The organism is Leuconostoc sp. JNUCC 76 (genome assembly GCF_053667755.1).
In genome coordinates, this window is sequence record NZ_CM132206.1 from 1,974,592 (window position 1) to 2,089,934 (window position 115,343).

Consider the following 115,343-nt stretch of genomic DNA (forward strand, 5'->3'; position numbering starts at 1 on the left):
AACCACTTTTGTGGCATTTTGACGTGTTTCTGCCAATTCTGCTTGACGCTGTGACGCCAATTTCTCTGCCTCTTGACGGGCTACTTCAGCACCGTCAATATCAGAAGAAATTTTATCAGCACGTTCATCAAGAACTTTTGTCAATGGTCCGTAGGCCACCTTCTTCAAAATGAGCATCAACAAGAGGAAGGCAATGATAATAAACAGCATATTTCCAAGTGGAAGTGCTGCTAATGTTGTTGTTCCCAACATAATTTTCCTCCGCTACTATTGTGTGATTACTTGCCCATCAACATGAAGGCGAAGACAATTGACAAAATTGGCATAACTTCGACCAACGCAACACCCAAAAACATACGTGACAACAAACGGCCTTCAAGTTCTGGTTGACGGCTCATACCTGCCAAGAACTGTGAAATCAAAACACCGTTACCAATACCACCACCAACGGCGGCTCCAGCAGCTGCAAGACCTGCTGCGATTACACCAAGATTGTGCAAATCCATTAGATTTCTCCTTATTCGTAGCGCACACACAAGAACTATTTCAAGCGTGCGCATTTATACTATTTTAGATGATACGCTCCCGCGTTTTGTGAGCAAACCAACTCGTGTTATAGAATCATCATTTACACAGTGCTTCTGTAACACAAATCTCATTTGCGAGAACACTCTTACTCGTTACCAGACAATTGTGAGATGAATACACCTGTCAAAATGACAAACACATATGCCTGAATACCACCGATGAAGAGTGAAAAGCCTTGCCAGACCATTTCAATCGGCAATGCTAGCACTGACCAGAGCCCATTAAAGTGCCCAGGCCAGGCCAAACTGTTAGCCACGAGCGTTAGTAACATTTCACCAGCGAAGATGTTACCAAACAAACGCAGTGACAACGTCAAGAAATTGGCTAATTGTTCAATAATATTCAACGGAAGCATCCATGAATATGGGGTGAAGAACATATTTTTAATATAACCTTTAAAACCAAGTTCTTGCACACCCATACCATGAGCAACCATTAACGACATAATTGCAAGCGTCATTGTTACAATTGGATCGGCAGTTGGTGACTTAATATAAGTCACACCATCGCCAAGCTTAAATTGTATTAGCAAGCCCATTTCATTTGAAACAATCACAAAGAAAAACAATGTAAATGCAAACAAACCAAACTGGCGCGCTTGCTTCTTTGTTAGTTGTCCATTCACGATACCGTTGGTGAAATCTAACAAATATTCGATTGCATTTTGCCGTTTGTTAGGATTTACACTAAGTTTGCGAGTCAATACAATTGAAACAATGACAACAATTGCCATAGCCAGCAACGTTGAAATAATCGTTGTCCAATCAAAAGTTAGACCAAGAAACTTAAACGTTGCCGTTGGGTCATCCATGCGCCTTCTCCTTTCTCATATAATTTGGCGAAATGGTCGAAATCGGCTATTCGTCATAACATAAAATATATGATACGCCTTTCAATTTGAAATTCAACCATTTACCGCGATGTTTTTCACAAACTTTTTATTTTCTTTAAGAGAAACGTTGTTAGTTAAGTTATTACGACCCAAATATAAGAATAATAACGTTTATCAGTATTTTCACATAGTTTTAAATGTATACGTTTACAATGTCTATTCGTATCACAAAATTTAAAATCTTTACAAAACAGTAAAATTCAGACCAATTCTTATTGAATGTCTAATCATTAATAAAAAGAGCGGAATTTTTAACAAATTCCGCTCTCTATGATTTACTTTTCACTTGCAGCCACTTTTGGCAAAACTAAATTCAATACAATGCCCAAAATAGTAGCTATGGCAACACCAGAAAAATCAACTTGTGTGCTTAATTGTAAATGAAAGTTTCCAATACCGACAACCATAATAGGTGCTGCAATCATTAAATTACGTTTCTTACTATAATCAACCTTATTGTCAACGATAACTTGCAACCCTGCAGCCGCAATGACACCGTACAACATAAAGCCAACACCACCCGTAACAGCGCCAGGAATCGTTGAAATCAAAGCCGATAACTTGCCAATAAAACTAAAGATGACCGCGAAAAAGGCTGCTCCTCCAATGACCCAAACTGAATAAACACGGCTTAATTGCATGACACCGATGTTTTCACCGTAAGATGTTACCGCTGGTCCGCCAATCAGTCCAGCCACAACAGAAGCCGTACCATCCCCCGTTAAGGTACGTTTCAAACCTGGATTTTCAAAAAAATCAGTCCCAGTAATTTTTGACAAAACCATCAAATGTCCTAGATGTTCAGACAGTGTAACTAAAGCTAATGGTGCCATGCTTAATACAGCAGCTGGATAAAAGACGAAACCATCTTTACCAATGAACGTCTCAAAATTAGGTAATTGGAACCAATGGGCGGAAACAACGGGGCTTAAATCTACTAGACCCGTGATTAAGGCCACAATATAACCAAAGATAATTCCAAGTAGCACTGGCAATAGTCCTAAAAATCCTCTTAAGAACATATTAAAAGCAATCGTTGCCAGCAACGTAACCAATGCGACCGTAAACACACGAATATCATAATGCCCATTCATGGTAGTTGCTGAGGAAGCAGCTGAACCAGCTAGACTCAATCCTATCACCATGATGATAGGCCCCACGACCTCGGCTGGGAAAATATACTCAATCCAAGCAGTGCCAGTAAAAGTGACAATGAAAGCGACAACTAAATATACTAGCCCAACAGAGATAATTCCTTGCGCTACGGCTGGATAACCAACTGTCTTCAGCAACGACGTCATAGGAATAATGAAGGCAAAACTCGATCCCATATAAGCTGGTACCTTACCATGTGTAATCAGTAAATGAAGCAGTGTACCAACTCCTGATGTAAACAAGGCTACTCCAGGATTAAGTCCAACAAGTAATGGCACTAAAACAGTAGCGCCGAACATAGAAAACAGATGTTGCAATGATAAACCTAACCATGTAAAAAAGGGTGGCTTATCATGTAAATCATAAATCGCATTATTTTGATTTTTTGACATAAGGGGGTCTCTCCTGCAGAATATACTCATTCTATTATAAACAAAATTCCAAAATAATGTCGAAAGATTGCAGAAAAAAAGACACACTACTCAATCTATGAAACAGCATATCTTTTATGAATTAAATTACTTAGTTAATGTCTTCTTTGACACAACTGACAAGTCATCAGCCAAATCATATACCAATGGTTGTCCATTAGCGATTTCAACATTCAAAATATCATCATCAGAAATGTTTTCCAAGTGCTTAACCAATGCACGCAATGAGTTACCGTGGGCAGCAATAACCACGTTTTTACCAGCTTTCAAATCTTTTGAAATGTCTGATTCCCAGAAAGGCAATACACGTTCTAATGTGATCTTCAAGTTTTCACCCAATGGCAATTCACCCTCAGGTACATCAGCGTAACGACGATCAAACGCTGGGTAAGTATTACCTTGTACTGTCATTGTTTTATCATATGAGTCCAACAATGGTGGCAAAACATCGTATGAACGACGCCAGATGTGAACTTGCTCGTCACCCCACTTTTCAGCAGCTTCGGCTTTGTTTTGACCTTGCAATGCGCCATAATGACGTTCATTCAAACGCCATGACTTTGCTTCTGGAATAAACAATTGTCCTGCTTCTTCTAAAGCCAAATGCAATGTTTGGATTGCACGCGTCAAAACTGACGTATATGCTTGGTCAAATTGAATACCTTCAGCAGCCAAAAGATCACCAGCTTCTTTAGCTTGGGCAATACCCTTTTCAGACAACTTTGTGTCAATCCAACCATTAAACAAGTTCAATGCATTCCATTCACTTTGACCGTGACGGATTAATACTAACTTAGCCATGTGTGCTAAACTCCTTAGTTTGTGTTTAATTTAACGACTATATTATACCACGTTTTGGTGACACAAAAAAACACACAACTTATATAAGCTGTGTGTTCCAAAAGAAATTAACCCTTTGTGATGTTTGTTGCTTGCAAACCGCGGTCTGAAGTTTCAACGTCAAATGTAACTGCTTGACCTTCGTCAAGAGTCTTGAAGCCGTCGCCTTGGATTGCTGAGAAATGTGCAAATACATCTTCGCCGCTTTCGCGTGTGATGAATCCGTAACCCTTTTCTCCGTTAAACCACTTTACTGTGCCTTTTTCCATGATATGTTTCTCCTTTGGTGTGCTCACCAAGTTTTATTGTTCGTAATTTAAATAATTGGTACTGAGCGCCTTCCGAGAAAAACAAATCAAAATCAAAAACTTTTATTACTCTTACAGTTTAACACATCTACAAAAATTAGCAAGCAATTTGAATATTAATAAAATCAAACAGTAAATTTACTTAATGTTTAATGCTGTCTTAACAGCTTTAACTTGCATTTGTGCTGCCTTATCAGGATCAGTTTGCGCAAGTGCTGCCAACTGTTTTTGTTGTTCAGCAGCAGCTACTTTCTCCGCATCCGTCTTGGGTGTCATTTTAGCAGACAATGATTTTGCTTGTACTGTAGTTAATGAAACCCATGTACTTGGTACTTGATAGGTAGTGTTTCGATGTTTTAAAGTTTTGTTATTGTCAGCAATACCAAACAATAATTTATAGGTATCGTTTTTATAAACCCAACGTGTTGTTTTGGTAATTTTATACGCTTTGTTACCAGATATACTTTGCTGATTAGATGTTGTCTTTAAATCTGGCTTTGCCACATGTGTTTTCTTGGCATCAGAACTAGTCTTATAAATGTAAACATTTTCTTTTCCATTAGTACCAACAGCTTGATGTAATAACATACCAAAACCTTGACTAGAACTACCGGCTGTGTAAATTTGTTCCTTATCAGTCGTAGTGACTTGCTTCATTCCATAGTGATCATGCATATTTAGGACAATCGCAACCACTGAAATAATCAAACCGATAAACATAATAGATGTACTTACTAAGCGAATACTACGGTTCTCTAACATCATATTAGCTAAGAAAGCTAGGATAGCAAATATAGCCATAATTAAAATAATCATTTTGAAGCCTCCATCTTTGATGGTGTGTTCACTTTGCCACTATGCAAAGTGAATGCAATAAGCACACCTACAATTGCAAAACACGAAGCCAAGAGGAATGAGGCATGGAAACCATTTAATGTTGCATCAATTGTTTTTTGAGCCCATGCTAATGGATCTTGACCTTTTAATGCTGAAGATGGTTTGTTGCTATCTGTAACAGATTGCATCACTGATGCTAAGATTGCTGTTCCTAATGATGAAGCAATCTGACGCATTGTATTGTTAGCGGCCGTTCCTTGTGCTGCAGTATCAGGAGACAAAGCCCCCATGGCTGATGCTGTTAAAGGCATCATAGTCATTGCGATACCAAACATACGCAGTGTATACAATCCTGTAATGTACATCGAAGGTGTGTCAGCCGTCATATAGAACAATGGCAAAGTACCAATAATTAAAATTGCAAAACCGGTAATCGCTAGACGCTTGGCTCCATGTCGATCATAAAATGCTCCAGCTACTGGCGAAATCAGTCCCATCATCAATGCACCAGGTAACAGAGTTAACCCAGAATGTAATGGTGTCATTCCACGAATATTTTGTAGGAAAATTGGCAAAATCATCTCAACACCAATCATTGACATCATAACCAAAGAAACCAAAATAGTAGTAATAGTGAATTGCTTGTTCTTAAATACAGACATATCTAAGAAAGGTTTTTCCATTCTTGATTGATGCCACATAAACTCGACGATAATTACCAGCCCTGCAATTAATGGCGCAATAACCCATCCAAAGTCTCCCCAACCATGTGTTGATACCATTGCAAAGCCAAATAAAATTAATCCAAAGCCAAATGTTGATTCAATTAATGAACGCACATTCAGAGAAATATTTCTTGTTGGCAACACATCATGAAAGACGAAGAATGATGCAATAATAACAATGATTACTACAGGTAGGTCAATAAGGAAAATTGAACGCCATGAGTTTTGCAAGGTAAAACCTAGAAAAGTATGGTCTTTTTCCAAAATCCAACCCGACAAAGTAGGCCCAATAGCAGGTGCCATACCTACCACTAAACCACCTAAGCCCATAGCTTTTCCACGAGACTCTGCATCAAACAACGTTAATGAAACAACCTGCATTAATGGCATCAAAACACCAACGGCCATCGCTTGTAATACGCGAGCAACCATCAGCAACCAAAAAGCACTTGTTGGCGTCATAAAGGCCAAAAATGTCCCAGCAGTAAATAAAATTAATGCTGATAAATAAAGCGTTTTTGTTGGAATTCTTGTGGTCAAGAAGGCCGAAACAGGGACCATAATACCATTAGCCATCAAGAATATCGTTGTAAGCCATTGTACAGTGGAAGCATTAACATCGAATGCCTTCATTAGTGCTGGCTGTGCAGTCCCTAGTGATGTTTGCATTAACATCACAGAGAACACACCAATCAATAAGACAAGCATCATGGCTAAACGATTGACGCTTTTACCATGTGTATCTGTAATTGTATCTGACATGTGTAAATCCTTTCATTCGTTTCCCGCTTTTTACAGAAAACACTTTGTTACTATTTAACTTCAAGTGATTATTTTACGCTTTAAAAAAAAATTGTCAACATAGTTGACAATAAATATTATTTTATGTCGATATTGCCAATATTATGCTCTTTATCGACATAAACAATCACATCAGCAAGTTCTTTTGTAGGTAAAATATATTCATCAAGATTTTTTTGATTTGTCGTCTGCCAGACCTGCATCACTAATTTTGAAAGTTCATCCAAAGGCATCTTAGCATAACTGTATCGCCAACTTGAAGGGTCGTCTTTTGCTAAGGCCGTTACCTCTAGTGTACGTGTTAAGTACCAATCTTTGATATCTGCCAGATTAGCGTCTATATATATTTTTAAATCCAGCCGTTTTGCCGACAACTGTAAAGCAGTTACACCTTCAACAATAAGAATATTTGGTAGTTCAACGGTTTGTGTTTCATTTGGATGGATGTCAGCGATTTCCTGTGTATAAACGGGAATATTTATCGACTTTTCCCCAGATTGAAATCCTTTGACTACTTGTTCTAGCTGATCAAGATGATAGGTTTGTGGAAAACCTTTTTGTTCAAATAAATCTCGCTCCCGAAGTTCTTGATTAGACAACAAAAAATCATCGGTACTAATAACCGTTGACTTCAAGCCACGTTGGTTGAGACGCTCAGCTAAATTACAAGCGAACGTACTTTTACCAACAGCCACAGAACCAGTTATGCCGATTACCATAAATCGCCCAACATATCTGCCTTCAATAAAACTAACCAAATCAATCATTAACGAACCTCGTAAAGATCTTTCGCTACATTATTCAATAATGGTGTCACATTTTTTTCTGAAAGTATCGTCAATCGATGCATTGCACGAGAAGCAACCGTATACAGCAAACGACGTTCACTATTATCGTTGTATCTAGTCTCATCCGCATGCCATATGATAACTGCATCAAACTCTAGGCCTTTAGCAAGATAAGAAGGCACAATGATAGCTCCAGGAGCCAACCGTTGATTCTCTGATTGAATCAATGTAACATTTTTATCATTTAAAGTTCGTGACAAAGCTTTTGCATCAGCTAACGTTTTAGTAATAATTGCAGTAGATTCTTGCTCTTTAACATTATCTTGCAACTGTACTCTTAATAACTGAAGTAATTCACTTTCATTTTGTCCAATATGAACAACCGGCTTTTCGCCACTTCGGTTAAAAGCATCAATATTTTGACCATCAATTAGAATTTCTTTTGTGAAGTCTGTTATTTGTTGTGTTGAACGATAAGTTTGCGTTAATTGAATATTTTCTACACGTTCTGGTGCAAATAGTGTTGCAAAATCTTCTTTTAGATGAGTGGCATTGTCTTTTGTGAAAATGGCTTGATTCAAATCACCCAACACAGTGAATTTGGCCAATGGAAAACTAAATTTCAAAAATGCTAATTGGAATGGTGTGTAATCTTGAATTTCATCAATAAACAAGAAACGAATATCGCGCTCACCATGTTTGCCAGTAATTAAATCATAGAGATAGAGATAAATTGTTGTGTCAGCAAGTGATAATTGATGACTTTTTAAATTATTAATCACTTGTTCAACATGTAACTGCCACTCTTCATCTGAAACACCATAAGCAGATAAATCAACGTACTTGTGAGCTTCACGCATAAAGTCTACAAATTGTGCGTTAATATTTAGAAAACGCCCTCGCCGAATTTGTTGAGCTAACGGTTTCAAAGCGCGTGTTACAATTTGTTTTGCCAAAAACTTTCGTTCAGCTTTTTCACTAGTGAACTCACGTTCTTGCTCACCTTGACCAAGTTGCGTACGACGTGTAACAGCTGCGGCATCCGCCTCTTCATTATCGCCCATTCTGACACGACCTGCACCAACTAATTCATCATATTCTTGCTTAGATAAATTTTCAATCTCAAGATCAACCCAATCTTTGCGCATTTCTGTTCCTAAACGACTACTTAATATACGCATCAATGTATCACGAGTTGCCTCTAGGCGTTGACTGAGCTTATAATTTTCATTATATTGGTAATAAATTTCAGCGATGCGTTCCTTCGGTATGAGTGGTTCATTGCGGAAAACAATACTGCGGAGCTTCATTCCGTGTTTATTTAAGCTATTTGCATATGCCTCAACAGCTTTAAACATCATTAAACTACCCTTAATGAGTGACAATTTACTATCTGCCTTATCAATCTCGAAACGCTCCTGCAATGTTTCAACAGCAATTTTAGGCAGACGACGTGAAGCATACTGATAGAATGTCATTTGTACCATATTTTGCTCGCCTAACTCTGGCAAAACTTGATCAATATAATCATTAAACAGTTGGTTTGGACTAAACAGAATGACTTGTCCACTAGTCAACTTTCCTCGGTAACGATAAAGCAAATATGCAATGCGTTGCAAAACTGCTGCTGTTTTACCTGAACCAGCGGCTCCTTGAACAAATAATAAATTAGCGCTGGTATTACGAATAATTTTATTCTGTTCTTTTTGAATAGTTGTAACAATTGATTTCATTTTTGTTGATGATTCACCATTTAAAGCATTCATCAACATTGCATCACCAATTGCTTCTTCCGTATCAAATAAGGTCACAATAACGCCATTTTCAATTTGGAATTGTCGTTTCAAGGTTACATGAGCTTTTTGTGACCCGTCTGGTGTTAAATACTCGACATCCCCAATACCGCCATCATAATAAATTGAAGCCACTGGCGCACGCCAATCATATACATAGTAGTTATTATCACCGTCACTAAAGGATCCAAGCCCAATATAAATTGTCTCGGGTTCACCACTATCACTAACTGATTCACTAAAATCTATACGTGCAAAATATGGTTTTTTAATTTGTTTTGTTAACGTTTCAAACCTTACTTCTGCTCGTGTCTTCGAGTTTTCACGTTCAGCAAGCATCTGCTGCTGCTGACGTACTGACATGGCTGTTTCAACAATGCCAGAGTATGTATCTGTCTTTAAGCGTACATCCCCCCAGCTTTTTGAGACGTCACTAATATTCTTGTTAGTACGTTTTATTTCAGCTTCGGTATCAATCAAAGATTGATTCATCTTCTTGAGGGTTTTGTTCAAATATTGCGTTTCAACTTGTTTTATTTTTTCGTTCAAAATGCATCTCACTCTCTTGATTTCAATGTAATAATTATACGCTTAGTCGTTTCAAATGAACAGCAAAATGAATGGTGGAGAATTTTGTTATTCAGAAGAAAAGCATTAAACCAACTTTTTGTAAATAAAATAAAGTATAATCAGTTGACAAACCAAATTATTCAATATATGATTAATTCAGGTAGTTAATTAAAGTAATTACTTTTGTTAATCATATCTCGGAGGAAGTATATGAAACCTATTAGTCTCATTTTTTCAGAATTGTATGACAAAGTACTGTTGCAATACCAACAAAAATCGGATAGCAGTGAATACTTTCCAAACATGTCGGCAAATGACGAATATTATATCGATCTCTTATATACATTAGAGAACCCGACTGTAACTAGCTTTGCCGAAAAAGCGAAAATATCTAAACCAGCAGCTACTCGTATTGTTCATCGTTTCGTTGATGAAAAGTACCTAGTTAAAAGGCCTTCTAAGGTCGATAAACGTACCTCTTATCTAGAGTTAAGCCAAGAAATCAAAGAAAACTGTGAAAAAAACCATCAACTATTTGATCAGGTTTTTCTTGACTCGATTTCAGTACTCTCACCTGAAGAACAAAAGGTACTCCACAAAATAATGTTTAAAATCAATGAAAAAATATGAACCAAAAAAATATTGAACAACGCAGTCTCATGATTGGATGTTTGTGGCTTTTTTTGATGGGCATCTCAGCTCTCACCGCTTACTTTGCAACACATTTAGAAGCATTGTTTGTTGATGCATATTTTACACTGATTACATTAACCACTGCCTTGTTATCAATCGTCATATCAAAAATAAGTACTAGAGTGAGTACACGCTTTCCAAACGGTCTATTCGTCTTGGAACCATTGTATGCATTTTTTCAGTCACTACTTACAATTATATTATTAATGGTTTCATTAATAACTGTTGGTGGAAAAGCTTACCAATATTTTGTATATAGTCATGGGCATCTTTTAGATATCGCTCCTGTGATACCCTACGAAATTATAATGGTTATTCTATCCTTGACTCTTTCCTATTTTTATAAACATCAAAATAAAAAAATTCATAATACAAGTACTTTATTATCTGCAGAAACCAAAAGTGCAATGATAGATGGCATAATGTCAGCCGGAATTGGGGCCGCTGCATTTTTCATTCTATTCATCTCTAAGAACTCACCATTAAGCTTTCTATTGTATACAGGCGATTCATTCATTACAGTAATTATTGTTTTGTTCATTATTAAAGTACCATTGCGTATCATGAAAAATGCCTTGATAGAAATTAGCGGCGGCCTAACACAAGATCAAGGCATCCAGAAATTCATTGAGGGATCGATTAGAAACCACATATCAAACGATTTTGCGATCAATGATTGTAAAGTATACAAAGTCGGAATGTCATTCAAAGCCTGCATAGCAATTAGTAGCAAAACACATATGATTGACACAGAAAAATTAGCAACCTATAAAAATAATATTTTGAATGATCTTTCGCAAAAACTCGCTTTTATAAATATTGTTTTTGTTTATTCTAATGTTGGAAAAAATGAAAAAAGTTAGTACTGTAGCAGTTAAAGGACTTTTTATAAATAGTCCTTTTTTTGTTGCTGCTCAATGTTTCTTCACTTCGTTATACTAAAATTTAAATGCCCTTTACATAAAATTGACCTTATCGCAACATCCGTCCAATATACTGAAGCTATCAATTGGGAGGAAAAAACAATATGCAGTGGACTAGTACAAATTTTAGTGAGCAATCACAAAATAAAGATAGGAATATATTTAAAACAACAGATGGTGAAAAAAAGACCTTCACTATTCTATTGATTATTGGCTTTGCCAGTTTACTAGTTGCAACTTTTTTTGATAAAAATGTGACCTCGGCTGTCATGAATCAAAATTCGATATTTGGTAATATTTTCCAGAATTATGCTGATCAGGGAGCGGGTATCGTTTTGTTCGCTGCCTTCGAGATCATCGCTTGGACAATCTGGCGACGTATTCAAGGGGAAGCATTGAGATATATCATGACTGGTGGTGCATTGGTATTTGCTTTTAATCAAATGTTAGCAATATTACAGGACATGCTGAGTTACACGTACTCCATGCTCAATAATTTATCAAAAGGCATTCCCATGGGCGTAGCAAATAACACTTCGTCTGTAGCAAACTATCCGGAACCACTGCGTTGGAGTGCCGCACTTATTTTAACGATATTACTATCATTTGTATTTTTCAACTGGCTTAAAGATAAAAACGACGCAGATATGAGTTATCTACTAAATGCTGCTTTGATTGGTATTGCCGTTGTTTTCATCGCACAAACAACAATTGGTGAAATGAAAACCCTATGGGGGCGTTTCCGACCATACGAAATGACAACCGTTTCGGGGAAAACGATGAGTGAATTTACACCTTGGTATCACTTAAATGGCGTTACTGGTCATAACTCTTTTCCTTCCGGTCACACAATGTCTGGTTGGTTATTCCTATACTTAACTTTCTTCGTTCCTCGCGGAAATATTAGTTTGCAAAAGAAAATGACAATCTTCGGTATTGCGATGGGCATTCTGACTGGACTTAGTCGTGTACGCATTGGTGCACACTGGCTAAGCGATGTGACTGTTTCAAGTCTCATTGTTGGTTCAATTATCTTCTTAGCAAGTCGCCTACTAGCAGCACACTTTGTTGAATCAAAATTAAACTAGCAATAGTTTAGCATTAAAAAAGCCTATGATATCATAGGCTTTTTTGTTCGAACATGAAATACAAACGAGCCTTTATATGTCCTGCTCAAACACCCATGTATCGTTTATTTGTCCAAATGAATTAAATGATTCCTTTGTTACCTCTTGAAAACCATTTTTTTGGTAAAAAATACTGTTAATTTCTGTATTAGTAATAAGACACAACTTTTTACCACCTTGCTGTAAGACCATTTTTATTACCTCTTGCAAAGTTTTTGATCCTATTTTTTGACCCTGATGATCTGGTGAAACAACCAAAGTATCCAAGTACCAGTAATTTTTAAATTTTTCAGGCATAATAGCGTCTGACCTAGACAAATTATTCATAATGTTACTTGCTAACTTGGGTGAACATTTAAAAGGTAACTGCCAACCGCCAATTTTAATATAGGTTCCAAAACTAATATGATGATGTTCAGGTTTTTTTAAAATAAAAGAAGCAACCAGTTCTTTACCATCAACACATACATAACAATCATTATCATTGATGTTAGCTAGTGTATTTAAATACAGTAAAAAATGTAATGTTTTGTGTAACTTTTCTTTATTTGTGGAAACATTGAATAAAGGATAATTTTGAAAAGCATTATAAGTTAGTTCTGTAATTAAATCTAAATCTTTTCGTGTTGCCCTTCTAATAATCAATTTTGTTCTCCAATATTTTTATTTCTAAAACACACCAATAATACATCGTTCCTCGTTCAATTATCTCATAAATCCAACAATGTGTCTATTTTAAAAGAATCAAAAAAAATTATTGACAGAAAAATAATTTAGCGTAATAATGACTGTTAAGAAAGCTATCGGGTGGCATCACAACAGGGGATTTCATATTATGAAGAACATTGGCATCATCATTGGCAGTAATCGACCTAATAGAATTTCATTTGACATTGCCACTTGGGTTCAAAAGAATTTAATTAGCAGTCAATTCCAAACAAATTTAATAGACCTAGCAAAAGTTAATCTTCCCTGGCTAGCTGAACCTGAAATCCCTGCTAAAGGTCATTACACATTAGCAACGACTCAAAAATGGCGTGATTTGGTCAATCAATATGATGGTTTCATTATTGTGTATCCTCAATATAATTGGGGTTATCCTGCTATTTTAAAAAATGCACTGGATTCATTGTATAGTGAATGGCAAGGAAAACCGATTAGTACGATAGTGTTTGGCTCACACGGTGGATTTCAAGCAGATATTGCCTTATCGCTTGTCTTACAGGGACTTCATATGAACAGATTGCCGATTAATTTATCAATTAGCATCAATAACGATATGTTTAGCAATCATTCATTTGTCAACATTGATGATGCACTCGCAAAGTACCGACCTGATGTGCGACAATTAAGCGTATGCTTTGAGAATGTGCTAAATAACAAATTATTATAAATATTGGAGTGAGAATTAGTGATTATGCAAAAAAATAATAAAGTCGAAACCATGTTAGATCAGATGAGTGTGGCTTTTTCTGATTCAGAAGTAAAACAAGAACCAGTATTAAGAGAATTAATTCTTAATCTTGCAACAGAACTCAATAAAACACAAGACACCCGTTTAATGGCATCGAAAATAGTTAAGTCTCTTGTATCATATTATTGGGAAACGAAAAAACAATTACCTCAAGCAGCAATTACGTTACATAATCAAGTAAAAAAACAGGCTACTGTCTATGATGGCATCGCCACTTCTGCCGTAATGCTACCTGTTTGGTTTTAAATACTAAATAAAATTACCAAGAATTTAAAAGCTCTTATATCAATATGAACTGTTTGAGCAGTTAATATTGATATAAGAGCTTTTATGTTTTTCACAAAAATAGACGAAATGAAACAATTTTTTGTAACCATTTGTCTTCTTGTTCGTTATATATATAACAGGAGAAAATAATGGAGATTAATCAATATGAAAACATAGTCCTTGATATCGCACAAGAAGTTGTTCGATTTTTAATAAAAAAAGGCGCTAGGCGACAAGATGCGGAAGATATTGCACAAGATGTAATGGTTAAGCTAATTGAAGCAAATATTATTTTAGAAGAAATCAAGTTGCGACCTTGGTTTTACAAAGTTGCCCTGTCAAAATTTTATGACAAGTATAGACGAAATAAAAGATATGAAAGTATCTTATATGAACTTTACAATACCTCGGAAACAGCAAACCTATTTCATACAAAATTAAACAATTCCAACTTACCTTACGAAGTGCTTAATCAACTTAGTCATTACCAATTACAGCTCATCTATTTAAAATACGATGAACAACGAACTATTAAATTCATAGCTAACAAACTGCATTTTAGCCAAGCTAAAATAAAAATAGATTTATTTAGAACGAGAACACACCTCAAAAAATTATTGGAGAAATATAAAAATGAATGATAATCAAGCATTTGAAAAATTAATCAAAAATACCAAAAAAAGAAATACCCTTAAAGGTATACTTATTAGTGCGTTATCTACAATCATCGTGCTTCTTATCATTCTTGTCGGCGCAAATTTGTTTGTAGCCAATACTATGAATAAACAATTAAAATTACAAAATCAAAAACTAAATATCGAAAATATCGCCTTTTCACCAAATATTTTCACAACTGAACAACATACTACTTCCACCGCATGGACAAAATTAACAACAACTGAAACTCGCTTTAAAAATATTGATGGTTATCATATCTATTATCCTGAAAAAACTGTACAAATCGGTCTATCTGGAACACGAAATTTCTCTCACGATAGCATTGATGTTTATAATGCCAATCCCTCAATTATTGCTAAAAACACTAAAACACAAGAAAAAGAACCTATATTTTTTAATCCTTCTGCTACATCAATATATAAAAATTCAAAAAAATTCACTTTACATACACCACCTACACATGAAGCAAAAACATTGTCTACGATGAAAAACACATTAGCAGAAGTAGCTTTAACATTTGACAAACCTTATTCTTATGGTGAAATTAAAAAAATGATCCCAGATAATGTCATGATTAATTACTATTGGTTGGGATTTGGAAATAATAATACTTCAACAATACCAAGAGCTGGCAATTATATCGGTTTAAATGCTAGCGATGATGGGCAAGGTTCTTTGCAAGAAGGTAGCACAAAAAACAATACTTACACTGGCTACAAGGGATTGAAAAAAGCGTTAACTGACGCAATATCTTTACCGTTAGAGTCGCATATTTCTGACAAAAGCTATATATCATCAATTAAATCACAACTATCGTCAAACTTACACGCCGCAAAATTCAGTGGTGTTATTGTCACTGGTAAAACTGATAATCTGCAAAGTCTAGATGATTTGAATTTCGTTTTTGCAAGTAATGTCGGATTAACAACACCAATTGTTCCTTATGAAAAAGCATTAAAATAATAAAAAGCACGCAATTCTTAATAAAAAATTGCGTGCTTTTTATTCAACTTACTTAGGATTAAGTAGCTATATAGTAATTAAAACGATGTAATAAATGTCAGAGTACCAAGTACAACTCCTGCTGTATTAGGAATAATCAATATATAATCCTTCTTAGGGTCATTGGTTAATCCATAAATAAAACCCATAGCAAACAAGAGAAAGCTGCTACAATCGGCTGCCAGGGTTGCCCTTTGTCACCAGATAGGTTTGCTATTATCTGTGGAATATAGGCTATAAACACCATTGTTCCAATTAACGCTCCGATAGATCCAACAAAATTATGTATTCTATTTTTCATGTATTAGTCTAACTCCTTGATATATTATACCATTGATTAGAAAAAAATTAATATACAAGAAATTATGTTTAAATAAATGGCTTACATTATCTACAATAAACAAATTCCAATCTCTTCCCATTGCAAATATTCTCTTATCATAATATAAGTTAGCTAAAAAATTTTATTTCTAACTATGAAAGCTGTTTTTTATGATTGTTGTAATAATTGTTGGACCAATTCAAAGCGCTTTACTTTACCTGTAGGATTACGTGGTATATCCTGAACAAAGAATATCTTTGTTGGTCGCTCTGGTTTAGATAAATTTTGTGTAGCATAGTTTTCAATCTGATTTATCAGCTTGATATGTGGAGTTTCTTTATCACGACTGATAATTGCTAAAGTCACTTCTTCTCCGTACAGATCATGGGGTAACCCGACAGCAACAACCTCCTCAATAAATGGTAACGCACTAACTACTGACTCAATGGCATAAGGCGAAACTTTTTCACCACCGCGATTAATCATTTCTTTAATTCGTCCAATAATATATAAATAGCCCTCCGTATCGAAACGACCGATATCACCCGTTAATAGCCACTTGTCTGCAAATGCGTGCGGAGCAGGATCTAAATAACTGGTTATCACGTGGTCACCCTTTAAAGCAATTTCACCTGTTATTCCTGGTGCGTTTGTTAACTTTCCATCAACCATTATTTGAACTTCGGTTGCTATGGGGATACCAACGGAACCAATTTTAGGATGATTAAATGGATTCAATGTAATCAAGCTAGCAGCTTCAGTCATACCATATCCCTCAATTACTGGAATCCCAAATATCTGCTCGAAAGCATGCCAACGTTCTTCAGGTAATGAAAATGAAGCTGAACGGACATAACGTAACTGTAATTTACTTTTTTCTTTCACGTGTGCATTACGAGCTTGTTCATTTAACAACAAGATACTAATAATGGTTGGCACAAGAGAAATCCAAGTAACCTGATGCTCTGCTATTTGTGACCAAAACTTACTAGCACTAAATTTGTTTGCAATGACCAAATTACCACCAGAAATAAAAGTTGCTAAAGTTGAAATTACCGTGGCATTGATATGAAATAACGGCATCACTACCATTGTGGTTTCTTGTGATGTTAATTTCTGACTCGTCACAATGTGTTGCGCTGATTTTAGAAATTGTTGGTGACTCAATGCTACTCGTTTTGGTTTGCCAGTTGTTCCTGATGTATTTAAAATCAAAGCAGTATCAAATTCAGTCCCTGACATGACCATATTTTTTATATGTTTATGATTGATAAATATTGACCATTTTTTGTTTACTATCATAGTTTCACGCCAAACATTGGTAATATTTGTTGTAGCAGTATTTACTAAAGTTATAGCGCCAAAATATCCATACTCATTCACCTCTCTTTCTATTTCTATTAAAGCAGTCGAGGGAGCAACTAAATGGCCAATTGCACCTAATTCCCATAAAGCTTGAGTAACCAGTGGATAATTAATATCATTGGGTAGGCTTATTGTTACAACCGCACCTGTTGTTATACCAATTGTTTTGAATTCATCTTTCATTTTATCAATTCGATGTCTTGCTTGACTTCCCGTTACCCATTCTCGATTTTGTGCATCTTTTAAAATTGGCTGGTTGTCTTTTGCGTTCCAATGTTCATTTAACTTATCAATTAATTTAGTCAAAATAACACACCCTTCTTTAATTTTCATACGTACTTAAATTAATCAAAATTATAACAATCTTGTATTATTTAAAGTTTAAAACTTAATAGAAACAGCTTGCTATTACCCATATTATTCTGTATCTATTAATAAAACGGGCATTATTTTCTTGCTAGTAGTGTAGTTATTATATTTCATAACATTAAACAACAAAATTAGCTGTACTCATAAAAAAAGCAAACACAATTAAGTTACCCTTAATTGTACTTGCAATTATTTGTTTCCTATAACAGCTATATATATAAAGTCATTAATATTTGATTAGCAAAATTATTTAAAAGCCTGAATAATATCAGGAATTATACCGCCGAGAATTACTAATATTGGTATCGCTACCCACCATTTATTTATTCTATCATCTATATTATCTTGTTTTGGTTCAATTCCAAGTACAAGCGTATCTAGTGAGCAATCAAATATTTCAGCTAATTTAATTAAATTACTCATATCTGGTGTTGCGTCCCCAGACTCCCAACGGGAAACAGCTTGACGTGAAATGTACAGCTTGCCAGCAATATCCTCTTGAGACATACTCAAGCCCGTGCGTAATTTTTTTAACTGTATCGGAAACTGTATCTCCATGATTTATTCTCCTAAGTATATTTTATAACTTAATTATTCAACAAAATCGTGTGAAACGATAGCAATTAAATCAGTGAAAATGGCAATCTGCAACAGAAAAATGCGCACATATAGATTGCGAAAGGTGGAATTTTCGCTTTCATATCAAGATTTAGTCAAGTTGCGTTTATTTTTTAATAATTTTTGCCCAAAAACTTTTTGATTTCTCTTTTTGTAATGCATTTTTTAAGCTGTCGATTTCTGATACAAACTCAGACGTATCTGCAACTTCAAGATACTGTTGTTCTTTTACGTCAATTTTATGTTGTAAGTCAAGAGATAGAGTTTGTTGCTGGTCGAGTAATTTATGAAGTTGTTTAATTTGTTCATCTTTTGTCTTGAGTTGTTCTGACAAAGTCTTGACACTTTCTGAAACAGCATCAGAATGATTATTATCAATATTTTCAGGCATTGACTCGAGATTTTTTAGTTCTTCATGTGTAAATTCACGCTGACTAGGATTGATTTCCCAAGCCTTTGCCCTCCTATAATACGTAGCTTTACTAATATCAAGTTTCTTAAGAATACTTGTTAATGTTTTGAATTCTACTTTTTCGCTCTCAGTCATTGTCTGATACCTTTCTGATAAACATTGAATATTAACAGTATACCTTTATCTTGAAAAATAAGAAATAGAAACAAAAAAGCTCTCTTAAAAGAGCTTTTTGCCTAAGTTATTGAATAGTCATTAAAAATTCGTTTTGTCACTTGCTATCACACACCACCATTTGAAAATGGATTAAAAGAATTACGACCACCAGGATTTTCAATATACTTCATATATTCATCCCCAATCACACTTTGATACATCGAGGGCACTTGATCTTTCGTAACTAATTTAGCTCTCTTAACATACGAGCCTTTATGTAACACAATAGCATAATGATATCCTTTTGGAATAGTACCTACTTTGAATTTCAACCATTCCCCGCCACCAAAAATGTCAGTTGTCACGTAAGCGTCTACTGGCTGTGGCATATTAATGATGATTTTTTTTGTTTTATGTTTACCGTTTTTTTCTGTAACTTGCTCAGTACCATTTATTTTTTTCATAGTTACTTTTTCAGGCAGCACTGCATAACCATAGCTTTCCTTTAAAAAAGGATTGTATCGGTCAATCAATTGATTCTGCGTTGCTCTGCCATATGTCAATATCGAAATAAAACATAAAAAAACAATTAGACAAATAGCTAGTATTCGAACAATTTTTTTATACTTCTTTCCTTCTTCTAAACTCTTATTAATACTATCAATCATATCTGTCCCCTCTTCTTTTAACGTTGTATCCAAAGAAAAACCTAAATAATCACTCAACGTAACCAACATATCTAAACTCGGATATGTATCACTATTCTCCCAATGTGACACCGTTTGCCGTGTCACATGCAATTCTGTGGCCATTTGTTGTTGGGTTTTACCTAAAGTAATTCTTTTCTCTTTCAATTTTTGACCGAGTTCCATGTGTTTCCCCCCTCGTAACAAATTTAAGTATACGAAATTGTAGTATGAAAATCGAGCAAGTATTCTTTAACATTGCTGATATAACAATACTTTACCGCAAAAAAAAGGTTTAACTCAATATGAGTTAAACCTTTACACTAATTTTTTATTATCAATTCCTTCAAACTAACTGGCGCATCAGTTAATAATTTATAGCCATCTTTAGTTATCAACACTGTGTCTGAATGTCGATAACCGCCTTGACCTTCAAAATAAATTGCTGGTTCCACCGATACAACCATATTTTCTTTCAAAACTGTGTCATTACCTAATGATAAGGTTGGCTCTTCATGGTTATTTAATCCGATGCCATGACCAGGTCGATGAAGAATGTTAGCCGCAAGATGCTGATCAATAAGGTAATCTCGCACTTTTGTCTCTACTTCAGATGCCCTAACACCTGGTCGCAGCATATCGAGCATTATATTTCTAGCCGTCATCATCTGATTAAAGTGTAGTTCTTCTTCTTTTGTTGGTTTCTCCATGAAGAAGGTACGTTCACATTCGGCAGCATAGCCCGCTAATCTAAACACAGCGACGTTAACATTTGGTCCATGATCAACTGTTGCCGCCATATCAGGAATACTATGGGGCATGAAACTATAAGTTGACGGCCATACACCGTTTGTTACTCTATTTGTGAGACTAAAATTATCCGCGATTTCTTTACCAACTACCTTAAACGGGAGGTTATAAAGGTCTATCACTTTGGAGTCGTTATTTACTTGGCTTAACGTTGCACGAACCACTCGACTACATACTCTTGCAGTCGTTGAAATTTTGTCAATTTCGTATACACTTTTTATTTCGCGTAACTTTTTTATTATATCATTTGGCTGCCAATTTACTGTCGGCGTCTTTGCAGTTATTTCTAAAAGCGCATTACTTTCGATACCAATTTTATACAACCCTTCAAAATCTTTTGTAACCACCTCGTACCAGTTTTGACCAACTTCAGACGTAACATCAAAATACGTTTGAATTTCGTAATCAAAAAGGTCAACATCAATGTGTGATTCTTCTAATTTTGGTACCAACATTAAAGGTTTCTTATCTGGATAAATAATTAAGAAAAATGGTCGTTGTTCAGGGCTATAATCAATATTGGTCAAATACCATATATCCTCTACATCTGTTACTACGTATGCACTTAACTCTTTTTCTTGCAAGAGCCTTTGGCAATTTTGAATGCGGTTATTTATTTCATCACTAAGTATACTCATAATTTCCTTTCTTAAAATATTAACTGTGTTTATAATTAATCTTCTTGATTTTTAATTGCTTTAACATATAGAAACCAATCATAATCAATGTAAAGGCAACAAATATACCAAACATAACCATCACATCGCTTTTAGCAGATCCACCAATCATCAACGTTTCTCGTAGTGCATTAACTGAATAAGTCATTGGTAAATATGGGTGTATGGCTTCAAAGAAACCATTTGACAATTGAATTGGATATGTTCCTGCGGAACCACCTAATTGAATAACCATCAAAATCATTGCTAGGAATGAACCGACTTTACCAAACCACAAGTTAAGGGATGTTACGACATTAATAAAAGTAAATGATACAAGAATCAGCACCCAAAAAGTTGCAGCATAGTGAACTGGTTTGATACCAATCATACTAATAGAAACAAAGTACATAATTGCTGCTTGCAGAAATGCAAACGGATAAAGCACAGACATTTTACTTGCCCACCAACTAATAGCCTTTTTAGGATACTTTAGAGGTGTTACTAAATCAAACATCAAGTTAAAGGCAACGGCACCAACGAACAGTGCCACTGACAACATATAAGGTGCCATAGCTGTACCATTATTAGGAACTTTGTCTTTTTCCACATGCTTGGTACTTGCTGGAGTAGCTAATTGATTATATGTTAACTTATTTGAGTTAATTTTATTAACTTTGTTGTTTGCTTGACCTAGCTTGTCAGCGAGCGTTACATTCCCGTCTTTAACTTTCGTCAAACCATCACCAAGTTTTGCTGAACCATCAGCCAACTTAGCACTACCATCTGCTATCTTTGTGGCACCACTAGCTAATTGAGTTGACCCGCTTAATAACTTACTGTTATTTGCAGTCAATTTATCCAGCCCTGCCGTTAGCTGACTACTTCCTGACGATAACTTTGACGTTGCTGAACCTAAAGCAGGCATCTTTTCATTTAGTGATGATAGGCCACTGCTGATTTTTTGGGATCCAGCATTTAACTTATCACTATTTTGTGACAACTTTTGAGTACCACTACTTAGCTTAGAACTACCATTAGCTAAGCTTTCAATACCACTAGTGAGCGATGGTACATTCGTATTAAGTTGTTCAAGCCCCTCTTGTAATTGTGCTGAACCACTAACTAACTGTTCTGAATTCCCGCTCAATTGTGACAACCCACTGGTTAATTTTGTTGCCCCAGTACTTAATTGCGCAGTTGAATCACCGACATTGTTAAGTGAACCAACCAAACTACTTACCCCACCATACAACGTTTTTGTATTGTCACTAGTCCCATAACTAGTATTTAGTGTATTCACAGCTGATTTTAACTGTGACACACTTGTGTTACTTGATTTAATTAATGCGGTTAAGTTAGTCTGTAATTCACTTAGATTTGTTGTTGCTGATTTGAGTGAATTATTAATGTCATCTGTTGGTAATAATGCCGTTTCTAATGCACTGACTTGCGTGTCAGTTAGCTTTTGTGTCTTAGCAACAGATTCGATTTTGCTTTGCGTACCACTGATATAATTGCTAATCGTAGTAACGTTCGCTGCAAGACTACTCATACTACTTGTTAATTGAGTAATTTGCTCAGTATTTTGATCACTATTGTCTAACGATGTCTTCAACTGATTCAAGCCTGTCTGAAAATTTTGCAGCCCTGTTTGCAACTGCGTCATTTTGTTTTTAGCGTCGTCACTATTTAAAGCTTCATTCATTTGTGCCAAGCCATCGGAAACTTTTTGGCTTCCTTTATACGCTTCGTCTGTTCCGGTTGTGTATGCACTAACACCTTTGGTCAAAGAACTCGATCCGCTAGTTAATTTATTCACCCCAGTAGCTAAATTACTACTCCCATGAGCTAATTTTTGTGCGCCAGTGTTAAGAGCATTGGCACCCGTGTTTAGTTGACTCACACCTGCGGTATATTGCTGTAAACCACTGTTTAAACTTGATGATCCTGTAGATAATTGTGAAACACCACTACTTAGCGTAGGCATTTTTTCACCTAATTGTCCCAAACCAGCAGTTAATTTTGAGCTTCCTGCATCAAGCTGACTCACGCCACTAAAGTATTGTGATAACCCGTCTGTCAGTGTATTCGTACCATTACTAAAGGTTAAACCACTTGAAGCAAGTGTTCGTAGATTTGTTGTGACCGTCTGATTCCCAGACTGTAATTGTTCAGTTCCATCAACTAACTTTTTGTTACCGTTAGCCGCTGTGCCCATACCATTGCCTAACGTTTTAATTTGTTTAAACAATGTCTCAGCATAGGTCTTTGTTACTTGTTTTGAAATTGTGTTTGTAATGCTTTCAGCCGCTGATTTTGAAAACTTTCCAGCTATAAAACTGTGTCCTGAACTCGTTGTATAGTGAATTAACATCTTTTTGGGATGCGCGTCTAGTAATGTCGTCGCATTTTTAGAAAAGTTCTTTGGGATTGTCATGACCATATAGTACTTGCCATTGGACAACCCTTTTTTGGCTTCTTTTTGCGACGGAAAACTAAACTTCATCGCATCTGAATCCGCTAAATTATCTTTTAGCTTAGCTCCTACTGCTAATTTATTTCCTTGGTAATGCACAGATTTGTCTTCATTGATAACTGCCACGGGCAAATCTTTTATTTTGCCATAAGGATCCCACATCGATTTAAGAAATCCAATCGCGTAAATTGACGGAATTAACACAATAGCGATTAGAACAACCACCATAAATTTATTTTTCCATATTTTTTTCCATTCTATTCCGAGCATGTTACTCCCCTTTTTTAACAACGTGTTGCTTTTTTTGTAGCTATAGTTTATATTAGCATTGGTTATATATAAATCAATGTACAAGTACTAAGTGATTTGTTTAATTTTATGAGGAGAATAGTATGAATCGGCAGGAAAAAAATAAATTAACACAGCAACGAATTATGGACGCTTTCGTGAAATTAGTTAACGAAAAAGGATTTAACAACCTAACCGTGTCCAACATCACACGAACAGCAAAACTAAGTCGTGGCACTTTTTATATTTATTATCTTGATAAATACGATGTGTTAGAAAAAATTGAGACTTATTTACTAACTAATATGGAAAAGCTAATGCAAAATAATATAGATAAGACAATATCTTGGCTAGACGATGTTGATAATAATAAACTATCGGCTGAGTTAGATACCTATTCACCGTATCGTAGTTTCATTCAGTCTTTTGATTTTCTCGATAAAAACCGTTTCACGCTTAAGACACTCCTTTCCAAAAATGGTGATTCACAATTTGTTTATAAATTACGCCATTTGATTGATGAACAAATTGACTCACATTACAAAAATATTTTTAAAGATGGTAATGAAGTTATTCCTAGTGACTATACACATGATCTATTAATTAGTTCGCTCATTAGCATTATTGGTCATTGGTTACAAAAAGATGACCCTGAATCTCCAGCTGAAATTGCCGAAATCTTGATTAGAAGTCGTATACTGGCTGCTTACCAGGTAAAATAATTTTTGTAACACAAATCTAGCCTCGGTCATTCCCCCTTAAAGTGGCAATGCACCGCAATTAATAAAACAAAGAGAATATGCTAGTCACATATTCTCTTTGTTTTATATTTATATTTTCAAAATCAATGACACCGATTATAAGCTTAGCTCAACGAAATCGTACGTTTAATGGTTAGCAACAGTTTCTCTAGTTTTGCTAAATCATTAATGGCAGTTATCGATACTCTAATAAAATAGTCGTTATTTGATTTCCAACCACCTGCTTGAAACTGCGGACTGTACAATACATGTATTCCCAGCTTATCTAGACGTTCTTTCACTTGTTTAATATTAATTGCAGAATCTATCTTAATCCATTGAAATGGACTCAATGGCACCGTTGTTTCAAAGACGTCCTCAAATAAAGTTAAACTAGTTTTTATCTGCTTAATTTGGCCATCAATTATCTTTAAAACAAAGTCATGGTTAATTAAATACTTAATAATTTCAAAATCTAAGGTTGGCTCCTGTAAATTGAGATTTGTGAATGAATGCTTCATTTTCTGCTCAAACTTTTTATCAAACAATACCAGCGCTACGCGAATTCCTGGAGCAACTATTTTAGAGAAACTAGATAAATAGATTGTATGATTCGGTGACAAGTTAATCATGGCTTTCTGTTTTTCAACATCCAAGTATCGTAAATAATCATCTTCGATGATTAAAAAATTATGGCTAATGCTTAGCGCTGCTAACTTCTCTCGCCGCCTAATGGACATCGAAACATTAGTGGGGTTCGACCGAAAAGGCATGACATAAACACCAGCAACTGTATGCGTTGTCAACATATCTTCCAACTGATCAAGCTTCATCCCCTCATCATCTTGTGGAATTGACACTAACTTAATATGCAACGTTTTAGCTAATTCAATAAAATTAGAATATGTGAAGTCATCCACAACTATGGTATCTGAAGGTTTAAATAGAGCAGTTAAAATGATGGCGAGTGCGTTCTGACCGCCACTTGTTATTAGAATGACCATATCGTCAGATACATCTATTTTTAAATATTCAAACCACTTTTGTGTTGCCCTAGCATAACTATCATCTAAGGATGCATTTGTGAAATAGCGTAGTAACTTTCTAACGGGAATATTTTTAATAGCTTCTTTCACATAAAATTCTGCTGAATTATTTTCAACTGAAGTTACATTCAAAATACCTAAATCATTTACGCCTTCTTTTCCTTGAATAGTATGATCAGAAATTCCATTAGGCGATATAAAAGTACCTCGCCCCTTTTCGGTATATAATAAGCCATTTTTCAAACCAAGATCATAGGCATGTGTCACTGTGGTGAAGTGAATATCCAAAAAATATGATAACTCTCGTTGCGAGGGTAACTGATCGTGTGGCTTAAGGACACCCGTCAGAATATCATCATATAAGGATTGATAAATACTTTTATAAAGAGGTTTCTCAAGGGGTAACGTGCTCGGTACCCATGATAATTCATAATTATTCACCCCGCTAGCCTCCTAAGTAAAATTTATCAACATTAATATCTGTAACCACTAAAATATCTGTCCATTAAAAATCAGTATACATCAATCTATGCACAATAAAAATTATATGGCATACAATTTTTTTATTGTATGCTTATTTGATTCCTGTTAGCCTTATACTTATAAATTGTCCATTGAGAGAGTGAGGATAAATGAATGATGAATAAGTTATCAAAGAGTATGCAAGCGATTATATTGGGCGTAGTATCTGCCTTCTTCTTCTCTCTTACATTTATATTTAATGAAGTTATTGCTAATAAAAATGGATTTTGGCTCTGGTCTGCCTCCTTGCGATATTTATGGATGATGCCGATGCTTGCTTTGATATTCATTCCATTAGGAGGATCCTTTAGGCGAGTTAACCAATCAATACGCAAACAGCCTCTATCTTGGTGGGTCTGGAGCCACTTCTGTTTTGTTCTATTTTATGTTCCATTATGCCTAGCTAGTAATTATCTACCTGGTTGGCTAATAGCCAGTGTTTGGCAGGTAACTATTGTTTGTGGTGTTCTAACAACGCCTCTACTAAATATCGGTAATCTTTCAAAAAAAATTCCTTTCCCTTGGCAAAGTTTACCTTGGATGCTTATTATTCTCTTCGGTGTCTTCCTAACGATTCTCCAGTACTTGGGTGCTATTCAAATCTCTAACCAAATATACCTATCAATACTAGCGATAGTGGTTGCAGCTATTTGTTATCCACTTGGAAACCGGAAAGTTATGATGACTGCGCCAAAAATTACCGGTCTCGAAAGAATGTGGGGCATGCTACTGTGTACCTACCCAACATGGATTTTGTTAGCTATTGTTAGTTTTTATATTAGTGGTGCTCCTAGCACCAAAACAATGGTATCCACCCTTTTAGTGGCGCTATTTTCTGGTATTATAGCGACCGCTATATTTTTCCATGCAACTTCCTTAGTTTTTCGAGAAATCAAATCGTTATCGAAGGTTGAAGCTACTCAAGCGATGGAGCTCGTCTTTTCCATTGTGTTAAGCGCAATATTTCTCCATCACCCTTTTTCACTCAGTTGGGAACTCGTGGGTGTTTTAGTGATTATAGTAGGCATACTGGGCATTAGTTTGCGCAAGTAATCTTCCCGAGTTATCAACCACAGTACTAATTTTTTATCAAAGCGCAACAGTAAACGATTGCGTTTTAGTTCAACATATCACCGCTATTCGCATCAAAATAGTGCACACTACCGTCCTTGAATTTGATAGAGTAGCCCTTTACCTGTGTGCCATCAGATTTAAAATAATAGGTATGTCCGTCAATAACCTGCTTACCTGTTAAAGGTACCCCATTGCTGTCTAAGTACTTCCAAGTCCCATCATTCATTTCTACAAAGCGATTCTTAATTGCACTAGTTGCTTGCGACTGATTGGTATCAGTTACACCAAAAGGATACAATACTGCTGAAAAACTTTTTTCAGAATTTGTACCACTAATTGTGGCGGTTAGTTCTGTTGCACGTGTATTGCTAATTAAGTTACCAGCAAAACATCCAGAACCAACCCTTTGAATACTGGATGGTAATATTATATTTGTCATTTGATTATCAATGAATGTACCATCCCCCATTGTTTTCAAAGTGTTTGGCAAGTTGATACTAGTAAGTTGATTACTAGCAAACACAAAATCATTCAATGCTGTCAGACCATTATTTGGTAAGTTAACTTTTGCTATATTATTTGACGCAAATGCATACCAGCCAATACCTGATATATCAGTGTTTAGGCTGTTAGGTAAAGTTAATGTGTTTGAAATTTGGTTATCGTAGAAAGCAAAGTTACCAATTTGTTTCAGATTTGTTGCTTTGGAGAAATCTACGCCCGTTAGGCCTAATGATTTAAATGCATTAGCAGCAACCTTTGTCACATTCGTAGGAATAACAATAGTTTTACCCAGCGTAGTGACACCCGATTTAATACCTGTCACTACTGTTGGATTATTGTGATCATAAGTAAAACTTTGTGGATTACTTATGCTACCAGATACCCCTTTCCCATAAGACTGATGCTTCAATGCATATTGCTTAGCAACGGCATCCGCCTGCCCAGTATTTTGTCCAAACGTTTCATAACCATACCAGCGAACCGGATGATTGCCACTACTATCTAATACATTATTGGGCAACACCGTAATATGTGAAGCTTGATTTCCATAGAAGGCTCCGGAGCCAACACTTAAGCTATTCGTATTTTTTATCGTTGTCAAATCAACCGTCTTTAAGCGATCACCGGCAAATGTCCAATCACCAATTGATGTAATTGTTGCTGGAAAAGTGACCGATGTCAAATTAGCATTTTTGGCAAAGGCACCATCGTTAATATGTGTCACACCGTTAGCAAACGTGACTGAGCTGATTGCATTGTCATAGAAAATATACCATCCTAAATTATTGTCATTTAGATTGGGATACTGCACTGTCGTTAAACGATTTTTAGCAAAAGCAAAATCTCCGATAGATTTTAGGTTAGTCGCTGAACTAAAATCAACACTCGCAATGCCTTGATTGTAAAAAGCAGTGCTAGCAATACTTGTAACATTATTTGGAATCACAACCTTTGCTCCTGTATGTTGTGATGAATTATCCGAAAAACCGTACAAAACCCCATTTTTTATTTTGAGAGACGCCTGTGGTACGCCATCAGCATGAACGACCACACTATTGATAAATAATGCACCACTAACAAACAACATAATGAACATTATTCTGCTCAAAAGATACTTGCTCCCAATTTTTCTAACCGCACAATCGTTATACACCATACTTTGATTCCTCCTCTACCTATTTCGTACTGCGATAAGACTCTTTCACAACACGTTTTACGATAGAAAACTGACTAAGCTCTGTTAACACCGAATGCAACATCACATACTCATAATTTTCTTATATCTGTTTTTATTATAAATCACATTATTCATTAATACATCTTTTAACAATTGATAGGTTAATAATATATTAAATTAATATATTTTAATCTGTTGCTATATTTGATATCATTAAAATATATTAAATAAGAACGTGCAATAACTTATTCACGTTAAAAGGTGTTGACGATATGGAGTCGCATATGATTGCAAATAAAAATAACTAATCTGCATCAAATTTGAATTGTTGGTGCAGATCATAAAGCTCATGACAATTTAAAGAAAAGAGATCAAAGCAGACATGTTTATAGGAAAAAAAGTAAAACTATCACACTATCATGACGGTGACGGTAAAAAATTTGCTGAATGGCAGTGGGATGATGAGTTCAATAACCCGTTATCAGATGATATGATTCATCCTCATACCGCTGAGGACTGGGAAAATATATTTAGACGTTCATCTAAAAGCAAAGAAAATGTTGAATTTACTGTTAGAAAAACAGAGAATAATGAATTGGTCGGATTTGTTGCCTTGTTTGACCTCAACATACGCAATCATACTGGCGAATTAGCGATTGGTTTTCCTAAAAAGGAAGATCGTTTAAAAGGTTATGGATCTGAAACCTTGAGCTTAATCTTAGATTATGGTTTTAACAATTTGAATATGCATAAAATTAAGCTCACCGTCTATCCATTTAACACACCAGCCGTGAAAGCCTACAAAAAGAATGGATTTACCAAAGAAGGTACCTTTAAAAACGAAGTCTTCTATGATGGCAAATGGGTCGATATTGACCATTACGCCATCTTCCAAAATGACTGGTATGCTTCCCAAAATGAGTATCAATAATAATCATTGCTAAAAAACGCGAAATAACATAATGTTATCCCGCGTTTTTTCTATCTCATTGATAATTCAGCGTTAATTACATCTCAGCGCCAACTTTTTTAGTTGTGATGCAACTGATAATCTGCTTTTTTGAACAATTTTTCCATCGTTCATCATTTATTATCTGCGTACTGATAATACCTACATTAAAAGCAAGCACTCACTTGCATGCTTTTAATGTAGGTGTTATGATTACTTTAGGTAATATATCAAATAGTTTTTATTCAGGTAGCAAATACTTAACCTTGCTTACAACAAACTTTTGATTTTTGGCACTTATTGAAAAGGATATACGCATGAATAGACAAGATAAGAAAAACTTGACCAGAACAAAGATTACCACAGTGTTTATAAATTTAGTCCATCAAAGAGGCTTTGCTAATACAAGGATATCAGATATCACTCAACAAGCTGGCCTTAGCCGTGGTACGTTCTATGTATATTTTCTTGATAAATATGATCTCTTGGAGAAATTGGAAAATAATTTATTAAAACACATTGAAACGCTTTCCACCTTAACAATTAATAAAACAGTTGCTTGGCTAGACAATCCCTCAGGTGATATACTATCTACGCCCTCCTCGCCATATTTTAGTTTGATTAATATTTTCAATTATCTAGATAATAACCGCTTTTTCTTTCAAACCTTGCTATCCGAAAACGGTGATAAACAATTTATTTGCAAAATGAACTGCCTACTTGACCAATTGTTTAAAAAGCTATACGAAAATACTAGTGACCATATATTGCAAGCCTTACCAAGTGATTACACAATTGAGTTATTAAGCAGTAGCCTTGTTAGTATCATTGACCATTGGTTACAAAAAGCTAATCCTGAAACGCCAAGTGATGTAGCAAAAATTTTGATTCAAAGCCGATTATTTGCTGTTTATCAAACAGCATAATTAGACTTTTATTTCCCTATACTTCAGTGGCTAATAAAAAAACGAACTCCACTTTTCACTAATTCTTTACGCGCTTTTGATGACCTCTAATTTTCATAACAGTCGATTCTTTCTCCTAACAATGTCATTTATATTTGATCGTTTTAAAGTTATAATAGTAAGCAATGTGAGGGAAAATCATGAAAAAAGTTTTATTAATCGGCTCAGGCGGTGCTGGAAAATCAACGTTAGCACGCAAAATGAGTAAACTATTAAACATTACAGTTTTTCACTTAGATAAGTTGTTGTGGAAACCGAATTGGCAAATGACGCCAAAACCTGAACAAGCCATCATTGTTAACAATTTAGTTCGTCAAGATAGCTGGATTATTGATGGTAATTATAATGGCACACTAGATATTAGAGTTGCTGCCGCCGATACCATTATATTCCTAGATAGAAGTCGATTTGTATGTATCTATCAAGTTTTTAAACGTCTTCTGCAGTATAGAGGCACCTCACGTCCAGATATGCAAGACAATTGTCCGGAAAAAATAGATTTGGATTTTCTCAAGTGGATTTGGCACTTTCCCCATAAACAAAAAGTTATGATCATGAACATGTTTGAAACGATAGATCAATCTAAAAATATTGTTATCTTAAAAAACAAAAAACAGATAAAACAGTTTTTGGAACAATTGTAAGCTGTGCAAAAAATTGTTCAAATACATGTAATCAAAACAAGCGTTGAATTAGGTCGCTCAAATAATCCATCATACTTTATAGAAAGAACCCTATCCAATGAAATCATATGAAAGCAAGGCCGCATTAAACGAGGCCATTAAAACCAGTTACAAAAAGTACATTGATGAATTTACAAATATTCCAAATTCACTTAGCAATAAACGGATACAAGATGTTGATCGCACACCAAGCGAAAACATTTCATACCAGTTAGGATGGATTACCGCCTTATTGAACTGGGAAAAAGATGAAATAGCTGGTCAAGATGTCTTTGTGCCAGCAAAGGGTTATAAATGGAATAATTTAGGCGGACTCTACCAATCATTTTATGATACTTATGCTGTCCTTTCTCTTGAAGAAAAGATTAACTTGCTAAATAAACGTGTTAATGAACTTTGTGAACTTGTAAATTCTTTACCAGATGACATTTTATTTGAACCCAATAAGCGAAAGTGGGCAACTACTCCAGCCCAATGGCCAGTATGGAAATGGATTCACATCAACTCGGTAGCACCTTTTAAAACTTTTAGAACCAAGATTCGTAAGTGGAAAAAATTAGCATTGATTAAATAAACAAAAAGCCATGATAACATATACTGTTATCATGGCTTTTTTTACTATAATTTAACGTTCATTTTGATACAAATCAACTAACCGTTGCCTTAGTTGATCATCATAAGCTGTTAAATACATACCATATTTGCCACGTTTAATTAAAACATTCAAAACATTAGCAATAAAATCTTGATATTCTTTGCTTGTAAATTTGATATCCTTACGCTTCTTAAAAATCTCTTTGTGTGAGTATTTTTCTGGAAAAATAGTCATGCTATCTGTTTTGTCGTCATAGCCAAATGATGGACCAATGATCATGCCCACGTAATTCAAATCAAATCCTTGTAAGGTATAAATTGTGCCTACTTGTGTAATAGACGATTCACGTTTAGCCCAGTGTGTACGTTGTGGATCCCATTCATCCCAAGGTAAAGAAAATGTGTCCATCTCAACATTATGGCGCCCATCGATGCGTGGAAATCCAGAAGTTGCGACAACACGACTCAGCCCAACTTCGCGATTTTTAGCTTTAACTTCCTCATATAGGTCCCCTGCTGTTGAGAATACTTTAAAGTCAAAATCACTATTACAAGGAAAAGGCATTAATGGCTTTTGTGCTGTTAAGTCATCCATCCATTGTACTTGTTCTGAACTAGCAACCATACGATATTGAAAATCCATATCAAATTGTCGGTATGGATGACTGCCAACGGTCTGACGTAATAAATCTTGTGACCAGTACATTTTTGATTGAAAAACTTGTGCAAAATCATAGACCACCACCACAATTTTGGCTAAGTTCATTAAATCTGTGAGTTGGTTCTCACCTCGATAGTGTGCATAAGGCTCTGGTTTTGAATATAATAAATGTGCCTCATCTACGAAAATAACATCATATTTCCAATTGTTTTTCTGGGCACGATTAATGAGTGCTGTGGGACGCAAGATATCCTTTTCTTTCATACCGGGAATATCATGGGCAAGATCTTGATAAGCTTTAAATAATTCGGGATGATTAACAACTAACGCGGTTTTATAGCGTTTATCCGTCATATATTTTGTGACTAAATTCATTAAAACAACTGATTTACCAGTACCGGCAGCTCCTTGAATAACTGCCACAGCATGCTGATTCCCTTTAATGCTCTCGTTGATATAACTGTTTATACTTGTAATGGTTTCTTTCTGATTATCAGATAATTGATCAATCATGAACTGATCTTTTAAAATTTTATTCATTGCGATTCACTCCTATTGTATTTATTATACAGACTTAGTAAGGAAACATCAGATTTTATTGTTATCCCCACAAGGTTCATCATGTTAACATTTATTTAAGATTTTTCTAATAGTATTCGTGTCCTTTCACTATTTGATACTATATAAGCAAAGTAAAGTAAAGTGTTCCCAATATTAACGTGCAAATACTTATCCACGATAAAAGATGTATCAACGGAGTTGCATTATGACTGCAAGTAAGATGAATTAGGCTGCATATTTCTTTAATTGTTTACAGGAAACTCACTAATGCATATTAAAGAAAAGAGAAGATCATGTTTATAGGTAAAAATGTAAAACTATCGCATTACCACGAAGAAGATGGAAAAAAGTTAGCTAGTTGGCAATGGGACGAAGATTTTTTAACGCCGTTAACTAGTGATATGATTCACCCTTACACCGCGGAAGACTGGGAAAAAATATTTAGGGATGCTTCCAACAGCTATGAAAATGTTGAATTTACCATTCGAAAAGTCAGTGATGATAGTTTAGTTGGGTTTGTTGATCTATCTGATATCAGTGTACGCAATCATTCCTGCGAACTTGGTATTGGCTTCCCCAAAAAGGAAGACCGATCAAAGGGATATGGCACTGAAGCCTTGTCTTTAATCTTGGATTATGGTTTTAATAATCTCAACATGCACAAAATTAAGCTCTCAGTATACCCCTTCAATATCGGCGCTGTAAAAGCCTACACTAAAGCGGGATTCGTCAAAGAAGGTACAGCCAAGAATGAAATTTTTTACAACGGAAAATGGATTGATATAGACTATTATGCGATTTTCCAAGAAGACTGGTATGCAAGGCAATAATAAAAAATAAAAGCACTCATTGAGTGCATACATAAACAAGTTAACATGCATGAATCACGTTAAAAGAATTGGGAGAATGATTTATGGATGAGAATGGCAAAATTGTACCTGTTGAGATTAAAGGTTGGAACTGAAATCAAATGATGACCACTCAAGACAATATTCTTTTAAAAACCGCACTAAAAATGAGACATGAAAAAGAATTTAAGGCGTCCAACCGTATCTTAAAAGAATTAGATGCAAAATATCCGTTTAATGCCTATATTCAATATCAATATGCTCAGGCGCTAGGGCTATATTCACAAGACCTAGACCGGACATTTTAAATAGTCATCAAGCATCGCATATTAAAAAAGCCTTAATGGGAACAAAGCATAAAAATAAAACCGGTAAATAGCTGCTGTTCCATTACAAATAACTTGCTGCTTTAATGCGCATATAAAATGAAAAAAAAAATATGAGCAGAAAAAATATAAAAACACGTTCCAAAAATAAAAGTTTTTATCAAAGTATTTGGATTACCACGCTAATAATAGTAATTGTAGTCATTATTGGCTTTTGGCAAGTTTATACCAGGTATTCTGGTGATTCAGTTAAAAAAGTTGATACAACCTCATCCAAAAACACTTTAAAACCGCAATCAATTTTTAAAGTCGGTGAGACAGCAGAATATAAGGATATTCAGTTTAAAGTAAATGACTTCAATTTCATAGATGGTTACCAAAAAATTGATAAATTAGCTGCTGGAAATCAATTTGTTGTTGTCAATATGACCATTACCAATCATACTAATAAAAAATTTGATTATGATTCATACTTTTTTCACCTTGATGACAATGGTAAACAAACAGTTACAACGGAGTCTTCTTATAACGTAACTGATTCTTTAGACAGCGGCACCTTACGTAAAGGTGAATCAACAACGGGAAACCTTGTGGGGCAAGCAAATACAAATCATCAACTAAAGTTAATTTACCAACAAAATACTAATCTTAACAAAGGGAAAATAACTTTTAAACTGAATCAAGAATAAGATTTAAAACTGAAAGTAAGAAACACATTACCTTTCCGTGGCTATTTTGACTAGGTATCAAGTGGCCTATATTAAAACCCTAATAAATGTTGTCCAGCACAACGCTAAAATTAGTACCAATTCCTATGCATTAAAAATTCTTGCTGTTGACCTCTACTTTGACGAGAAAACAGAAAGATACAGCAAAATTTATGACTTAATGGCGCACTTCGATATACCTATGTCGCTCGAGAGTGCTGTTATAAAGAATATATAACTTGGGGGAACTTCATGAATTTATTAATAGCTTTTTCAATGGCCGTAAGTGGACTAACATTTTTAATGTTAAGTAAAGATGAAAAAAATAAAAAATACCAGTGGGCTGGAATACTGATGTTAGTATCAAGTTTTATTAGCCTCTTGACTTATTTTGTATATAAATAAAATCCACCTACTATCAGTAAGTGACTTAAAACGAAAAATAACTCATTATTTTAACAAGGGAGACAACTCTGTGTTTCACTTCCCTATTCAAACTATGGGCGGGGATAACTAACAGCAAATAATACGTGCAGAACCACGTTAAAAGCATTATTGGGGGAAGTACTCATGAAAAAATTTTTAGGTATCATTTCTGTAGTAGTTATTTTAATTTTTATTGGAGTGAAAGTGGTAAATGCACCACATTCCATGACAACACAGCAAGTTTTACAAAAATTTAGTTGGAAGCTACAATCTAAATCTAATAATAAAACACTTGGTACTGTTCATTTTAGTAAGAATACGCTAACTATTACAAAAGGTGGCAAAACTACGAAAAGCACTTATAGTGTAGACAATAATGATCATTTAAAAATTAATAGTGGTGATTATGCTAATACATATTCTATGAACACGGATAGCACAGACTACACTCTATCGCCTGTTACAGATAATACAAAAGAGAAACTAGAATTGATTAGGAATTAATTGGGGATTAAGCATGAAACAAAAGACATGGATCATTTTAAACACAGTAATCAGCTTGTCTATAATAATTGCATTACTAACGGCAACAATAATAACAGGCAATAATATTTATACCAAAATAGGAACATCTTTCTTTGGTATTTTAATAGGTTTTTCTATTGTCGCAGATATTAAGAAAGATGGTAAGTTAACTTGGCTAAGTAGTCTATTTTTATTGTTGGGTTTATATTTTATACTAAATCCTTGGCTCTAAGTTAAATAAAAGCGCTCATAGAGTGCATACATATCTTAAAATTAATTGGGGATGAAACATGAAACAAACAGTACACAAAATCTTGCAACAAAATGCAATGTTTTTGCAACGCTAAATGTGACCTTGTGACCATTAAAATGTACCTTTTTTGTAACAAGGTTACACACTGTGACAAGGTTTGTAACGCTTACTACATCAAGTACAATAGACTTATACAATCAATTAAGGTTGCAAAAGGTCACAAAATTTGCTTAATGATTTAGACAATATATGCGTACAGTTACAGACTATAAACAACTAAATATAAAAAATATTGTATCTAATATTCATAGTGTTACGGATTACGTTAGATTCAATGGCCATAAAGTAAAACTCACAACTACATCCCCTAATTATGATGGTATGCGCTATTGGTTTGTCTGCCCTGTATGTGGTAAACGTAAAGGCACCTTATATGATGTGAATTCAGTAATGGCTTGTCGTATCTGTGCCAAATCACATTACCCACTGCAAGAAAATACAGTACAACGTGACAGTATTTCAAAGTTTTTGTATTATGATCGTCTATTGTCTAAAGCTCGCACAGAACTGAACCCTAAATTCGAATGGGCATTTTATAGTTATTTGCGTTGTGACCCAATCACTTTATCACTCCATAACAAACCAAAAGGCATGTACTGGAGTACTTATAACAACAAGATTGAGCATATTGACCAACTAATTAATAAGGCTCTGTTGCTATATAGTGTAATAAATATTGACAAACAAAAACATGCTGATGAGATAAGTAAGCAATACGACACTATTCTTAAAAATCTGGGAGATACAAAGTATGTAATTTAAAAACCACGCTCTATGCTTAATATAGGTCGTGGTTTTTCATCATTAACTTTTGTTGTGCGTGGCTAACAGTAGATACATAACAGCTAGTGTGGTAACTAAAGAAACAAAATATGTAGTATCAACATTTCTCTTAACTAAGAGCCATAATATAAATACAGAAACATATAATAAGTAATCCCACCAAGCTAGTTTTACATTGCTATACTTATGTTTTTTATAGATCAACAAAGCACCAACTAAAATTAATATTACAACAACTAGCCAATAAATAATATTCAACATCATAATACTTCCTTACTCACAATTTTATATAATACAGTATACATTAAAATTTACTTCTACTAAACGCTGTGAGAGCCATTTTAAGCGTTATTAATTGTTTTAGTATAAATATACTTGTTCATATATTAAACTCTATATTTAACCTAACGTGCGTTGAATATCAGCAAATATACTATACGGACGTGTTCGGGGATGAAATTTGTTAAATGTACTATGATTCAATATTAACAACCGTAGTTTTGCCTACACTTGTATTTTGTTAGTAAGATATGCAACTCAATAACATATGTATTTAGTTTAAGCTGATGTCGCAATTTGCTACGTCAGGTATCTGTATTTTACCGACTCCTTTTTATGTGTCGTCATGATCTGGGTAATTAAGTCTCTTTTTATGCTTCGTCTAATTCTTTTTATTAGGGATATCACATATGTAAAACAGGTCGAAATCGACCGGTTTAAACTGGTTTAAACTGGTTTAAAAAGACCAGTTTAGTTTTTAAGTTGCTATAAATGTCTATATTACAGTGTTTACCTATTTGCAACTATCATTTTTGATGGTATCAAGTATTTACAAAATAGAACCTATCATGTCACTGTCAATCTGATTGACCTCGATATCAATTATATTGATATCGAAAAACAAATATTATATCTTTTGGTAATTGTGCCAAGTATCCTACTTTTAACACAATCTGTCATCAAAATTAAACTATTTGTCAAACTACTATTCCCAAAATAAAAAAATAATTAGATAATTAATAGGAACAAAAGGAGAAAGATAAGTTGGTATGCTATAACGATGAATATACAGATTAAAATTGATAAACATATTGAAGAGGATAATATGATACTGACTATAAAAGAAATGACTCCCGAATATTCACGTTTGATTAGTCAACTTCAAAATACTTCTTTTAAATTAATTGGCATAAAAGATAATAAAAAATATTATTTAGAGTATGAAGAAATCGTCAAAATACATTCTGTCGATAAGAAAATATATGCTTTAAAAGAAACTTCGGAAACTTTTTTGTTGTCTGAAACGCTTAAAGAATTATATGCAAAATTACCCAATAACTTTTTAAGAATTTCTAACTCAGAAATTGTTAATGCCAATAAGATAACCTCATTTGAATTTACATTTGGTGGTAAACTTAAAATCTTTTTAAAGTCAGCTGATGCCACTTATTCGAGTAGAGGTTATTTACAAAAAATAAAGGAGTATTTTGGAATATGAGCAAAATAAAAAAATATTTTATTGTTACAATGGTCAGTACTGGTATTGGAACAACATTAAGTGCTATTATTTATTTATTATTTGGTCGAGGTAGCTTCAATTTATTACATCTATTTTCGGTACAACTTGAGAACCCAATTTACAATGCAACAGTAGCTATCCTGATATACTGGGCTTTCGGCATCACAGTTTTCTCTGCAAATGAGTTGTTTCAAGATGTTAAAGATCACAAATTGTATCATATTATGTTGAATTTTTTTTTGAATGTTACTATTTTCTCGTTGTTAGCAATGCTCTCAATTTACCCAATAGGTGAACCACTTGATCAAATGAAAAACTTATACATTAACCAGGTAGGATTAAATAGCTTTATGTTTCATTTTATTATTGTTCCAATCACTGAATCTTTTGTCATTTACTTAGTTGTCTATACGTCACTATGGCTTGCTTATCGTCATCAAGTGCGTAAACTAAATAAAGCACTAAAAGCAAAAAACAGCTAAGGTTTTGCTGACTTTAACACAATTTATTACCTTATATGTTATTTAAACTTTTTCAGAACATCACCTTGTGACGCTCCCTCCCACAACATACGGGCAGGGGTACTTTTTTATTACAAACAAAAAAAGCACTACGAATGTAATGCTTCATGTCTCAATTTAATAAATTCATCTCCATGTCGCATGATCACATGTAGTAATCTTTTGAAATCATTACGCCATGTTCTTAATGATGAATTACTTTTACCTGATTCATTGCATACTTCATCCCATGTAATGAACTTATCACTATAATACTGAGTAATTGCATGCTGATGTTCTGGTTTAATTACTGATAAGCAAAATGTTATATCAGCAATATCTCGTTTGCATTGTGGATTAATCTTTTGCATGAGCTTCAATCTACCAGAGAAGTAATCACGCAACAACATATCTGTGCTATCTGCCATTATATTACTTCTTATGTCGCTATAACATTGCGTGATAGCGATTTTCTTGTCGTTCACAACGACCACGAACTATGCTATGCGTATAAAGTTGTTTTAACTGTCTTTATACAAGTTTCATTTTCACGTCTATAATCGTTATTCATATCTGGATAATTGTTCATGTACTCAATCTTTAAATCTATTATCCCTCGAAAATAGCTTTTTAATATTTCACGATTAGTCCATGTGGTCGTCATATATGCTCCTATCTATTCACTGTATATATATATACAATCATAACAACTATTTATGCGTATAGTAACTGTTAATATGCAATTAATAAGATAATATGCTTCTATGTACTGTTTTTGTATATGCTCTGCAAATAAAAACGTCAGGAGCTTTTAACCGTGTATTATTCTGGCTTGATAATGAAATACTTGATGAAAATACTCCAAAACCTACAAAAAATGAAGAAGTACGACAAAAAGAACTGATTTCATTACTAAAAAAAATTTTGAGACTATGAGAGAGGATTTTCTAGGTGGCATAAATTACACTATCTCAGAACCACAAAAGTATATAGATGGCATGAATATTACAAACGCAACTGCATTGTGATGCAAAAATTGAATAAGCTGAACGAAGATGATAAACTTGATTTTATGTTATCTATCAAAAAGTTACGACAAATTGAATTAAATCAAAATAAAAAAGCCTCTGACGATAAGCCAGAGACAGAAAGATAGGATGTATGGAAGACTTAAATATACATAGCAAGATGTTTCAATTCAGAGTTTTGTTGTCTGTACTTGCAATAATGATAGCAATCGTTGGTTTTACTCAACCAGATGATAGTTATGTGCGAACATATGCACGAGCTACTTTATCATTCTTATTGTCCACGCTACTTGGAACTTATGCTATTGACCGCTTTCGTGATAAAAAATGGCCATCCTTTTCAGCTTACACACTGGTTAGCGTATTAAATCTTTTGACATTTATTCAAACCATATTTCCAAATATTAATTTTTAGAAAGAAAAAAGCCTCCGAATAATCAGGTTTTTTTGAACTAAATATAAATTTAAAACCATATTGTTGCAGATAAACGAACAACATCTTTTGCAAAATTAGGTTTCTGTAACTCTGTGAAAAGCTTTAATCCTTGTTCGGATAACTTCTGGTTTAAGGCAAGTGATCTAAAGTCTTGCGCTAAACTACGAGTAACAGCCTGTTCGTTTTGCTTTTCATCTGTTAGTTGATGAATGGCTTTATTGACATAAACTTGTTCATCCCTATTCACATCTAGTTTTTGCAATAATTCCAGCAAATTTTCTTTTTTTGACATTTGAAGTTTTCCTTTAGTGAGAATTTTACTCCAACAATGTACTTATTACAAATTGTCGTTATGCTAAAGTACAAATCGTTACCTTAAGTATCCGTAATTCACCCCCACTTGCAAAGGTCGTGTTTTGCGACTTTAGAATAACCACTACCCTATTCTAGTTCCCAACTATCTGAGAACTAGTTTCTCCACAGATAGAAAATTTGTTTTAGTCAAAATTGTCCAAAACTGGATAACCGTAGGTTTACCTATACTTGCTAAGATTTGATAATCAGTAATTAACGGTCGTACCTCGAATTGCTGCCGTAACAGGCGTACCCAAAAGTACACCTGTTCTTATTCCCCCCACTCGTGGAGAATTTCTGCCAGTTGTGGCAAAACCATTCGTTACACCATTTCCGCATTTGTGTAGAATATTCCATTAATTATGACGAAACAACCGTTGTTGTGTCCACACTTGTTCGCTGTCAATCTGATAGACCTCGTTATCAATTAAATTGATAACGAAAATGACGGTCTAATTTTAACTTAGATCATTATTATGCGTATATTTATGTAATATGTACCACATGCTGATTTATGTGTTATTTAGTCAAAAAAAAACGGCTTAAATGCCGTTACACTGCTTACTTGCGTATTTAAAATGTTTCCCAAAATTTTTTCCATTTTGTGTGAAATGCTATGAAATACAGTGCAAAGTTTTTCATAAGAAAAGGCGCTACATCAAGGTTTTTGAAACCTTATGCAACGCCATGAAATGCTAAATGGAGAAGAAGGGATTCGAACCCTCGCACGCTTTAACACGTCTACACCCTTAGCAAGGGCGCCTCTTCAGCCGCTTGAGTACTTCTCCATAACAATAACTAATATACCAGAATTTAGAACGGATAGCAATACCCAAAATTATTCATAAGGCCTTTATTTAAAGTAAATCAAGAGTCTTATGAGAAAAAAGAGCTAGTACGTTACATGCTCTTTATTTGTCCTCATTGCCTGTTCCTTCTCTTAGAACTACTTTAATCACATCCCCACTAATAAACGCTGAAATATGGCCATTTTGCTCTATAAGTAACTCTCCATGATTTCCAATACCACAAATATCTCCCTCAACATCTGCACTACCTGTTTTTAAAATAACATGTTTATTGTTTAAATATGAATGCTTACGATAATAGGCAAGATGTAGACCACTTTTATAGTCGGAAAAGTCACTTACAATTTCAGAAAAAATAGTTTGTACGAGCAAATTTTTATCAACATCTACTCCTAATGTTCCAACAATATGTTTTAATTCTTGTGGAACAGCAGTGGGCAAAATATTTAAACCAATACCAATAGCTACCTGAGTTACGACATTATTTGTTAAAATACCTTCTACTAATATTCCTGCAATCTTGCGATCGTTTAAGTATAAATCATTTACCCATTTAAGATCAACTTGGATACCACTAACTTTGAAAATTGCATGAGCAACCGATACAGCCACCCCCGTAGTTAATAGACCTGCATCGAATCCATTCTGAATATCAAAAACAAATGTTTGATATATACCCGCTCCTTTAGGTGAGAAAAATGAACGCCCCTTCTTTCCATAACCAGCCGTCTGTTGGTTGCTAACAACGCCAAAAGGCCTAGACACACCCGCATTGAGCATGTCTCGGCCTTTTATCATTGTTGAGTCAACCACATCAATCACTGTAATTTGTTTAGGCATACTTGATTGTGTGATTAAATTCATATTATAAAATTTGTGCGACTGTTCGCACACTCCTTTTATTCTGCTTCTTCCTTATAACTTAACGCAGCAACGTTTAATTCTTTGTCTCCCAACCCCTTAGTGAAGCTAGTTTCGTGGGAAACAATAATAACATTCCCAGGGAATTTATCAATTGCTTTTCGTAACGCATTTTTAGTTCCTTCATCTAAATGATTTGTAGGTTCATCTAAAATTAAGAAATTGCTTGGCTTCATTTCCATAATAGCCAATTTAACTTTCGTTTGTTCACCACCGGATAACTGTTTTAATGGCTTTTGTGCATTTTCAGCATTAATACCAGCAGCAGCCAACCGTGTTCGTAAAGCTTTAGGCTCCAGTTTAGGGAAACGGTCTTGCATTTCTTGTAGTGGGGTTTTCTCATCATTATCCCATTCTAAATCCTGATCAAAATAATTCACGATTGCAGATGGAGAAAATTCCGATTCACCTCCAAGTGCTGGTATAACACCCAAAACTGATTTGATTAATGTCGATTTACCAGCACCGTTGAACCCTTTGAAAACAACTTTTTGTCCCGAAGTCATTGAAAAAGTTACTGGTTCTAACACTGGTGTTACATAACCGACTGACAGTTCATTCACTGTCAATGCATTTGCAGATTGTGAATTAACATAAGGAAAATTAAACTTGGCCTGTAATGCTTCTGAAGGTGGATCAACTCGATCCATTCTTGCCAACATTTTTTCACGAGACTTAGCTTGTTTTGATGTTGAAGCACGAGCTTTGTTTTTAGCAATAAACTTTTGAGCCTTCTCAATCTCGCCTTGTTGTTTTTCATATTGACGTAATTGTTGTTCAGCACGTTCATCTTTTTGGCGCATTGCCTTTTTGAATGAGCCACGGAACTTAGTAATTTTGCCAAAAGATAAGTCAATTATTGCATTTGTTACCTTATCCAAAAAGTCAAAATCATGCGAAATAATCATCGCTGAGCCTTCAAAAGACTGTAGGAAATCTTCAAGCCATTCAATATGGGCCACATCTAAATAGTTTGTTGGTTCATCCAAGATAATAACGTCGTCATTTTCTAACAATAGCTTAGCCAAAATAACTTTTGCACGTTGACCACCCGACATTGATTCTAATTCTCTCGTCCGTCCGATAGCTTCCAAACCCAGTCCAGAAATCACACGCTCAATTTTAGTATCCACATCATAGAAACCAGCGGCATCAAGCTCTTCTTGCATACGACCGGCTCGTTCTAACAATTTCTCAGATAGGCTCTCTGCATATTCATTGTATAATTCGGTGATACGATCTTGCTTATCATACAAGTCTTGATAAGCTGTATGCAAAAAATCGACCAGCGTCATTCCTTCAGGAATTTCTGCATACTGGTCTAAGTAACCAACTTTTAAGCCTTTTTGCCATTCGATTTTACCAGAAAGAGGAAGTTCCTGACCAGTAATGATTTTGATAAGTGTTGACTTACCAGCACCATTTTGGCCGACAATTCCCATGTGTTCTCCAGCTTGTAGCTCAAACGCTGCATCTTCATATAAAGTTTTTTCTGCGTAGGCCATTGAAAGGCCTGAAATTTCTAATAATGCCATAACAATAAGTTTACCATACTTTATAGCAACATTGAGTAAGTACGTGGTATTTTTTGCGGTTCTCCTGATAAAATTGCATCACGTGTTTTTTTAATAACCTCTTTTGAGTATTTAGCGTTATCATGCAGTTCAGCAATCTCATAAACATTAATAACCGAATTAGCCAGTTCATATCCTACTTTGACATTCCCTTGTAGCATTGTTAGTAACCCTTTCCCTAACTTCAAACGGAGTCTTTCACTAGTCCAGTCTTTCATGAACTGATCGGAGTTACTCAATATCTTTTCTGAAATAGCCATCATTTCTGCTGCACCCTCAAGATCAACAAATAGCAATCCGTTGAATGCAGTATAAGCAATATCTATTAGCCGTGTTTTTTCTGTGCGTAGTTGAGTGTAAAAACCTGCACGTTTGACTGCCAAACGTCCCAATGTCAACAGGTCATATGGAGACATTCCAAAATAAAATAACGTGAAAATATCTAATTCCATTTGCCCCCACGTCTCTGCTTTTTTCAAAAAGTGAACAGCCGGTTTAACATGATTTTTAACAATATCAATGTTATATATTTCACCATTGTTTTTTTCTGTGAGTGCACCTTTTATCATCAAACCAAAATCACGTATAAACCTCGCACTAATACCCCCACGTCCTTGACGCATATCATTTGTCGCTCTGTTAATCATTTCTTCAAGTTGTTTTTTTTCATGCGATTTACCTGACTGAACACCCATTTCATGAATCATCATGTAGATATAATTATTATTGATTTCTCCACCTAAAAAGTGAAACTCATCATGACTCACACCCATATCAGTTAGTAATTTATCGAGACGATCAGCCGATATGCGAGTTTTTCCTTTTTCAAATTTTCCAATTAATGAGCGAGAAATACTTGGTTGCTCCAAATCAACTATTTTTAATCCTTTGTCTTCTCGTAGACGTTTAAATGTTGCACCGTAATCCATTTTCAATATCCTCATTCAAAAAAAGAGAATATATTCTCTTTTCGCTATTATAAGAACTTTAACATGTATGCTTAAATTATTCAATTTACCATGTAATAAGGAGAAATTAGTATGCATGTTGCTAAAAAAAACGTAGCTTTTCGCGTAATGATTATTTCCCAACTTATTAATAACTTGGGAAGCAGCTTTTTCAATATTGTCTTTCTTGTATATGCAGCGACCTTACCAAATAAAAATTGGGCAGTAACTCTAGTAGCTTTTACAGAAATACTACCGTCATTATTATCTATTGTTGCCGGTAATTTAGCTGACAAGACTAAAAATCATTTACGTGCTTGGGCTATGTCTCGTATAACACAAACTCTAATATTTTTAGCTATTACTGTAATCTTGATTTTTTTCGGTGGTCAATTTTGGAGTTTTTTGATTCTATTATTACTCGTTTTTACAAGTGATGTCATTGGTTCTTATAGTAATTTACTAATGAAACCCGTGTCACGTTTCATTCTAACGGATAGCGATATGCACGAAGCAATGAGCTTAGAACAAGCTATCGGTATTACCGTCAATCTGATTGGCGGTTTTTCTGGTGTTGCATTTCTGGGTCTCTTACATCAAAATTATGCCATTTTTAGTTTCACTAACGCTTCATTGTTTATAATCGCGTGGATAATTATGGCGCTAAATCAAAAACAATTCACAGAGGCGGAAGAAAAAATTGAATCTACATTAAATTCAACCACGAAAACATCTTTTTTATCAGATTTAAAATCAACATTTAGCTATGTCTACAAGGATCATTTATTTTTTCAAATGATATTATTAGCTACAGCTGTTAATTTTGTTGGCTCATCTTTTAATGGCATTTTTAACCTCACGTTACTACACAATAGTTCATTAATTATTGATAACTTCGGTACAACTGTGGCAATTTTTGGCGGAATAAGTTCAATTGGTATGCTAATCGGTTCTTTAATTACTAATGATTTTTTAAAAAAATTTACCACAAAGCAATTGGTTGGTATTTCTTGTGTAGGTATTGTTCTAACTGCATCTGTTCCTAATATTTATCCGAATGGTTCTTTGTGGATGCTAGTTATTTTCTTATTTTCATATATTGAAGCAAAAATCAATCCAAAATTAGGGGCTATTATAATGAATCGAATTGATGATTCCCGATTAGCCAGTGTTTCTGGTCTAATTAATACATTTGCCATGTCAACAGCCCCTATGGGTCAACTCATTTTTCTTGGAGTAGCGAATATTTATTCACCAAATATTGCTTGGATTTTCATGGGTCTATTTGCACTAGCAATTACTGTTTATACAATATTAACTCGAAAACAAGATATGGAATTAGTTGAAAAAAGTCAAAAATAAGCTATACTATAACTATTATGAAACCACGTAAACTAAACATTAAAACCATACCCGCAACTGACGTTAATCGGGCTTACCGTTTTTGGCGCGATGTATTTGACCTACCACAATCCGGCCATCAAAGTGGTCGCCACCTAGTTATAGATGGCGAAGACATCATTTTTGTTCCTGGGGCACCTACAAATAATCTTGAAATGCTAGTTCGAGATCATCAGAGCGAATTAGTAAAACATCTTCGTAATAACTTTGTCCCTATTGTCGGGGAACCGGAGGAGCGATTTGGTAATAAAATTGCTTTTTCAATACATGATTCAGAAGGTAATCTAATCGTACTAGAAGCTAATATTTGATTCCTAAACATCAAATAAAAACCTAGATAACTATTATATAGTTATCTAGGTTTTTATTTATTAAAGTGTTGTAAAATCAATAACCTTACGACCAGTAATTGAACCGGCTTTCATTTCATCAATAATATCGTTCATATCTTGGAAAGCAACAGTTTCAACGATTGGCTTCACTTTCCCTTCAGCACCAAATTGGAATGCTTCTTTCAAATCTGCTCGCGTACCAACTAGAGAGCCACGAACCTCGATACCATCAAGAACTGTTTTAGCAATGTTCAAGGCCATGTCACCTTGTGGCAAAGCAACAGCCACCAATTTACCCATTGGACGCAATACATTAACAGCTTGTGAAAACGCAGCATCATTAACAGCCGTCACTTGAGCATTATGTACACCACCAGTTAACTCATTAACTTTAGCTACAACGTCTTCTTTTTTACGGTTAACAAGAACTTCCGCACCGTTAGCCTTTGCAGCTGCCAACTTGTCATCATTACCATCAATAACAGCAACATGTGCACCAAAAACACTGTGTGCATATTGGACAGCTAGGTTACCTAACCCACCAGCACCATGAACAGATACCCATTCTCCAGGCTTAGTTTCGCCAACTTTCAAGGCCTTGTACATCGTAACGCCGGCACAAGTAATTGAAGTAGCCTCTACAGGATCTAACCCTTCAGGGACCTTGACAGCATACTGAGCATTCACAACAACTTGTTGTGACATTGCACCATCAATTGTATAACCAGAATTACGTACCTTACGACAGAAAGTTTCATTTCCTGATACACAATAATCACAAACACCACATGAATCATAGAACCAAGCGATTGACACACGGTCGCCAACTTTAAGATAAGCGTCGGCACCTTCACCTAACTTTGAAACACGTCCCACACCTTCGTGCCCAATGACACGACCAAAATCACCATTACGTTCACCAATTTTATTAGGATCACCGAAATCGCCATTTGCACAGTGCAAATCAGTGTGACATAGGCCAACATATTCAACATCGACCAATGCATCCCCAAATGCCAACGCACGTGGTTGCCAATCATCGATTAAATCGACATAACCATCATTTACGTTACGAACAACTGCTGCTTTCATTTTGAACCTCTTTCTTATATGTGAACTTATTTACAATTAATTTTAACCCTAATTAGTAGATTTGTAAAGTATAAGTTGCTATTTAATGTATAGTGTTAGTGACTCGATTCACATAAATCAACCTAAAAAAGAGCATTATTAATAAATGCTCTTTTAAAATTTATTAAACTATTAATTACGACCTAGCTTTTTAAATCCGGGAATTGTCAGCATAAAGATCAAGCTCACCATGTACATGAATGACAAGCTCAACATAACAGTAGCAACATTGTAGTTATCCATAATCCAACCGATTACGACTGATGAAAATGCCCCAATGGCACGTCCAGATCCCATCAATGTGTTAGCAGCTGTGGCTCTTATTTCTGATGGATACAGACGACTGATAACCGCTCCAAATCCACCATACATACCGTTAGAGAAAAATCCAACTAAAGCACCCAGTATAATTAATGTCCACATATTATATGCAAATGTAAAGACATAAATCATAAGCGCTGATGCAACTAAGAATATGGCAAAAGCACGTCGAGGACCAATTGTATCTAAAATCGTACCAAAAGTCAGCATACCGACTGCCATACCGATAATAATTGGTATCATACCAAGATTAACGTATCCTGCTGTAATTGTTTCTGTAATACCCAATTGCTTACGCATAATTGTTGGTAACCAGTTCATTAATCCATAATAACCAGACGTTTGTATGGTTAACATGATAATCAATACAAACGATGTGTAAGCACGCTTGGGGCTATTAGCAATCGTTGCAAAACTGAATTTCTTTTTACCAGCCTTATAATCCGATTGTAGCTGTTCAAATTCAGGTGTTTCTTTTAAATGACGGCGAACAATATATACAACGATTAATGGTAGAAAGCCTAGCATGAACAATCCACGCCATCCAAATGACGGCATAATTAATGTCGCTAAAATTGCAGCAAGTATAGCACCAACTTGACCGCCAATCGCAGTAATAGAGCTCATACGCCCGACACGGCTGGCTCTAAAACTCTCTGCAATTAATGCCATACTTACACCATACTCACCACCGGTTCCCATTCCTAACAAGAAACGGGCAGCATAAATCGTATGTGTGTTGTCTAAAAATGCAAGAATCACTGTTGCAAAAGTTACCAACATAATTGTATAAGATAAAACCTTAACACGACCAATACGATCTGCTAAAATACCAAACAAGAGGCTTCCTAATAGTGCCCCCCAATTCGACATCGCTGCGATAATACCACCTTGTGCTCCGGTAATATGTAATTCAGCAATCATAGGAGCTAATGCAAAAGATAAAAATGTTGCATCCATATGATCTAAGGTGAATCCCAGAGTTGTTGAACCAAGAACAACTTTTTGTTCACTGGTCATCTTCCCCATAGATATTGATTCCTGTTGCGCTACGTTCTCGGACTGACTAACTGTCATATAATATTTTCCTCCAAAATGTCTGCTCACTGGCAAACGTTATTTTGTCCGTTAATTATTAAACCATATATACAGTAATTAATCAATCAAACGTTTAACAATTTTTAAATTATTGTACAAAAAAAGCGCTCACGCGCGCTTTTCGTTATTACTTTTCTGAAATTGAAGCAATACCAGGTAATTCCTTACCTTCAAGATACTCAAGTGAAGCACCACCACCAGTTGAAATGTGTGTCAACTTGTCAGCAACACCCAATTGTTGTACCGCAGCAGTTGAATCACCACCACCAACGATTGTTGTACCACCATTTTCAGTAACTTTAACCAATTCTTCACCAATTGCCAAAGTACCCTTAGCAAAACTAGGCATTTCGAAGACACCCATAGGTCCGTTCCAAACAACAGTCTTTGCATCAGACAATGTGTCTTGCAACAACTTAACAGACTTAGGACCAATATCTAGACCCATGTAGCCATCAGGAATACCAGCTTCGGCATCAACAACTTCAGTCTTTGCATCGTTTGAAAATGCGTCAGCAGCAATTGAATCGATTGGCAAAACCAACTTGTCGCCAGCTTCTGCCATCAATTCCTTGGCCAATTCAACTTTATCAGATTCAAACAATGAATTACCAATCTTGTTACCCTTAGCAGCATCGAATGTATAGGCCATTCCACCACCAACGATAACCTTATCGGCCTTGTTCAGCAATGACTTTACGATTTCAATTTTATCAGAAACCTTTGCACCACCGATAATAGCAACGAAAGGACGAACTGGGTTCGCAACAGCATCACCCAAGAACTTGATTTCTTTTTCCATCAAGAAGCCAGCAGCTGCTTGTGAAACATTTGAAGCAATACCTACGTTTGAAGCGTGGGCACGGTGAGCTGTACCAAAGGCATCGTTGATGAACAAGTCATCACCCAATGATGCCCAATACTTACCTAATTCAGGATTGTTCTTTGATTCGTTTTTGACCACTTCGCCATCAACGACGTCTTCAAAACGTGTGTTTTCAACCATCAAAACTTCACCATCTTGCAAAGCGTTGATTGCTGATTCTAATTCTTCACCACGAGTTTGTGGTACGAACTTAACGTCCTTACCCAACAATTCACCCAAGCGTGCGGCAACTGGTGCTAATGACAATTCTTTCTTATCGTCTTCAGACTTAATACGTCCCAAATGAGAGAACAAAATTGCGCGACCATTGTTTTCCAAAACATACTTGATTGTTGGCAAAGCTGCCACAATACGGTTATCGTTTCCGATAACGCCTGCCTTGATAGGCACGTTGAAATCAACGCGCATCAATACTTTCTTACCTGAAAGTTCCAAATCTGAAACAGTCAATTTAGCCATGATAGCCTCCAAATTTTTATAGTTACAAGTCTATTATAAAACAAAATTTTGTCTTTGTGTTGTTCGCGTGTGAGAAACTGCACGATTAATTTCGACGATGAACCTTTTTCATAGGCAATCCCGTCATCCGTAATTTCAAATAATTTTTTTGGTCCACCAAAATCTGCGTTATTACATGTTGATTATCTTTTAAAATAACGGTTAATTGACTCCAGATATCTTTTTTTTCGTTTGATAATTCGTCAAGAATTGTTAACGTTGTTCGCTTAGGTACGTAGCTCATTTCGCTTTGCAACTGTGTAACATTATAATCATTTTCAGCATATTTACTTAACGTGTTCATCATATATTTTTCAGCACTAGCATATTTTTGACCAGCCACATAAACAAAGTTTCGTTTACCTTCAAAATAGTAATCGCTGACCACCACTTCAGGATGACCAAAATAAAAATCGGATTCTAATAACTTTCCTTCGCTAAAATATTGTTTTGCAAATAAACGTCCGTCCCGTAAATAAATATCTTTATAGTCTATTTTACCATCTGAATCCTGCCAAACAACTGCCTGTACGATTCGTTTCGAATCACCAAACCAACGTACAGTTGCTAGTTGTTGCCCACGACTAACTATACTTTTAGTCCAGTCTTTGTTAATAATCAATTGCGCCTCGTTGGGCACTGGTAATTCACCCCACCAGATGCCTTTGGTTTCATCAATCTCACTTAAATAAGACTGCGCATATATATCAAACACTCTACGAGGATTTATACCAAGTTTTTTAATGAGATGCGCTGCATCTTCATGTGGTGTAGCCAACCACAATTCATCACTATTACCGGACTTTACTTGCTCAATTTGCCAAGCAACTCCCTTTAAATTGGTTTCTGTGAGGGAATTGATAATCTCTATCTTCATATTAGCACCTCACATATCTTTTGCCATTGATCAGCGATGTTATTTGTCTGATATTCCTGTGCTTTTTGGTGAGCGCCAACAGACAGATGATCATAATTATCAAAAATTCGTCGCATTGCATCAGCAAGATTTGAAATGTTAGCACGCTCTTGCGCTTTGTCTCTGTCAAAAGCAGCTAAACACCCATTCACTCCCTCACACACAAGCTCTTGGGCACCATATAAGTTAGCATAGGTAGCTATCGGTAAAGCGTTCCCAATGGCTTCAATATACGTCAATCCGAACCCCTCAGAATAAGAGGCTGATACAAATGCATCATATTTTTGAAAATCATGAATAATGTCTTGGCTCAAACCTTTTAAATGCACACTAAATTGCAAGTCTAATTCCGCTATTGTCCTTTGTATATTTTCTTTTTCGTTTCCTGAACCGTAGATGGCTAATGTGACATCCATCCCCTCGTCGCGTAATTTTTTAACAGCTTTTATAATTTGTACTATATTTTTTTCTGGATGTAAGCGTGAGGCGGTGACGAAATGTGCAGTCCCGCCGTGCCAGCGACGTGGATTTTCTAATTTAGCTACCCCACCGACCGGTACTGCACAAATTTTATCGGCACCTCGCATGTTCATTTGAGTAAGTTGTTTTTTTATCGTCTCAGCTTGCAATTCTGTAGCTGTTACGACTAAGTCCATATCATCTAGATGATCAAACATGTATTGATAATAATTGTTCCATAAAGGGTGCCCAGCTTGATAGGTTACTAGATGTTCAGCATGAATCATATCCACAATTTTCAAAGGTAATCCAATGCGCTTTAATCGTACTAATGATTCTTCACACGCTGTCCCACGATCTAAAAAATAAATATTTTTTTGAAAAATATGTTGTATTTCTATAAAAAAGAAATCAATTAATGCTTCTTTTGTTGAAAAAACATAGTTTTTACCACGAAAATTATGTAGATGAATATTTGTAGCAATTTTTCCACGTGAACCACTGTCTCGATAGTGCCACATTATTTCATGGGTACCATTTTTTAAAATAACACGATCATCATCTATCAAGAATATTTTTTTTGCTTCAGAATAACTTTTAGAACGAAAAATGGTTTCAGTATATTGACCTGTTGTCTGGTGCACGATGGTGCGCTGAGTGTTTGTTAAATCCCACAAAGAGTTAGTGGAATATTCATTAATTTCTGTTAAACCTGTTTGGGCGTATCGATTTGGATCATCACTTAACAAAAAATCATATAATCCGATAACTTCATTTTCTGGTAAGGACCACAATTGCATATGATGGTGTAACTGTGGTAATAAGTCAGTGAAGACAAACTTAAATTCAATCTTTTTTTCACGAAAACAGTGCGCACGATAAAACTGTGCGTGTTCAACGCCGCTATTACTTTGCCCAATTGCCTTATTAACAAAAAAGTTCATAATCATCGCCTCACATTTTATCTGTTACGGATAATTATATACAAAAAAAGGAACTCTCCCAAGTTCCTTTTCATATTAATTGCCCCTGCTGGATTCGAACCAGCGCATGTCGGTACCAAAAACCGATGCCTTACCACTTGGCGAAGGGGCAATAGCTAATTTATTTTGCCGTTAGCTTTTATCGGCAATGGGAGCGGTAGGATTCGAACCTACGAACCCGAAGGAACGGAGTTACAGTCCGTCGCGTTTAGCCAGACTTCGCTACACTCCCATATCTCAAACAACTATATTATAATACCAGAAAATCAAGCTGTTGACAATACCTTTTCATAATTTTTTTAAACATTCTTCTTCATAGAATCACGAACCAACCCAAAAATCGTCCACAGAGCTACAACAACAATTAACTTGTTTAATAAATCGACATCCATACTAGTAAAGAATTTAGCCGCAACAATAACACCTAGAACACCACCTATAGCCACACCAGCGAACCCTCGCCATGATACCCGATCCATTTTGATTACATTTAAAGCCGTAGTAGGCATAATCAATGCTGCGTCTAACATCATTACAGGGAAAGCGACGGCGGGATTAACACCCATTAAAGAGAAGAATATTAGCTCTGGCGCATAATTACCCAAACCCATAGTCATCAGCACACCAATGCCAAAGTTGAAAACGATTCCCAAAATCAACCACCAGCCATGTAACCCATGCACACCCATTGAATTATTACTTCCTGGGGTAGTAATCATACGTACTACCATGATAATAACAGCAATTAATAATGCTACAGCCATCACGCGTTGTACTGTAGGTGCGTGCCATTTTTTTGTGACATGGGTCCCGATGTAAGCCCCAATCACTGCAGCTGTCGTCATAGGTAATAACGTTGTCAATTCAACTTTAACAGCCGTAATAAAAAATAGAGCTTGAAACATTACTGGTATCGCATGAACCGCGTTCAAGGTTCCCGGTAATTTGCGATCATCATCTATATAATGCGTCATCCGGAATGCCGCGGTTGTTGTCGCAAATGAACCAATACCCAGTGTGTCTCCAAAATCTGTTATAAATCCAATCAACATGCCTAAACCAAAGCGCTTAAAAATGGGTTGTCTATGGAGCAGGTAAGATCTGATAACAACTATAATCATTACAATCATCACAATAACAAGTAGTATTTGTATACTATACAGTATGAAATTTTCAGGAAACATATTTCTCTCACTTCAAAATTAATCTTTTTTATTGTATCAAAAAAAGCGCCTATTTTGCGCTTTTTTAACTGTTACATATATTTAAAAATAAGTTCACCAAATTTGTACACGTTCTTGGGGGTCAAGCCACATTTTGTCTCCTTGCTTCACGTTAAATGTCGCAAAGAAGTCATCAAAATTTTTCACTTGTATATTGACCCGTAATTTGGCAGGACCGTGAGGATCTGATGCGGCTAGTAACTTCATATATTCTGGGCGTGCCTTCATTCGCCAAATGGCAGCCCAATTTTCAAAGAATTCAGTTGCAGAAAAGTCATCATCACGTTTAGCTGCTTCTAATGCAGCTGCTAAACCACCTAAGTCTGCTACATTTTCGGAAACAGTTAAGTGACCATTGACTTTGGCACCGTATGAGTCTAAACCATCAAATTGCTCAACAATTTGATCCGTCCTTACTTTGAATGCCGCATAGTCCTTGTCTGTCCACCAATTATTCAGGCTGCCAAATTCATCAAATGAAGCGCCATTGGTATCAAATGCATGAGAAATTTCATGAGCAATCACTGCGCCGATGCCACCAAAATTGGCCGACGATGATTGTGCCAAGCTATAAAATGGTTCTTGCAAAATAGCCGCCGGAAAAACAATCTGATTTTGCTGTGGATCATAATAAGCGTTCACCAAATGAGCTGGCATGTGCCATTCGCTACGATCTACTGGTTGATGCCATTTACTCCAAGCATAAGAAATTTCTATCTTTCGAAATTTCAAAGCTGTTTCAAACAACGTTGCATCGCTAGAAACTACTTTTTTCTTCAAGCGTTCTGGTAACTTCTCTGGATAACCGATGTGCGGCACAATGGTATTTAACTTAGTAATTGCCTTCTTGCGCGTTTCTGTGTTTAGCCACTGTACCGACTGCAAGCGATTCTTATAAACATCAATCATTGAGGCAACTTTTTTTTCAACATCAGCTTTAGCTTCAGGAGAAAATTTCTCTGATGCATAATATAAGCCAATTGCTTGATTAAACGGACGTGATGCAAGATAAAAGGCTGATTTTTCTTGACTCATCGCTTCAGGCAGACCACTTAATGCTCGTTGATAAACTCCTCCCAAGATACGAATTTCGTCCGATAGATAAGCTGTAAATTGATTCACCAATGTCACAAGCAGATATGCTTTTAATAACGGCCATGCTTCTTCTGAATAAAATTGATCAGCCGCTTGCCAAAAACGTTCTTCTGGAACCACAACCATATCTGGTCTCTGACCAATCAATTCATTTAAAATATCGTTTAAGGGTAACACCGGCGATAATTGGACAAACTTTTCCCACTTATATGGGTGGTATAGTTTTGCATACTCGTGCCCTTCTTCTTGACTCAATACCACGGTCGCAATCCGTGCATCAAATGCAAGATATTTGTCAATCAAATCATTAGTTTCACTTTCTGAAAAGCCAAACTTTGGCAACAAAGCCTCTTGTTCTTCACGAAACTTAGCAAGCAATACTTTTGCCTGTGGATGATCTTTAGCATAGTATGTTGTGTCTGGCAAAAGAATATCCAAACCACCCGCCCACAAAACGTTGGTACGTGCGTCCTTGAAATCAGGTTCCACACCAAATGGAAACGCATTTGGTAATCCTGCTTTTTCTAAATCAGCGATGTGTGAAGTAAAGTCAGCAAAAGACGAAAAGGATTTGTATTGCTTCAAAAATGGTCGTATTGGAGACGAACCAAGCTCGTCACGTGTTGCAAAATCAGATGCCAATCGATGATATTTAACAAAATTATTCAAAATAGCATCATCAGGCAAATCTTGCCCTTTTTGCCAATCAGATGTCGTTTTCAGTAACCACTGCTCAATTTCATCGGCTAAATCACTAAATCCACCAGTTCGAGGTTTATCAGATGGAATTACCGCTGTTTTTTCCCATTCTCCATTTACTGCCTCATAAAAATCATCTTGGATTCGAACCATTAAATCACTCCTTCTCATTTAGTACACTCAATTTGTTAACAAACATTATATACTAGTTTCATTAAAATATAAAAATCGAACAATATTACATGTTCGATTTTTATATTACTTCTGTTGTACTTTATAAGTTGCAGCCTCTTCTTCAGTTGCCAAAACAAAGTGCCCAGGATTAACTTCCACCATTGTACGTTCTTTGCCGTCTGTTTCAATACTAGGATCATAATCAATATGTTGGCGATTATTCTCAACTTCCGGATCGGGCACCGGAATAGCTGACAATAGACTTTTCGTATATGGATGCAAGGGGTGATTATATACGGCGTCTGCCGTTCCAATCTCAAGCAATTTTCCCCAATGCATGACACCGATACGATCTGAAATATATTTTACCATCGACAAATCGTGAGCAATGAACAAGTAAGTTAATGAATGTTTCTTTTGTAATTCTTTCATCAAATTAACAACTTGTGCCTGAATCGAAACATCCAACGCAGATATCGGTTCATCAGCAATAATGAACTTAGGGTCAACCGCAAGTGCGCGCGCAATTCCAATACGCTGACGTTGTCCACCGGAGAATTCATGTGGATAACGAGAGGCATGATCTTTGTTTAAGCCAACTAAGTCCAACAACTCTTGAACTTTAGCATTACGCTCTTCTTTGGACTTCGCTAAATGGTTCACGTCGATACCTTCAGCAATAATGTCACGTACTTTCATACGTCCATTCAAACTAGCTTGAGGATCTTGGAAAATCATTTGTGAGTCTTTACGAAATTCAGAAAGATGCTTTCCCTTTAACTTAGTGACATCTTCCCCATCAAATGTAATTGAACCAGCCGTTGGTTCATATAATTTTAAAATTGTACGACCAATTGTTGTTTTACCAGATCCAGATTCACCAACAAGGCCAAATACTTCACCTTCATAAATATCAAAACTTACATGGTCAATAGCACGAACTTCATTTGATTTACCTTTGTTAAAATACAACTGTAAATCTTTCAACTCAACCAATTTCTTTGGTGCTTCTTCGGTCATGATTAAGCCTCCTGCCCTTGTAATTCTTGCCAATGGGCCCAACGATTCAAAATTTGTCTTGGTGGGGTAACCTTAGGCGCACGTTCATCCAACAACCAAGTGGCCGCATAGTGTGTCTCACTAACTTTGAAGAATGGTGGCTCTTCGCGACTATCAATTGCTAATGCATATTGATTACGTGCCGCAAAGGCATCCCCAACAGGAGGTTCCAACAAATCAGGCGGTGTTCCTGGAATGGCCTGTAACGAGCCTTCTTCAGTGTCTGTTGTTGGCATTGAATTCAACAATCCCCATGTATATGGATGTTGTGGATTGAAGAAAATTTCATCGACAGTGCCATACTCAACAATTTTACCAGCATACATAACAGCCACTCGATTGGCCATGCCAGCAACAACACCTAAATCATGCGTGATGAAAATAATGGATGAATTTGATTCTTTCTGTAGCTCTTTCATCAAGTTCAAAATTTGCGCTTGAATGGTTACATCTAAGGCAGTTGTTGGTTCATCTGCAATCAATATTTCAGGATCAGCTGCCAAAGCAATTGCAATAACCGCACGTTGCCGCATACCACCCGACCATTGGTGAGGATAATCATTGATATGCTCTTCGGCATCAGGAATGCCAACACCCTTCATTAATTCTAATGCACGAGTCAATGCCTCTTTCTCGTTCATATCTCGATGCTTAACTAATGGCTCAGCAATTTGATGACCAATTTTCATCGTCGGATCCAAACTTGTCATTGGATCTTGAAAAATCATAGCAATTTCGTTTCCACGAACATGTTGCCATTCTTCTTCAGTCAACTCTAATAAGTTTTTGTCCTTAAATAACAACCGACTATTTTCTGGAATAACTGCATTTTTAGCATTTAATCCCATTAATGTTTTTGTAGTTACTGACTTTCCTGAACCAGATTCACCAACAATCGCAAGTGTCTCTCCTTCATTCAAATCAAATGAAACATCACGAATCGCCTGCACGGTACCAGCATAGGTATTAAAGTTGACGTGTAAATTTTCAACTTTTAAAATTGGATTACTCATTATACATGTACCTCTTAATCTTCACTTGCACGTGGGTCAAATGCATCTCGCAGTCCATCGCCCAATAGAATGAACGCCAACGAAATCAACACCAACATACCAGAAGGAATCAAAACTTGATAAGGATAGAATTGCAACATACTTTGTGCATCAGAAATCAATGATCCTAACGATGCCGTTGGTGGCTTAACACCTAAGTTAATTGCTGACAAGACAGCTTCAAACATGATTGCACTTGGCACAGTCATCATAATCTGGACGATAATTGTTCCAGCCATGTTTGGTATCAAATGTTTGATAGCAATTTTAGTTGAACTTTCACCTAGCGACTTAGCAGCCAATACATAATCACGTTCTTTTAATGACAAAGTCATGTTACGCACTTGACGAGCCATGCTTAGCCATCCAGTAATAGCAATAGCAATAATAATAGAAGTTACACCATTACCAAGTAGCAATCCAAACATAGTAACCACTATCAAGTTAGGTACTGATGACAAAATTTCAATGATACGTTGCATAACAACATCAATCCATCCGCCTTTCCATCCGGAAATTACGCCATAGGTCACACCAATAAAAAGATCAATGACTGTTGCAGAAATTGCTACCAAAAGCGAGATACGAATCCCTACAATAACACGTTTCCCAAGCGAACGACCAATGTTATCTGTACCAAATAAAAAGTTCTTTTTTACATTATTGTCAGTATATGAATCTGTTGATTCAGTTGCACCTGGTGCTTTAATCTTTCCGTTCCAGCCCGGGATTGGTAACCCAGACTTGGGTGGTAAGTTTTTATACTTACCAACATTATCTGCATCAAATGAATTCGCAGCATTTTGTGTTACAAAGAAATTTGAAGCAATAGCAAATCCTAGAATAAATACCAAAAACCACATTGATATTACCGCTAGTTTATTTAATTTTAAACGACGCCAAGCATCTTGCCAAAATGACAGTGCTGGTTTAGAAATACGTTCGTTGGCATTAGAGTTTTGCGCGCCAACGATGACAAAATCTTCAGTATTTGCAGCCATCATGAGCCTCCTTATTGCAAACGAACACGTGGATCAACGATAGCTGTCAAAATATCCGTAATCAAAATCATCACCATCAACATTAGGGCATAAACAATTGTAGTCCCCATGATAACTGGAAAATCTTTTGTAGGAATAGATGAAACAAACTGTTGTCCAATACCTGGAATTGAGAAAATATTTTCAATCAAAGTGGAACCCGTCAGCAAGCCAGCTGCAGTCGGACCAATCAATGTCAAAACAGGTATCATTGAATTACGATAAGCATGCTTATTGACAATTTCTTTTTCACTTAGACCTTTAGCACGCGCCAATTGTACGTAATCCGAACTCAAAGCTTCAATCATTTCTGACCGAACAAAGCGAGTGACTACAGCCGCAGGACCAACGGCTAAGGCGATGGTTGGTAGTACTGTTTCCGAGAAAGAATCACCCCAACCAGAAACTGGGAACAATGGCCATTTGAATCCAAAAAGATATAATAAAATAATTCCCAAAATAAAACTTGGAACTGAAATACCTAGTGTTGATACTACACCTAATGCACCATCAATTTTGTTATTTTTGTTTCGAGCTGAAGCTGCACCCATAAACAGACCAGCTACCACACCAACAACCAATGCTTCAGCACCTAACTGGGCTGAGATAGGTAACCGCTGTCCGATTAACATGCTAACACTTTGATTTTGATACTGGAACGAAGTTCCAAAATCGCCACGAAAGGCATTTACCAAATAGTTCAAGTACTGTTGCCATAAAGGCAAATCTAAACCATATGCTTTGTTCAATTGGGCAATCATTTGCGGCGTTAATTTAGGATTATTGAACGGTGTTCCTGGCATAATTTGCATCAAGAAAAACGTAGCAGTAATCACCAAGAATAACGTGAAAATCAGAAGCGCCAATCGCTTTAAAATGTATTTCACCATAGTCTTGTCTTCCTAATAAATAAGAATTGACATACGTCAATTCTCATTTTTAATTAAATGTAGTTTAATTCTATCATAAATCTCTTACTTACGGTAGGCGTATTTCAGGTCCATGTTTAATCCTGTTGTATTGATAATAACACCCTTAACGTTTGAACGAGCTAATGAATATCCTGAACGGAAGTAAAGTGGATTAAAGTTGGCTTCCTTATACAATGCTGCTTCAGCTGTCTTATAATCTGAATCACGTGCAGAGTCATTCAAAGCATCTGTAGTTTCAGCTTTTTCAACTGCTGCAGTATATGCAGAGTTCTTGAATTGTCCATCATTGTATGAGGCACCATCCTTGAACAAGTCATAGAATGTTGAACCTTCTGGATAATCACCACCCCAGAGTGAAACAATCGCATCAAAGTTTTGTGTTTGAGCATCTTGCAAACGTTGCTTGAATGGTACAAACTTTTCTTCGACCTTCAAACCTGGCAATGCTTTTTGTAATGAGCCTTGTAGGTAATCTAATGTGGTCTTCGCAGTTGCACTATCTGCATCAGACGTAATAGTCAAAGTCATGCTTGTTTCACCGACTTCTTTCAAACCTTCTGCAAATAACTTAGCCGCTTCTTTAGTGTCATACTTGTAACCGGGAGCAACATACTTTGCTAAGTCTTCGCCAGAGGCAGTCTTAGCTAGCCCTTCAGGTGCTAAACCAGTAGCAGGAGTTGATACACCAGAAGTAACTTGGTCAACCAATTCTTTACGGTTTGTTGCTAAGTTCAAAGCTTGACGAATCTTTGTGTTAGACAAATACTTATTTTTACCAGTTTGGTTATATTCGATATAGGCTGTTGTTGCTTCTGGAACCTTTACCGTAGCCTTGTTGCTCTTGTTAGCAGCATACAATTCTGGTGTTGATATTGATGCACGGTCTAACTTGCCTTGCTTGTACAATTGCACAGCAGTTTCAGCTTTTTTAACAACGGAATAGTCAATTTCCTTTGTCTTAACACTCTTTGCATCCCAGTAATTATCGTTCTTAACAAGCTTAAAGCTGTTATTAGTACCGTTCCAGCCTTCAAACTTATAAGGACCAGAATACAATTGCTTTGCAGATGTCGTACCATACTTCTTACCTTGCTTTTCAACAAAGCTCTGCTTTTGAGGCATAAAGTTTGCAAATGTGAGCAAATACTTAAATTGTGGCATTGGGCGTTCTAACTTAAATGTAATTACATTTCCCTTAGACGTCACACCCAAAGTGCTAACTTTGGCTTTTCCAGCAACAATGTCGTCAGCATTCTTAACACCTGATGTCAAATATGCATACTGCGAAGCAGTCTTAGGATTGACAATGCGTTGCCATGAATAAACGAAATCCTTAGCAGTTAGCTTAGATCCATCTGACCACTTTAAGCCACTGCGCAATGTAGCAGTATAAGTCAATCCATCTTTCGATACTTTGACTGACTTGGCTAATTCTGGAACAGCCTTACCCTTGGCATTAACACGCAATAAGTTAGAACCCGTATTACCAATGATTGTTCCAGAATAGGTATCCGTATTTTTTGAAATATCTAACGTCTGAATTTCTGTTGGAAAAGCAAATTTAAGTGTATTGCTTGATGATCCACTTGAACCACCCCAAAGACCGGTGGCACGTGCTCCAGCGCCAGCGACAACCACAACGGCTGCGCCAACTGCCCATTTTTTCCATGTATCCATGAAGATATATCCTCCCGATATACTATATTGTATTGATGAATTTTAGTTTACCATGTTAAATTCTCATTTGCAACTCATTTATATTAGATTTTAATATTTTGTTGCATTTCGCTAGAATGTCAGGAATACTAACAAAATCATACTATTAATAAGTTTTTTTGTGCTAAAAGCACCTCATTTGCCACAATTTTTTTAATCATTGCAACAGCAAAGCTACAGCATGCTTAGAATAAAAGTAAAAAAAACATCGTTTTCTTACTTCACAAAAGAAATATATTAAACGCTTCACATTTCGTATGAAACCCATTCCTTTAGAAGAAAACCATGCTTTTATTAAAAATTATAAGTTGTAATTAGGCTAAGCGACGATCAAACCATTTGGCAATTAACGATAGGCCATAATTCAACAAGAAGTATACTAACGTAATTGCAATCAGAACCGGAATGATATAAGTAGAGTTCTGTGCATAAATAATCTGACCACGATAAGTCATCTCGGCTAAGACAATACCCATAGCAAGACTTGTGTCCTTAACCAATGATATCAACTGTGAAATGATTGGTGGAATCATCTTCTTATATGCTTGTGGCAGGACAATGTAAATCATTGTCTGGATATTTGTTAGTCCATTAGCACGTGCGCCTTCAAACTGTCCTTCATCAATTGATTCTAGTCCACCACGCACGATTTCAGCGAGCATTGAAGATTCAAAGGTGCTCATCGCAACAACAGTTGCCCAAAAGATAGGTAAATGAATGCCTATCTTTGGTAAAGCAAAATAAACGAAGAAAATAATTAATAGTAACGGTAAATTACGAATAATATTATTAATTGTACCGACAAACTTAGAAAAATATGGGATACGTTCAAATTGAACAATTCCAATGATTGATCCAGCAATAAAACTTAAAATAACCGAGATAATTGATACACCAACTGTAATGCCTAATCCACCCAACAAATATTGGACGTTTTGCGGTGTAAAGGCGTCAAAAATTCCTAATGTAACCATATTGTCCTCCTTATGCTGCGTGCTTTAGCTTACGTTCGAGATTTTGCATGTAGTAGCTCAACGGTAGTGTAATTACCAAATAGAAAAGTGCCACAATGATATAGGTGCTAAAAGTGTCAAACGTACTAGCTGCAACCATATTCCCTTGATACATCAAATCCAATCCACCGACAAAGGCTAGGATTGATGAATTCTTAACCAAATTAATGAATTGGTTCCCAAGTGATGGTAGTGCTATTTTAAAGGCTTGGGGCAGTACAATGTACCGCATACTTTGATTAAATGATAATCCATTAGCACGCGCTCCTTCCATTTGTCCATTATCAACGGAAAGGATACCAGCACGAACAGTTTCGGCAATAAAAGCTGATGTATATAATGATAATGCGATGGTCCCAGCAGCAAACCCATTCATTGGGATAACCTTAGCAACTACTAGGAAGAAGAAAAAGGTGATAATCAATAATGGGATGTTACGAAATACTTGCACATACACATTACCAATTTTTTGCGCCCATTTTTGTGGCAAAATTTGTAAAATAGCAAAGAACGTGCCCAAAATCATAGAAATGATTAGCGCAATAATACTTGATAGTAAAGTATATCCGAATCCTTGCAAGAACGTTGGGAAATTATTTTGTAATAACGTCATTATTTCGCCTCCAATTCATGCCAATCAAGTCCTGGTATATCGCTGAACCACTTCTTGATTAATTTATTATAAGTACCATTTTTCTTAATGGTTGCAAGTGCTTTGTTCGTCTCCCTAACCATTGGGCCTTGATTATTATCAAAAGCAATACCATAAGGTCCATGGGTAAAAGTACCACCCACAATTTGATAATCGGGGTTTTCTGTAGCAAATCCATACAAAATCGCATTATCAGTTGACATTGCCTGACCTTGACCGGCCTTAAGGGCCTGCATACCTGTGGCATAATCTTGAACAGCTAGCAACTTGGCCTTTGGTGCAAATTTCTTTGTCTCTTCGGCAGCCGTAGTCCCAACAACAACAATAATTTTATACTTTGAATTATTCATATCTTTAATTGACTTAATGCCTGAGTCTTTTTTAACCAGAATTGATTGTCCGGCATCAAAATATTGATTCGTAAAGTCAATAATTTTTTCACGTTCAGGTGTGATTGTCATTGTTGACACCGTGCCATCAATATTAGTATTCTTCAATAATTGTATTTTTGAAGATGAAGACACTGGTACAAATTCCGCAGACATTGGAACACCAGTTTGCTTTGATATCTGAACTGTTAACGCTTTAGCAATATCAACGTCGAACCCTTTAGAAACACCAGTCTTTGTGTCCATTAAACCAAATAATTTGGTGTCAGATTTTACACCCCAAATAATTCGCCCTAATTTTTCAACACGTTGTAATGTATCTTGATGCTCTTCATTTTTCTTAGCAGCGGTAGTTGCCCACAATAAACCGAGGACAATAACAGCAGCTAAAACGATTGTGGCAATGATACCAAACTGTCTTTTTTTAGCTTTTTCCATAGTAACAGAGCGTTAATGGCTTTTATTTTCAAATACTTCATATTACAAGATACTGAAACTTCCAAAAACGCGTTTCCTCCAAATCTAAATTTTATTTGTGATCAACTTGGCTCAAGAACTGTTGAGCACGTGGTTCTCTAGGATTATTAAAGAATTCTTCGGTTGTACTATCTTCAAGAATTTCACCGTCAGCCATAAAGATAACACGATCAGCCACAGCCTTAGCAAAACTCATTTCATGGGTAACAACAAGCATTGTCATAGAGGAGTCCTTAGCAATATCACGCATAACGTCCAACACATCCCCAACCATTTCAGGATCTAAAGCTGATGTTGGTTCGTCGAACAACAAGGCCTTAGGTTGCATCGCTAGTGAACGAGCAATAGCTGCACGTTGCTTTTGACCACCTGATAGTTCAGACGGCATATTAGCTGCCTTATCTGCCAAACCAACTTTGTCCAATAAAGCCATTGCTACTTTCTTATTTTCGTCTTCACTACGCTTCAAAACAAGACGTGGTGCGAGCATCACATTTTCCAAGGTTGATTTATTATTGTACAAATTAAAATGTTGAAAAACCATGCCAACGTTTTTACGGATACGATTGATATCGGTTTTAGGATCATGTAAATCAAATCCATTGACCAGAAGCTTACCTTCTTGTATTTCTTCTAGTCCATTAATTGCACGAATCAAAGTTGACTTTCCAGACCCTGAAGGACCGATAAGAACAACAGTCTCACCTTCATCAATTTTTAAATTAATGTTCTTCAAAGCATGAAACTTCCCATAATATTTCTCGACGTTTTTAAATTCAATCATTGACATGACTTAATTCTCCTTTTTCTGAGCGTGTACACCGAAGTGCACACGGTAGCAAAAACTAGCCTAACATAAAACCTAAAACTAGTCTCTTCTAATTACCATTTTACGCATACTTAGTCTGTTTAGTCAAAGTCGTGCGTGAAGTTTTATAACAAGAAGTTATAGCTATTCACTGTGATATTTGACCTATACCGCTATCCCACTTTGTGCGCCTTGCAGTCGATAAAGGTCATAATACCTTCCATGTGCTGCAAGCAGTTCATCATGGGTTCCACGTTCAACGACCTCCCCTTGATCCAACACCAAAATTAAATTAGCATCTTTGATAGTAGAAAGTCTATGGGCAATTGCAATCGTGGTTCGATCTTGACGCATTTTAACCAGTGAGTTCTGAATTTTTGTTTCTGTTTCCGTGTCCACATTCGCAGTAGCTTCATCCAATATCAATATTTTAGGATTGGCTACAATTGTGCGTGCGAAACTGATCAATTGTTTCTCACCAGCAGAAAAACTGCTTCCTCCTTCTTGTACTTTAGCTTGATACCTGCCGTCTAACTTTTCTATGAAATCATCGGCACCCACAAATTCAGCTGCTAATTTAATTTGTTCATCTGTAAGACTGTCATTGTACATACGAATGTTAAACGCAATATCGCCGTAGAACATGAATGGATCCTGTAACACTAGTCCCATTTTGCTGCGTAATTTGTCCATCGCAATATCACGGATATCCTGACCATCAATCAAAATTTCACCTGATTGAAAGTCATAAAAACGCATTAATGTATTAATGGTAGAACTTTTTCCAGAACCAGTATGTCCTACCAAGGCAACCGTATCACCTGGGTTAGCAGTAAATGTTAAATCTTTTAGGATTGGATGACGACCATCATAGCTAAAATTAACATGCTTAAATTCAATTTTCCCATCAGTGATATCCCCCTTAGCATTCGGGTTTTGCGCCGGAGCATAAGTTTCGTTACCGAGGATGCCAAGGATGCGATATCCTGATACTAAACCTTCTTGGAAAGGACTGAACAAATCCATAATACTTTCCAAGGGGCCAAAAATATTGTTTAAATAAGTAGTGAATGCATAAATAGCACCTGCTGAGACAACTGTTTGTATGGAAAGTTCACCAAAATACCATAAAACTAAAACCGTCGCTCCACCTAACAACATGTCAATCATAGGTTCTAATAACAATGCATCAGCCTTAATCATTTTAAAACGAGCATTAAAGTATTCACCATTAATTTTGCCGAATTCTTTTTTAAAGCGATCCTCTTGATAAAATTCTTGAATAATATCAATTCCGGTAACACTTTCAGCAATTTTAGCATTCAACGCCGACAAACGTTCGCGCATATGGCGAAATAATCGTGATGAAAAGCGTTGATAAATGATAATACTGACCACGATGAATGGTACAACAATCATCATAAGGAGAGTTGCACGCACATCAATTGTCCACATGCCAATATAGGCACCAATCATACTCATCACAGCAAAAGTAAGCTGCATAAAGAATCGCCAAAAATCTGTCAACGATGCTGTATCATTATTAACCCGTGTTACTAGTGAACCCGCAGGCATTTCATCGAAAAATTTCATACCTAATGTGTGTAGCTTTTGAAATACGCGTAAACGCATATCTTCTAAAGCATATTCACCAGCCACAGTGAAGTAGTAGGCATTCAAAGCATCTGTCACAGCTTGCAACACGCGAATAACGGCCACCAAAACAGCAAAGCTAATCGTAATTTTTAGTGGAACACTACTTGTTTGATGCAAATAAGTCGTCATATAGTAAGCAATAACTCGTGGTGCAGCAGCTTGAAGTAGTGCAAAAGCTGCGCCAATTACAAGTGCCACGATAAACATTGACCGAAACGGTTTTGCCATTTTGATCAAGGTCCAAATAACATGCAGTTGTTCTCTAACGGGTATATTTTTTGCCCAAACAGAATTATTTTTCTCTGTCATAATCATCCCCCTCTCCTTCTAAATTTTGTTGGAGCGTTGTTGCTAATTGTTGTTGCTCATACATTTGGGCATACCATCCTTGTTGAGCAATCAGTTCTTCATGTCGACCACGTTCAGCAATTTCACCGTGGTCAAAGACTACAATTTCATTAGCATTCATCACGGAACTAATTCTATGAGCAACAATAATCGTTGTTTTTTCTTGCCGAGTAGTTTTTAAAGTATGCAATATTTGTTTTTCTGTCCGCGCATCTACGGCCGACAAAGCATCATCTAAAATTAAAATTTCTGGATCAATAATTAAGGCACGAGCTATAGCCAATCGCTGCTTCTGACCGCCCGATAAACTTACGCCATGCTCACCAACTTGTGTGTCGTATCCCTCCGGAAAGTTCTGGATATCTTCATGTAAGGCCGCCATTTTAGCAGCTTTTTCCACTTCTTCTTGCGATTTATTGATATCAGCAAAGCGGATATTATCTCTCACCGTTGTCGAAAACAAAAAGTTTTCCTGCGCAACATAGCCAATCGCTCTGTGATATGCGCTTAACTTATAGTCTTTGATGTTCTTACCAGCAAAACTAATTTGGCCAGTATAACCATCAAACTGGCGCAGCAACAGCTTGATTAAGGTTGTTTTACCAGAACCAACACGCCCAACAATACCAACAGTTTCACCAGCACGAATATTCAATGAAATATCTTTCAAAACTTCCGATTGATCATCTGGATACTTAAACTGATTAACCCGAATAGCAACATCACCATGAGATATGCTATCGTAGCCCTGCTCATCTTCAATAATTGATGATTTTTCAGATAGAATTTCTTGGACACGCATATATGAAGCATTACCGCGTTCCAATACGTTGAACAACTGCCCTAAACCAAACATTGGCCATACAAGTAATCCTAAATAAGTTGAAAATGAGACAAGCTGCCCGATTGAAATTGAATCATTTAATACCAACGACCCACCATAAGTAATCATCACAACATAACTAATTGTCATCACCAGCGTAGCCATTGGTCCAAACAAGGAGTCAATGGCGGCCACCTTTTTATTGATTTGAATCGTTTTTTGTATTTCCTCATCAAAAGCATCAACGTCTTGTTTTTCTTGCCCCAATGTTTTAATAGCTTTAATTCCAGCTATAGATTCTTGAGACTTGTTTGATAATCGTGAAAAGGCTTCTTGAGATGATGTAAATGCACGTCGCATTTTAGGTGATAAATACCAAACTCCGGCCGCCAATAATGGTAAAGGTAAAACACCAATCAACGTCAAACGCCAATCAACCACAAGAGTCATTGAAATGACCGTGAAAAAAATAATAACAACCGAATCAACTAGCATCAGTACGCCACCAGATGCCACTCTCTGCACTGCTGACAAATCGTTCGTCGCATGTGCCATTAAATCTCCCGTACGTCGACGCTGATAAAATGTAGTATCCATTTTCAAATAGTGATCAAACAATTGCTGCCGTAATGTTTTTTCTAATAGCGCCGAACCTTGGAAAATATGTGTAATCCATGTATAACGAAATATGTACATCAACACAGAAAAAAGCAAAATACCACCAGCATAGAAAAATAGCTGATGCATTGTCATTTGTCGGGACACTATCACATCAGTGAAACGACCGATTAACGCCGGGGACACCATTTGTGATACTTCTGTCAGAAACAAAAAAGTGAGCCCCAACATATATAGTCGTTTGTGCTCCTTAAAGAACCACATTAATTTTCCAAAAATAGTCATAAAATTCTCCCAGACAGTATAAATCTCCATAATTCATTAAATCTATCTAAATAATATACCATATTTAAAAAGATTTTTTATATTTTATTCATATAAAATTAATTAAAACTACTATCGCACTGCTAACAAAACACACAGCACCATATATAATGTGCTGTTTTGGATTTAGATTCATCACGCCAGCAAACTCTCGCAAAAACGCTATGCCACGGTACGGAAACTGCGTGTAACCTCCTCGACCTTGCGCATTAACTCCTTGTTTTTTTGCAAGTAAAACACCACGAAAAACATGATACTCGCTTGTATAAAATGTGAATGAACTGTTAGTTAATTCAGCACTATTCCTCAAATTTTCATATGTATTTCTAGAACGGTCTTCCAATATTGTATTCTCATAAGGAACATTTAGTCTTTTTACAGCAAAGTTTCTCATAGCTTCTGCTTCAGAAATTAATTCATCTTTCCCTTGACCACCCGAAAAAATGATCGTTGGATACTCTGACATTTTGGTCGCATCTTTAACAGCTGCCTGAATACGATTACCAACAATTCGACCAACATACCGTCCATCAACTAACCCACCGCCTAAGACAACAATCGGACCGTGAATTGGTCGTTTAACCACCAATCCATACAAGATACTACTGATAATAAACTGTAAAAATTGCCAAAGAACGTACATTGACAACCATGGGATAACAACAAGAATGGGTTTTAAAGATATTGAGAACCCATCATTCAGAAGCCAAATGCCAATATCAGCAATAGCATACACAAGCAACACTAGTGGGAAAACTAACTGATGTAGGCTATGTTGCCATTTACGCCAACTTTGAAAACTGTGATAGGCTAGTGTAATCACCAAAAATAGACCCGCAATATTACCCCATTTAACGAACATCTTAGCTTCATTAATGATATGAACAACTGATATACTTGGAAACTGCATCACCTGCAGACCAATAAATAAAAAAATCATAATGATCAATACATAAAATCCTAGTCGTAAACTTGCTGGGCTGATCCTGATTTGATGCCAAAGTAGCCAAGAAAAAAGACTTATAGCTAAAGTTAAAATTGTTAGAATTGCTATCATAAGGCTATTGTAACACGTTGCTTTTACACACAGTTGTGTCGTCGCTTTTGGAGATATAAAAAGAGCGCTGAACGCTCTTAAAAAAATTTATTCTGTGATAAACTTATTTGCTGCGTCTTCTGGGACTCTGACTAAGTCTAAGTCAACAAGACGCTCTGCAATTTGTACTGTATTCCAAGCAGCACCTTTAAGCAGGTTATCTGAGACAACCCACATATGGAAGCTATCATCATTTTCCAAATCAGGACGCACACGGCCGACGAATGTTTCACGTTTCCCTTCGGCATTAATTGGCTGTGGGTACAACTGTTCCTTTGGATTATCTTCCAAAACAACACCTGGAGCCTCACTCAAAATTGCTTGAAGATCAGCAGCTGTCGCTCCTGATTCGGCATCCGTTTCAAAATAAACGGTCTCGCCATGACCAATAGGAACAGGTACACGGACCGCAGTCGCTGTTACTTTGACTGCTTTAGAATTTTTATCACCAAACATAATTTTTTTAGTCTCATGAATCATCTTCCATTCCTCATGAGTGTAACCGTCTTCTTCGAAAACATCTATTTGTGGTAGTAAATTATAAGCTAAGGGATAATGATGCTTAGCACTTTTAACCGGCAAAATCTCAGCATGCATCTCTTTACCGGCATTGTGGGCATCAGTTTCTGAAACTAGCTCTTGCCATGCAGATTGTCCCGCACCAGAAGCAGCTTGATAAGTTGAAACGATAACACGTGTCAAACCATACTTGGCTTTAATAGGTGCCAGAGCAACAACCATTTGAATCGTTGAACAGTTAGGGTTGGCAATAATTCCTTGGTGTTGTTTCAAATCTGCTTCATTAACTTCAGGAACAATTAACGGGACATCATCATTCATTCGCCATTGGCTTGAATTATCAACAACCACAGCGCCGCGTTTCACAGCTTCGGGTGCAAATCGAGCTGAAACTGAACCACCACCGCTAGCCAAAACTAAATCAACCCCATCAAAACTTTCTGGAGTTGCTTCCTCAACAACCACATCTGTACCCTTAAATTGCAGTGTTTTACCTGCTGAACGTGACGAAGCAAGCAATTTTATGTTCTTCACGGGAATTGTTGATTGCTCTAATTGTTCAATAAGTCGTGTGCCCACAGCACCTGTTGCGCCAAGGATGGCAACACTATATTCTCTAGTCATTATCTTCTCCTAATCTACTAAAATACGATGTATTCTATCTTGTAGTCCTGTTGTGATTTCCCACGGCGCCAAACCTGCAAACTGTGCAACGTCCTCTATCGTGTTCTCTAAGTCTCCATCTTGACCAATAAAGGTTACTGTTGTACCTTCTGGATATTCATGAGGCAAACGTATCATTAACTGATCCATTGCTACTTGGCCTACAATAGGAGCGTATTGACCGTCAATAATAACCCTAAACCCCATTAATTTGCGTAGCCAACCATCCCCATAACCAATAGGAACAGTGCCTATCCACTCGTTTTGAGTTGTCGTATATTTATGTGAATAACTAATGCCTTCACCAGCAGGTAAGCGTTTAACAAAATTAACCTCGCTGCGCAGGGCCATGACGGGCTTCAGGTTGCGCCCATCCGCCAGTTCACCACGAGAGGGTTCAATCCCATAAAGCACCGTTCCTACGCGGACAACTTCATGGGGAACCTCTTGTGCATGATACATTGCAGCACCCGAATTAGCAACATGATAATACTTTGGTTTTGGCAAGTCATCTGTCAATTGATGCCAGCGTGTTAATTGTTTTTGGAAGTACCGGGTATCTGATGAATCAGATTCGGCAAAGTGCGTCGATAGTCCAACATATTCAAACTTATCAGCATGATCCAAAACAAACTGTATTGCTTTCGCTAAAGTTTCACGATCTCTAAATCCAATTCTACCCATGCCAGTATCGATACCTAGTGTAACAGGTAATCGCTGTTCACCAGTTAACTGCTGTTCTGCTTTCTCCAGCCAGTCCAATGAAACAACAGTTGCCATGATATGCTGGACAGCCATTAGTTCAACATACTTTACCTGTGAAATACCTAAAATTAAAATTGGTGCGGTTATGCGCTCGTGTCGTAGTGCAATAGCTTCATCAAGAACAGCTACGCCTAAGCCATAAATACCTCCTGCCACAGCAGCTTGAGCCATAGGAATCAAACCAAATCCATAAGCATTCGACTTAACGGTCAAAAAAACCTTGTCCGCACCTGATACATTTTTAACGGTCATTATATTATGTTCAACAGCGCTCTTTGAAACTTCAAGACGTGTTGGACGTGTTATTGCCTCTACCATATGTTAGCCCATTCACAGATATCCATGAATGCATACCTCCTCTATTAAAAAATCCACAGCGCACAAGTAGCAGCCATGGATCCCAATTAATTGCAATCTATAACATAGCACCCCGCTTACGCGACAGTCCAACGATTTTTCACCGATTGGCCCAGCTACTTGGTGTCACAGCACCAATGCTTCGGCTACATCCCCTTTAACTTGTTTCATTGTGCCTGTAAGCACTCCGCAAGCGACTAATGTCAGCAGCAACCTCTATGATTCTTAAATTGTTATTATTGTATTCTAATTTTTTTTATTTGTCAAATTCAATATTTTTACGCTTGTTTGATTGATAAGACTGCTAAATCACCGTATAATAAGTTTAATAACTTATGAAATGATGGGAACTATGACGCGACTTGTTACAGCTACAGAAATGCAGCAAATAGATAATTACACGATTGAGACTATTGGTATGCCACAGGATGTATTAATTGAACGGGCCGCAATGGCAGTGCTTGATGTCATCGGTGCCGGTAGATTCGATTTAAGTCATGTATTGGTACTAGCTGGTCTTGGTAATAATGGTGCTGACGGCGTAGCAATTGCTCGTCTCTTGTACGCTCAAGGCGTAAATGTCTCATTACAATTTGTCGGAAACGTTAGCCGTGCGAAAGACAGTGTAAAACGGCAACTGGCAATCATTGAGAAGCATGGCTTAGTTCGTTCTGAAAAAAGTGATTTTAATGAGGCAACTTTAATTATTGATGCGATATTTGGGGTTGGATTGAACAACGTTCTACCTGAAGGCTTACAAAAAATGATTAAAGCGGCCAACCACATTGATAAACCTGTTATTGCTGTTGATGTTCCTACTGGTATTGATGCAACGACGGGAGAGATACGTGGAGCCGCTCTTAAAGCTCACACTACAGTCACTTTTGGCTTCACAAAGGTTGGCTTAACGCAACAAAATGGTTGTTATCTTTCTGGGAATGTTATTTTAAAAGATGTCGGAATGCTTGTTCCTGATGATTTTGAATTCAGTTTACAAGAGGCGCTACCTGTTGCATAAAATATAGTACTTCACAATATAAAAAAAACAGTTTATTAATGCTAACCAGGCATTAATAAACTGTTTTTTAGTCAATATGTGTAACTTCATCGCCAATCAACAATTTCTTCTCCTTCTTTGGCAAACAATAACAAATCAGCAATTGATGTACGTTTTAACCGTTTCTTAAAATCCTTTTCTGCCTCATAGACAATAGATAGAACTTCTTTTGTTCCTTCAGCAACAGCAGTTTTGGCAGGAAACACGCGATCTGCTAATTGGGTAGAATGAATAAAGCTATCTTCTCCTTCGATTGCCTCATAAACATCCAATAACGTAATATCATTGGTATGACGAGCCAATTTGAAGCCACCTTCCTTACTAGCAATCGCTTTTACTAAATTTGCAACAACTAATTTACGCATTGTTTTTTTTAAGTATGATTCAGAAACTTCTAAATGTTCACTTAAAACATGACTTTTAATAGGTAGGCTATCTTTTTGCAAAGCTAGCATAACCAAGACGACCAAACTTTGTTCAACTGCACTAGACATTTTCATTTATTTTTCCAACTTCATTTCTTTATGTACGCAGTCTGCCGACTGCTTTTAAATTAATGCTTAAAAGTTAACTGATTATGGTTTAATTTCATTTGGTACACAAACCATGTTAGTACCATTGATATCACCCCTAATGACAACAATACAGTTAAGTCTGATACAACACTGCCACCCATAGAAATTGTTTCGCGGAAGGCATGGACAGAGTAACTCATTGGCATCCATGGATGAATCGCCTCAAAAAAGCTGTTTGACAACTCAATAGGATAAGATCCCGCACTAGCACTCAGTTGTAATACCATCAAAACCAGCATAATCCCTGACCCTAGTTTACCAATTAGCACATTAAACAAGACAACAAACTGGTTGAACCCAAAGGATGCTGCTAAGGCTACAACAAATGTCATCGCTGGCCGCTGCGCTTCCATACCATCTACTAAGAAGAGTAAACCAGTCATAATCAATGCTTGTCCAATAAAAACTGGCGCATTAATTAACTGCTTATTAGCCCACCATGTGAAACCATTTTTTGGCTTTTTAGAAACCGTCATGAAATCAAATATGGTCGTAAATGTGATCATACCAACAAATAGCCCAACAGACATCATATATGGCGCCATTCCTGTTCCGTTGTTAGGAACCTTTGATAAATTAGATGATTTTTGTTTGACCGGCTGTGATAATGCTACCACATTTGATTTCTTATTGTGTATAGCTGACAATTTCACAGCACCATCAGCTAATTTATTCGCTAAAGTGGTTGCGCCAGTACCTGCCTGCTGCAAAGCCGCACTAGCTTGACTTTCACCAGTAAGTAACTGTGTCGTGCCATCATTTAATTGCGAAACACCACTATTAAGCGTATCGTTTTTGGCGGCTAACTGTCCAAGCCCTGTAGTTAATTGTGAAGATCCTTGCGCTAGTTGCTGAGCGCCTGGCACTGCTTGGTTAGCTATTCCTTGGCTGACAGTAGTTAAGCTATCATTTAGTGTTTTAATAGCTGTTTGCGCACCTTGGGTGGCAACAGATCCTTGTTGACCGAGTTTCTGTAATTCCGGAATTTGTGCCTGCAATGCTTGTAATTGTGGCAGCATAGCCTTTAATGTGGTCAATTGATTCTGAATTGTAGTGGCTGCTGTAGCACTTGATTGCACATTTTCACCTAAATCACTTAATGCCGCTTGATACTTAGTAGCAACAGTAGGATTTTCTTGTAAAAATTTTTGGAAATCAGCATCTTGAGCTAATGCTTTGAAAGCAGCCGCATCTTTCCCAGCACCAGTTAATCCAGCTGACAGCTTTTCGGACGCTTCGTTAAGCTTTGTTGAATCAACAGTTACCGTTGGTGATTCAACTTTACTTAGTTTTTGTAAGCCCTGTGTAAGTTGCGTCAATCCTGTATCAAGCTGTTTTAAATCAGCCGTGTTGGCACTTTGCTTTGTATTAATCTCGTCAGAAACCTTTTGGAGTTGTGTGGCAAGTTGTTGGGCACCTGAAGTTAACTGCTGGGCACCTGTATTAGCAGACGACACGCCATTTGTGTACTGTGACAAGCCCGTTGCCAACTGTGAAGTACCAGTTTGGAGCTGTGTTGTGCCATCTTGCAATTTTTTAGTACCATCTTGTAATTGTGATAATCCACTCCCAAGTTGTGTGGCTCCTTTAGAACCTGATTGAAAACCTTTTTTCGAAGAGGCTGTTGCGTTTAAAATTGTTTTATTATAAACACTTTGCAGTGATTTTGAAACATTCGCCTGTATTTTATCAGCTGCCGAAACCGTTAATTTTTCAGCAATGAATCCTTGCCCAGTATTATGCGCAACTTTAATCATAGGCTTGACTGGCTTAGCATTCAACAATGTACCTGAATTCTTCGTAAAGGACTTAGGTATCGTGATAGTCATGTAATACTTTCCAGATGCAAGTCCTTTTCCAGCTTTCTCAGCCGAAGTCTTAGTTAATTTTAATTGCTTGCTGTCAAGCAATTTTTTCGTTAAATCATCGCCTATATTCTGTGATTTCCCATTAATCTTTGCGGTCTTGTCTTGATTAACAATCGCAACCGGAAGATGATCCACTCTACCATAAGTATCCCAAAGTGACGACAAAAAAATGACTGCGTATAAACTCGGAATGAGTGTAATACCAACCAATAATAATGGTAACCCCCTAATTTTTCGAACACGGGTCCATTCTGAATTCTCAAAAAACTTCCTCATATTTCGCACTCTTTCGTGTATATTTTTTATCTATGGATATATTATAGACACGGAAATATGAAAATGCAACAATAGTTTTCATTTTTTTACATGTTACTTATGATACGGTGATCCTTGTTGAATCATAAAGGCACGATAAATTTGTTCAATTAGCACAAGACGCATTAATTGATGTGGTAAGGTCAGCAAACCAAAGCTCATCTTTAAGTTCGCCCTTTGCTTGATTTCCTTAGATAATCCAAGAGAACCACCAATAATAAAAGTAATGTCCGAATAGCCATTAACCGCAATCAATTCAAGTTTTTGAGAAAATTCCTCGGAAGGAAACTGTTTTCCTTCTATTGCTAGCACAATAACATAATCACGCGAACCAATTTTCGCCTGAATTCGCTCCCCTTCTTTAGCCATAATTTGATTATTCTGTACTTCACTAGCATTTTCCGGCGTCTTTTCATCAATCAACTCAACTACTTGAAATTTACAAAAGCGAGATAATCGTTTTGTATACTCCGCAATGCCTTCCTTTAAATACTTTTCCTTTAGTTTCCCGACCGTGATTAATTTAATATTCATTTCAAACCCACTCTTTACAATTTCTTAATATTTTTGACTGGTTATCTATACTTATTATATCCGATGTTATCCACACGAACAAAAAAAATATTTTTTTCTAAAAAAGCTTTTATACCAACTCTTTTAGCTGTTCGCTTTTTAAGTTATCCACTGTTTTTTTTAATTTCAAAAAAATGTGGATAACTTTATAAACGTTATTTTACTTTTATTTAGACAAATTATAGATATTTTCTCGCAAGTTATCCACAGTTATCCACAAAGTTATACACAATTGTGGATAAGCACACGCGTTCGACTGATGTTTAAAGTAAAATTCCTTTACATTGTTCGGAAAATATATACTAAATATGATTACATAAGTGTTCTTTCTTTAATCACTCCAATACACGAACATTACTGCTATCCGTCTAAAAACTACCTTTTTATTACTAAATATTGCCTAAAATTACCAATATTTATTATTTCTTATAAAAATAAATCACTTATCCACCAATTTAAACATCTTTTCCACATTTCCTGGTATTTAGTCCACAAATTGTCAACATTTTCAACTTGTTTTCAACATTTACAGAAAATACATATTCTTTAACAAAAGTCAAACAAGAGTAAAGAAAAAGCTAACATTTTTGTTAGCTTGCTAATTTCTGTGTTAATTTAACCTTGACTGTCTTCTTAGTATCCTGATGATAATAAGTCAATGTTATTGTGTCCCCAAGTGAATTCTTGTACAGTTCTTCTCGCAGATCCGCCTGTGAACTTACCTTCTTGCCATTAATGCCAACGATAACATCGTACTTCTTCAATCCAGCTTTATCTGCTGGGCCATTGTTGGTCAAACTCATTACTACAACACCACCAGTAACACTATCTGGAATTTTCAATGTTGATTTTTGCTCAGAAGCTGTCACTTCCGACAAATTAATCAAACTAATACCGATTGCTGGTCGTGTGACCTTACCATTTTTGACTAATTTGTTAACAATGTCAACGACTTGATCAGAAGGAATTGCAAAACCCATCCCCTCAACGCTCGTTCCCGAGGAAGACGTTGATAACTTCATGGAGTTAATACCAATAACTTGTCCTGCAAAATTAATTAATGGTCCCCCTGAATTACCAGGGTTAATAGCAGCATCCGTCTGAATAACCGTGGATCCACCATAATTTTGACCATTTTCAGATGTCGTCTCAACTAACCTTTTCTTGGCAGAAATGATACCTTGCGTCACTGACGAAGCATACTCGGATCCCAGCGGCGAACCAATTGCTAAGACATTTTCACCAACAGTTATTTTACTTGAATCACCAAATTGTGCAGTTGTCGTAACGTCTGTGCCGTCGATCTTCAGAACAGCTAAGTCAGTCATCGCATCTTTTCCGACCAGTGTAGCGGTCACTTTCTTCCCACTATGCAGCATAACTTGAATTTTAGCCGCTCCAGTGATGACGTGATTATTCGTTACAATAAATGCCGATCCATCCGTTTTTTTATAGATCACGCCAGAACCTTCTGACGATTCTTGATAACTACTTTGACTAGATTTAGTAAAGTTTAATACAGATACAACTGCATCTGATACCTTATTATAAGCAGATGTAGCGGTTGCATTCTTGGCAATCGTTTTTGTACTTGTTGCTGTCGTACTTACTTTTTGATTTTGATTTTGTAACAATTGTACACCTTGTTGCCCATACAAAATTGCTCCTCCACCAACAACACCAGCAATGACACCAGTTAACAACGTTTTTGTTAATGCTGATTGTACCATTAGTCACCTCTCAACTATATTTATCTTATTTTATCAATTTGAAGTTAAGCAAAAATTAAACTATTCTGATAAGTTATCACCCGTAAAAGCATTAATTTTCAAAAGCCCTGTGTTACCATTTGCGTGTGTTACAACAAATACCCACACCGGCAAATAAATGTCATAGCCATTAACCTTTACCGATGTATCATACGATAGAGCACCTTTTGATAATTTATCACCACTATTTAGCTCATTGAATTTATAAAGAGCGACAATTGCAGCTTCCTCTGTAATTGTCGCACGTTCATCACGCAATACTGTAACCTTAGTTATTTTGGTTTGTGTAAAATCAGTTACCTTACGGTCTTTATCTTTGTTAAAAATCATCAGCCCTTGTTTGGCGATGACCGGCAAATTATCAATATATTGAGAGTAGGTTACACGATTTTTCACATTAACTTTAGAAAGAATAGGATTATATCGATATCCCGCATTACGTGCTATCTTTGATGCCTCAACGTCATCCGCCGCAGCTTTCTTACCACTACTAGTATTCCCCCTACCCAGTTGCGATGTTTTATTGAAGGTTACGTAGAGTGTTTGATTATTAATATTTGCATTGAAGTTTGATAACTTATCAATCGTTGACATCAACCTATTTGATCGCTTACCAGCTAAATAACTAGCATAAGTAACCGAAGTACTAAAGTTAGATACTTTTATTTTTTGATTTTTAATCTCACTAATGATATTCGCATTTGCATCGGTCACTTTAATACTTAGTCTCTGATTACTGCGCCACCAAAAAAAGAGAAACACGTCCAAAAAGATGAATAACATCGTCATTAATATTTTTAGTCGTCTAAACTGCATAGAAACGTATTCCTCCTTTCATAATTTTCGGCGCCCCGAATCATACACATATTGGAAACTATTCTCGATTAGATAGAAACGTATCTACGCTCATCCAACCCGTTGGCGTTTCAATCATCCATGTAGGATTCATGTTGACCGAAACGTTATTTTCTTTATTAGCCAACCATTCATACCCTGGTGCAATAGAATAATATTCACTACTTTTGACCCCAGCTTGTTGTAATTTAGCCAAAACATCTGCTGCTTTTGGCAAAGTTACATCTTTTTGCGTATTAGGAACCGGCACACCTAACTCATTTAACGAATAGGTGCTTGTTAGATTACCATATTTATCTAACGTCATGTGAATAGCACCAGTCTTTGATTGGTAATAAACTGGTAGCCCTTCAACGAACGTCCGATAAGTGATATCCTTCCCATTATCACGGCTCTGGTAAAAGCGTGTATCAGAGAGATCTAATTGTAACAAATTAATTTGCGAAAAACCGACATTCAAGCGATTGTAATAGCTACGTTGTAATGTACCAGTCGTTCGATTATCTGTAAATGTCACTGTTTCTAAATCTGGATCATAAATAATTTGTTGATTACTATATTTATTAGTATAAGTTTTTTTATTGTTCTCAGTGGCCTGGGTTAACTGATTTGTAGTACCCAAAAGTGCTGATACATAAGTCGTTGGATCACGATGATTCACTAAATAAGAGTATACAGGCAATTTAAACTTTTTCGGGTAGTTCAACATTACATGCCCATTAACCGCTTTAAAGTTTACCGTTAAAGCTTTGGGCAACCGACTGGCTACCTTCCACGCCTCAATTGTATCAATTTTGCTAATCGTAACTGTTGTAATTGTTTTAGCCTGCGTATTAACAAAATATGCTTTTTTAGAATGGCTAAGTGGCACAACAACATAGTTAAAGTTAAAACTTTTATGCGTTGATACACGCTGAGAATAATAAGAATTAAAATATTCAATTGGCACAACGTCTGGATAGTGATACAAGGCTGTTTGCGTTTTATCCAGTAACTGACTAATTTGCTTATTAGTTGCTTTTCTTTGCGTAGGATTCGTCATTCTAGAATTTGCTAAATATTGATGAATACTTTTATATTGCGCATTCGTGGCGTGCATAACCATATGCTGTTTGCCACTTTTGTCATTCACAATATAGTTCGTAGGTCTAAACAATTCGGAAGCTGGTTGCGATTGTTGATCAGTTTGTGTAGGGGCCTCTTGACTGCCCGCCGAAATAAATATTAATGCGGTTAGCACAATAGAAACAATAATAGCAACCATCAATAAAATACTAATCACAATGCTTTGGACTAATCGGTTATTCTGCATCCCAATCGTCCTCCGGTTCTTCGTCAACATAAGCTAACGAAATATAGAAGGTAGAGCCCTTATTTTCAACCGAATCTACCCAAATACGACCATTAAACTTTTCAACCACTTCCTTAGAAATAGCTAATCCTAGCCCTGTTCCACCCTGTGCACGGGATCTTGATTTATCAACTCGGAAGAAACGATTAAATATATTATCCAAGTCTTTTCTTGGAATGCCTAGTCCTTGATCAGAGATACTTAAAATCGCACGTGTTTTTGTCTTAATCAGTCGAGCTGTTATAGTGCCACCGTCTGGTGAGTATTTCACCGCATTGTTCATGATATTATCTAATACCTGAGTAAACTTATCCGGATCAACTTCAACCCAAACATCTTCCTTGGTGAATTCACGCAAAATATTATAATTTTTAGTGATTGTATTTTCGTTTTTAGCGTCACTTTCCAAAATCATATCAAAACGATTCAAAACAAAGTTAAACAAACTGTTTAAATTAATAACTTCTAGTTTGACCTCCATTGTGCCTTGATCTAGACGCGATAGCTCCAACAAATCATTAATCATTCGAATCATACGCTGCGTTTCATCTTGAACAACGCCCAAAAAGTTTTGGGCCATTTCTGGGTCATCAATAGCGCCCTCTGCCAAAGCATCCACATAAGACCGAACTGAAGTCAAAGGTGTTCTTAATTCGTGCGAAACATTGGAAACAAACATACGTCTTTCAGAATCTATACGTTGTTGCTCGGTAATATCATGTAGGACCACAACTAATCCAGAAATAAAACCAGATTGGCGTTTAATCAAAGAAACATAAGTCTGGACTAACAGTTCTTTACTATCATCTGATAAATCTACTCTAAAATCATTTAGATTTTCCAATATATCACGTAATGTACGTTTGCCCTCTAAACGTAGGAGGCTAACAACATTTTGTCCAAGGGCTTCTTCCCGGTTAACCCCTACAAAATCTGCTGCAGCCTGATTAATAATGGTGACTTCGCCACGGCGATTAGCGGCTAAAACACCATCCGCCATATGCGTCAAAACCGAATCCAAACGATTACGCTCCGCATTGACTGTTTCTGTTGACTCTTCAATACGCGTAGACAAATCATTAACCGATAATGCCAATTGGCTTAATTCATCAGAACCATAAATGTGATTCACCATCGAGTAATCACCTTCAGCAATTTTAGTTGTCTGTTCACTGATTTGTTCAATTGGTCTTGTTAGAGTTCTTGCTAAAAATAGGGCCAGCGCCACACTGGCAACTAGTGCAATCAAGCCAGCAATAATAAAGAGTCGCATGACACTGTTAATATTCTTATATACTGGTAATAAACTGGCTTTTACAACAATAACACCGGAGACGTCTTTTAATCTCCCCGTAGTCACCCCTAGCGGCGTCGTCATGATTTCTTTACGCTCGCCGTTTTCATTGATCGTTCGAGTGGCAACATAGGACTGGTCCCCAGCAAGCGCCTTTTGTGCATTAATGTCGGTCGTTTTTTGGCTAATCGTTTGCTGTCCTGATACAGAAGTCGTTCCTCGAATTGTTCCAGTTTTATCAATAACTTGTACTTCTTCAATGTTGGTATTGTTTAATCCTGACAAAACGTCTTGGATTTCATGATTTCCTTCATCAGAGTTACTATTACGTAAAGCAGTGTTAATTGGATCAGTAACATATTTAGGTAAGGTGATCTGTTGTTGGAATGTCCTTAAGTTCTGACGTTCCATTTGGCGTACGAAAAAAGCACCCAAAAGTTCGAGTGCGATAATCATTAACAGCACAAAAACAAGTGTGATGCGAAAACGAATAGATTGGAAAAATTTAGTAATTGACGTCATCTTCATTATGCTCAATGGCGAGCATTCTTCCCCTCATTATGTACGCGTAAACTTAAATTTCATTCATTTATTCTTCTGATGGGCGTAAATAATATCCGACGCCACGGCGTGTTGCTAACCAATTAGGATGGCTAGGATTGTCTTCAATTTTCTCACGTAATCGTCGAACCGTAACATCTACTGTACGTACGTCACCAAAATAGTCATAGCCCCAAACTTGCTGTAACAAGTGTTCACGTGTCATCACCTGTCCAATATGTTGTGCTAAATAATATAATAATTCAAATTCACGATGCGTTAACTCAATATCAGCACCATCCTTTGAAACCATATAGGCTTGGGGATGGATTACTAAATCACCTAAGTGAATATCTTCAGTGCTATTAAAAGTCTCTTCAGAAGTTTGCGAAACAGACTTTCGACTGCGCAAATTAGCCTTAACTCGTGCAACCAATTCACGATTAGAAAATGGTTTAGTGACATAATCATCGGCACCCATTTCTAAACCAAGAACCTTATCAATTTCACTATCCTTAGCAGTCACCATGATGACAGGCACATCTGACTTAGAACGAATTTGACGCAAAACCTCGATACCATCAACTTCTGGTAACATTTGATCTAGTAAAACTAAATCAGGATTTTCATCATTATACATATCAAGTGCTTCTTGACCGTCCGCTGCAGTGACTACATCGTAGCCTTCTTTGGTTAGATTGAATTTAATAATATCAGAAATCGGTTTTTCATCGTCCACAACTAATACTTTACTCATGGCTGAACTCCTATCGTATATGTGTAGTTTCTTTTCATTATAACATTTTGGGTAAACGAAAAGAACAAGTAATAACTTGTTCTCATAAAAATACAATAATATTTGTTTAACGGGTACGGCGAGAAAAACGATTTTTAAACAATGAACTGATTGCTTCGTTTTTACTAATGCGACGAATAGCCTCACCAATTAGCTCCCCTACAGAAACAATTTCCAATTTCTCAAATTTCTTTTCTTCAGGCAAATTGATTGAGTCAGTTAAAATAACCTTAGTGAATACCGAGTTCTGTAAACGCTCAACAGCAGGACCAGAGAAAACAGCATGTGACGCCACCACATATACTTCTTTAGCACCATGTTGCATAACCAGTTCCGCTCCTTGCGTAATGGTGCCTGCAGTGTCAATCATATCATCAATCATGATGGCTATTTTGCCTTGAACATCACCAACGATGCTACCAACTTCAGCAACATTAGGTTTTGGACGACGCTTATCAATTACTGCAACAGGTGACTCTAATTCCAGCATGTTATTAAGATTGCGTGCGCGCGTCATTCCACCATGATCTGGTGAAACAACAACAGAGTTTTTCTTATCAGCAATGCCAGATTCAATCAAATAATCCGCTAACAACGGCGCCCCTTGTAAGTGATCCATTGGAATGTCAAAGAAACCTTGAATTTGTGCTGCATGAAGATCTAATGCTAGCACGCGTGTAGCTCCGGCTCTTTCCAACATATTAGCAACTAATTTGGCTGTGATCGGTTCACGCGAACGAGCCTTACGATCCTGACGTGCATAACCATAGTAAGGAAGGACAACATTAATTTGATTTGCACTCGCACGACGCAGTGCATCAATCATAATCAACAATTCCATTAAATTATCATTCACAGGTGCTGAAGTCGATTGAATAACAAAAACATTATCGCCACGAATACTTTCCTCAATGTTAATTTGCACTTCACCATCAGCAAAGCGCTTAACGGAAATACGGCTCAACGGAACACCAACCGAATCGGCAATTTTTTGCGCAAGTGGTTCGTTTGAGCTGAGTGAAAAAAGTTTCAATTTAGGTTCTGGCATGTCTAACTCCGAGTTTTTATAGGTAGCTATTGTAGTATTACTGTATTCATTTTACCAAAAAAAACATTTAAATACAGGTCTTATTACAAGTTTTAAATAAGATATTATGCTATGGCATTTGATAATGCTATCAATGCTGCATCATAATCCGGTTCATCAGAAATTTCTGGCACAATTTGCGAATAAAGGACCACGCCTGCGGCATCTATAATATAAATCGAACGTGTGTCAAAACCAGTGTCTGGTACGTATAACTTAGTTGCGTATCCAAATGATTCTTGCTCATCTGAAAGCATACGCATGTTGTGTACCCCTTCAGCTGCGCACCAATCACGTTGTTCTGCTACTGTATTTGTGGAGATAGTCACAAAATTAACATCTGTATATTGATCCACAGCTTGGTTAAATCGACGTGTCTGTAATGAACAAATATCTGTATTTAAATCCGGAACGACAGAAAGCAACGTCACTTTCCCTAATAGATCGGCCGTCTTAACTTTTTCATTGGTTTGATCCACTAATTTGAAATGCGGTACCTCATCACCAACTTTAAGGGGATCGCCTTCCAATGCAACTTTATTACCATTTAACAGAACATTCATCTTTTTTGCCTCCTTGGCTTATATATCGGAATATTTTATTTTCAATTAAGTAATCTACATCAATCATAACAGTAGCCGTGTCAAAACTAAAATACAACTGTCTTTTAAAGAACATATTCTTCTAGGGCTCGCGCTACACCGGAATCATTGTTTGTTGCTGTTTCGATGTCAGCTATCGTTTTAATTTTCTCAATTGCATTACCCATGGCAACACCTAATCCTGCGCGCTCAATCATTGAATAATCATTTTCTTGATCACCGATTGCCATTGTGTTTTTAATATCAACATTTAATGCTTTTGCTAGGGCTTCAAGTGCATTGCCTTTCGAAGCATCTTTGTTGATAAACTCTAGGTTATTAGCAGTTGACCGAATCACTGACATTTTGTCAGAAATACTTGTTGGCACATTCGCTTGTACGTTATCCAAATCATCAGATTCAGCGTTGGCAATACCTTTAATAATTTCAACTTCCTCGAGTTCATTGTCATTATCAACAACATATAACGGCAAATTTACAAGGGAATTTTCAAAACTAGCCCAACGATGAATTAAACGATTGGTCGTATAAGCCGCGAACTGATCCTCAGCTTGAATATACGTCTTTTGCTCACGCATAAAGGTATTCAGTTCTTTATACTCAGCCAAATCTAATGCGGCATGAAACAAAATTCGAGAGCCATCGGCGGTTTGCATTAAACCACCATTATGTGTAATAACATACTGTTCGCTTCCTACAATACCTAGCTCATCTAATATATTGCGAACACCAGGAAGTGGTCGACCGGTTGTAATAACAACTTTGACATCTTGTGCAAGTGCCTGTTGAATTGCAGATTTTACATCTAACGGAATTTGACGCTCATCGTTAATCAGTGTGCCATCAATATCGATAGACACAATTTTTATCTCTGACATGTTTTGACTCCATTTTTAGGGATACTATTATTATACCAAACAGCAGCGCATTCAAAACATTAATTTGTATATTATTAATTGCATTATAAACAACAAAAAATTGGTGACTAAACACCAATTTTTTTACAAATTATCATAATGATTAAAACATTCTTTTAAAATAAGCTTAGCTGTGCCTTCCCCCGTTGCTATCATCAAATCCTTATCATCTATATTGATTTGTGGTAACTGATATAGCATTTGTCCTCTATTATTTTTCATAGACAGCGGCACTGTTTCAGGTAGACCCGTAATTTTTTGGCTTTCTTCATTTAGAATCTGGTCAACCCATTTAGGAGCAACAACAACATCTAAGCTAGCTGGTTGCTGAATAATAGTTGATATCATACGTGATAACGATACATAGTTTACAACAACATCGGGATATATTTTAGCAATTTTTTCAGCAGTTAGTGCCCATATTTTTGATGTATAAAACGAATCAAAAGGAGTGACGATTGTGACCGTCTTTTTTCGGTTCATCGCCCGCTCAAACCCCGCCATGATAACCTGCTCAACTTCACGTTGTTCATACGTTATTGTGTCTTGTGCGAAATCATCGACCGAAATGTTACCATCCACGTGATCATCAGCCCTCTTAGCACTTTGTACAATTACAAAATCCGTATCCCTGATTATTTGATCCTTGAGTGGTGAAGCACCAACATTATTATCAGAAATTTGAACCGCTTTGAAAGCAAGTGTGATATTTAAATATCTTCTCAATGCCACAAGTGATTCTTGTACGCTTAGTAAACTATCCGTTCCTACCTCTTGATTAAGTGCGCCAACCAAAATGGCATCATAATTCTTCAATTCACGAAGCGTCTGGTTTGGTAACGGCTCATTAAATGAAAGTACTGCATTAACCCCAAAAGGAAGTTCCGTCACCTCGAATGCAATTGAATCATTTACAGTTGACTTAATAATGTCCAAAGCTCTGTCAATTACACTGCTAGATTCTTTATCGCCTTTTAATATTGCTAATTTATACGCCATAATTATTCCTATATATTCTCATTTTTTCGTTTTTTTGTTCTATAAACGTTGCATAATAAATACTTTTAGATTAAAATAACTATCAGGAGGACATTATTCATGTCAAAGAAAGTCGTTGCAACTACTAAAGCGCCGAAAGCGCTTGGTCCCTATTCACAAGCTATTCAAAATAACAACACGTTATATATTTCAGGACAAATCGGAATTAATCCTGAAACAGATGAATTTGCTGGATCTACGACAGCTGAACAAGCACATCAAATTTTTGAAAACATTGATAACATCTTACATGAAGCCGAATTTTCAAGAAATGATATCGTAAAAGCTGGTTTGTTTTTCGATGATATTGCTGATTTTGCCTTAGTTAATGAAATATACGAAAAATACTTTGAAACTACTTCTATTGAAGAGTTCCCAGCACGTTCAGCTATCCAAGTAGCCGCTTTACCTAAAAATGCTAAACTAGAAATTGAAATTACTGCGATGAAATAAAAACTTGATTTGAAATAAATCAAGTTTTTTTCTTTGTCTAGACGAGCATATTAAATAATACCGTGTTCTCTTGCAGGTTGATATATTTTGGAAAGAATGCCGCCAAGCGTTCTGTTAGGTCATCAACATTTGTTTCTGCACCTAATAAGACACCAACCATAACAGAACCCATCTCAGCATTTAATTTTTTTGTATACTCAAAGCGGGTAATATCATCATTTGGTCCCAAAACATTATTAACAAACTGGCGTAATGCTCCTGGACGTTGTGGAAATTCAACTAAATAGAATTGCTGGCGTCCTTTATACATCAACGCTTTCTGTTCCATTTCTTGCATGCGCCCAATATCATTATTCCCGCCCGAGATAACCAAAACTACAGCCTTTCCAGCGATATCATCAGCCATAAAATCCAGGCTAGCTATCGGCATTGCCCCAGCTGGCTCAGCTACAATTGCTTCATAAGTATATAAATCTAGAACTGACTGAGCCACTTTCCCTTCTGGAATACCTAGTAATTTGTCAACATACTGTTGTGCTTGATTATAGGTAAATTGGCTAACACAAGCAACAGCAGCTCCATCAACAAAATGATCAATATTTTCAACCTTTACCGGTTTTTTTTCCTTAAAAGCAGCTTGCATTGATCGCGCAGTTTGTGGCTCTACACCAACAACTTTTGTTTGTGGTGATATTTTTTTTGAATAGGTTGATAAACCACCAATCAAGCCACCGCCACCAACAGATGCAACTAAATAATCAACTGAAATATTTTGCTCCGCTGCATCTTCAAATATTTCTACCGCGACTGTCCCTTGCCCAGCCATAGTACGTCGATCATCAAAAGGAGCTACAAAAAACATATTGTGTTTCTCAGTATAGTCAAGGGCCGCACTTTGCGCCTCATCAAACGTATCTCCTACTAGAATAATTGTCACGTATTGACTACCAAAACGTTTAACAGCTTCAACTTTTTGATTCGGCGTAGTTACAGGCATAAAAATAGTTGCTTGTATTTTTAAATTATGACACGTATCAGCTACGCCTTGTGCATGGTTTCCAGCTGATGCAGCAACAACGCCATTATTTAACTTTTCTTTCTCTGCCTTAATGATATTGTAGTAGGCTCCACGGATTTTGAAAGAACGTACACGTTGCATGTCTTCTCTTTTAAGATAAATATCTGCTTTGTATTTTTTTGACAAGTAATCGTCATATACCAATGGCGTATGCGTTACTACTTTTGATAAGACTCGATGTGCTTCTTCTATTTCTTCAGCTGTTAGTTTTTCCACAGTTGTCATATAATTCATCTCCGATTACTAATTCATTTTATGTACGAAAAGCATTACCTTCAGAAAATGCTTTTCATGTTATTACTTTGCTGCTGAGAACTGTTCAGTATCTGCCGCTGTTGAATACTTATCAGCATCTGAAATCCATGGCATCATGGCACGAACTTTCTTACCAGTTTGCTCGTACAAACCACTCTTATACTCTGTACGCTTCTTTTCCAAATCTTTCAAACCAGAATTGTATTCAGCCAACCATTGCTTTGCATAGGTACCATCTTGGATATCTTTCAAAACATCACGCATTCCCTGCTTTGATTCCTCAGTAATGATACGTGGACCATTCAACATTTCACCGTATTCACAAGTGTTTGAGCAGTCATGTCTCATCTTTTCGAAACCACCTTCGAAAATCAAATCAACAATCATCTTCATTTCATGTGATGTTTCAAAATAAGCCAACTCTGGTGAGTAACCTGCTTCAACCAGTGTGTTAAATCCAGCTTCAATTAATTGTGTCAGGCCACCACAAAGAACAGCTTGTTCACCGAATAAGTCTTCAGTTGTTTCCTCTTCAAAACTTGTTTCCAAGATACCTGCGCGACCTGAACCAATACCCTTAGCATAAGCTTTGGCAACGTCAGCTGTGTCACCAGTAGGATCTTGTTGTACACCATACAAAGAAGGAATACCACCACCTTCAACGAATTGACGACGTTCAATGTTCCCTGGACCCTTAGGTGCAATAATCATGACATTGATGTCAGCATTTGGCTTAATCAAACCATACACAATGTTAAATCCATGAGAGAATCCAAGATATGAACCAGCTTTAATGTTAGGTTCCACTTCTTTTTCCCAAACAGAAGCTTGCAATTCATCTGGTGTTTCCATCATGATAATATCTGCTTGAGCCGTAGCTTCTGCTGCTGAATAAACTTCAAAGCCATCTTTTTTAGCGCTATCAAAAGACTTCCCTGGACGCAAGCCCATGATGACATCAAATCCTGAGTCTCGTAAGTTATTTGCTTGAGCATGTCCTTGTGCACCATAACCAATAACAGCAATCTTTTTGCCTTCTAATGGTGTTGTATCAATATCCTTGTCATAAAACATCTTTGTAGCCATAGTAAAATCCTCCATGATTTTAAATTCTTTTTGATTAATAATGGCAAAAACCATCATTTACTGCTAATACATCTAATTGTTTTAATAAATTGCGTCGAACTGTTGCCGTTTGTTTTTCGTCTTCAGATTCAAAAATAAATGAAATCGTGGAAATTTTTTGATCTTCATCAGGCGTGACCATCAACGACTTAATGTTCAAATTTAAGCGAGTTAGTACACTCGCAAATCTAACCAATAAACCCGGTCTATTATACACACGTGTTATAAATGTCTTATCCATTAAGCTTCCTCCTCAGTAATCATATCCCGATATGCTGCGCCAGCGTTAACCATTGGCAAAACTTTTACATCATCAGGAATGGTTACTTCAATAAGAATTGACTTATTTGAGTCAAAAGCTTCCTGCAACTCTTCAAACATACTATTCGGATTATCAATCCGAGCATAGTTAATATCATATGCTTGTGCTAGTTGATCAAATCGTGGTTGCGACTTGAAAACTGTATTAGACAGTCGACCGTCAAAAAACAATGTTTGCCATTGTCTAACCATGCCCAGTGAATGGTTATTAAACATAACAATTTTAATGTTTAAATTATTATCATTCAAAATAGCTAGTTCTTCCGATGTCATTTGGAACCCGCCATCACCGACAAAGAGCACAACTTCTTTCTCTCGCCGAGCAAATTTGGCCCCAATAGCTGCAGGTAGGCCATACCCCATTGTTCCTAAACCACCAGAAGTTATCATTTGGTAATTATGCTTGAATGGATAAAATTGTGCTGCCCACATCTGATGTTGTCCAACATCTGTTACTACTATCGCATTTCCCTCGGTAACTTCACCAACGGCTTGAATTACTTCTTGAGGCATGATAGCAGTTTTCAACTTATGATAGTGAAAAGTTGATTCACCTTTATCGTGCCGGTTCAGATTTTGCCATGCTGATGTATCAGTCATCGTTATGTTCTTCAATTCAGAAAGAATAGCATTGAAAGCATCATCAGCACTAGCGTGAATTGCATAAGTTGTCGACAATACTTTTTCTAACTCTGTTGCATCAATATCAACATGGGCAATTATTGCATTTTTTCCAAAATCGTCTACATTTGTCACAACACGATCATCAAACCTTGAACCAATATTCAAAATAAAATCCGCTTGATCGATTGCTGTGTTAGCTGTAACAGACCCATGCATACCAACCATTCCCAGGAACAGTTGATCATCAGAATCAACAGCACCCAACCCTAATAATGTCGACACAACTGGTATATGATAACGATGCATTAATGTTCGTAATAATTCTTGTGCATTTGATTTCAAAACCCCTGCCCCAGCAATAATAAGTGGCTGACGAGCTTTAGACAAAGCTGCTACTAATTGGCGTACCTTAACAGTATCAACAACAGGTTTAGTATTATCAATTTGGTGGAAGAATGTACTAGCATGATTATTTTCATCATTTTTCGCCAACATAACACTTTTCGGCAAATCAATTAGCACCGGTCCAGGTCTACCAGAGACTGCGACCTTAAATGCTTCTTCAACAATTAATGGTAATTCGCTAATTGTTCTAACTTGATAGCTCATCTTAGTTACAGAACTTGTTATAGACAAAATATCTAACTCTTGAAAGGCATCTGAACCAATAGCTGCTGAACCGACTTGACCAGATATAACCACTAATGGAACTGAATCGCAAAAGGCATCTGCAATTCCAGTAACTGTATTTGTTGCCCCTGGTCCTGAAGTGACTAGCACAACACCTGGTTTCCCTGTAGCCTTTGCATAGCCTTCTGCAGCATGCGAAGCTGCCTGTTCGTGACGAACAAGTATATGTTTGATACTCGATTCATATAGCGCATCATATAGTGGTATAACTGCCCCGCCAGGATAACCAAAGAGACTGTCAACACCTGCTTTCTCTAAAGAATCTAGTAGTATCTCTGCACCATTCTTACTTTCGGTTAATACTACATTTTTCATAGCTTACTCCCTTCTTAAAATTATCAGCCACCTTGAAAATTAGTAAAATTAGATTTTGATTAACAAAGCAACAAGTGTATTGTGACAAATCGAATTAGTGATGTCAACTTGATAAATATAAAAAAGACTAAAAAAGTTCAATACAAAGCTCTATAATCTTTGATATATCAGTGTTTGAAAATATAATATATAACTTTGGAATATTTCAAGGTATATAATAACGGAATATTTCAGTCAATTGAGACAGTTAATGATTTATAAAAATGATATTCTAAATGTATTGTTTCATTTTTTTTTAATCTAAAGGAGAACAATTATATGGCAGAAGATGCAGTATTATCAATGGAAAACGTTTCATTTGAAAGAGAAAAAATGATATTACAAAATATCAATTGGACTCTTAAAAAAGGCGAAAATTGGGTATTGATGGGTTTGAACGGTGCCGGTAAAACAACATTATTGTCATTGCTTTATGGTGATTATTGGGCTACTACTGGCAAGATAAACGTTCTCGGAGAAACATTTGGAAAAACTAACGTCCTAGAACTAAAAAAAAGGATCGGCTTAATTTCTACGGCTATTCAATCACAATTCCCAGAACAACATTTAGCGCAATATATTGTTTTAAGTGGAAAGTTTGGTACGATTGGTATTCATAACGATTTTGAACAAAGTGATTTGAACGAAGCAATTAACTTACTAAAAAAATTAGGTGGATCTGAGCTAATAAATAAACAATACCGAGTTTTATCACAAGGCCAACGTCAATTAGTTTTAATTGCAAGAGCTCTCCTGGGTAAACCTGAGTTACTTATACTTGACGAACCCTGCAATGGTCTAGATTTATTTGCTCGTGAATCATTATTAGTGCAAATTAATAAACTTGCACAACTACCCAATCATCCAACATTATTATTTGTTTCACACTACACTGAAGAAATCTTACCAATTTTTCAAAATGTAATGCTACTCAAGCATGGGCACATTTTTGCACAGGGAACTCGTAGTGAGATATTGACTGAGTCACTACTCTCAAAGTTTTATCCTGAACCAATTAAAATCATACCCATATCAAATCAGAGAATTGCTGTATATCCAGCTAATTTATGAAAATAAAATGTGAACTTGACTTGAAATTATATATATGTTTTAATTAAGTCAAATAAACGTACGGAGAAAATGCTATGAATAAAACCATGTCAGTAACTAATCAACTCATTCTCAGCGTCATCGTCATTATTACTTAATGACAATGAGCTGATATTTATTCTGCTCATTTGTCATTTCAGACTATGAGCAGCTGATATGGTGATTTTTAAAGCCCCTGATTAGCTAGCTAATCAGGGGCTTTTGTCATTTATTTATTAAAATGAAATATTTTCTGCAAACTGCCTAATTTTTTGAGAAATAAAGTTCATACATAACTTTGTGCGGCCAATTTTACTTGGTTTTATTTGTTGCACCGTTATTTTTCACAATAAAAAACCAACTATTAAAATAATAGTCGGTTTTTTCAAAATAATCTATAATTACTTAAGTGGTGACCAGTTCCAGTCAGTGAATTCTTCGATATCACGACCTTCATTACGAGTAACTTCGAAATGCTTTGCCAATGTATCATCCATCTTAGCGATAAATGTATCAGCAGCAGCTTGGTCAATCTTACCATTTGCAGACAAGATTTCAGCAGCTTCCTTAGCTTGATGGAAGCGATCCAAGTGTGAATATACACGCATGTCATATGTCGTTGTGATGTCACCATCTTCACGATATCCATGAACATATACATCACCAGTGAACTTACGTTCGAAGAAGAATGATTCAATCAAGTTTTCATAAGCATGGAAACCAAAGATAACTGGTGTATCAGCTTGGAAATACTTGTTAAATTCTTCAGATGACAATTCACGTTCGTCATTCATGTTAGGTTCTGACTTCTTTTGCAAACGTAGCAATTCAACAACGTTAACATAACGGAACTTAACTTCTGGGAATGCTTGGTTAATCAACCACAATGCAGCCAATGTTTCAATTGTTGGTTCTGTACCAGCAGATGCAAATGTAATATCAACATCACCAGAAGGTGCAGTAGAAGCCCAATCAATGATCTTCAAACCTTCGTTAGCCAATACTTCAGCTTCTTCAACTGTAAACCATTGTTGACGTGGTTGCTTAGAAGCAATCAACAAGTTAACTTTATGACGTTCTGAGAAGGCACGTTCTTGAACAGCCAACAATGAGTTACCATCAGCTGGCAAGTATTCGCGAATGAAGTTTGACTTCTTTTCAGCCAAGTGAGTCAACATACCTGGATCTTGGTGAGTATATCCATTGTGATCTTGTTGGAAAGCAGTTGAAGTTGCAATCAAGTTCAATGATGGATAGTCATTACGCCATGCTTGTTCTGAAGCGTGACGCAACCACTTGAAGTGTTGTGTAACCATTGTATCGACAACACGCAGGAATGATTCGTATGATGCGAAGATTCCAACACGACCAGTCAAAGTATATCCTTCAAGCCAACCTTCAGCTTGGTGTTCTGACAATTGTGAATCAATAATACGACCTGAATGGCTAAGCAATTGATCTTGTGGTTCCTTGATTTCTTCCATCCATTGGCGTGGTGTAACATTGAACAATCCCCACAAACGGTTTGACATTGTTTCATCAGGACCAAAGAAGCGGAAACGAGTTGGGTTCAATTCTGAAACGGCACCCAAGTAGTTTGACAATGTTGCCATGTCCATGTTGCGCTTGCTATCGGCGAATTCTTTACCACGTGTATCATCATTGATATCATTGGCAAATTCTCTCCAGTTAGGCAACTTCAAGTCTGAACGATCAGCACCACCATTAGTGATAGGGTTAGCTGACATACGCTTGTCACCCTTTGGAGCAATAGCTTTCAACTCATCTTTCAGAGTTCCATCAGCATTGAACAGTTCTTCAGGCTTGTATGAATTCATCCAAGCTTCGAATTCTGGCAATGTTGCCAAATCGTGTTGTTCAAGAGGCAATGGCACTTGGTGGGCACGGAATGAGTTTTCAATAGGATTGTTACTTGCATCGTGCGTTGGTCCACCCCAACCCTTAGGCAAGCGAGCGATAATTACTGGCCATGCAGGGATTGTACCATCTTGATACTTACCATTTTCACGAGCATCCTTTTGGATAGCTTGAATGTCTTCAATAGCTTGATCCAAAATGTTTGCTGCTAATTGGTGATAAGTTGCGTAGTCATGAATATCATCATTTTCAATGAAGCGTGGTGAGTAACCCAATCCTTCAAAGAACTTTGTGATTTCTTCATCACTCATACGTGAGAAGATAGTTGGGTTTGAAATCTTGAATCCGTTCAAATCCAAGACAGGCAAAACGGCACCATCATTCTTTGCATTCAAGAACTTGATTGAATGCCATGAAGCCATTGATGGACCTGTTTCAGCTTCACCATCACCAACAACTGCGAAAGCAACTTGGTCAGGATTATCCAAAACGGCACCAAAAGCATGACTCAATGAATAACCTAATTCACCACCTTCGTGTAATGAACCTGGTGTTTGAGCTGTCATGTGTGATCCAATTCCGCCAGGGAATGAGAAACGCTTAAACAAGTGGCTCATACCCTTGATATCTTGAGTAATTTCAGGATAATCTTCAGTATATGCGCCGTCCAAGTATGCGTTAGTAACCATAACTTGACCACCGTGACCAGGACCACCAACATAAAACATGTTCAAACCATACTTGTTAATCAAACGATTAGCGTGTGCATACAAGAAAGTTTGACCTGAGATTGTACCCCAGTGTCCAATTGGCTTAACTTTTACGTCTTCAGCCTCGATAGGTGTATTAGTAACTGAGAACAATGGGTTGCTCTTCAAGAAGATCATCCCCGCTGACAAATAGTTAGTTGCACGCCACCACTTATCAACAAGTTCCAAGTACTCTTTTGAATCAAAATCTGCCATGAGATTAAGTACTCCTTATTTTTTGCAAGAATAATAAACACCGTAAACCACGAACTTCTTCCGTTATTTACTCCTATAGTATAACCGATTATACTTTTTTCTTCAAGAGAAAAGGTTCAATTGGGTCAGGTTTTTAAAAAATATGGTTGGTTTTTAATTATAATTGGAACGTACCAATTGCATGTTGCTTTGTTCTCTACATAAAAAAACAAATCTTACACACTAGATTTGTTTTTTATTGCGTTTATATATTAATCTTCTATTGTTGTAAGTTTATTCGGAATCTAAACTCACAAAAGCATTATAGCGAAGGTACTTATAATGTAAGCGCATCGTCGAAAATTCCAAAGGCGTACCATCATCCATGAAAAAAATTCCTTCCATAATGCCGACAGGTTCAGTAGCTTTCAATTCAAGCAATTTCTGATCCTCAGTATTAGAAGGCTCCGCCATAATTGTCATAAATGATTTCGTAACTGTGCGATGCTTGTTTTTTTCAATGTATTCGTAGACTGACCCAGAAACTATACTTCTGTTTAGTCCTGGCAATACATTAATAGGTACATAGCCACGTTCAATCATAAATGGCACCCCTTCCAAACGGCGCAACCGCTTAATCTCATATACAAAATCACCATCATTAAGAAAAAGCGCTTGCTGCTGTTCTGGTGTTGCTGGAATCACTTGGAAATCAAGCAATTCGATACTTGGTGCTTGTCCGTCAACACGAAATGAATCGGACACACCCAGGTTGGATCCTTCATGTTGAAAAATTGCATGATTTTTAAGATATAACGGGTTAACAAAAGTACCACTACCACGCTTTTTAAAAATAACACCCTGTTGAACTAACACATTTAGTGCACGTTTAATTGAAGAACGTGAAACACCATATTGCTCGGCTAATGAACGTTCATCTGGTAATTTTAAGTTGGGAAATTCACCTTGGTAAATTTTCTGTTTTAGATCCGCTTGTACGGTCACATAAATAGCTTCTGACATAATGTTATTTAGTATAACACACATTGGTCTGACCAGTCACTGTATTGGTAGACCCAATTTGTGATAAAATAGTGTTATGAGTAAAAAGAAAATGAAAAAAACATTACCCGAACAAGTAATGGACAAACACAATGTTAACTATGAACCGCTTAACCTTAATATATTAGATAAAACGCCAGACGAGCGCGATGCTATTCTAGAAACGTTTCACGTGAAACATGACGATATCTATAAGACATTGGCAGCACATGGTGATAAGACAGGTCCAATTGTTGCTGTTTTACCAATTACAAAACACTTATCGCTCAAAAAATTGGCGGCAGTGTCCGGCAATAAAAAGGTAGCCATGATACCACTCAAGGATTTACAAAAAACTACTGGCTATATTCATGGCGCAAATAATCCTGTGGGTATTTGGCAAAATAAACATTTTCCAATTTATTTTGATCTTACTGCAGCTAAACTGCCTTATATTCTTGTTAGTGGTGGCGAGCTCAGTCGTTCGGATAAAGTTAACCCACAAGAAGTTGTCAACTTAATTCATTCTGAGTTTGCGGATTTACTAGAACATGATTGATTTTTTGTCATTATTAGCACACAATATCGCCTACTTTTTGATTTTACCGGTGCTAGTTGCTTGGTTTATTAGTTTCCTTTCTGGAATGCTGACAAAATGGTTAACAACACATACATCTTACACAACCACCGCTGTTTTAAGTTTTTTTGGTGTTGTAACGCATGAAATTAGCCATCTAATTATCGCCGTGATTTTCAGACATCATGTTATTGGATTTCGTTTGTGGCAAATTAGTGATGATCATGTATTAGGATATGTTAACCGAGAGTACAATCCCCATAGTTTTTATCAAAAACTAGGTAATACATTTATCAGCGTGGCGCCTGTAATTGGTATTTCAAGTGTTATTTGGCTCTTAATAGAATTTGTATGGACACCTGATTCATATATTAAAAATCTAATTGTTGCAGTGATTATTGGTAGCTTATTACTTGGATTTAATTTATCAGCCACTGATTGGCGCAACTTTGGACGCGGCGTTCCACTATATATAATTGTCATTTTAGTCGTCACAATATTACAATACACACTTTAAAATCCTTAGTATGCCATTCTGACATACTAAGGATTTTTTTACTCATTCAATAAATTTCTTTCTGTCTAATACTGGTGCAATTACCTTATGATCAGTTTTAGTCATCGCTTTAATATATTTAATAAACGTATCCGTATCTGTTCCCACTGCTCCAATTATCTTAGTATCTTTAAACGCGTAAAAATTATCGCCTGCTCCATGCAAAAAGTCATTAATTACGACACGATAAGTTTGATTATCAGAAACTAGTTGACCTTTACTATCATGTATCTCTTTAACAATATAGAGCTGATTCTCATTATTATTTTTTTCATAAGTGTAGGTTAACCCAGCTATTTGTAGGTAGTATTGCTGATTCTCATCATATTGTTCATTCAATGCCTGTCGAATTTGTTCACCCGTCATTTCAACTACTTGTAACACATTTCCAAATGGTTGGACAGCTAATGCCGCACCCCAAGTAATCGTTTTATTGGATTTTACAACTAAGTCAGACCGCACACCACCGGTGTTGGTAAAAGCAAAATCCGGTTTCAAGTTAGCTTTCTGAGCACCGTACAATTGTGCATCAGCGACTAATTCACCTGCTTCATTCTCCATAGTTGAACTATTATGCAATCGCCCAGTGATGGTTTCTGCTTTTCCTGCATAGCCAATAACATTGTTCACTTTACTTTTCACAAGTTTATCAGCTTCATTCACAATTGATGTTACTTTTTTGTCAGCTTTAGTTTCAGCATCATCTTTTTGTGACAATACTGGATAAACATGTGTCAACACTTTTGTAAATTTACCTGTCTTAGAACTGATATAACTCCAGCTATTATCATATGCTTTTCCTGTATACACAGCCTGTACCACATGCGTGCGACCAACCCGTGCATTTGCATACTGATGAGAATGCGTAGCCATATATAAACCAACATTATTATTAGGATCTATTTTATTGACCTTTTGCAAGATGTCTACTGTAGGACCACTAGTTGTGTTGTCTTTACTTCGAACACCAGTATGGCCAACTACAACTACAGCTTTAACACCCTTGCTGCGTAAAATTTTGTCATATTTTGCAATAGTGTTCGCTTCATCGAGTATTTGATAATCTTTATAGTTTTTATAAAGAGTCAAACTTGGTAGCGTGGAAGTCTCTAAACCAATAATACCAACTTTGGCTGTTCTATTATTTTGCTTTACTGTTTTAATCACATAAGGTTTATACCCATAGGGTATTTTATGATCTTTCTTGTTGACAACATTGGCAACTACCATTTTAATTCCTGAAGAACGGTGTGCATAATTTTTAACTAAAGAATCTGCACTATTACTTGGTTTTTCGCCAGTTAATATACGATTAAATTCTGGCAAGCCTTGATCAAATTCGTGATTACCTAACGTGCCAATCTCAAATTTCATAGCTTTTAAAACATGCATTGTTGACTCATGAGCCAACAATGATGAATTAGCTGGTGCGGCACCCACCATGTCTCCTGCTTCAATACGTAAACTGTTAGTAGATTTCGTTACCTTTTTAAATTGTGATTCTGCTTGATTTAAGTACGATGCCAAGCGACCAACAGTTCCCGCATCTTCGTATGTTTTTGTCCCAATTTCCACAGTGCCCGTAGTCTCCAATCCACCATGCAAATCATTAATTCCTAAAAACTGAACAGCAATGTCTTGACTATTACTCTGATCTCTCTTTTGGTAATCTGGTTCAAGACTAGGCTTGCTGTAACTGTCAGTATTATTCGTAACTTGAACATCTGCGTAAATTACTGGACCACTTGTTAACATTAACCCACAAAAACGAACGGTATTAAACCGAATAATAATTTTAATCTCATATCATCTTCTCCCCTATAAGTGGTTTTAGTATATCATTTCACATAATATACGCCCAATTATAATTCGGTTAAAAAGAAACGATTATTATTAAAACCAATAAATAGTTCGTAATTCATAACATAATAGCATTTACTTGTTTCTCTGAGAATTAGGCACTTTAAGCAAAATAAACATCAAAGAAAATACTGTCTAAAATAAATTTACACTCACTATTTTTTAACAAATTGTTTATTTAAACAATTACTATTCTGTCCAAAAAATTGATAAACGTTATACTTTTAATAAATATTTTTAAATTTTTGAATAAATTGTTCGGATTACAATAAAAAAGCTTCATAAATACTATGAAGCTTTTTCGTATAATTATTACTAATTTAATCTTTCATCACCAACCTGGGCTGATATCCGGAGCGCCAGCATTCATATCATCCCGATATAGCGGTGCCATAGCATTAAACTTGAATGTCGGTTTATTAAACATCAAGGTAGCTGTACCACGAGCGCCAGCTCGGTTTTTTTCAAATATAATTTCAATCGGCACCGCTTCTTGTTCTTCACGCGGATCCCCGTCACCATCTTCAGAATCGCCACGTGAATAATCATCTCGATACAAAAATGCGACAACATCAGCATCTTGTTCAATCGAACCCGAATCACGTAAGTCTGACAAAACTGGGCGCTTGTCAGTACGCTGCTCCACACCTCGACTCAATTGTGCTAGTGCAATAATTGGGGTATTCAACTCTTTTGCCATTTTTTTAATCGCTCGGGAAACTTCAGAAACAGCTTGTTGTCGGCTTTCGGAGTTATTGGACTCGATTAGCCCTAAATAATCAATTACGACCATACCGATTGGATGCGGATTTTGAATGCGCTCTTCTTGAGTCATGTCACTTAACAAATCACGTTCTAGTTGATGTAGCTTGGCACTGATCTGGTTAATTTTAATCCCAGCAGTATCATCCATGTAAATTTTCATTTGTGCCAATGATTGCATAGCAAGCGTTAACGCTTGCCAATCTTCTTGAGTCATCTGCCCAGTTGTTAAATGATTAGAATCAATTGATCCCTCACCCGCAAGCAATCGGCCAACAATATCTGTCGCACTCATTTCCATTTCAAAAATAACAACAGGCACTTTTTCATTTTTGGCTACATTACGGGCAATGTTCAACACGAAGGCCGTTTTACCAACGGCTGGTCGAGCACCAAAAACAATCATCTGATCATTTCGAAAGCCGTGTGTAATTTTGTCCATTTCAGGATATCCTGTTGATAAACCAACAACATCGCTATCATTTTTAACCGCTTCGTCTAGATTGGCTTGATACTCCTGCAGTACATCTTTGATTTTCCTAAAGTTTTCATCGCCACGATTTTCAGCAATAGTATCAATACTACGTGATAATTGCGCTAATAAATCTTCACTTGGCTCTGCAGCATCGTAGGCCAATGACATTGTTCTCGTTAACGTATCAATCATTTTTCGTAAAACTGATTTTTCTCGAACGATATTGGCATAGTGCTTCAAGTTAGCCGATGAAGCTGTTGACTCTGATATTTCTGCCAGATAAGCCATGCCACCAACATTTTCAAGTTGATGCATACTATTCAGTTTATCTTGCACTGTCAGCATATCAATTGGACGGTTTTCATCCACTAATGCCTGCATGGCTTTAAAAATAGTTTGGTTCGCTAACTTATTAAAATCCTCAGGTACCAAGATTGCACTGGCTTCAACCATCGCATTTTCTGACTTAATAGCAAAAAAGATGGATCCGAGAACTGCGCGTTCAGCATCACCATCTTGCGGCACTTGCCGATATTCATTTGATACCGGATTATCCATATTAACCCTCGCTTACATGGACACGCAATTGCGCTGTCACTTCTCGGTGTAATTTAACTGGTACATCTGTGTAACCAAGTGCATGTATTGGTTGATTGAGTTCCATCTTTCGCTTATCAATTTTGATTTGATATTGTTTTTCTAAGGCAGCCGCAATTTGTTTTGTTGAAACAGCACCGAATAGACGTCCATCTGTTCCTGATTTGCCAGTTAGCTCAACAACTGTCTTCTCGTTAGCGAAAAAATCTGCTAATTTTTTCGCTTCAGCTAGCTCTTCGGCTGCCGCTTTTTCTTCAGCCTTTTGACGTCCCTTAACAGCGCCCAAGTTTTTGCCTGTGGCTGGCTCTGCTTTTTTATTTTTAATTAGAAAATTATTGGCATACCCATCAGGTACTTCCTTAATTTCTCCTTTTTTCCCGCGGCCTTTAACGTCTTCTAAAAATACTACTTTCATTTTTTAATCCCCTATGTCATTAATCTTCTGCTTGTTCTTCAATTACATCTAATAATTGTTGTTTGGCTTCTTTGGTTGTTACATCAGAAATCTGAGTGGCAGCATTTGATAAATGACCACCTCCGCCAAGCGCTTCCATGGTTCGTTGCACATTACGCTCACCAGTTGATCGAGCTGAAATACCAACTCGTCCATCTTGTCGTTTGGTAATTACAAATGACGCATAAACACCACTAATTTGCAGCAATTCATCTGCAGCTTGTGCGGTAAGCAAACCAGAATAAATATCTTGATTTTCACCCACAGCGATAGCATTACCTTCGTGGATTTCTGCTAAGTTAACCAAATGGCTTCTTGATTTGAAATCCGAGAATTTCTCTTTCATAAATGATTGAATTAAGTTACTATCGGCTCCGTTAGCACGTAAATAACTTGCAGCATCAAATGTACGTGAACCTGTACGCAAAGTAAAGTTTTTAGTATCAATTTGTATGCCACCTAACATGGCAGTCGATTCTAATTTAGTAATTGGTGCATGCGATTGATCTTGATATTGAAGCAACTCAACAACTAATTCAGATGTTGAAGATGCATAAGGTTCAATATAAGACATGAGTGGTTTTTCATCCAAACCTTGTTCTGCCAAACGATGATGATCAATTACCACTACACGGTTGGCTAACCTCTCGAGTAGCTGCGGTGCGCCAGAAATACTTGCTTTGGCATGATCAACTAATACTAATAACGTATTATCACGTACTAGTTTCAATGCTCGCGCTTCATCTACGATAGAATCATCAATATTTGATCCTGGTGCCACAAATTCTGCTGGCTTTTTGCGAAGTTCAGCTAATAGTAGCTGGATATCGCTGTACACATGTTTTTCGTCCAACACAAGAAAAGCCGGTTTATTTTTTGTTTGGGCCATACGCCAGACACCTAATCCAGAGCCAACAGCATCTAGATCCGGCATCGCATGTCCGACAATCATAATATTATCAGCCTGCTCCATTAGTTCAGCAATAGTTTGTGATACCATACGAGCACGGACACGGGTACGTTTTTCCATCGGATTGCTTGCACCACCATAAAAACGTGCCGCTGCCTGTTCAGATTTCACAACCACCTGATCACCACCACGACCCAAGGCCAAATCTAAGTTCGTCTGGGCCATTTTAGCAAGCTTATTAATATCTGTGTCATCATATGCTATTCCGACCGACAATGTCACAGGTGAGTTCTGTTGTGCCGTTGCTTCTCGAATGTCCTTTAAAACACTGAACTTATCTTCCTCAGCTTCTTTAAGAGCTGACTGATAACCAAACATGACATAATGAAGTGTATTCAAACGACGGATATAAATGTGATGTTCGAGCGCCCAATCAGACAGTGCGCGGGTCACGTATGTCCGTAAAGTAGACGTTTCGGACTCGCTCATACCATCAGTGACTTCCTCGTAGTTATCAACCGATATCAACCCACTGAACAACTGATGATCTTCATACTTTTTAGTAATCGCGGCATACTCACTGATATCCATCAAATAAATGACCCGTAAGTTTTGTTGAACAAATAATGAAAACTGCCTACCCTGCCAGGTGATTGTATTTGTCTCGGAAGCATCGGCATAATTATCAATCTCTAGAGCCAATTTATTATCCAACTCCGACAATTCTAATCCAAGCACATCTCTTTTGTCTAGATATGCTTGCATATATGGATTAATCCAATCAATTTTTTTATCTTGATTAAGCAGAATAATGCCAATCGGCATTCGAATTAAAGCTTCTTGTTCACTACGTGCAATGCGATACCCTAATCCAGACAAGTACTCTTGTGCATCTTCACTAACCTCTTTGAAAGCTTGTGCACTAAATACTAATCCAATAATAACTATTGCTAACCAAATGAGTCCAAATGTTATATTAAAAAGCATAGCAAAAATAACACTCATTACACTTGATACAAGTAACAAAAATGCTACAGTGCTTAGTTTAGTGTTTTGAAAGAATATCGGTAAATTTTTAAAACTTAAAAATCGTTTCACGTGCTACTTCCTTCTGATTATCATATCTTCTATTTTACCACAGGGTGTCATGATTAATATGAGAATACTTTAGACAAGCCATAACATGTGGTGCATTAGATACAGCTACATCCCAAATTCATACGAAATATACAAAAAAGCCTGAGGCAAACCGCCTCAGGCTTTTAGAAATTAATCTTCCGTAACGAATGGCAACAAAGCCATGATACGTGCACGCTTGATAGCAGTAGTTACCTTGCGTTGGTTTTTTGCAGAAGTACCAGTCACACGACGTGGCAAAATCTTACCACGTTCTGAGATGAAACGTTCTAATAATTCAGTGTTCTTATAGTCAATGTATTCGATGTGGTTAGCAGCGATAAAATCAACCTTACGACGACGACGTGGACCGCCTTGTGGGCGACGTGAACGTTGTGGACGTTCTGAATTTTGTGGACGTGAGTTTTGTTCTGACATAATAAAGCTCCTTTCGTAGTGTTTAATTTATTTTAAAATGGTAAATCATCATCTGATATATCAATTTCTTTATTGCCACTAGCCGCAAATGGATTAGGGGCACTATTTGACGAAGCTGATGATTGCGTATTTGAGTTTGAACTCGCACTTGCAAAAGGATCAACACCGTTAAATGAGTTGTCATTACCGCCAAACGAATGATCGTTTGATCCGCTGAAGTTGTCAGCACCATTATTAGATGCCGATGATCCGTTCTGAGAACGACGCTTTTCACTTTCAGCGCGAGATTCGAGTAATGAGAAATTATCAACAACAACTTCCGTCACGTAAACGCGTTGGCCAGCATTATTTTCATAATTTCTTGTTTGCAAACGACCTTCAACGGCCACAAGTGCACCTTTTCCAGTGAAGTTTGCAAAGTTTTCAGCTGCTTTTCGCCAAATAACGGCGTTAATAAAGTCAGCTTCACGTTCACCACTTGCGTTGGTGAACTGACGGTTAACCGCCAAGCTAAACGTACCGACTGCTACACCTGATTGTGTGTAACGTAATTCAACATCACGGGTCAATCGCCCAATTAATACTACTCGATTAATCATAATTAACGCTCCTTTCCCAGTGAAAATTCAAATTTATTCTGCGTCGCGCTTAACAATCATGTGACGTAAGATATCTTGAGAAATCTTTGCCAAACGATCAAATTCATTGATAGCCTTATCGTCTTCTGCAGTAAAATTGATAATGTGGTAAGTACCTTCACGGTAACCAGCAATTTCGTATGCAAAGCGACGAGTAGCCCAGTCGGCTGACTTTTGAATTGTTGCACCATTATCTGTTAAGATTGCGTCAAAGCGCTCAACAAGAGTCTTCTTAGCATCCGCATCCAAATCAGGGCGAACAATATAAGTCATTTCGTATGATGTAGCCATTTTATTTCCTCCTTTTGGTCTCTGGCAGCCTTGGCTGCAAGGAGTGATCGCACAAATTGTGCATTCACAACTATTAATTGTACTACAATATAGCCTTACTTTTCAAGTGTTTATCAGAATTATTTCCACTGGTAACTTATAATACGATTTTTTTGTCTGTATTACTTATATAGATATGCTGTCGAATTACATTAACTACCTATCTGCTTATGCAAAAAAAGCCCGCATTGTTAAGTTTGCGAACTCATTTATCTTCGTTATCGAGTCATTTCATACATTACTTGCGCGAAAATAGCTTGTGTCTTAGGGATGTTATCTACCAGTACATATTCGTTTGGCTGATGGCTCATGACTGGTACATCAGGAAATTGCCCACCAAAAGCTACACCACGCTTCAATAAGCGTGCATACGAGCCACCATTAGAAATTTTATACGTCTTTTGCGTATGCGTGTGCTGAGCATAAATATCCGCAAGTACTGTTACAATTGGATCACCGAGGTCTACCATGTGCGGATGTGTACCGAAAGCTTCCTGCTTAAATATTTTGGCGTTTAAGCTCCCCATATGTCGCTGAACTTGCGTCAAAATAGCGGTTTCCGTTATGCCCATTGGATAACGGAAATTGATCCGAATCTCACTATCAGCATTTGCTTGGAATAAAATCTTACCCACATTTACTGTTAAATCACCCATAATATCATCATGATAAATCAATCCGAGCTTTTCACCGAAAACGTTTTTGTGATTTGTCAAACCAAGAAACTCTAAGAATCCATGCGCTTGATCATCAAAATTATAGTTTAATAAAAAATTAGCCAAATACGTTGCCGCATTCAAACCATCTTCTGGGTAAGCACCATGAACAGATTTCCCATACAGTGTTAATATAATATGACCATCATCATATTGACCTATACCCGAAATCATTAGTGTATCTTTGAGATACCGCTCATACGCAGCTAAAAACCCATTGATATCCACACCATCAGGCAGCTCAACATCAGCAACTGCAGTCCCTGGCACAACATTATCTCGTTCCCCAGACTGAAATCGATGTAGCTTCCACGCACCCAATATTGTGCCTTGAAACTGAATTGATAAGGTTAGAACGCCTTTTTCACCAGGAACAACTGGGAAGGCTCCGTCAGGTGAAAAACCAAGTGTCGGTTCACCTACTTGATCCAAGTAGGCTCGCATATCACGCCAATCAGATTCTTCATCACTACCAAAAATCAAACGTATTTTTTTTCGTGGTTGAAAACCAGCATCTTTTAATTGTTTCAAGGCGTAATAACTGGCTATTAAATCAGCTTTCATATCGTGTGAACCACGTCCATACAGGCGATCGCCAATGATTTTAGGGCTAAATGGCAACGTTATCGTCCATGCATCCCCACCAGGAACAACATCAACATGTGACAAGACCCCAAAGGTTTCCGTTGCATCCTCTGGTCCATAGTCAATAACAACAACCATATTATCCGCGACACGCTCAACTTTAAACCCGTCACGTCTACCCATATCAACTAGAAATTGTAGTGCTGTTTCAATACCTACTCCAAAAGGTTGTTGAACATTAGCTGTTGTTTTATCTAACACAGATGGTATTGATAAAAACTGTAATAAGTCAGTCAATAGTTCTGATTTGTACAATTGCGACTTTTGTTGCCACTGTTCAGCTGTCATTTGAAAGGATTCCACATCCGACCTCCATTAGTTATAAATAGCAAGACGCCAATTACGACAATCAATGCCGACCAGAGAATCATAGCCACATCACGCATGGAAGAACGTTGTTCTTGATACCATGAACGTTTATTATAGTGTCCAAAGCGGCGCAATTCCATAGCTTGGCTAATCGTATCAATCCGACCTAAACTTGAAAATACTAATGGTAGAATAATTTGTACAGTCCCCTTCATCCGTTGGATTAAACTAGATTTTTTTGATATTTCATACCCACGTGCCTGTTGAGCCAAACTAATCGTTCGATAATCACTCTGCACGTCAGGAATATAGCGCAAGGTAATTGCAACGGCATACGCTACTTTGTAAGGCACGCCAATTTTATTTAACCCAGCAGCAAACTCACTAGGATTGGTGGTAAAAAGCAATACAATTGACAGTGGGAATGAGAATAAATACTTTAATAGAAGATTAAATTCGTAAAACAGCTGTTCTTGCGTAATTGTAAACCAACCACTACCAAACATCACATGTTTCGTACCATATAATTGTTCACCATATTGAGGAGCCAAAACGGTAATCATCACAAGGTTAATCAAACCAATGAATAATACCAACTTTAAAAGTAGTGCGTATTCCTGATATTTGATATGAGCCATTTTAATTAAAACAAACGACAATATTGTTAAAGCAATTAAAAAACGCGTATCATAAGAAATCATGCCAATCGTTGTCAATGCTAAAAAACCAACTAATTTGGCGGTACCTGTAGCATGATTAATCCAAGTGTTTCTTGCTTTATATCCGAAAAGTGAGTTATCCATCTTATTTCCTTATAGCTGCATTTAATTCTTCTGGATGCACAATGCTCAGACGCTGGGCTAAACGATAAATACTGGTAGTTCGTAAACTAGCAGCGTCAACTAATGCTTCATTTGCTAGTAACTCCGCTGGTGTTGTATCCGCCAATATTTGCCCATCAACAACAACCAGAGCCCGTTGAACAAAGTTTGCTAATAAATGCATATCATGAGTAATGATTATAATGGTCGTATGGTTCGTAATGTTAATATTCTGTAAGAAACTAAGTAACTGAGACGTGTGTGTTGCATCTTGCCCAGCTGTTGGTTCATCTAATATTAGAATTTCTGGTTTCAAAACCAAAACAGCCGCAATCGTAAGTCGTTTCTTTTGCCCAAAGCTTAATGCAGAAATGGGCCAATTACGCATACCATCAAGATCGACAAGTTGTAACATCTCACGGACACGTTCCGTCACTTGTTCTTCATCAACGTTACGTAATCGTAGCCCACTGGCAACTTCGTCAAATACAGTTGCCTTCGTAATCATATGATTAGGATTCTGCAAAACATAGCCTATGTGGTCGGCCCGTTCTTTAATAGAATCGCTTAGCAGCGAACGTCCATCTAATTGAATATCTCCCTCGCTAGGTGTCAAAAAGCCAGTTAATAGGTGGGACAAAGTTGTTTTACCTGATCCATTTTTGCCCACAATACCAAGAATTTCACCTTCATGAACTGATGTCGACAAATTTTCAAACAACGGTTCTTGCTGGTCGTACGCAAAGGTCAAATTTTGGACCAACAACTGTTTTTCATCATGAGTGACTTTCTGCACTGGTTTTGCCAAAGTTTCAATTTGGTCTCTAAATTTTGAAACGTCCACTTTTTCAACATCTGCCACGTGAGGTATTTTATTCACTGGAACGCCTGCTCGGCGTAATAGTTGTATGTATAATGGTTCGTCTAAGCCGTTTGCAGACAACACGCCAGTTTGGATAATGGCAGTTGGCGTGTCATTAGCGACAATTCTACCATGTGCCATGACAATTACACGATCAACATGAGCACGTAACACATCTTCTATCCGATGTTCAATCACAACCACTGTCATATTACGTTCTTGTTGAAGTTCATCAATCAATGCCATTGCAGCCGCACCAGCAGCCGGATCAAGACTAGCCAATGGTTCGTCAAATAACAATAGGTCCCCTTCATCAACCAAAACACCTGCCATAGCAGTACGTTGTTTTTGGCCACCGGACAGTGATTGCGGTGCCAATGTCAAACGCTTTCCTAACCCAAATCGATTGGCCCATTTAGCGACTTTTTCCCTGACGATCTTTATCGGCTGATTATCATTTTCAAGAGAAAAAGCTATATCTTCGGCGACCGTCATGCCAACAAATTGCGCATCAGAATCCTGAAGAACAGTACCGGCTTGCAAAGATAGGTCAAACAGCGACTGATCTAGAATCTTCTTACCATTAATTGTCAGTTCACCAGTAATATCCCCTTGATAGGCTTGCGGAATTAAACCATTCAGTAAACGCAGTAATGTTGTTTTACCCGAACCAGATGCACCGGCTATTAAAACTTTCTCACCAGGATAAATTTGAAAACTCACATCATGTAACGTTGGTTCAGATTGCGCGTGATATTTAAATGTCACATGTTGAAAATCAATAAATGGTTCTACCATGTTTTCCCCTATGTACGTAGCCCATGGCTACTTATTCACTGCGCAATGAGCTCTTCTTAGGACGTGACTTGACATAAGCCACTAGTAAAATAGAGCCAATAATGGCGACAGACAAAATGTTAACAATTGTTGCCGCTGCGCCCTGTAAGAACACCTTGCTAGCAGGCTGTTTGTATATTAATATATCGCCGATTGGCGCAACAATCAACCACGCAATAACGTTAGCAATTATTTGCCAAACATTAAACTGAACTAACTTTTTTGTAGAAAGATCCCCACCCTCAAGGTCCAAGAATCTTTTACTCAAACCAAGTAATAGTCCAAATACACCGTCAGCTAAGACCCATGACCACCAAGGGGCACCATAAGTCGCGTCAGTAATTGTATGTCCAATAACACCAACTAAAAAGCCAACAACTGGACCAAATAAACCAGAAATCAATGCTAACCAGCCTTCAGCGACGTTGACATTAGTATTTGGCACACCAGTTGGAATAGCGATGTACTTCATTAAAATGAAAAACACAGCAGCGCCGATACCAGTTGCAACGACAGAACGCACCGATAATCCTGTTTTTTTATTATTTTCTTTCATTTTCCTCTCCTTTTCTTTGAGACTATCATATTTCTTTGGTTAATGAAACAGCCCATCCTTGGCCAGCACCCACATGGTATGTTTGTTCGAAACTACCAGTATGCAAACCAAACGCAACTGTATACACTGAATCAATATAAATTAACGGTTCCCCAGGATTAACGTCGGTAAATGTGTGCACATATGGTAGCACCTCATCAAATAACAAACTACCATCACATTTAATTTGAACACGTAATGTATCACCATATTGCAAATTCATCTTTTCAAATTCGCGTAGGGGAATATTTGACCACAACGAACCAAAATTGACGTCAGTGATATCAATATTCCCCACTAATTGTGGTTGACCATAAAGCGTTTCTTGATAAACACCAGGTGTAATTGGTAAACGTACCAAATCGCTAACTGATAATTCTTCTGTGTAGTCTTCAAATACTACTTGTCCACTAGCTAATTTAGCTCCATTATAAGCATAAATATCACGGCCATGAAATGTTGATGATTTTTCTGAACCAGGGAGGCGTTGTGTTGTTTCATCAATCACACGTACACTTTCGATTAAATCATTAGATAGTAGATGTGATAGAGTGCCATTATCTGGTGTCACAATATAGTGCCCAGCTGTCGTCTTGGCAATTACCGACAAACGTTTTGAGCCAACCCCAGGGTCAACAACTGATACAAAAACTGTACCTGGCTGCCAGTAGTCAAAAGTTTGAAACAAGCGAAACGATCCTTCAAAGATATTAAATGGCGTGATGCCATGTGTTAAATCACTAACAACAATGTTATCGGCAACATTGTAGGCAACACCTCTCATGGAGCTCACCGCACCATCTTGTAATCCAAAATCTGTTTGTAACACTAAATGATTGTTTGTCATTTCCAATTCCTCGGTCATCTTATTAATGGCTTTCTAGTAGGTTATAAAAATCGTAAAAAATACAAAAATCCCTGTTAATCACAAAGATTAACAGGGACGTAAAAAACGTGGTACCACCCAGATTTAGCATAATACATGCTCTCATACTGTAACGGCGCTAACCGACCGTGAAACTTAACAACTCAAATCACACGATATCATCCACGTTCATCTTCAATAAACTGCTTCATGCCAGCTTCCACTATCCTGACTCGCTTGAATTTCCGCTCGTTATCTACTCTTCGCTTCAACGATTTTAATATCCTAATGATACCTTAAGACAATTATGAATATTTGTCAATATGTTTATGATTAAACTACAATAAAGTCATTAATAACCTTTGCAAAATCATTATGATAAATTTCAAACTTCTTTTCGCCCACACCGGAAATTGCTAAGAACTCTGTATCAGTTTGCGGACGCACCTGTGCCATGCTCATCAAAGTTTTGTCTGAGAATATTAAGAAAGGTGGCAAGCCAGCGGCCCGAGCTAGTTCTAAACGTTTTTCCTTTAACTTTGCAAACAAACGATTATCTTCGTCGGAAAGTTTCAAATCATCAGTAGTCACTTTCTGACTAACAATACGTACCTTCTCAAGACGTTTTTTAATCTTAATTTCACCTTTTAATACTTCGGCACCTAATGATGTTACTTTTAACACGGGAAACTCAGCGCCCTCGAAACGTAAATATCCTTCAGCTGTTAAGTAGTCAATAAAGCGCGTCAGCTCTTTTAGCGTTCGCTCTTTCATCAAACCAAACGTTGGTAAATCATGTAAGAACTCATACTTACGCACACTAGCATCATTTGATCCTTTTAAAACCTTAGCGACCATCGTTTTACCAAAGCGTTGATTCATACGCATCACATTAGCCAATACTTTTTGCGCATCTACCGTAACATCAACCCATTCGCGCGTATCCAAACAATTCGAACAATGACCACAATCCTCTGTCACAGTTTCACCGAAATATTGCAATAAATAGCGTGCTAAGCAAGTTTGCGTATTAGCAAAAGCATTCATTTCTCGAATTTTGTCATATTCATTTTGCTTGTGTTCTTCTGAACCTTCTGATTTTTGCACAAAGAATTCTTGCAGATGCATATCCTGTGGTGCATATAATAATATAGCTTCGGCGGGTAACCCATCACGACCCGCACGCCCAATTTCCTGATAATATGCCTCGATATTTCCAGGAACAGAGTAATGGATTACATAGCGCACATTTGGTTTATTAATCCCCATCCCAAAAGCGTTTGTAGCTACAATAACCGGATTTTCATCATATAGAAATGCTTCTTGCTGTCTTTGACGTTCTTTTTCAGATAATCCAGCATGATAACGACCTGCATTAATGCCTATTTTATTCAAATAAGTAGTCAGTTCATCAACTTGCTTACGCGTTGCTGCGTAAATAATACCAGTTTGTTCGCGATTTTTTTGTAAATATTCAACCACATACTTTCGTTTGTCCTGATTATGTACAATATTCAAAGCCAGATTATCTCGCGCAAATCCGGTCAAGACCGTATCATCAGTGTCTACTTTTAACAATTGTTGTAGGTTTTCACGAACACGTTCTGTTGCGGTGGCGGTCAAGCCAAGAACTGCTGGGTGTCCAGAAATTTGTTCCAACAAGGGTAGAATATTCAGATAACTCGGACGAAAATCATGTCCCCATTGTGATAAAACGTGGGCTTCGTCAACAGCAATTAACTCAATATTGAGACTTTGAACAAAACTAAAAAAACTAGGTACCTCTAATCGTTCTGGCGCAACATATAACATTTTGTAAAGGCCATGTCTTAGGTCCGACATGCGTTGTGCTTGTTCTTGCCCGTCAACTGTTGAATTCAAGAACGTTGCAGGAATACCCATTGTGTTTAGCCCATCAACCTGGTCTTTCATTAACGAAATTAATGGAGAAATAACCAAAGTAATGCCTTCAAACATCATTGCTGGCAGCTGATAGGTGATTGATTTTCCACCACCAGTTGGCATAATCGCTAAAGCATGTTTATGTGCGAGTACTTTATTGATGACATCTAGCTGACCAGCTCGAAAGTTATCGTACCCAAATTTTTCTTTTAAAATTGTTTGTGGATTCACAGTTTGCATATTTTCTATTATAGCATGTGCCCTCTAACTAAAAAGCAGACGACCATTAGTTGTCATCTGCTCCCATTGGATTTAGTTGAAACTTTACTGGCGTTATGCGTCTTAGCAACCAGTTCATAATGGCCAAGATGCCTGACACAAACGTTAACAACCAAAATTGATTTGCTTGAAAATTGCTAAATAATTGTAATAGAACAAAACCGATTGCAAACCAGCCAAAGTACGCAGCCATCGTGTTACCACCAATTCGCAATACTTTATCCAACAAGTTTTCCGATCCGTTTTGAAAAAACTTAACATGTAGCCAATCGAAAAAAAGCATGATAAATACAAAACTAACCAAATCCATAGAAACGAACTTCAATATTGTTATATAATCTCGCATGGGATTAAAACGTGTTGATCCATGATATAACAACAAACCATACGTCATCATAATATCCGAACCAAATATGAATAATAACCAACTAATTGGCTTAGCTCGTACCATATCCCGAATTAACATATATTCCCCCAAAACAAATTTATTATCATAATTATTATATCATTGATCGGGGTTTTCAAATGGTTCCGGAACAAAATAAAAAGACCACTTTTAATTGCGTAGGGTCTTTTTATTGTAGCAGTTTGGTATCGTTGACTACTAGTGACAAATAGAGACAGTGAGAGGCCAAACAAGGTCAGAATTCTTATGTAAAAAGCGCAAACACTTATGAACGTTTTATGTTATTTTCGATACCCTTTGTTTGTCCACTAAAACGCGTTTATCTAGTAACAAAAAGTTCATTTGCGACATTTTCTTACGTTAAGCCCATATCTAAGCGTGTACATTCTTAATACTTAAACATAGTTTGAATATTAAGTATAGAAATAAAGTCTGGTTAAATTTATTTAGAATGTTTAACATTTTTTGGCCAAATGGGCTTAGTCATAATAATTATTACGAGACCAACTAGCATCGTTACGTAACAAGTAATATTTTTCGGATAATTGACTATCAACCAAAAAGATACTATTGTTATTACTAGACCTAAAACCATAAATAGTATTACCAAGATATATCTAATTATTGGTGTTATAGAATCAAAAGGATTTTCTTTTTGATTCTTACTAGGCTTTATCATACAACAAAAAATAAAGCCAAGGAACAACCATATCAAAAAAACAATATGACGAGGAAATGATTGTATATTTAAAATCCAAACTAATGCTAACATACCAGTCAATGAGGAATATAGCGTCACTACTATAGCCATTACAGTATCACGAAAACTACTATGA

The 115,343-nt window shown here is 36.7% G+C and carries 110 protein-coding genes, 3 tRNA genes, 1 pseudogene and 1 riboswitch (2 of these 115 only partly in view); of the genes and pseudogenes, 31 read left to right on the forward strand and 83 right to left on the reverse strand.

Annotated elements, in window-relative coordinates:
• From atpF to helD, 10 genes are all read right to left on the reverse strand, one after another.
• Positions 1 to 252 carry the 5' end (the start) of a F0F1 ATP synthase subunit B gene (gene atpF / locus JNUCC76_RS09970; protein WP_454154485.1) on the reverse strand. Its footprint begins 252 nt before the window's first position, so 252 of the gene's 504 nt are visible here — the first part of the coding sequence; its start codon is at positions 250 to 252; the stop codon falls past the left edge of the window.
• A 26-nt stretch (positions 253 to 278) separates the two neighbouring features.
• Positions 279 to 506: a F0F1 ATP synthase subunit C gene (gene atpE / locus JNUCC76_RS09975; protein WP_002815630.1), complete on the reverse strand. Its 228-nt coding sequence runs from the start codon at positions 504 to 506 to the stop codon at positions 279 to 281.
• Between the two features lie 167 nt (positions 507 to 673).
• Positions 674 to 1,399, reverse strand: coding sequence for a F0F1 ATP synthase subunit A (gene atpB, locus JNUCC76_RS09980; RefSeq protein ID WP_454154488.1), 726 nt, complete (start codon positions 1,397 to 1,399; stop codon positions 674 to 676).
• Between the two features lie 356 nt (positions 1,400 to 1,755).
• On the reverse strand, positions 1,756 to 3,027 hold the full coding sequence (locus JNUCC76_RS09985) for a uracil-xanthine permease family protein (RefSeq protein WP_454154490.1): 1,272 nt from the start codon (positions 3,025 to 3,027) through the stop codon (positions 1,756 to 1,758).
• Positions 3,028 to 3,153: 126 nt separating this feature from the next.
• Positions 3,154 to 3,867 (reverse strand): 2,3-diphosphoglycerate-dependent phosphoglycerate mutase, encoded by a 714-nt coding sequence (gpmA, locus tag JNUCC76_RS09990; RefSeq protein WP_454154492.1) that lies wholly within the window; start codon positions 3,865 to 3,867, stop codon positions 3,154 to 3,156.
• 107 nt (positions 3,868 to 3,974) lie between these two features.
• Positions 3,975 to 4,175: a cold-shock protein gene (locus JNUCC76_RS09995; protein WP_002815634.1), complete on the reverse strand. Its 201-nt coding sequence runs from the start codon at positions 4,173 to 4,175 to the stop codon at positions 3,975 to 3,977.
• Positions 4,176 to 4,352: 177 nt separating this feature from the next.
• The gene (locus JNUCC76_RS10000; RefSeq protein WP_454154494.1) at positions 4,353 to 5,030 is read right to left on the reverse strand and encodes a DUF4811 domain-containing protein; all 678 of its coding nucleotides are present in this window, start codon (positions 5,028 to 5,030) and stop codon (positions 4,353 to 4,355) included.
• Entirely contained in the window at positions 5,027 to 6,538 is a 1,512-nt protein-coding gene (locus JNUCC76_RS10005; protein ID WP_454154495.1) for an MDR family MFS transporter, read from the reverse strand. The genes JNUCC76_RS10000 and JNUCC76_RS10005 overlap by 4 nt, the downstream gene beginning before the upstream one ends.
• A 116-nt stretch (positions 6,539 to 6,654) precedes the next feature.
• Entirely contained in the window at positions 6,655 to 7,344 is a 690-nt protein-coding gene (locus JNUCC76_RS10010; protein ID WP_454154496.1) for a nucleoside/nucleotide kinase family protein, read from the reverse strand.
• Positions 7,344 to 9,707 carry an RNA polymerase recycling motor HelD gene (helD, locus tag JNUCC76_RS10015; RefSeq protein WP_454154498.1) on the reverse strand — a complete coding sequence of 788 codons (2,364 nt, stop codon included), beginning with the start codon at positions 9,705 to 9,707 and terminating at the stop codon, positions 7,344 to 7,346. The genes JNUCC76_RS10010 and helD overlap by 1 nt, the downstream gene beginning before the upstream one ends.
• Before the next feature lie 231 nt (positions 9,708 to 9,938).
• Here helD and JNUCC76_RS10020 point away from each other — a divergent pair, with 231 nt between their 5' ends.
• The 3 genes from JNUCC76_RS10020 (at position 9,939) to JNUCC76_RS10030 (ending at position 12,432) form a co-directional block, all read left to right on the forward strand.
• Positions 9,939 to 10,358 (forward strand): MarR family winged helix-turn-helix transcriptional regulator, encoded by a 420-nt coding sequence (locus JNUCC76_RS10020; protein WP_454154500.1) that lies wholly within the window; start codon positions 9,939 to 9,941, stop codon positions 10,356 to 10,358.
• Positions 10,355 to 11,284: a cation efflux transmembrane domain-containing protein gene (locus JNUCC76_RS10025; protein ID WP_454154502.1), complete on the forward strand. Its 930-nt coding sequence runs from the start codon at positions 10,355 to 10,357 to the stop codon at positions 11,282 to 11,284. Before JNUCC76_RS10020 ends, JNUCC76_RS10025 begins: the two co-directional genes overlap by 4 nt.
• A 164-nt stretch (positions 11,285 to 11,448) precedes the next feature.
• Complete coding sequence (locus JNUCC76_RS10030; RefSeq protein ID WP_454154504.1) at positions 11,449 to 12,432, forward strand: phosphatase PAP2 family protein; 984 nt, start codon at positions 11,449 to 11,451, stop codon at positions 12,430 to 12,432.
• A 72-nt stretch (positions 12,433 to 12,504) separates the two neighbouring features.
• Here JNUCC76_RS10030 and JNUCC76_RS10035 read toward each other — a convergent pair whose 3' ends face one another.
• Positions 12,505 to 13,116: a GNAT family N-acetyltransferase gene (locus JNUCC76_RS10035; protein WP_454154506.1), complete on the reverse strand. Its 612-nt coding sequence runs from the start codon at positions 13,114 to 13,116 to the stop codon at positions 12,505 to 12,507.
• Between the two features lie 190 nt (positions 13,117 to 13,306).
• Between JNUCC76_RS10035 and JNUCC76_RS10040 the strand changes: the two genes are divergently transcribed.
• From JNUCC76_RS10040 to JNUCC76_RS10055, 4 genes are all read left to right on the forward strand, one after another.
• On the forward strand, positions 13,307 to 13,864 hold the full coding sequence (locus JNUCC76_RS10040) for an NADPH-dependent FMN reductase (RefSeq protein WP_454154508.1): 558 nt from the start codon (positions 13,307 to 13,309) through the stop codon (positions 13,862 to 13,864).
• 24 nt (positions 13,865 to 13,888) lie between these two features.
• Entirely contained in the window at positions 13,889 to 14,191 is a 303-nt protein-coding gene (locus JNUCC76_RS10045; protein ID WP_454154510.1) for a bacteriocin immunity family protein, read from the forward strand.
• A gap of 170 nt (positions 14,192 to 14,361) precedes the next feature.
• Positions 14,362 to 14,853: an RNA polymerase sigma factor gene (locus tag JNUCC76_RS10050; protein WP_454154512.1), complete on the forward strand. Its 492-nt coding sequence runs from the start codon at positions 14,362 to 14,364 to the stop codon at positions 14,851 to 14,853.
• A complete protein-coding gene (locus JNUCC76_RS10055) occupies positions 14,846 to 15,853 on the forward strand; it encodes an anti sigma factor C-terminal domain-containing protein (RefSeq protein WP_454154514.1) in 1,008 nt (335 codons plus the stop codon). Before JNUCC76_RS10050 ends, JNUCC76_RS10055 begins: the two co-directional genes overlap by 8 nt.
• A 77-nt stretch (positions 15,854 to 15,930) precedes the next feature.
• On the opposite strand, the pseudogene JNUCC76_RS10060 reads toward JNUCC76_RS10055, so the two are convergent.
• The 7 genes and pseudogenes from JNUCC76_RS10060 to JNUCC76_RS10090 all read right to left on the reverse strand — a co-directional run bounded on the left by JNUCC76_RS10060 (position 15,931) and on the right by JNUCC76_RS10090 (position 24,035).
• Positions 15,931 to 16,193: pseudogene (locus JNUCC76_RS10060) on the reverse strand (SemiSWEET family transporter).
• Between the two features lie 189 nt (positions 16,194 to 16,382).
• Positions 16,383 to 17,912 carry an AMP-binding protein gene (locus tag JNUCC76_RS10065; protein WP_454154515.1) on the reverse strand — a complete coding sequence of 510 codons (1,530 nt, stop codon included), beginning with the start codon at positions 17,910 to 17,912 and terminating at the stop codon, positions 16,383 to 16,385.
• A 282-nt stretch (positions 17,913 to 18,194) separates the two neighbouring features.
• Entirely contained in the window at positions 18,195 to 18,506 is a 312-nt protein-coding gene (locus tag JNUCC76_RS10070) for a helix-turn-helix domain-containing protein (protein WP_454154517.1), read from the reverse strand.
• A gap of 166 nt (positions 18,507 to 18,672) precedes the next feature.
• Entirely contained in the window at positions 18,673 to 19,113 is a 441-nt protein-coding gene (locus JNUCC76_RS10075) for a hypothetical protein (protein WP_454154519.1), read from the reverse strand.
• 146 nt (positions 19,114 to 19,259) lie between these two features.
• Positions 19,260 to 20,006, reverse strand: a complete 747-nt coding sequence (locus JNUCC76_RS10080) for a helix-turn-helix transcriptional regulator (protein ID WP_454154521.1) — start codon at positions 20,004 to 20,006, stop codon at positions 19,260 to 19,262.
• 137 nt (positions 20,007 to 20,143) lie between these two features.
• Positions 20,144 to 21,268, reverse strand: coding sequence for a M24 family metallopeptidase (locus JNUCC76_RS10085; RefSeq protein WP_454154522.1), 1,125 nt, complete (start codon positions 21,266 to 21,268; stop codon positions 20,144 to 20,146).
• Positions 21,269 to 21,287: 19 nt separating this feature from the next.
• Positions 21,288 to 24,035, reverse strand: a complete 2,748-nt coding sequence (locus tag JNUCC76_RS10090) for a YhgE/Pip family protein (RefSeq protein ID WP_454154524.1) — start codon at positions 24,033 to 24,035, stop codon at positions 21,288 to 21,290.
• Between the two features lie 122 nt (positions 24,036 to 24,157).
• Here JNUCC76_RS10090 and JNUCC76_RS10095 point away from each other — a divergent pair, with 122 nt between their 5' ends.
• A complete protein-coding gene (locus tag JNUCC76_RS10095; RefSeq protein WP_454154526.1) occupies positions 24,158 to 24,775 on the forward strand; it encodes a TetR/AcrR family transcriptional regulator in 618 nt (205 codons plus the stop codon).
• 143 nt (positions 24,776 to 24,918) lie between these two features.
• Here JNUCC76_RS10095 and JNUCC76_RS10100 read toward each other — a convergent pair whose 3' ends face one another.
• Entirely contained in the window at positions 24,919 to 26,280 is a 1,362-nt protein-coding gene (locus JNUCC76_RS10100; protein WP_454154528.1) for an aminotransferase-like domain-containing protein, read from the reverse strand.
• Between the two features lie 195 nt (positions 26,281 to 26,475).
• On the opposite strand from JNUCC76_RS10100, the gene JNUCC76_RS10105 reads away from it, so the two are divergent.
• Entirely contained in the window at positions 26,476 to 27,414 is a 939-nt protein-coding gene (locus JNUCC76_RS10105; protein ID WP_454154530.1) for a multidrug resistance efflux transporter family protein, read from the forward strand.
• Positions 27,415 to 27,478: 64 nt separating this feature from the next.
• On the opposite strand, the gene JNUCC76_RS10110 is transcribed toward JNUCC76_RS10105, so the two are convergent.
• Positions 27,479 to 29,095 carry a leucine-rich repeat protein gene (locus JNUCC76_RS10110; protein WP_454154532.1) on the reverse strand — a complete coding sequence of 539 codons (1,617 nt, stop codon included), beginning with the start codon at positions 29,093 to 29,095 and terminating at the stop codon, positions 27,479 to 27,481.
• Between the two features lie 403 nt (positions 29,096 to 29,498).
• On the opposite strand from JNUCC76_RS10110, the gene JNUCC76_RS10115 reads away from it, so the two are divergent.
• From JNUCC76_RS10115 to JNUCC76_RS10130, 4 genes are all read left to right on the forward strand, one after another.
• Positions 29,499 to 30,047 (forward strand): GNAT family N-acetyltransferase, encoded by a 549-nt coding sequence (locus JNUCC76_RS10115; RefSeq protein WP_454154534.1) that lies wholly within the window; start codon positions 29,499 to 29,501, stop codon positions 30,045 to 30,047.
• Positions 30,048 to 30,382: 335 nt separating this feature from the next.
• Positions 30,383 to 30,991: a TetR/AcrR family transcriptional regulator gene (locus JNUCC76_RS10120; protein ID WP_454154536.1), complete on the forward strand. Its 609-nt coding sequence runs from the start codon at positions 30,383 to 30,385 to the stop codon at positions 30,989 to 30,991.
• 179 nt (positions 30,992 to 31,170) lie between these two features.
• Positions 31,171 to 31,674, forward strand: a complete 504-nt coding sequence (locus JNUCC76_RS10125; protein WP_454154538.1) for a DNA topology modulation protein — start codon at positions 31,171 to 31,173, stop codon at positions 31,672 to 31,674.
• Between the two features lie 97 nt (positions 31,675 to 31,771).
• Complete coding sequence (locus tag JNUCC76_RS10130) at positions 31,772 to 32,287, forward strand: ClbS/DfsB family four-helix bundle protein (protein WP_454154540.1); 516 nt, start codon at positions 31,772 to 31,774, stop codon at positions 32,285 to 32,287.
• 51 nt (positions 32,288 to 32,338) lie between these two features.
• Here the strand turns inward: JNUCC76_RS10130 and JNUCC76_RS10135 are convergent, their stop codons facing one another.
• Complete coding sequence (locus JNUCC76_RS10135) at positions 32,339 to 33,508, reverse strand: DUF2075 domain-containing protein (protein ID WP_454154542.1); 1,170 nt, start codon at positions 33,506 to 33,508, stop codon at positions 32,339 to 32,341.
• Positions 33,509 to 33,822: 314 nt separating this feature from the next.
• Between JNUCC76_RS10135 and JNUCC76_RS10140 the strand changes: the two genes are divergently transcribed.
• From JNUCC76_RS10140 to JNUCC76_RS10180, 9 genes are all read left to right on the forward strand, one after another.
• Positions 33,823 to 34,359, forward strand: coding sequence for a GNAT family N-acetyltransferase (locus JNUCC76_RS10140; RefSeq protein ID WP_454154544.1), 537 nt, complete (start codon positions 33,823 to 33,825; stop codon positions 34,357 to 34,359).
• 140 nt (positions 34,360 to 34,499) lie between these two features.
• Positions 34,500 to 34,685: a hypothetical protein gene (locus JNUCC76_RS10145; protein WP_454154546.1), complete on the forward strand. Its 186-nt coding sequence runs from the start codon at positions 34,500 to 34,502 to the stop codon at positions 34,683 to 34,685.
• A gap of 131 nt (positions 34,686 to 34,816) precedes the next feature.
• On the forward strand, positions 34,817 to 35,392 hold the full coding sequence (locus JNUCC76_RS10150; RefSeq protein ID WP_454154548.1) for a DUF4352 domain-containing protein: 576 nt from the start codon (positions 34,817 to 34,819) through the stop codon (positions 35,390 to 35,392).
• A 270-nt stretch (positions 35,393 to 35,662) separates the two neighbouring features.
• A complete protein-coding gene (locus JNUCC76_RS10155) occupies positions 35,663 to 35,815 on the forward strand; it encodes a hypothetical protein (protein WP_454154550.1) in 153 nt (50 codons plus the stop codon).
• A gap of 165 nt (positions 35,816 to 35,980) precedes the next feature.
• A complete protein-coding gene (locus JNUCC76_RS10160) occupies positions 35,981 to 36,340 on the forward strand; it encodes a hypothetical protein (protein ID WP_454154552.1) in 360 nt (119 codons plus the stop codon).
• A 13-nt stretch (positions 36,341 to 36,353) separates the two neighbouring features.
• Positions 36,354 to 36,593 (forward strand): hypothetical protein, encoded by a 240-nt coding sequence (locus JNUCC76_RS10165; RefSeq protein ID WP_454154554.1) that lies wholly within the window; start codon positions 36,354 to 36,356, stop codon positions 36,591 to 36,593.
• Positions 36,594 to 36,863: 270 nt separating this feature from the next.
• On the forward strand, positions 36,864 to 37,436 hold the full coding sequence (locus tag JNUCC76_RS10170; protein WP_454154556.1) for a hypothetical protein: 573 nt from the start codon (positions 36,864 to 36,866) through the stop codon (positions 37,434 to 37,436).
• 1,081 nt (positions 37,437 to 38,517) lie between these two features.
• Complete coding sequence (locus JNUCC76_RS10175) at positions 38,518 to 38,955, forward strand: LytTR family DNA-binding domain-containing protein (RefSeq protein WP_454154558.1); 438 nt, start codon at positions 38,518 to 38,520, stop codon at positions 38,953 to 38,955.
• Positions 38,952 to 39,458: a DUF3021 family protein gene (locus JNUCC76_RS10180; protein WP_454154560.1), complete on the forward strand. Its 507-nt coding sequence runs from the start codon at positions 38,952 to 38,954 to the stop codon at positions 39,456 to 39,458. The genes JNUCC76_RS10175 and JNUCC76_RS10180 overlap by 4 nt, the downstream gene beginning before the upstream one ends.
• A gap of 128 nt (positions 39,459 to 39,586) precedes the next feature.
• Here the strand turns inward: JNUCC76_RS10180 and JNUCC76_RS10185 are convergent, their stop codons facing one another.
• Positions 39,587 to 39,904 carry a hypothetical protein gene (locus JNUCC76_RS10185; RefSeq protein WP_454154562.1) on the reverse strand — a complete coding sequence of 106 codons (318 nt, stop codon included), beginning with the start codon at positions 39,902 to 39,904 and terminating at the stop codon, positions 39,587 to 39,589.
• Between the two features lie 599 nt (positions 39,905 to 40,503).
• On the opposite strand from JNUCC76_RS10185, the gene JNUCC76_RS10190 reads away from it, so the two are divergent.
• Together JNUCC76_RS10190 and JNUCC76_RS10195 are read left to right on the forward strand one after the other, a co-directional pair.
• The gene (locus JNUCC76_RS10190) at positions 40,504 to 40,632 is read left to right on the forward strand and encodes a hypothetical protein (protein ID WP_454154564.1); all 129 of its coding nucleotides are present in this window, start codon (positions 40,504 to 40,506) and stop codon (positions 40,630 to 40,632) included.
• Between the two features lie 5 nt (positions 40,633 to 40,637).
• Entirely contained in the window at positions 40,638 to 40,919 is a 282-nt protein-coding gene (locus JNUCC76_RS10195) for a hypothetical protein (RefSeq protein ID WP_454154566.1), read from the forward strand.
• A 49-nt stretch (positions 40,920 to 40,968) separates the two neighbouring features.
• Here JNUCC76_RS10195 and JNUCC76_RS10200 read toward each other — a convergent pair whose 3' ends face one another.
• From JNUCC76_RS10200 to JNUCC76_RS10220, 5 genes are all read right to left on the reverse strand, one after another.
• Positions 40,969 to 41,232 (reverse strand): hypothetical protein, encoded by a 264-nt coding sequence (locus tag JNUCC76_RS10200; RefSeq protein ID WP_454154568.1) that lies wholly within the window; start codon positions 41,230 to 41,232, stop codon positions 40,969 to 40,971.
• 762 nt (positions 41,233 to 41,994) lie between these two features.
• Positions 41,995 to 42,082 (reverse strand) — tRNA-Ser (locus JNUCC76_RS10205).
• A 123-nt stretch (positions 42,083 to 42,205) separates the two neighbouring features.
• Positions 42,206 to 42,967 carry a biotin--[acetyl-CoA-carboxylase] ligase gene (locus JNUCC76_RS10210; RefSeq protein WP_454154570.1) on the reverse strand — a complete coding sequence of 254 codons (762 nt, stop codon included), beginning with the start codon at positions 42,965 to 42,967 and terminating at the stop codon, positions 42,206 to 42,208.
• A 35-nt stretch (positions 42,968 to 43,002) separates the two neighbouring features.
• On the reverse strand, positions 43,003 to 44,559 hold the full coding sequence (locus tag JNUCC76_RS10215) for an ABC-F family ATP-binding cassette domain-containing protein (RefSeq protein ID WP_454154572.1): 1,557 nt from the start codon (positions 44,557 to 44,559) through the stop codon (positions 43,003 to 43,005).
• A gap of 20 nt (positions 44,560 to 44,579) precedes the next feature.
• Positions 44,580 to 45,527, reverse strand: a complete 948-nt coding sequence (locus tag JNUCC76_RS10220; RefSeq protein WP_454154574.1) for a helix-turn-helix domain-containing protein — start codon at positions 45,525 to 45,527, stop codon at positions 44,580 to 44,582.
• A gap of 111 nt (positions 45,528 to 45,638) precedes the next feature.
• On the opposite strand from JNUCC76_RS10220, the gene JNUCC76_RS10225 reads away from it, so the two are divergent.
• Together JNUCC76_RS10225 and JNUCC76_RS10230 are read left to right on the forward strand one after the other, a co-directional pair.
• The gene (locus tag JNUCC76_RS10225) at positions 45,639 to 46,907 is read left to right on the forward strand and encodes an MFS transporter (protein ID WP_454154576.1); all 1,269 of its coding nucleotides are present in this window, start codon (positions 45,639 to 45,641) and stop codon (positions 46,905 to 46,907) included.
• Positions 46,908 to 46,924: 17 nt separating this feature from the next.
• Positions 46,925 to 47,257, forward strand: a complete 333-nt coding sequence (locus JNUCC76_RS10230; protein WP_454154578.1) for a VOC family protein — start codon at positions 46,925 to 46,927, stop codon at positions 47,255 to 47,257.
• A 60-nt stretch (positions 47,258 to 47,317) separates the two neighbouring features.
• Here the strand turns inward: JNUCC76_RS10230 and adhP are convergent, their stop codons facing one another.
• The 23 genes from adhP to alr all read right to left on the reverse strand — a co-directional run bounded on the left by adhP (position 47,318) and on the right by alr (position 73,029).
• Positions 47,318 to 48,370 (reverse strand): alcohol dehydrogenase AdhP, encoded by a 1,053-nt coding sequence (adhP, locus tag JNUCC76_RS10235; protein ID WP_454154579.1) that lies wholly within the window; start codon positions 48,368 to 48,370, stop codon positions 47,318 to 47,320.
• 171 nt (positions 48,371 to 48,541) lie between these two features.
• Positions 48,542 to 49,807: an MFS transporter gene (locus tag JNUCC76_RS10240; protein WP_454154581.1), complete on the reverse strand. Its 1,266-nt coding sequence runs from the start codon at positions 49,805 to 49,807 to the stop codon at positions 48,542 to 48,544.
• Between the two features lie 148 nt (positions 49,808 to 49,955).
• A complete protein-coding gene (locus JNUCC76_RS10245; RefSeq protein WP_454154583.1) occupies positions 49,956 to 51,173 on the reverse strand; it encodes a phosphoglycerate kinase in 1,218 nt (405 codons plus the stop codon).
• 85 nt (positions 51,174 to 51,258) lie between these two features.
• Positions 51,259 to 52,089 carry a glycosyltransferase gene (locus tag JNUCC76_RS10250; RefSeq protein ID WP_454154585.1) on the reverse strand — a complete coding sequence of 277 codons (831 nt, stop codon included), beginning with the start codon at positions 52,087 to 52,089 and terminating at the stop codon, positions 51,259 to 51,261.
• Positions 52,086 to 53,531: a glycosyltransferase gene (locus JNUCC76_RS10255; RefSeq protein ID WP_454154587.1), complete on the reverse strand. Its 1,446-nt coding sequence runs from the start codon at positions 53,529 to 53,531 to the stop codon at positions 52,086 to 52,088. Before JNUCC76_RS10255 ends, JNUCC76_RS10250 begins: the two co-directional genes overlap by 4 nt.
• A 79-nt stretch (positions 53,532 to 53,610) precedes the next feature.
• Positions 53,611 to 53,682 (reverse strand) — tRNA-Gln (locus JNUCC76_RS10260).
• Between the two features lie 37 nt (positions 53,683 to 53,719).
• A tRNA-Tyr gene (locus JNUCC76_RS10265) sits at positions 53,720 to 53,802 on the reverse strand.
• 67 nt (positions 53,803 to 53,869) lie between these two features.
• On the reverse strand, positions 53,870 to 54,754 hold the full coding sequence (locus tag JNUCC76_RS10270; protein ID WP_454154589.1) for a TSUP family transporter: 885 nt from the start codon (positions 54,752 to 54,754) through the stop codon (positions 53,870 to 53,872).
• A 93-nt stretch (positions 54,755 to 54,847) separates the two neighbouring features.
• Positions 54,848 to 56,740, reverse strand: coding sequence for a M13-type metalloendopeptidase (locus JNUCC76_RS10275; RefSeq protein ID WP_454154591.1), 1,893 nt, complete (start codon positions 56,738 to 56,740; stop codon positions 54,848 to 54,850).
• A 105-nt stretch (positions 56,741 to 56,845) separates the two neighbouring features.
• A complete protein-coding gene (locus tag JNUCC76_RS10280; RefSeq protein WP_454154593.1) occupies positions 56,846 to 57,781 on the reverse strand; it encodes an ABC transporter ATP-binding protein in 936 nt (311 codons plus the stop codon).
• Positions 57,782 to 57,783: 2 nt separating this feature from the next.
• Positions 57,784 to 58,833, reverse strand: a complete 1,050-nt coding sequence (locus JNUCC76_RS10285) for an ABC transporter ATP-binding protein (protein WP_454154595.1) — start codon at positions 58,831 to 58,833, stop codon at positions 57,784 to 57,786.
• A 14-nt stretch (positions 58,834 to 58,847) separates the two neighbouring features.
• Complete coding sequence (locus tag JNUCC76_RS10290) at positions 58,848 to 59,873, reverse strand: ABC transporter permease (RefSeq protein WP_454154597.1); 1,026 nt, start codon at positions 59,871 to 59,873, stop codon at positions 58,848 to 58,850.
• 11 nt (positions 59,874 to 59,884) lie between these two features.
• Complete coding sequence (locus tag JNUCC76_RS10295) at positions 59,885 to 60,802, reverse strand: ABC transporter permease (RefSeq protein ID WP_072614331.1); 918 nt, start codon at positions 60,800 to 60,802, stop codon at positions 59,885 to 59,887.
• An 84-nt stretch (positions 60,803 to 60,886) separates the two neighbouring features.
• Positions 60,887 to 62,521 (reverse strand): peptide ABC transporter substrate-binding protein, encoded by a 1,635-nt coding sequence (locus JNUCC76_RS10300; RefSeq protein ID WP_454154599.1) that lies wholly within the window; start codon positions 62,519 to 62,521, stop codon positions 60,887 to 60,889.
• Between the two features lie 353 nt (positions 62,522 to 62,874).
• Entirely contained in the window at positions 62,875 to 63,534 is a 660-nt protein-coding gene (locus JNUCC76_RS10305; protein WP_072614333.1) for an amino acid ABC transporter permease, read from the reverse strand.
• Positions 63,535 to 63,544: 10 nt separating this feature from the next.
• Complete coding sequence (locus tag JNUCC76_RS10310; RefSeq protein WP_454154601.1) at positions 63,545 to 64,186, reverse strand: amino acid ABC transporter permease; 642 nt, start codon at positions 64,184 to 64,186, stop codon at positions 63,545 to 63,547.
• Entirely contained in the window at positions 64,186 to 65,052 is an 867-nt protein-coding gene (locus JNUCC76_RS10315) for a transporter substrate-binding domain-containing protein (RefSeq protein ID WP_454154603.1), read from the reverse strand. Before JNUCC76_RS10315 ends, JNUCC76_RS10310 begins: the two co-directional genes overlap by 1 nt.
• Positions 65,053 to 65,143: 91 nt before the next feature.
• Positions 65,144 to 65,881 carry an amino acid ABC transporter ATP-binding protein gene (locus JNUCC76_RS10320; protein WP_454154605.1) on the reverse strand — a complete coding sequence of 246 codons (738 nt, stop codon included), beginning with the start codon at positions 65,879 to 65,881 and terminating at the stop codon, positions 65,144 to 65,146.
• A 183-nt stretch (positions 65,882 to 66,064) separates the two neighbouring features.
• Positions 66,065 to 67,864: an ABC transporter ATP-binding protein gene (locus JNUCC76_RS10325; protein ID WP_454154607.1), complete on the reverse strand. Its 1,800-nt coding sequence runs from the start codon at positions 67,862 to 67,864 to the stop codon at positions 66,065 to 66,067.
• The gene (locus JNUCC76_RS10330; protein ID WP_454154609.1) at positions 67,848 to 69,629 is read right to left on the reverse strand and encodes an ABC transporter ATP-binding protein; all 1,782 of its coding nucleotides are present in this window, start codon (positions 69,627 to 69,629) and stop codon (positions 67,848 to 67,850) included. Before JNUCC76_RS10330 ends, JNUCC76_RS10325 begins: the two co-directional genes overlap by 17 nt.
• An 88-nt stretch (positions 69,630 to 69,717) precedes the next feature.
• Positions 69,718 to 70,725 carry a YdcF family protein gene (locus JNUCC76_RS10335; RefSeq protein WP_454154611.1) on the reverse strand — a complete coding sequence of 336 codons (1,008 nt, stop codon included), beginning with the start codon at positions 70,723 to 70,725 and terminating at the stop codon, positions 69,718 to 69,720.
• A gap of 87 nt (positions 70,726 to 70,812) precedes the next feature.
• Positions 70,813 to 71,907, reverse strand: a complete 1,095-nt coding sequence (locus JNUCC76_RS10340; protein ID WP_454154613.1) for an aspartate-semialdehyde dehydrogenase — start codon at positions 71,905 to 71,907, stop codon at positions 70,813 to 70,815.
• A gap of 9 nt (positions 71,908 to 71,916) precedes the next feature.
• The gene (gene alr, locus JNUCC76_RS10345) at positions 71,917 to 73,029 is read right to left on the reverse strand and encodes an alanine racemase (protein ID WP_454154615.1); all 1,113 of its coding nucleotides are present in this window, start codon (positions 73,027 to 73,029) and stop codon (positions 71,917 to 71,919) included.
• 97 nt (positions 73,030 to 73,126) lie between these two features.
• Positions 73,127 to 73,295, reverse strand: a riboswitch (Lysine riboswitch).
• A gap of 125 nt (positions 73,296 to 73,420) precedes the next feature.
• Here alr and JNUCC76_RS10350 point away from each other — a divergent pair.
• Entirely contained in the window at positions 73,421 to 74,086 is a 666-nt protein-coding gene (locus JNUCC76_RS10350; RefSeq protein WP_454154617.1) for an NAD(P)H-hydrate epimerase, read from the forward strand.
• 86 nt (positions 74,087 to 74,172) lie between these two features.
• Here the strand turns inward: JNUCC76_RS10350 and JNUCC76_RS10355 are convergent, their stop codons facing one another.
• The 12 genes from JNUCC76_RS10355 to JNUCC76_RS10410 form a co-directional block, all read right to left on the reverse strand.
• Positions 74,173 to 74,625, reverse strand: coding sequence for an RrF2 family transcriptional regulator (locus JNUCC76_RS10355; protein WP_454154619.1), 453 nt, complete (start codon positions 74,623 to 74,625; stop codon positions 74,173 to 74,175).
• 53 nt (positions 74,626 to 74,678) lie between these two features.
• Positions 74,679 to 76,844, reverse strand: coding sequence for a YhgE/Pip family protein (locus tag JNUCC76_RS10360; RefSeq protein WP_454154621.1), 2,166 nt, complete (start codon positions 76,842 to 76,844; stop codon positions 74,679 to 74,681).
• 93 nt (positions 76,845 to 76,937) lie between these two features.
• A complete protein-coding gene (gene rlmH / locus JNUCC76_RS10365; protein ID WP_454154623.1) occupies positions 76,938 to 77,417 on the reverse strand; it encodes a 23S rRNA (pseudouridine(1915)-N(3))-methyltransferase RlmH in 480 nt (159 codons plus the stop codon).
• Positions 77,418 to 78,046: 629 nt separating this feature from the next.
• A complete protein-coding gene (locus tag JNUCC76_RS10370) occupies positions 78,047 to 79,186 on the reverse strand; it encodes a S1C family serine protease (RefSeq protein ID WP_454154625.1) in 1,140 nt (379 codons plus the stop codon).
• Positions 79,187 to 79,246: 60 nt separating this feature from the next.
• The gene (gene yycI / locus JNUCC76_RS10375; protein WP_454154627.1) at positions 79,247 to 80,041 is read right to left on the reverse strand and encodes a two-component system regulatory protein YycI; all 795 of its coding nucleotides are present in this window, start codon (positions 80,039 to 80,041) and stop codon (positions 79,247 to 79,249) included.
• A gap of 58 nt (positions 80,042 to 80,099) precedes the next feature.
• Positions 80,100 to 81,392, reverse strand: coding sequence for a two-component system activity regulator YycH (gene yycH / locus JNUCC76_RS10380; protein WP_454154629.1), 1,293 nt, complete (start codon positions 81,390 to 81,392; stop codon positions 80,100 to 80,102).
• Positions 81,382 to 83,247 carry a cell wall metabolism sensor histidine kinase WalK gene (gene walK, locus JNUCC76_RS10385; RefSeq protein WP_454156567.1) on the reverse strand — a complete coding sequence of 622 codons (1,866 nt, stop codon included), beginning with the start codon at positions 83,245 to 83,247 and terminating at the stop codon, positions 81,382 to 81,384. Before walK ends, yycH begins: the two co-directional genes overlap by 11 nt.
• Before the next feature lie 67 nt (positions 83,248 to 83,314).
• The gene (yycF, locus tag JNUCC76_RS10390; RefSeq protein WP_010281559.1) at positions 83,315 to 84,022 is read right to left on the reverse strand and encodes a response regulator YycF; all 708 of its coding nucleotides are present in this window, start codon (positions 84,020 to 84,022) and stop codon (positions 83,315 to 83,317) included.
• Positions 84,023 to 84,128: 106 nt separating this feature from the next.
• Positions 84,129 to 85,109: a ribose-phosphate diphosphokinase gene (locus JNUCC76_RS10395; RefSeq protein ID WP_260355116.1), complete on the reverse strand. Its 981-nt coding sequence runs from the start codon at positions 85,107 to 85,109 to the stop codon at positions 84,129 to 84,131.
• Positions 85,110 to 85,213: 104 nt separating this feature from the next.
• Positions 85,214 to 85,711, reverse strand: coding sequence for a thiol peroxidase (gene tpx, locus JNUCC76_RS10400; RefSeq protein WP_454154632.1), 498 nt, complete (start codon positions 85,709 to 85,711; stop codon positions 85,214 to 85,216).
• A 104-nt stretch (positions 85,712 to 85,815) separates the two neighbouring features.
• On the reverse strand, positions 85,816 to 86,628 hold the full coding sequence (locus JNUCC76_RS10405) for a Cof-type HAD-IIB family hydrolase (RefSeq protein ID WP_454154634.1): 813 nt from the start codon (positions 86,626 to 86,628) through the stop codon (positions 85,816 to 85,818).
• A gap of 123 nt (positions 86,629 to 86,751) precedes the next feature.
• A complete protein-coding gene (locus JNUCC76_RS10410; protein ID WP_454154636.1) occupies positions 86,752 to 87,666 on the reverse strand; it encodes an isocitrate/isopropylmalate family dehydrogenase in 915 nt (304 codons plus the stop codon).
• Between the two features lie 99 nt (positions 87,667 to 87,765).
• Between JNUCC76_RS10410 and JNUCC76_RS10415 the strand changes: the two genes are divergently transcribed.
• A complete protein-coding gene (locus tag JNUCC76_RS10415; protein WP_454154638.1) occupies positions 87,766 to 88,158 on the forward strand; it encodes a RidA family protein in 393 nt (130 codons plus the stop codon).
• Positions 88,159 to 88,195: 37 nt separating this feature from the next.
• Here the strand turns inward: JNUCC76_RS10415 and ilvA are convergent, their stop codons facing one another.
• The 4 genes from ilvA to ilvB form a co-directional block, all read right to left on the reverse strand.
• Entirely contained in the window at positions 88,196 to 89,461 is a 1,266-nt protein-coding gene (ilvA, locus tag JNUCC76_RS10420; RefSeq protein ID WP_454154640.1) for a threonine ammonia-lyase IlvA, read from the reverse strand.
• A gap of 72 nt (positions 89,462 to 89,533) precedes the next feature.
• Positions 89,534 to 90,577, reverse strand: coding sequence for a ketol-acid reductoisomerase (ilvC, locus tag JNUCC76_RS10425; RefSeq protein WP_454154642.1), 1,044 nt, complete (start codon positions 90,575 to 90,577; stop codon positions 89,534 to 89,536).
• 34 nt (positions 90,578 to 90,611) lie between these two features.
• On the reverse strand, positions 90,612 to 90,857 hold the full coding sequence (locus JNUCC76_RS10430) for an ACT domain-containing protein (RefSeq protein WP_072614355.1): 246 nt from the start codon (positions 90,855 to 90,857) through the stop codon (positions 90,612 to 90,614).
• Positions 90,857 to 92,566, reverse strand: a complete 1,710-nt coding sequence (ilvB, locus tag JNUCC76_RS10435) for a biosynthetic-type acetolactate synthase large subunit (protein WP_454154644.1) — start codon at positions 92,564 to 92,566, stop codon at positions 90,857 to 90,859. Before ilvB ends, JNUCC76_RS10430 begins: the two co-directional genes overlap by 1 nt.
• Positions 92,567 to 92,884: 318 nt before the next feature.
• Here ilvB and JNUCC76_RS10440 point away from each other — a divergent pair, with 318 nt between their 5' ends.
• Positions 92,885 to 93,676, forward strand: a complete 792-nt coding sequence (locus tag JNUCC76_RS10440) for an ABC transporter ATP-binding protein (RefSeq protein WP_454154646.1) — start codon at positions 92,885 to 92,887, stop codon at positions 93,674 to 93,676.
• Positions 93,677 to 94,095: 419 nt separating this feature from the next.
• Here the strand turns inward: JNUCC76_RS10440 and JNUCC76_RS10445 are convergent, their stop codons facing one another.
• On the reverse strand, positions 94,096 to 96,537 hold the full coding sequence (locus JNUCC76_RS10445; RefSeq protein ID WP_454154647.1) for a phosphoketolase family protein: 2,442 nt from the start codon (positions 96,535 to 96,537) through the stop codon (positions 94,096 to 94,098).
• A gap of 273 nt (positions 96,538 to 96,810) precedes the next feature.
• Positions 96,811 to 97,539: a GntR family transcriptional regulator gene (locus tag JNUCC76_RS10450; RefSeq protein WP_454154649.1), complete on the reverse strand. Its 729-nt coding sequence runs from the start codon at positions 97,537 to 97,539 to the stop codon at positions 96,811 to 96,813.
• A gap of 76 nt (positions 97,540 to 97,615) precedes the next feature.
• On the opposite strand from JNUCC76_RS10450, the gene JNUCC76_RS10455 reads away from it, so the two are divergent.
• Together JNUCC76_RS10455 and JNUCC76_RS10460 are read left to right on the forward strand one after the other, a co-directional pair.
• On the forward strand, positions 97,616 to 98,116 hold the full coding sequence (locus JNUCC76_RS10455) for an aminoacyl-tRNA deacylase (protein WP_454154650.1): 501 nt from the start codon (positions 97,616 to 97,618) through the stop codon (positions 98,114 to 98,116).
• Entirely contained in the window at positions 98,109 to 98,651 is a 543-nt protein-coding gene (locus tag JNUCC76_RS10460) for a hypothetical protein (RefSeq protein ID WP_454154652.1), read from the forward strand. Before JNUCC76_RS10455 ends, JNUCC76_RS10460 begins: the two co-directional genes overlap by 8 nt.
• 42 nt (positions 98,652 to 98,693) lie before the next feature.
• Here the strand turns inward: JNUCC76_RS10460 and JNUCC76_RS10465 are convergent, their stop codons facing one another.
• From JNUCC76_RS10465 to JNUCC76_RS10535, 15 genes are all read right to left on the reverse strand, one after another.
• Positions 98,694 to 100,445 (reverse strand): bifunctional metallophosphatase/5'-nucleotidase, encoded by a 1,752-nt coding sequence (locus JNUCC76_RS10465; protein WP_454154654.1) that lies wholly within the window; start codon positions 100,443 to 100,445, stop codon positions 98,694 to 98,696.
• A gap of 436 nt (positions 100,446 to 100,881) precedes the next feature.
• Positions 100,882 to 102,345 (reverse strand): replicative DNA helicase, encoded by a 1,464-nt coding sequence (dnaB, locus tag JNUCC76_RS10470; protein WP_454154656.1) that lies wholly within the window; start codon positions 102,343 to 102,345, stop codon positions 100,882 to 100,884.
• Position 102,346: 1 nt separating this feature from the next.
• Positions 102,347 to 102,799 carry a 50S ribosomal protein L9 gene (rplI, locus tag JNUCC76_RS10475; RefSeq protein ID WP_042251058.1) on the reverse strand — a complete coding sequence of 151 codons (453 nt, stop codon included), beginning with the start codon at positions 102,797 to 102,799 and terminating at the stop codon, positions 102,347 to 102,349.
• Positions 102,800 to 102,818: 19 nt separating this feature from the next.
• Positions 102,819 to 104,846, reverse strand: a complete 2,028-nt coding sequence (locus tag JNUCC76_RS10480; protein WP_454154658.1) for a DHH family phosphoesterase — start codon at positions 104,844 to 104,846, stop codon at positions 102,819 to 102,821.
• A 171-nt stretch (positions 104,847 to 105,017) separates the two neighbouring features.
• On the reverse strand, positions 105,018 to 105,302 hold the full coding sequence (gene rpsR, locus JNUCC76_RS10485; RefSeq protein WP_004911134.1) for a 30S ribosomal protein S18: 285 nt from the start codon (positions 105,300 to 105,302) through the stop codon (positions 105,018 to 105,020).
• Positions 105,303 to 105,334: 32 nt separating this feature from the next.
• Positions 105,335 to 105,901 (reverse strand): single-stranded DNA-binding protein, encoded by a 567-nt coding sequence (gene ssb / locus JNUCC76_RS10490; protein WP_349515643.1) that lies wholly within the window; start codon positions 105,899 to 105,901, stop codon positions 105,335 to 105,337.
• A gap of 33 nt (positions 105,902 to 105,934) precedes the next feature.
• Entirely contained in the window at positions 105,935 to 106,231 is a 297-nt protein-coding gene (rpsF, locus tag JNUCC76_RS10495; protein WP_011680503.1) for a 30S ribosomal protein S6, read from the reverse strand.
• A gap of 257 nt (positions 106,232 to 106,488) precedes the next feature.
• Positions 106,489 to 107,919 carry a dipeptidase PepV gene (pepV, locus tag JNUCC76_RS10500; RefSeq protein WP_454156569.1) on the reverse strand — a complete coding sequence of 477 codons (1,431 nt, stop codon included), beginning with the start codon at positions 107,917 to 107,919 and terminating at the stop codon, positions 106,489 to 106,491.
• A complete protein-coding gene (locus JNUCC76_RS10505; protein WP_454154661.1) occupies positions 107,916 to 108,743 on the reverse strand; it encodes an energy-coupling factor transporter transmembrane component T family protein in 828 nt (275 codons plus the stop codon). Before JNUCC76_RS10505 ends, pepV begins: the two co-directional genes overlap by 4 nt.
• Position 108,744: 1 nt before the next feature.
• Positions 108,745 to 110,421, reverse strand: coding sequence for an ABC transporter ATP-binding protein (locus tag JNUCC76_RS10510; protein ID WP_454154663.1), 1,677 nt, complete (start codon positions 110,419 to 110,421; stop codon positions 108,745 to 108,747).
• A 31-nt stretch (positions 110,422 to 110,452) separates the two neighbouring features.
• Positions 110,453 to 111,016, reverse strand: coding sequence for an ECF-type riboflavin transporter substrate-binding protein (locus tag JNUCC76_RS10515; RefSeq protein WP_454154664.1), 564 nt, complete (start codon positions 111,014 to 111,016; stop codon positions 110,453 to 110,455).
• A 25-nt stretch (positions 111,017 to 111,041) separates the two neighbouring features.
• On the reverse strand, positions 111,042 to 111,902 hold the full coding sequence (locus tag JNUCC76_RS10520; RefSeq protein WP_454154666.1) for an SAM hydrolase/SAM-dependent halogenase family protein: 861 nt from the start codon (positions 111,900 to 111,902) through the stop codon (positions 111,042 to 111,044).
• 351 nt (positions 111,903 to 112,253) lie between these two features.
• Positions 112,254 to 114,062 (reverse strand): DNA helicase RecQ, encoded by a 1,809-nt coding sequence (gene recQ, locus JNUCC76_RS10525; protein ID WP_454154667.1) that lies wholly within the window; start codon positions 114,060 to 114,062, stop codon positions 112,254 to 112,256.
• Between the two features lie 46 nt (positions 114,063 to 114,108).
• Positions 114,109 to 114,567, reverse strand: a complete 459-nt coding sequence (locus tag JNUCC76_RS10530) for a Tellurite resistance protein (protein ID WP_454154669.1) — start codon at positions 114,565 to 114,567, stop codon at positions 114,109 to 114,111.
• A gap of 382 nt (positions 114,568 to 114,949) precedes the next feature.
• A protein-coding gene (locus tag JNUCC76_RS10535) for a helix-turn-helix transcriptional regulator (protein WP_454154670.1) crosses the window boundary here: on the reverse strand, positions 114,950 to 115,343 show its 3' portion. Its footprint extends 227 nt past the window's final position; 394 of the gene's 621 nt are visible here — the last part of the coding sequence; its start codon lies beyond the right edge, outside the window; its stop codon occupies positions 114,950 to 114,952.

What these genes read in the sequence shown, in the direction of transcription:
- atpE (WP_002815630.1), bottom strand. Translation starts at nt 506, where the DNA reads ATGGATTTGCACAATCTTGGTGTAATCGCAGCAGGTCTTGCAGCTGCT.
- atpB (WP_454154488.1), bottom strand. Translation starts at nt 1,399, where the DNA reads ATGGATGACCCAACGGCAACGTTTAAGTTTCTTGGTCTAACTTTTGAT.
- JNUCC76_RS09985 (WP_454154490.1), bottom strand. Translation starts at nt 3,027, where the DNA reads ATGTCAAAAAATCAAAATAATGCGATTTATGATTTACATGATAAGCCA.
- gpmA (WP_454154492.1), bottom strand. Translation starts at nt 3,867, where the DNA reads ATGGCTAAGTTAGTATTAATCCGTCACGGTCAAAGTGAATGGAATGCA.
- JNUCC76_RS09995 (WP_002815634.1), bottom strand. Translation starts at nt 4,175, where the DNA reads ATGGAAAAAGGCACAGTAAAGTGGTTTAACGGAGAAAAGGGTTACGGA.
- JNUCC76_RS10000 (WP_454154494.1), bottom strand. Translation starts at nt 5,030, where the DNA reads ATGATTATTTTAATTATGGCTATATTTGCTATCCTAGCTTTCTTAGCT.
- JNUCC76_RS10005 (WP_454154495.1), bottom strand. Translation starts at nt 6,538, where the DNA reads ATGTCAGATACAATTACAGATACACATGGTAAAAGCGTCAATCGTTTA.
- JNUCC76_RS10010 (WP_454154496.1), bottom strand. Translation starts at nt 7,344, where the DNA reads ATGATTGATTTGGTTAGTTTTATTGAAGGCAGATATGTTGGGCGATTT.
- JNUCC76_RS10020 (WP_454154500.1), top strand. Translation starts at nt 9,939, where the DNA reads ATGAAACCTATTAGTCTCATTTTTTCAGAATTGTATGACAAAGTACTG.
- JNUCC76_RS10025 (WP_454154502.1), top strand. Translation starts at nt 10,355, where the DNA reads ATGAACCAAAAAAATATTGAACAACGCAGTCTCATGATTGGATGTTTG.
- JNUCC76_RS10030 (WP_454154504.1), top strand. Translation starts at nt 11,449, where the DNA reads ATGCAGTGGACTAGTACAAATTTTAGTGAGCAATCACAAAATAAAGAT.
- JNUCC76_RS10040 (WP_454154508.1), top strand. Translation starts at nt 13,307, where the DNA reads ATGAAGAACATTGGCATCATCATTGGCAGTAATCGACCTAATAGAATT.
- JNUCC76_RS10045 (WP_454154510.1), top strand. Translation starts at nt 13,889, where the DNA reads ATGCAAAAAAATAATAAAGTCGAAACCATGTTAGATCAGATGAGTGTG.
- JNUCC76_RS10050 (WP_454154512.1), top strand. Translation starts at nt 14,362, where the DNA reads ATGGAGATTAATCAATATGAAAACATAGTCCTTGATATCGCACAAGAA.
- JNUCC76_RS10055 (WP_454154514.1), top strand. Translation starts at nt 14,846, where the DNA reads ATGAATGATAATCAAGCATTTGAAAAATTAATCAAAAATACCAAAAAA.
- JNUCC76_RS10065 (WP_454154515.1), bottom strand. Translation starts at nt 17,912, where the DNA reads ATGAAAATTAAAGAAGGGTGTGTTATTTTGACTAAATTAATTGATAAG.
- JNUCC76_RS10070 (WP_454154517.1), bottom strand. Translation starts at nt 18,506, where the DNA reads ATGGAGATACAGTTTCCGATACAGTTAAAAAAATTACGCACGGGCTTG.
- JNUCC76_RS10075 (WP_454154519.1), bottom strand. Translation starts at nt 19,113, where the DNA reads ATGACTGAGAGCGAAAAAGTAGAATTCAAAACATTAACAAGTATTCTT.
- JNUCC76_RS10080 (WP_454154521.1), bottom strand. Translation starts at nt 20,006, where the DNA reads ATGGAACTCGGTCAAAAATTGAAAGAGAAAAGAATTACTTTAGGTAAA.
- JNUCC76_RS10085 (WP_454154522.1), bottom strand. Translation starts at nt 21,268, where the DNA reads ATGAGTATACTTAGTGATGAAATAAATAACCGCATTCAAAATTGCCAA.
- JNUCC76_RS10090 (WP_454154524.1), bottom strand. Translation starts at nt 24,035, where the DNA reads ATGCTCGGAATAGAATGGAAAAAAATATGGAAAAATAAATTTATGGTG.
- JNUCC76_RS10095 (WP_454154526.1), top strand. Translation starts at nt 24,158, where the DNA reads ATGAATCGGCAGGAAAAAAATAAATTAACACAGCAACGAATTATGGAC.
- JNUCC76_RS10105 (WP_454154530.1), top strand. Translation starts at nt 26,476, where the DNA reads ATGATGAATAAGTTATCAAAGAGTATGCAAGCGATTATATTGGGCGTA.
- JNUCC76_RS10110 (WP_454154532.1), bottom strand. Translation starts at nt 29,095, where the DNA reads ATGGTGTATAACGATTGTGCGGTTAGAAAAATTGGGAGCAAGTATCTT.
- JNUCC76_RS10115 (WP_454154534.1), top strand. Translation starts at nt 29,499, where the DNA reads ATGTTTATAGGAAAAAAAGTAAAACTATCACACTATCATGACGGTGAC.
- JNUCC76_RS10120 (WP_454154536.1), top strand. Translation starts at nt 30,383, where the DNA reads ATGAATAGACAAGATAAGAAAAACTTGACCAGAACAAAGATTACCACA.
- JNUCC76_RS10125 (WP_454154538.1), top strand. Translation starts at nt 31,171, where the DNA reads ATGAAAAAAGTTTTATTAATCGGCTCAGGCGGTGCTGGAAAATCAACG.
- JNUCC76_RS10130 (WP_454154540.1), top strand. Translation starts at nt 31,772, where the DNA reads ATGAAATCATATGAAAGCAAGGCCGCATTAAACGAGGCCATTAAAACC.
- JNUCC76_RS10135 (WP_454154542.1), bottom strand. Translation starts at nt 33,508, where the DNA reads ATGAATAAAATTTTAAAAGATCAGTTCATGATTGATCAATTATCTGAT.
- JNUCC76_RS10140 (WP_454154544.1), top strand. Translation starts at nt 33,823, where the DNA reads ATGTTTATAGGTAAAAATGTAAAACTATCGCATTACCACGAAGAAGAT.
- JNUCC76_RS10145 (WP_454154546.1), top strand. Translation starts at nt 34,500, where the DNA reads ATGATGACCACTCAAGACAATATTCTTTTAAAAACCGCACTAAAAATG.
- JNUCC76_RS10150 (WP_454154548.1), top strand. Translation starts at nt 34,817, where the DNA reads ATGAGCAGAAAAAATATAAAAACACGTTCCAAAAATAAAAGTTTTTAT.
- JNUCC76_RS10155 (WP_454154550.1), top strand. Translation starts at nt 35,663, where the DNA reads ATGAATTTATTAATAGCTTTTTCAATGGCCGTAAGTGGACTAACATTT.
- JNUCC76_RS10160 (WP_454154552.1), top strand. Translation starts at nt 35,981, where the DNA reads ATGAAAAAATTTTTAGGTATCATTTCTGTAGTAGTTATTTTAATTTTT.
- JNUCC76_RS10165 (WP_454154554.1), top strand. Translation starts at nt 36,354, where the DNA reads ATGAAACAAAAGACATGGATCATTTTAAACACAGTAATCAGCTTGTCT.
- JNUCC76_RS10170 (WP_454154556.1), top strand. Translation starts at nt 36,864, where the DNA reads ATGCGTACAGTTACAGACTATAAACAACTAAATATAAAAAATATTGTA.
- JNUCC76_RS10175 (WP_454154558.1), top strand. Translation starts at nt 38,518, where the DNA reads ATGAATATACAGATTAAAATTGATAAACATATTGAAGAGGATAATATG.
- JNUCC76_RS10180 (WP_454154560.1), top strand. Translation starts at nt 38,952, where the DNA reads ATGAGCAAAATAAAAAAATATTTTATTGTTACAATGGTCAGTACTGGT.
- JNUCC76_RS10185 (WP_454154562.1), bottom strand. Translation starts at nt 39,904, where the DNA reads ATGGCAGATAGCACAGATATGTTGTTGCGTGATTACTTCTCTGGTAGA.
- JNUCC76_RS10190 (WP_454154564.1), top strand. Translation starts at nt 40,504, where the DNA reads ATGCAAAAATTGAATAAGCTGAACGAAGATGATAAACTTGATTTTATG.
- JNUCC76_RS10195 (WP_454154566.1), top strand. Translation starts at nt 40,638, where the DNA reads ATGGAAGACTTAAATATACATAGCAAGATGTTTCAATTCAGAGTTTTG.
- JNUCC76_RS10200 (WP_454154568.1), bottom strand. Translation starts at nt 41,232, where the DNA reads ATGTCAAAAAAAGAAAATTTGCTGGAATTATTGCAAAAACTAGATGTG.
- JNUCC76_RS10210 (WP_454154570.1), bottom strand. Translation starts at nt 42,967, where the DNA reads ATGAATTTAATCACACAATCAAGTATGCCTAAACAAATTACAGTGATT.
- JNUCC76_RS10215 (WP_454154572.1), bottom strand. Translation starts at nt 44,559, where the DNA reads ATGGCATTATTAGAAATTTCAGGCCTTTCAATGGCCTACGCAGAAAAA.
- JNUCC76_RS10220 (WP_454154574.1), bottom strand. Translation starts at nt 45,527, where the DNA reads ATGGATTACGGTGCAACATTTAAACGTCTACGAGAAGACAAAGGATTA.
- JNUCC76_RS10225 (WP_454154576.1), top strand. Translation starts at nt 45,639, where the DNA reads ATGCATGTTGCTAAAAAAAACGTAGCTTTTCGCGTAATGATTATTTCC.
- JNUCC76_RS10230 (WP_454154578.1), top strand. Translation starts at nt 46,925, where the DNA reads ATGAAACCACGTAAACTAAACATTAAAACCATACCCGCAACTGACGTT.
- adhP (WP_454154579.1), bottom strand. Translation starts at nt 48,370, where the DNA reads ATGAAAGCAGCAGTTGTTCGTAACGTAAATGATGGTTATGTCGATTTA.
- JNUCC76_RS10240 (WP_454154581.1), bottom strand. Translation starts at nt 49,807, where the DNA reads ATGACAGTTAGTCAGTCCGAGAACGTAGCGCAACAGGAATCAATATCT.
- JNUCC76_RS10245 (WP_454154583.1), bottom strand. Translation starts at nt 51,173, where the DNA reads ATGGCTAAATTGACTGTTTCAGATTTGGAACTTTCAGGTAAGAAAGTA.
- JNUCC76_RS10250 (WP_454154585.1), bottom strand. Translation starts at nt 52,089, where the DNA reads ATGAAGATAGAGATTATCAATTCCCTCACAGAAACCAATTTAAAGGGA.
- JNUCC76_RS10255 (WP_454154587.1), bottom strand. Translation starts at nt 53,531, where the DNA reads ATGAACTTTTTTGTTAATAAGGCAATTGGGCAAAGTAATAGCGGCGTT.
- JNUCC76_RS10270 (WP_454154589.1), bottom strand. Translation starts at nt 54,754, where the DNA reads ATGTTTCCTGAAAATTTCATACTGTATAGTATACAAATACTACTTGTT.
- JNUCC76_RS10275 (WP_454154591.1), bottom strand. Translation starts at nt 56,740, where the DNA reads ATGGTTCGAATCCAAGATGATTTTTATGAGGCAGTAAATGGAGAATGG.
- JNUCC76_RS10280 (WP_454154593.1), bottom strand. Translation starts at nt 57,781, where the DNA reads ATGACCGAAGAAGCACCAAAGAAATTGGTTGAGTTGAAAGATTTACAG.
- JNUCC76_RS10285 (WP_454154595.1), bottom strand. Translation starts at nt 58,833, where the DNA reads ATGAGTAATCCAATTTTAAAAGTTGAAAATTTACACGTCAACTTTAAT.
- JNUCC76_RS10290 (WP_454154597.1), bottom strand. Translation starts at nt 59,873, where the DNA reads ATGGCTGCAAATACTGAAGATTTTGTCATCGTTGGCGCGCAAAACTCT.
- JNUCC76_RS10295 (WP_072614331.1), bottom strand. Translation starts at nt 60,802, where the DNA reads ATGGTGAAATACATTTTAAAGCGATTGGCGCTTCTGATTTTCACGTTA.
- JNUCC76_RS10300 (WP_454154599.1), bottom strand. Translation starts at nt 62,521, where the DNA reads ATGGATACATGGAAAAAATGGGCAGTTGGCGCAGCCGTTGTGGTTGTC.
- JNUCC76_RS10305 (WP_072614333.1), bottom strand. Translation starts at nt 63,534, where the DNA reads ATGGTTACATTAGGAATTTTTGACGCCTTTACACCGCAAAACGTCCAA.
- JNUCC76_RS10310 (WP_454154601.1), bottom strand. Translation starts at nt 64,186, where the DNA reads ATGACGTTATTACAAAATAATTTCCCAACGTTCTTGCAAGGATTCGGA.
- JNUCC76_RS10315 (WP_454154603.1), bottom strand. Translation starts at nt 65,052, where the DNA reads ATGGAAAAAGCTAAAAAAAGACAGTTTGGTATCATTGCCACAATCGTT.
- JNUCC76_RS10320 (WP_454154605.1), bottom strand. Translation starts at nt 65,881, where the DNA reads ATGTCAATGATTGAATTTAAAAACGTCGAGAAATATTATGGGAAGTTT.
- JNUCC76_RS10325 (WP_454154607.1), bottom strand. Translation starts at nt 67,864, where the DNA reads ATGACAGAGAAAAATAATTCTGTTTGGGCAAAAAATATACCCGTTAGA.
- JNUCC76_RS10330 (WP_454154609.1), bottom strand. Translation starts at nt 69,629, where the DNA reads ATGACTATTTTTGGAAAATTAATGTGGTTCTTTAAGGAGCACAAACGA.
- JNUCC76_RS10335 (WP_454154611.1), bottom strand. Translation starts at nt 70,725, where the DNA reads ATGATAGCAATTCTAACAATTTTAACTTTAGCTATAAGTCTTTTTTCT.
- JNUCC76_RS10340 (WP_454154613.1), bottom strand. Translation starts at nt 71,907, where the DNA reads ATGACTAGAGAATATAGTGTTGCCATCCTTGGCGCAACAGGTGCTGTG.
- alr (WP_454154615.1), bottom strand. Translation starts at nt 73,029, where the DNA reads ATGGTAGAGGCAATAACACGTCCAACACGTCTTGAAGTTTCAAAGAGC.
- JNUCC76_RS10350 (WP_454154617.1), top strand. Translation starts at nt 73,421, where the DNA reads ATGACGCGACTTGTTACAGCTACAGAAATGCAGCAAATAGATAATTAC.
- JNUCC76_RS10355 (WP_454154619.1), bottom strand. Translation starts at nt 74,625, where the DNA reads ATGAAAATGTCTAGTGCAGTTGAACAAAGTTTGGTCGTCTTGGTTATG.
- JNUCC76_RS10360 (WP_454154621.1), bottom strand. Translation starts at nt 76,844, where the DNA reads ATGAGGAAGTTTTTTGAGAATTCAGAATGGACCCGTGTTCGAAAAATT.
- rlmH (WP_454154623.1), bottom strand. Translation starts at nt 77,417, where the DNA reads ATGAATATTAAATTAATCACGGTCGGGAAACTAAAGGAAAAGTATTTA.
- JNUCC76_RS10370 (WP_454154625.1), bottom strand. Translation starts at nt 79,186, where the DNA reads ATGGTACAATCAGCATTAACAAAAACGTTGTTAACTGGTGTCATTGCT.
- yycI (WP_454154627.1), bottom strand. Translation starts at nt 80,041, where the DNA reads ATGCAGTTTAGACGACTAAAAATATTAATGACGATGTTATTCATCTTT.
- yycH (WP_454154629.1), bottom strand. Translation starts at nt 81,392, where the DNA reads ATGCAGAATAACCGATTAGTCCAAAGCATTGTGATTAGTATTTTATTG.
- walK (WP_454156567.1), bottom strand. Translation starts at nt 83,247, where the DNA reads ATGACGTCAATTACTAAATTTTTCCAATCTATTCGTTTTCGCATCACA.
- yycF (WP_010281559.1), bottom strand. Translation starts at nt 84,022, where the DNA reads ATGAGTAAAGTATTAGTTGTGGACGATGAAAAACCGATTTCTGATATT.
- JNUCC76_RS10395 (WP_260355116.1), bottom strand. Translation starts at nt 85,109, where the DNA reads ATGCCAGAACCTAAATTGAAACTTTTTTCACTCAGCTCAAACGAACCA.
- tpx (WP_454154632.1), bottom strand. Translation starts at nt 85,711, where the DNA reads ATGAATGTTCTGTTAAATGGTAATAAAGTTGCATTGGAAGGCGATCCC.
- JNUCC76_RS10405 (WP_454154634.1), bottom strand. Translation starts at nt 86,628, where the DNA reads ATGTCAGAGATAAAAATTGTGTCTATCGATATTGATGGCACACTGATT.
- JNUCC76_RS10410 (WP_454154636.1), bottom strand. Translation starts at nt 87,666, where the DNA reads ATGGCGTATAAATTAGCAATATTAAAAGGCGATAAAGAATCTAGCAGT.
- JNUCC76_RS10415 (WP_454154638.1), top strand. Translation starts at nt 87,766, where the DNA reads ATGTCAAAGAAAGTCGTTGCAACTACTAAAGCGCCGAAAGCGCTTGGT.
- ilvA (WP_454154640.1), bottom strand. Translation starts at nt 89,461, where the DNA reads ATGACAACTGTGGAAAAACTAACAGCTGAAGAAATAGAAGAAGCACAT.
- ilvC (WP_454154642.1), bottom strand. Translation starts at nt 90,577, where the DNA reads ATGGCTACAAAGATGTTTTATGACAAGGATATTGATACAACACCATTA.
- JNUCC76_RS10430 (WP_072614355.1), bottom strand. Translation starts at nt 90,857, where the DNA reads ATGGATAAGACATTTATAACACGTGTGTATAATAGACCGGGTTTATTG.
- ilvB (WP_454154644.1), bottom strand. Translation starts at nt 92,566, where the DNA reads ATGAAAAATGTAGTATTAACCGAAAGTAAGAATGGTGCAGAGATACTA.
- JNUCC76_RS10440 (WP_454154646.1), top strand. Translation starts at nt 92,885, where the DNA reads ATGGCAGAAGATGCAGTATTATCAATGGAAAACGTTTCATTTGAAAGA.
- JNUCC76_RS10445 (WP_454154647.1), bottom strand. Translation starts at nt 96,537, where the DNA reads ATGGCAGATTTTGATTCAAAAGAGTACTTGGAACTTGTTGATAAGTGG.
- JNUCC76_RS10450 (WP_454154649.1), bottom strand. Translation starts at nt 97,539, where the DNA reads ATGTCAGAAGCTATTTATGTGACCGTACAAGCGGATCTAAAACAGAAA.
- JNUCC76_RS10455 (WP_454154650.1), top strand. Translation starts at nt 97,616, where the DNA reads ATGAGTAAAAAGAAAATGAAAAAAACATTACCCGAACAAGTAATGGAC.
- JNUCC76_RS10460 (WP_454154652.1), top strand. Translation starts at nt 98,109, where the DNA reads ATGATTGATTTTTTGTCATTATTAGCACACAATATCGCCTACTTTTTG.
- JNUCC76_RS10465 (WP_454154654.1), bottom strand. Translation starts at nt 100,445, where the DNA reads ATGTTAACAAGTGGTCCAGTAATTTACGCAGATGTTCAAGTTACGAAT.
- dnaB (WP_454154656.1), bottom strand. Translation starts at nt 102,345, where the DNA reads ATGGATAATCCGGTATCAAATGAATATCGGCAAGTGCCGCAAGATGGT.
- rplI (WP_042251058.1), bottom strand. Translation starts at nt 102,799, where the DNA reads ATGAAAGTAGTATTTTTAGAAGACGTTAAAGGCCGCGGGAAAAAAGGA.
- rpsR (WP_004911134.1), bottom strand. Translation starts at nt 105,302, where the DNA reads ATGTCAGAACAAAACTCACGTCCACAAAATTCAGAACGTCCACAACGT.
- ssb (WP_349515643.1), bottom strand. Translation starts at nt 105,901, where the DNA reads ATGATTAATCGAGTAGTATTAATTGGGCGATTGACCCGTGATGTTGAA.
- rpsF (WP_011680503.1), bottom strand. Translation starts at nt 106,231, where the DNA reads ATGGCTACATCATACGAAATGACTTATATTGTTCGCCCTGATTTGGAT.
- pepV (WP_454156569.1), bottom strand. Translation starts at nt 107,919, where the DNA reads ATGACAGCTGAACAGTGGCAACAAAAGTCGCAATTGTACAAATCAGAA.
- JNUCC76_RS10505 (WP_454154661.1), bottom strand. Translation starts at nt 108,743, where the DNA reads ATGGATAACTCACTTTTCGGATATAAAGCAAGAAACACTTGGATTAAT.
- JNUCC76_RS10510 (WP_454154663.1), bottom strand. Translation starts at nt 110,421, where the DNA reads ATGGTAGAACCATTTATTGATTTTCAACATGTGACATTTAAATATCAC.
- JNUCC76_RS10515 (WP_454154664.1), bottom strand. Translation starts at nt 111,016, where the DNA reads ATGAAAGAAAATAATAAAAAAACAGGATTATCGGTGCGTTCTGTCGTT.
- JNUCC76_RS10520 (WP_454154666.1), bottom strand. Translation starts at nt 111,902, where the DNA reads ATGACAAACAATCATTTAGTGTTACAAACAGATTTTGGATTACAAGAT.
- recQ (WP_454154667.1), bottom strand. Translation starts at nt 114,062, where the DNA reads ATGCAAACTGTGAATCCACAAACAATTTTAAAAGAAAAATTTGGGTAC.
- JNUCC76_RS10530 (WP_454154669.1), bottom strand. Translation starts at nt 114,567, where the DNA reads ATGTTAATTCGGGATATGGTACGAGCTAAGCCAATTAGTTGGTTATTA.